Origin of the sequence: Compostibacter hankyongensis (assembly GCF_039541075.1) — a bacterium.
In the GTDB taxonomy this organism is placed as follows: domain Bacteria; phylum Bacteroidota; class Bacteroidia; order Chitinophagales; family Chitinophagaceae; genus Compostibacter; species Compostibacter hankyongensis.
In genome coordinates this window covers 863,042-978,384 of the sequence record NZ_BAABFN010000002.1, presented here as the reverse complement: position 1 = coordinate 978,384, position 115,343 = coordinate 863,042, and the positions used below count along the sequence as shown (strand labels likewise).

79 protein-coding genes and 2 tRNA genes (2 of these 81 running past the window's edge) are annotated in these 115,343 nt (G+C 50.9%); 43 read left to right on the top strand and 38 right to left on the bottom strand.

Annotated features, from left to right (window positions below):
- Positions 1-425, bottom strand: the beginning of a protein-coding gene (locus ABD851_RS08745; RefSeq protein ID WP_344978303.1) for a 4Fe-4S dicluster domain-containing protein. 883 nt of this gene lie to the left of the window's left edge; the window shows 425 of its 1,308 coding nt (coding positions 1-425); the start codon lies at positions 423-425; its stop codon lies beyond the left edge, outside the window.
- Positions 426-540: 115 nt separating this feature from the next.
- Between ABD851_RS08745 and ABD851_RS08740 the strand changes: the two genes are divergently transcribed.
- Positions 541-1,032, top strand: coding sequence for a phosphoribosyltransferase family protein (locus tag ABD851_RS08740; RefSeq protein ID WP_344978301.1), 492 nt, complete (start codon positions 541-543; stop codon positions 1,030-1,032).
- A 40-nt stretch (positions 1,033-1,072) separates the two neighbouring features.
- Here ABD851_RS08740 and ABD851_RS08735 read toward each other — a convergent pair whose 3' ends face one another.
- Together ABD851_RS08735 and ABD851_RS08730 are read right to left on the bottom strand one after the other, a co-directional pair.
- Complete coding sequence (locus tag ABD851_RS08735; RefSeq protein WP_344978299.1) at positions 1,073-2,023, bottom strand: DUF2279 domain-containing protein; 951 nt, start codon at positions 2,021-2,023, stop codon at positions 1,073-1,075.
- A 2-nt stretch (positions 2,024-2,025) separates the two neighbouring features.
- Positions 2,026-3,753, bottom strand: coding sequence for a phospho-sugar mutase (locus ABD851_RS08730; RefSeq protein ID WP_344978296.1), 1,728 nt, complete (start codon positions 3,751-3,753; stop codon positions 2,026-2,028).
- Positions 3,754-3,851: 98 nt separating this feature from the next.
- On the opposite strand from ABD851_RS08730, the gene ABD851_RS08725 reads away from it, so the two are divergent.
- A complete protein-coding gene (locus tag ABD851_RS08725) occupies positions 3,852-4,508 on the top strand; it encodes a protein-L-isoaspartate(D-aspartate) O-methyltransferase (protein ID WP_344978294.1) in 657 nt (218 codons plus the stop codon).
- Here ABD851_RS08725 and ABD851_RS08720 read toward each other — a convergent pair.
- Positions 4,505-6,994: a TonB-dependent receptor gene (locus tag ABD851_RS08720; RefSeq protein WP_344978292.1), complete on the bottom strand. Its 2,490-nt coding sequence runs from the start codon at positions 6,992-6,994 to the stop codon at positions 4,505-4,507. The genes ABD851_RS08725 and ABD851_RS08720 overlap by 4 nt on opposite strands.
- Positions 6,995-7,515: 521 nt before the next feature.
- Here ABD851_RS08720 and ABD851_RS08715 point away from each other — a divergent pair.
- Positions 7,516-7,589 (top strand) — tRNA-His (locus ABD851_RS08715).
- A gap of 19 nt (positions 7,590-7,608) precedes the next feature.
- On the opposite strand, the gene ABD851_RS08710 is transcribed toward ABD851_RS08715, so the two are convergent.
- Genes ABD851_RS08710 through folK form a run of 3 tightly spaced genes read right to left on the bottom strand, consistent with a single transcriptional unit; the run spans position 7,609 to position 11,282 of the window.
- Positions 7,609-10,083, bottom strand: coding sequence for a hypothetical protein (locus ABD851_RS08710; protein ID WP_344978290.1), 2,475 nt, complete (start codon positions 10,081-10,083; stop codon positions 7,609-7,611).
- A gap of 40 nt (positions 10,084-10,123) precedes the next feature.
- A complete protein-coding gene (locus ABD851_RS08705; protein WP_344978288.1) occupies positions 10,124-10,753 on the bottom strand; it encodes a deoxynucleoside kinase in 630 nt (209 codons plus the stop codon).
- Positions 10,754-10,778: 25 nt separating this feature from the next.
- Positions 10,779-11,282, bottom strand: coding sequence for a 2-amino-4-hydroxy-6-hydroxymethyldihydropteridine diphosphokinase (folK, locus tag ABD851_RS08700; RefSeq protein WP_344978286.1), 504 nt, complete (start codon positions 11,280-11,282; stop codon positions 10,779-10,781).
- A 69-nt stretch (positions 11,283-11,351) separates the two neighbouring features.
- On the opposite strand from folK, the gene sppA reads away from it, so the two are divergent.
- The 3 genes from sppA to ABD851_RS08685 all read left to right on the top strand — a co-directional run bounded on the left by sppA (position 11,352) and on the right by ABD851_RS08685 (position 14,989).
- The gene (sppA, locus tag ABD851_RS08695) at positions 11,352-13,130 is read left to right on the top strand and encodes a signal peptide peptidase SppA (RefSeq protein WP_344978284.1); all 1,779 of its coding nucleotides are present in this window, start codon (positions 11,352-11,354) and stop codon (positions 13,128-13,130) included.
- 64 nt (positions 13,131-13,194) lie between these two features.
- Positions 13,195-14,295, top strand: coding sequence for an ABC transporter permease (locus ABD851_RS08690; protein ID WP_344978282.1), 1,101 nt, complete (start codon positions 13,195-13,197; stop codon positions 14,293-14,295).
- 157 nt (positions 14,296-14,452) lie between these two features.
- Complete coding sequence (locus ABD851_RS08685; RefSeq protein ID WP_344978280.1) at positions 14,453-14,989, top strand: SRPBCC family protein; 537 nt, start codon at positions 14,453-14,455, stop codon at positions 14,987-14,989.
- 27 nt (positions 14,990-15,016) lie between these two features.
- Here the strand turns inward: ABD851_RS08685 and bioA are convergent, their stop codons facing one another.
- Entirely contained in the window at positions 15,017-16,291 is a 1,275-nt protein-coding gene (gene bioA, locus ABD851_RS08680) for an adenosylmethionine--8-amino-7-oxononanoate transaminase (protein ID WP_344978278.1), read from the bottom strand.
- Positions 16,292-16,309: 18 nt separating this feature from the next.
- Entirely contained in the window at positions 16,310-18,925 is a 2,616-nt protein-coding gene (locus tag ABD851_RS08675; protein ID WP_344978276.1) for a phosphoenolpyruvate carboxylase, read from the bottom strand.
- A 533-nt stretch (positions 18,926-19,458) separates the two neighbouring features.
- Between ABD851_RS08675 and ABD851_RS08670 the strand changes: the two genes are divergently transcribed.
- On the top strand, positions 19,459-19,686 hold the full coding sequence (locus ABD851_RS08670) for a hypothetical protein (RefSeq protein ID WP_344978274.1): 228 nt from the start codon (positions 19,459-19,461) through the stop codon (positions 19,684-19,686).
- A gap of 82 nt (positions 19,687-19,768) precedes the next feature.
- On the opposite strand, the gene ABD851_RS08665 is transcribed toward ABD851_RS08670, so the two are convergent.
- Positions 19,769-22,438, bottom strand: coding sequence for an SEL1-like repeat protein (locus ABD851_RS08665; RefSeq protein ID WP_344978272.1), 2,670 nt, complete (start codon positions 22,436-22,438; stop codon positions 19,769-19,771).
- A 217-nt stretch (positions 22,439-22,655) separates the two neighbouring features.
- Between ABD851_RS08665 and ABD851_RS08660 the strand changes: the two genes are divergently transcribed.
- The 3 genes from ABD851_RS08660 to ABD851_RS08650 all read left to right on the top strand — a co-directional run bounded on the left by ABD851_RS08660 (position 22,656) and on the right by ABD851_RS08650 (position 28,804).
- Positions 22,656-22,976 carry a DUF6660 family protein gene (locus ABD851_RS08660; RefSeq protein ID WP_344978270.1) on the top strand — a complete coding sequence of 107 codons (321 nt, stop codon included), beginning with the start codon at positions 22,656-22,658 and terminating at the stop codon, positions 22,974-22,976.
- Between the two features lie 243 nt (positions 22,977-23,219).
- Positions 23,220-27,596, top strand: a complete 4,377-nt coding sequence (locus tag ABD851_RS08655; RefSeq protein ID WP_344978268.1) for a CusA/CzcA family heavy metal efflux RND transporter — start codon at positions 23,220-23,222, stop codon at positions 27,594-27,596.
- A gap of 26 nt (positions 27,597-27,622) precedes the next feature.
- Positions 27,623-28,804 (top strand): efflux RND transporter periplasmic adaptor subunit, encoded by a 1,182-nt coding sequence (locus ABD851_RS08650; protein ID WP_344978266.1) that lies wholly within the window; start codon positions 27,623-27,625, stop codon positions 28,802-28,804.
- Positions 28,805-28,884: 80 nt separating this feature from the next.
- On the opposite strand, the gene ABD851_RS08645 is transcribed toward ABD851_RS08650, so the two are convergent.
- On the bottom strand, positions 28,885-29,946 hold the full coding sequence (locus tag ABD851_RS08645; protein WP_344978265.1) for a substrate-binding domain-containing protein: 1,062 nt from the start codon (positions 29,944-29,946) through the stop codon (positions 28,885-28,887).
- Between the two features lie 456 nt (positions 29,947-30,402).
- On the opposite strand from ABD851_RS08645, the gene ABD851_RS08640 reads away from it, so the two are divergent.
- The 8 genes from ABD851_RS08640 to ABD851_RS08605 all read left to right on the top strand — a co-directional run bounded on the left by ABD851_RS08640 (position 30,403) and on the right by ABD851_RS08605 (position 42,686).
- Complete coding sequence (locus ABD851_RS08640; protein ID WP_344978263.1) at positions 30,403-31,272, top strand: sugar phosphate isomerase/epimerase family protein; 870 nt, start codon at positions 30,403-30,405, stop codon at positions 31,270-31,272.
- The gene (locus ABD851_RS08635) at positions 31,269-32,426 is read left to right on the top strand and encodes a Gfo/Idh/MocA family protein (RefSeq protein ID WP_344978261.1); all 1,158 of its coding nucleotides are present in this window, start codon (positions 31,269-31,271) and stop codon (positions 32,424-32,426) included. The genes ABD851_RS08640 and ABD851_RS08635 overlap by 4 nt, the downstream gene beginning before the upstream one ends.
- A 17-nt stretch (positions 32,427-32,443) precedes the next feature.
- Positions 32,444-33,334: a phytanoyl-CoA dioxygenase family protein gene (locus ABD851_RS08630; RefSeq protein WP_344978259.1), complete on the top strand. Its 891-nt coding sequence runs from the start codon at positions 32,444-32,446 to the stop codon at positions 33,332-33,334.
- Between the two features lie 104 nt (positions 33,335-33,438).
- Positions 33,439-36,558 (top strand): SusC/RagA family TonB-linked outer membrane protein, encoded by a 3,120-nt coding sequence (locus tag ABD851_RS08625; RefSeq protein ID WP_344978257.1) that lies wholly within the window; start codon positions 33,439-33,441, stop codon positions 36,556-36,558.
- Between the two features lie 16 nt (positions 36,559-36,574).
- Positions 36,575-38,365 carry a RagB/SusD family nutrient uptake outer membrane protein gene (locus ABD851_RS08620; protein WP_344978255.1) on the top strand — a complete coding sequence of 597 codons (1,791 nt, stop codon included), beginning with the start codon at positions 36,575-36,577 and terminating at the stop codon, positions 38,363-38,365.
- Between the two features lie 27 nt (positions 38,366-38,392).
- Positions 38,393-40,474 (top strand): outer membrane protein assembly factor BamB family protein, encoded by a 2,082-nt coding sequence (locus ABD851_RS08615; protein WP_344978253.1) that lies wholly within the window; start codon positions 38,393-38,395, stop codon positions 40,472-40,474.
- Between the two features lie 78 nt (positions 40,475-40,552).
- Positions 40,553-41,536, top strand: coding sequence for a sugar phosphate isomerase/epimerase family protein (locus ABD851_RS08610; RefSeq protein ID WP_344978251.1), 984 nt, complete (start codon positions 40,553-40,555; stop codon positions 41,534-41,536).
- 202 nt (positions 41,537-41,738) lie between these two features.
- Positions 41,739-42,686 carry a sugar phosphate isomerase/epimerase family protein gene (locus ABD851_RS08605; RefSeq protein WP_344978249.1) on the top strand — a complete coding sequence of 316 codons (948 nt, stop codon included), beginning with the start codon at positions 41,739-41,741 and terminating at the stop codon, positions 42,684-42,686.
- A gap of 79 nt (positions 42,687-42,765) precedes the next feature.
- Here ABD851_RS08605 and ABD851_RS08600 read toward each other — a convergent pair whose 3' ends face one another.
- The 6 genes from ABD851_RS08600 to ABD851_RS08575 all read right to left on the bottom strand — a co-directional run bounded on the left by ABD851_RS08600 (position 42,766) and on the right by ABD851_RS08575 (position 50,754).
- Positions 42,766-43,518, bottom strand: a complete 753-nt coding sequence (locus ABD851_RS08600) for a phosphatase PAP2 family protein (protein ID WP_344978247.1) — start codon at positions 43,516-43,518, stop codon at positions 42,766-42,768.
- 108 nt (positions 43,519-43,626) lie between these two features.
- Positions 43,627-44,886 (bottom strand): sensor histidine kinase, encoded by a 1,260-nt coding sequence (locus ABD851_RS08595; protein ID WP_486303613.1) that lies wholly within the window; start codon positions 44,884-44,886, stop codon positions 43,627-43,629.
- 31 nt (positions 44,887-44,917) lie between these two features.
- A complete protein-coding gene (locus tag ABD851_RS08590; protein ID WP_344978243.1) occupies positions 44,918-45,586 on the bottom strand; it encodes a response regulator transcription factor in 669 nt (222 codons plus the stop codon).
- Complete coding sequence (locus ABD851_RS08585; protein WP_344978241.1) at positions 45,583-48,615, bottom strand: efflux RND transporter permease subunit; 3,033 nt, start codon at positions 48,613-48,615, stop codon at positions 45,583-45,585. The genes ABD851_RS08590 and ABD851_RS08585 overlap by 4 nt, the downstream gene beginning before the upstream one ends.
- A gap of 4 nt (positions 48,616-48,619) precedes the next feature.
- Complete coding sequence (locus ABD851_RS08580) at positions 48,620-49,540, bottom strand: efflux RND transporter periplasmic adaptor subunit (protein ID WP_344978239.1); 921 nt, start codon at positions 49,538-49,540, stop codon at positions 48,620-48,622.
- Complete coding sequence (locus tag ABD851_RS08575) at positions 49,537-50,754, bottom strand: TolC family protein (RefSeq protein ID WP_344978238.1); 1,218 nt, start codon at positions 50,752-50,754, stop codon at positions 49,537-49,539. Before ABD851_RS08575 ends, ABD851_RS08580 begins: the two co-directional genes overlap by 4 nt.
- Before the next feature lie 498 nt (positions 50,755-51,252).
- Between ABD851_RS08575 and ABD851_RS08570 the strand changes: the two genes are divergently transcribed.
- From ABD851_RS08570 to ABD851_RS08545, 6 genes are all read left to right on the top strand, one after another.
- Positions 51,253-51,639, top strand: a complete 387-nt coding sequence (locus ABD851_RS08570) for a DUF6922 domain-containing protein (protein WP_344978236.1) — start codon at positions 51,253-51,255, stop codon at positions 51,637-51,639.
- Positions 51,640-51,992: 353 nt separating this feature from the next.
- Positions 51,993-53,237, top strand: coding sequence for an exonuclease SbcCD subunit D (locus tag ABD851_RS08565; protein WP_344978234.1), 1,245 nt, complete (start codon positions 51,993-51,995; stop codon positions 53,235-53,237).
- Positions 53,234-56,965 (top strand): AAA family ATPase, encoded by a 3,732-nt coding sequence (locus ABD851_RS08560; protein ID WP_344978232.1) that lies wholly within the window; start codon positions 53,234-53,236, stop codon positions 56,963-56,965. The genes ABD851_RS08565 and ABD851_RS08560 overlap by 4 nt, the downstream gene beginning before the upstream one ends.
- Positions 56,966-57,035: 70 nt before the next feature.
- On the top strand, positions 57,036-58,202 hold the full coding sequence (locus ABD851_RS08555) for an SIR2 family protein (protein WP_344978230.1): 1,167 nt from the start codon (positions 57,036-57,038) through the stop codon (positions 58,200-58,202).
- Between the two features lie 2 nt (positions 58,203-58,204).
- Positions 58,205-59,992 carry an ATP-binding protein gene (locus tag ABD851_RS08550; RefSeq protein ID WP_344978228.1) on the top strand — a complete coding sequence of 596 codons (1,788 nt, stop codon included), beginning with the start codon at positions 58,205-58,207 and terminating at the stop codon, positions 59,990-59,992.
- Positions 59,993-60,010: 18 nt separating this feature from the next.
- Positions 60,011-60,226 carry a KTSC domain-containing protein gene (locus ABD851_RS08545; RefSeq protein ID WP_344978226.1) on the top strand — a complete coding sequence of 72 codons (216 nt, stop codon included), beginning with the start codon at positions 60,011-60,013 and terminating at the stop codon, positions 60,224-60,226.
- Positions 60,227-60,503: 277 nt separating this feature from the next.
- On the opposite strand, the gene ABD851_RS18020 is transcribed toward ABD851_RS08545, so the two are convergent.
- Entirely contained in the window at positions 60,504-60,788 is a 285-nt protein-coding gene (locus ABD851_RS18020; protein WP_425549948.1) for a DUF3892 domain-containing protein, read from the bottom strand.
- A gap of 113 nt (positions 60,789-60,901) precedes the next feature.
- Positions 60,902-66,823, bottom strand: coding sequence for an anti-phage protein ProA (locus tag ABD851_RS08540; RefSeq protein WP_344978224.1), 5,922 nt, complete (start codon positions 66,821-66,823; stop codon positions 60,902-60,904).
- 232 nt (positions 66,824-67,055) lie between these two features.
- Between ABD851_RS08540 and ABD851_RS08535 the strand changes: the two genes are divergently transcribed.
- Entirely contained in the window at positions 67,056-68,780 is a 1,725-nt protein-coding gene (locus tag ABD851_RS08535; protein WP_344978222.1) for a recombinase family protein, read from the top strand.
- Positions 68,781-69,057: 277 nt separating this feature from the next.
- Here ABD851_RS08535 and ABD851_RS08530 read toward each other — a convergent pair.
- Positions 69,058-69,131, bottom strand: a tRNA-Pro gene (locus ABD851_RS08530).
- Between the two features lie 222 nt (positions 69,132-69,353).
- The gene (locus tag ABD851_RS08525; protein ID WP_344978220.1) at positions 69,354-69,713 is read right to left on the bottom strand and encodes a SnoaL-like domain-containing protein; all 360 of its coding nucleotides are present in this window, start codon (positions 69,711-69,713) and stop codon (positions 69,354-69,356) included.
- Positions 69,714-69,900: 187 nt separating this feature from the next.
- On the opposite strand from ABD851_RS08525, the gene ABD851_RS08520 reads away from it, so the two are divergent.
- The 3 genes from ABD851_RS08520 to ABD851_RS08510 all read left to right on the top strand — a co-directional run bounded on the left by ABD851_RS08520 (position 69,901) and on the right by ABD851_RS08510 (position 73,307).
- The gene (locus ABD851_RS08520) at positions 69,901-71,139 is read left to right on the top strand and encodes a PQQ-dependent sugar dehydrogenase (RefSeq protein WP_344978218.1); all 1,239 of its coding nucleotides are present in this window, start codon (positions 69,901-69,903) and stop codon (positions 71,137-71,139) included.
- A 92-nt stretch (positions 71,140-71,231) separates the two neighbouring features.
- On the top strand, positions 71,232-72,662 hold the full coding sequence (locus ABD851_RS08515) for a sialate O-acetylesterase (RefSeq protein WP_344978216.1): 1,431 nt from the start codon (positions 71,232-71,234) through the stop codon (positions 72,660-72,662).
- A 69-nt stretch (positions 72,663-72,731) separates the two neighbouring features.
- Positions 72,732-73,307 carry an NADPH-dependent FMN reductase gene (locus tag ABD851_RS08510; protein ID WP_344978214.1) on the top strand — a complete coding sequence of 192 codons (576 nt, stop codon included), beginning with the start codon at positions 72,732-72,734 and terminating at the stop codon, positions 73,305-73,307.
- Between the two features lie 72 nt (positions 73,308-73,379).
- Here the strand turns inward: ABD851_RS08510 and ABD851_RS08505 are convergent, their stop codons facing one another.
- On the bottom strand, positions 73,380-74,141 hold the full coding sequence (locus tag ABD851_RS08505; protein WP_344978212.1) for a DeoR/GlpR family DNA-binding transcription regulator: 762 nt from the start codon (positions 74,139-74,141) through the stop codon (positions 73,380-73,382).
- 621 nt (positions 74,142-74,762) lie between these two features.
- Between ABD851_RS08505 and ABD851_RS08500 the strand changes: the two genes are divergently transcribed.
- The 4 genes from ABD851_RS08500 (at position 74,763) to ABD851_RS08485 (ending at position 85,170) form a co-directional block, all read left to right on the top strand.
- A complete protein-coding gene (locus ABD851_RS08500) occupies positions 74,763-77,969 on the top strand; it encodes a SusC/RagA family TonB-linked outer membrane protein (RefSeq protein ID WP_344978210.1) in 3,207 nt (1,068 codons plus the stop codon).
- A gap of 91 nt (positions 77,970-78,060) precedes the next feature.
- A complete protein-coding gene (locus tag ABD851_RS08495; protein ID WP_344978209.1) occupies positions 78,061-79,983 on the top strand; it encodes a SusD/RagB family nutrient-binding outer membrane lipoprotein in 1,923 nt (640 codons plus the stop codon).
- Between the two features lie 306 nt (positions 79,984-80,289).
- Positions 80,290-83,442, top strand: coding sequence for a SusC/RagA family TonB-linked outer membrane protein (locus ABD851_RS08490; protein ID WP_344978207.1), 3,153 nt, complete (start codon positions 80,290-80,292; stop codon positions 83,440-83,442).
- A 24-nt stretch (positions 83,443-83,466) separates the two neighbouring features.
- Positions 83,467-85,170: a RagB/SusD family nutrient uptake outer membrane protein gene (locus ABD851_RS08485; protein WP_344978205.1), complete on the top strand. Its 1,704-nt coding sequence runs from the start codon at positions 83,467-83,469 to the stop codon at positions 85,168-85,170.
- An 81-nt stretch (positions 85,171-85,251) separates the two neighbouring features.
- Here ABD851_RS08485 and ABD851_RS08480 read toward each other — a convergent pair whose 3' ends face one another.
- The 9 genes from ABD851_RS08480 to ABD851_RS08440 form a co-directional block, all read right to left on the bottom strand.
- A complete protein-coding gene (locus ABD851_RS08480; RefSeq protein WP_344978203.1) occupies positions 85,252-86,109 on the bottom strand; it encodes an alpha/beta hydrolase in 858 nt (285 codons plus the stop codon).
- A 78-nt stretch (positions 86,110-86,187) separates the two neighbouring features.
- Positions 86,188-86,520: a DUF6686 family protein gene (locus ABD851_RS08475; protein ID WP_344978201.1), complete on the bottom strand. Its 333-nt coding sequence runs from the start codon at positions 86,518-86,520 to the stop codon at positions 86,188-86,190.
- Between the two features lie 57 nt (positions 86,521-86,577).
- Complete coding sequence (locus ABD851_RS08470) at positions 86,578-87,615, bottom strand: hemin-degrading factor (RefSeq protein ID WP_344978199.1); 1,038 nt, start codon at positions 87,613-87,615, stop codon at positions 86,578-86,580.
- Positions 87,581-88,447: a heme ABC transporter ATP-binding protein gene (locus tag ABD851_RS08465; protein WP_344978197.1), complete on the bottom strand. Its 867-nt coding sequence runs from the start codon at positions 88,445-88,447 to the stop codon at positions 87,581-87,583. The genes ABD851_RS08470 and ABD851_RS08465 overlap by 35 nt, the downstream gene beginning before the upstream one ends.
- Positions 88,444-89,493: a FecCD family ABC transporter permease gene (locus ABD851_RS08460; RefSeq protein ID WP_344978195.1), complete on the bottom strand. Its 1,050-nt coding sequence runs from the start codon at positions 89,491-89,493 to the stop codon at positions 88,444-88,446. Before ABD851_RS08460 ends, ABD851_RS08465 begins: the two co-directional genes overlap by 4 nt.
- Positions 89,490-90,314, bottom strand: coding sequence for a heme/hemin ABC transporter substrate-binding protein (locus ABD851_RS08455; RefSeq protein WP_344978193.1), 825 nt, complete (start codon positions 90,312-90,314; stop codon positions 89,490-89,492). Before ABD851_RS08455 ends, ABD851_RS08460 begins: the two co-directional genes overlap by 4 nt.
- A 59-nt stretch (positions 90,315-90,373) precedes the next feature.
- Positions 90,374-91,456, bottom strand: a complete 1,083-nt coding sequence (locus ABD851_RS08450) for an HmuY family protein (protein ID WP_344978191.1) — start codon at positions 91,454-91,456, stop codon at positions 90,374-90,376.
- A 24-nt stretch (positions 91,457-91,480) separates the two neighbouring features.
- Positions 91,481-93,532: a TonB-dependent receptor plug domain-containing protein gene (locus ABD851_RS08445; protein ID WP_344978189.1), complete on the bottom strand. Its 2,052-nt coding sequence runs from the start codon at positions 93,530-93,532 to the stop codon at positions 91,481-91,483.
- Between the two features lie 425 nt (positions 93,533-93,957).
- Positions 93,958-97,224 carry a glycosyl hydrolase gene (locus ABD851_RS08440; RefSeq protein ID WP_344978187.1) on the bottom strand — a complete coding sequence of 1,089 codons (3,267 nt, stop codon included), beginning with the start codon at positions 97,222-97,224 and terminating at the stop codon, positions 93,958-93,960.
- A gap of 214 nt (positions 97,225-97,438) precedes the next feature.
- Here ABD851_RS08440 and rhaM point away from each other — a divergent pair, with 214 nt between their 5' ends.
- The 8 genes from rhaM to ABD851_RS08400 all read left to right on the top strand — a co-directional run bounded on the left by rhaM (position 97,439) and on the right by ABD851_RS08400 (position 104,893).
- Entirely contained in the window at positions 97,439-97,753 is a 315-nt protein-coding gene (gene rhaM / locus ABD851_RS08435; RefSeq protein ID WP_344978185.1) for an L-rhamnose mutarotase, read from the top strand.
- A gap of 53 nt (positions 97,754-97,806) precedes the next feature.
- Complete coding sequence (locus tag ABD851_RS08430; RefSeq protein WP_344978183.1) at positions 97,807-99,000, top strand: FG-GAP repeat domain-containing protein; 1,194 nt, start codon at positions 97,807-97,809, stop codon at positions 98,998-99,000.
- Positions 99,001-99,158: 158 nt separating this feature from the next.
- On the top strand, positions 99,159-99,893 hold the full coding sequence (locus ABD851_RS08425) for a (Fe-S)-binding protein (protein ID WP_344978181.1): 735 nt from the start codon (positions 99,159-99,161) through the stop codon (positions 99,891-99,893).
- A gap of 110 nt (positions 99,894-100,003) precedes the next feature.
- Positions 100,004-101,434 carry a lactate utilization protein B gene (locus tag ABD851_RS08420; protein ID WP_344978179.1) on the top strand — a complete coding sequence of 477 codons (1,431 nt, stop codon included), beginning with the start codon at positions 100,004-100,006 and terminating at the stop codon, positions 101,432-101,434.
- Entirely contained in the window at positions 101,431-102,021 is a 591-nt protein-coding gene (locus tag ABD851_RS08415) for a LutC/YkgG family protein (protein WP_344978177.1), read from the top strand. Before ABD851_RS08420 ends, ABD851_RS08415 begins: the two co-directional genes overlap by 4 nt.
- Positions 102,022-102,168: 147 nt before the next feature.
- Complete coding sequence (locus ABD851_RS08410) at positions 102,169-102,663, top strand: RNA polymerase sigma-70 factor (RefSeq protein WP_344978174.1); 495 nt, start codon at positions 102,169-102,171, stop codon at positions 102,661-102,663.
- Between the two features lie 39 nt (positions 102,664-102,702).
- On the top strand, positions 102,703-103,698 hold the full coding sequence (locus ABD851_RS08405; protein ID WP_344978172.1) for a FecR family protein: 996 nt from the start codon (positions 102,703-102,705) through the stop codon (positions 103,696-103,698).
- A complete protein-coding gene (locus ABD851_RS08400) occupies positions 103,688-104,893 on the top strand; it encodes a hypothetical protein (RefSeq protein WP_344978170.1) in 1,206 nt (401 codons plus the stop codon). The genes ABD851_RS08405 and ABD851_RS08400 overlap by 11 nt, the downstream gene beginning before the upstream one ends.
- On the opposite strand, the gene ABD851_RS08395 is transcribed toward ABD851_RS08400, so the two are convergent.
- Complete coding sequence (locus ABD851_RS08395; RefSeq protein WP_344978168.1) at positions 104,784-105,695, bottom strand: FkbM family methyltransferase; 912 nt, start codon at positions 105,693-105,695, stop codon at positions 104,784-104,786. The two genes, ABD851_RS08400 and ABD851_RS08395, sit on opposite strands and share 110 nt — an antisense overlap.
- A gap of 318 nt (positions 105,696-106,013) precedes the next feature.
- The gene (gene queG, locus ABD851_RS08390; protein ID WP_344978167.1) at positions 106,014-106,940 is read right to left on the bottom strand and encodes a tRNA epoxyqueuosine(34) reductase QueG; all 927 of its coding nucleotides are present in this window, start codon (positions 106,938-106,940) and stop codon (positions 106,014-106,016) included.
- 388 nt (positions 106,941-107,328) lie between these two features.
- Here queG and clpB point away from each other — a divergent pair, with 388 nt between their 5' ends.
- A complete protein-coding gene (gene clpB, locus ABD851_RS08385; RefSeq protein ID WP_344978165.1) occupies positions 107,329-109,962 on the top strand; it encodes an ATP-dependent chaperone ClpB in 2,634 nt (877 codons plus the stop codon).
- Between the two features lie 876 nt (positions 109,963-110,838).
- On the top strand, positions 110,839-111,333 hold the full coding sequence (locus ABD851_RS08380) for a nucleoside deaminase (protein ID WP_344978163.1): 495 nt from the start codon (positions 110,839-110,841) through the stop codon (positions 111,331-111,333).
- 16 nt (positions 111,334-111,349) lie between these two features.
- On the opposite strand, the gene ABD851_RS08375 is transcribed toward ABD851_RS08380, so the two are convergent.
- The 4 genes from ABD851_RS08375 to ABD851_RS08360 all read right to left on the bottom strand — a co-directional run bounded on the left by ABD851_RS08375 (position 111,350) and on the right by ABD851_RS08360 (position 114,221).
- The gene (locus tag ABD851_RS08375) at positions 111,350-111,775 is read right to left on the bottom strand and encodes an anti-sigma factor family protein (protein ID WP_344978161.1); all 426 of its coding nucleotides are present in this window, start codon (positions 111,773-111,775) and stop codon (positions 111,350-111,352) included.
- A gap of 16 nt (positions 111,776-111,791) precedes the next feature.
- Positions 111,792-112,370: an RNA polymerase sigma factor gene (locus ABD851_RS08370; protein WP_344978159.1), complete on the bottom strand. Its 579-nt coding sequence runs from the start codon at positions 112,368-112,370 to the stop codon at positions 111,792-111,794.
- 83 nt (positions 112,371-112,453) lie between these two features.
- On the bottom strand, positions 112,454-113,581 hold the full coding sequence (locus ABD851_RS08365) for a hypothetical protein (RefSeq protein WP_344978156.1): 1,128 nt from the start codon (positions 113,579-113,581) through the stop codon (positions 112,454-112,456).
- A 91-nt stretch (positions 113,582-113,672) separates the two neighbouring features.
- Complete coding sequence (locus ABD851_RS08360) at positions 113,673-114,221, bottom strand: hypothetical protein (RefSeq protein WP_344978154.1); 549 nt, start codon at positions 114,219-114,221, stop codon at positions 113,673-113,675.
- 95 nt (positions 114,222-114,316) lie between these two features.
- On the opposite strand from ABD851_RS08360, the gene ABD851_RS08355 reads away from it, so the two are divergent.
- Positions 114,317-115,114: a C40 family peptidase gene (locus ABD851_RS08355; protein WP_344978152.1), complete on the top strand. Its 798-nt coding sequence runs from the start codon at positions 114,317-114,319 to the stop codon at positions 115,112-115,114.
- Here the strand turns inward: ABD851_RS08355 and ABD851_RS08350 are convergent.
- On the bottom strand, positions 115,111-115,343 hold the 3' portion of the coding sequence (locus ABD851_RS08350; RefSeq protein WP_344978150.1) for an inorganic diphosphatase. It continues 325 nt past the right edge of the window; 233 of the gene's 558 nt are visible here — the last part of the coding sequence; its start codon lies beyond the right edge, outside the window — the gene reads right to left on this strand; the stop codon is at positions 115,111-115,113. The two genes, ABD851_RS08355 and ABD851_RS08350, sit on opposite strands and share 4 nt — an antisense overlap.

Below are 115,343 nucleotides of genomic sequence, written 5' to 3'. Positions count from 1 at the left end.
CTGTGAAAGCGACGGATCCGAAGGATGTTCCGCCGGGCCAGGAAGAAGACGCATCCCAGGATGACCAGCACCGCCAGTATTTCAAAAAAACCGATCAGCAGAACATAGCTGCCGCCCATCGGGACCATAAAAAGCCGGTGGGTGCCCAGGATACCGTCGAGCACGATCTCCAGTATCTCGATGTTGATGATGAGGAAGCCGGCATATACCAGCAGGTGCAGCACGGCGGGTATCCATTTCCGGAACATCTTTTTCTGCCCCAGGGCCAGCAGCAGCACATTACGCCAGCGCTGCCGCTCCGATCCGGAGCGCATCGTGCTGCTGCCCAGGAATATATTGCGCCTGATTTCCCGCACTTTCCGGACAAACAGATAAACGGCGACGGTCAGTAGAAGGATAAACGCAACTTGCTGTAGGAGAGGCATGGTCTGTGTTTACCGGGCTAATTTACATGAATTGTCCATTGAGCCCAAAAAACCAGGTACCCGATGCCGGTATATAACGATGGCGTTATACCGGAAAATGTATAATATTGCGGCTATGCAGACAATTATCCTGGACGAGGAAAAAATCCGGTGGAAGGTCCGCCGGATGGCTTATGAAATTTATGAGCGGAACAGCGACAAATCCGAGATCATACTGGCCGGTATTCCGGACCGCGGAACGGTGCTGGCCGGCATGCTGGCCGCCGTGCTGCAGGAGATCGCCGGCTTCCGCATCCGGACCGTTGCCCTGGAGCTGGACAAGGACCGTCCGCTGGATGTAAAGGTGGTGCCGGCGACGGACTTCGACGGCACGGCCGTAGTGGTGGTGGATGACGTAGCCAACTCGGGACGTACCCTGCTGTATGCCATGAAGCCGCTGCTGGAAAAGCTGCCCGAGAAAATACAGACGGCGGTGCTGGTGGACCGCATGCATAAATCATTTCCCGTACTGGTGGATTATATCGGGTATTCGCTTTCCACCACGTTGCAGGAGCATATCTCTGTGGATATCCGGGACGGCTGCATCCGGACGGTTTACCTGGCATGAGCCGGTACCCTGCGGGAGCGGCAGTGCAGTCCGCCCTGCTTCAGAAATAAAGGGGATGGAAGCGCGCCTTTCCTTTGGACGTGATCTCCAACGCCGGCGCCGGTATCTTGATCGTATTGAGCACCTGCAGCAGCACGCGCACGGCTTTGTGGCGGCTGTGTATCTTGGTAAAATCAATATCCGGGGAAACATAGAATTGCCGTAGCCGCGGAAGATGGCTGTAGTCGCGGTGGATGCCCTCATCGTCCGTCCAGATGTTATCCCGTCCGCCAAACATGTTTTTGCCGCCGTAACCGAAGGCCAGGTTCAGCCAGGGCGGCAGGTTGCTTCCGGGCAGGCATGCGCGCAGGTTGACGCTCAGCCAGTAAGTTTGCGTGTTGTAATCCTTCAGGATGTTTTCCATAAAAGGGGCTCCGAACAACGTTTCGGCACGCCGGTGCAATACGGGATCGCGGCGGTAGGATTCGGTATGGGCGGAGAATTTCAGCTGTATGCGCTGCTCTCCCCAGGTCAGCTGCTGCGCCGCCAGCAGGGCGCCGCCGGCCGCATTGGCCAGCATATCTTCTGCGGAGAACCCCCACTGTGCGGAATAGCCATCCAGTATTTCTACGACGGTCTGGTAGCCAAATCCGGTAAGGGTCCCTATCCATGCGCTTTTTCGGGGTGTCATGCCGGTCCACTCCCAAACCGATGTGGCATAACGACTCAGGGTATACGTCGTAAATGCATGTCCGGCTTTATCCATCTGGTACCATTCCGGACCGTCGTTAAAAAAATGAAAATGGCTGCGGGGATAATTTTTGTACCAGTACTGGTTAAGCAGCAGCAGGGAGCCGCCATACAAGGCGATGCCTGCGCCGGCTACCGTCCATACCCTGCCCGGCACCACCGTATCGGGAGGGGAGAGCGGCTGCGCCCTGCCCGCGAAGCCGCAAAGCATGATCCCGGCAATGAGCCGCAGGCGACGGCAGGCCTCCAGGCAGCGGCGCATCGCTATTGCAGTTTCAGGTCGTCTATGATGGCCGCGATCCGGCCGGCCAGCTGCTCATCCAGCTCATCATATCTGCTTTTATCGGGCAGGGCGTCCTGTACGCTGAAATAAAATTTGATCTTGGGCTCTGTGCCCGAGGGCCGGGCGGAGATCTTGCTGCCGTCCGCCAGCAGGAACTGCAGGACATTCGATTTCGGGAGACCGGTAATGGGAGCCGTTGTACCGTCTTTCGGATTTTTTGCCTGCTGTAGCTGGTAATCATAAATAGCGGTAACCGGAGAGCCGTTGACCGCCCGCGGAGGGTTTTCCCGGAACTGCTGCATCATGGCAGCGATCTCCGCCGCACCGTCGCGCCCCTTGCGGGTGATAGACAGCAGCTTTTCGAGGTACATGCCTTCTCTCTGGTAAATGGAGATCAGCTCGTCAAAAAGCGTCTGTCCGCGGTCCCTGGCCACGGCGGCCATCTCGCAGATAAGCGCTACGGCCGATATGGCATCCTTATCCCGGGTTTTGTCGCCGATCATATAGCCGTAGGATTCCTCTCCTCCGCAGACGAAGTTGAGCTCATCTTCATGCTCTCGGATCTTTTCGGCGATCCACTTGAAGCCGGTCAGCACATTGAAGCAGCGGATACCGTGGCTTTTTGCAAAGCGGTCTATCAGGTCGGTGGTCACGATGGTCTTGCAGACATAATCCTTATCGCTGCTGATCCCTTTTTGCTTGCGGGCGCTGATCAGGTAGTTGAACAGCAGTACGGCGGTCTGGTTACCATTCAGCAGTATCCATTTGTTTTTATGATTTTTAACGCCAACGGCTACACGGTCTGCATCGGGGTCGGTTCCCAGCAGGATATCCGCTCCGATCTCCTCGGCTTTTTTCAGCCCCAGGCTCATGGCTTCGGCTTCTTCGGGATTGGGGTAGACCACGGTGGGGAAGTTGCCGTCGGGGGTAGCCTGCTCCTCTACGATGTGCAGGCTGGTAAAGCCGAACCGCTTCAGGATCTCAGGCACGAGGGTAATGCCTGTGCCGTGTATGGGGGTATAAACGATCTTCAGGTCATGCTGCTTTTTGATGATGTCCGGATTTACCGACAGCGCTTTTACCATATCCAGGTAGGCATCGTCGACCTCCTGTCCGATAAGGGTGATGTTATCGGCCTGTCCTTCCCATTTTACCGCTTCGGGGGAAGTGATCCTGTTTACCTCATCTATTACGTTTTTATCGTGGGGCGGCACCAGCTGCCCGCCGTCGCTCCAGTAGGCTTTATAACCGTTGTATTCCTTGGGGTTGTGGGAGGCGGTGCAGACCACGCCGCCGTGGCAGCGCAGGTGCCGTATGGTAAAGGACAGTTCGGGCGTGGGGCGAAGGCTTTCGAAGAGAAAAACGCGGATGCCGTTGGCCGCCATTACCTGGGCGGTGATCTCGGCAAAGCTGCGGCTGTTGTTGCGGCTGTCGTGCGCGATGGCGATGCGGATCTCGCCCTGCACCGATTTTTTCAGGTAGTTGGCAAAGCCCTGGGTGGCCATGCCGATGGTATATTTGTTGATGCGGTTGGTGCCGGCGCCCATGATGCCGCGCAAACCTCCGGTACCAAATTCCAGATTCTTGTAAAAGGCGTCGGCAAGGGCCTCCGGATTTTCTTTTTGCAGTTTTCTGATCTCGCTTTTCGTGGCCTCGTCAAAAGGGCCGTCCAGCCACTGTTGTGCTTTTTCCTGAATATTTGCTTCCATGGGATTATTTAAGATTACAGAGTAAAATAAAGACAAAAAAAGAGAATACCCATACGAATGTCCTAAAATTATACCTGTCCAATTGCTATTTTTGCGCCATGAGGAAGTATGAAGATACCTGGCGGCACAAGGGAATGCGGACAAAGCTGGTGGAAGGTCTGCGTGAGAAAGGAATTGCCGATGAAGCCGTGCTGCAGGCTATCCAGCATATACCCCGTCATTTTTTCCTGGATACGGCCTTCGAGTCCATCGCCTATGAGGACCGGGCTTTCCCGATCGGGGAGGGGCAGACCATTTCCCAGCCTTATACCGTAGCTTACCAGACCCAGCTGCTGGAAGTAAAGCCTTTTGACAAGGTGCTGGAGATCGGTACGGGCAGCGCCTACCAGTCCTGCGTGCTGGCGGAGCTGGGCGCTCATGTATATACCATCGAAAGACAGAAAAAGCTGTACGAACAGCTAAAGCATTTTATTTTCCGTACCCGCTACCCGACTATCAAGTTTTTTTACGGGGACGGTTATGAGGGACTGCCTACCTACGCCCCGTTTGACAGGGTGATTGTTACCGCCGCCGCGCCGGAGATACCCCGTAAGCTGCTGGAGCAGCTGAAGACCGGAGGCATGATGGTAATTCCTGTCGGTGGTGCCGCCGGACAGCGGATGCTCCGGATCACAAAAACCGGAGATGATGATTTTGAGGAGGAAGCTTACGATAATTTTTCCTTTGTACCCATGCTCAGCGGGAAAGGACATTAGTTCATATCTCCGCCGCCCTGATCCATCATCATATTGTTATCCCCGCCACCCTGCTGCGACTTGGTTTTGGCTTTGCGCTTGAACAGACCCACGTCCTGCTTTCCGAAGCGGTAGCTGAAGTTGATCTTGAAAACCCGCGACATCCGCTTACGGGTGGCGTCCTGGATAAAGTATCCTTCCGATACGGTATGGGTAAACCTTTGCTCGGTGTTGAAGATATCCGAGAGGCTGAGTGTCAGCGAGGCGGCCCGGTTTTTCAGGAAATCTTTCCGGAGGGCGATATCCATAGAGCCGTTTCCGCGGATCTTTCCCTGCGGGATCACGCGGGGCGCTTCGTATTCGCCGGTGAGCTGCACGACAAAATTCTTGGGCAGCCGGGTCTCGGAATTGAGCTTGCCGAAGCCGCTGAAGCCGGAGTTCGAAAGGTTGCTTTGTATCTTTGAGGCATCGATATCGGTCTGGAAGACGTTCACGTTGGCCGTTACGTCCCACCAGTTGGTGAGGGCTGTCTTGAGCGTGATCTCCGCACCGTAGGTATTGCTGGTGTTGGCATTGACATAGGTGCTCAGCAGGGTATCTTTGGATATCGGTATTACGTAAGAGGTGATCAGGTTGTTGGTGTTCCTGAAATAAAGGGTAGCCAGCAGGTTGGTGCTTCCGAAAACGTTGTTGTAGGAAAACTCAAAGGAGTTGGTGTATTCCGGCAGCAGCTCGGGGTTGCCCTGGCGCAGGTTCTGCGGATCTTCATAATCGATCCGGGGAGAGAGCTGCCAGAAATCGGGCCGCTCGATCCGGCGGGAATAGTTGAGCTGCAGCTGCTGGTTCTCGTTCTGGCCCAGCTGTTGTGTCAGGAACAGGCTGGGGAAGAAGCCGGGCTTGCTATAGGAAAAGGAGTAATTGCTGTCCAGCATTCTGCCTTCGTTCTCATACTGCTCAAAACGCAGACCCGCCTGATATCCGAACTTGCCGAACTTATCGGCGTAATTTAGGTAAGCGGCATAAGTACGTTGCTGGAACTTATAATCATACGAAGCCAGCGGATCCTTTACATATTCCTTGCCGTTATCGTCATAGTTGTTCATGGTGCTGTAATTCCGGCTGTCGGATATCCGGGCCCGGACTCCGGCTTCCAGCTTGGCTTTTCCGTTCCGCAGGGGATTGGTATAATCCGACTGGAAATCATACAGCGTGGCGCTTCCCCCGCTTTCATACTGCTGCAGGAAAGGATCGCGAAGCTGCTCGCCTTCCTCACCGAAATAGGTGGTCTGGTAGGTGCCGCTACCCGGACCTTTGAATCTGCGTATGCTGGCCTGGGCGGTAAGCTGTTCTTTTTCCTTTACAAAATCATGGGTATAGTTGAGCTCCCCGGAGAGAAAATGAAAGGTGCGGTCTTCCCGGGTGTCGCGTATGCTGGAGGAATCCGGTACCTTGCCGGAGCCGCTGTAGGTGTTGTACTGCATTCCGTCCGAGGTATTGTTACCGCCGCCGATGGCGCCCTGTATGTTAAAGGTATTGCGGTTATCCATAAAGTAATCGAGCCCGATCCGGCCCACCTGGAAAGGTCCCTTTCCGGTCTCATCGGATTTCTGGTCCAGGAAGCTGCCGTCGGAAAGGTTCTGCCGGCTGGTGGTGCCTTTATGGGTACGTTTGCGGTAGTTGGCGAAATAGTTCAGCGAAAGGTTAAACGGCTTTTTATAGATATTCAGGCTTGCCCCCCCGTTGTATTCGGGCTGGTTGCTGAGGCCGCCCATAACCATGCCGTTAATACCGGGCTTGCGGTCTTTTTTCAGAATTACGTTGATGATGCCGCTCATGCCGGAGGCATCGTATTTGGCGGACGGGTTGGTGATGATCTCGATATCCTGTATCTCATCGGAAGGGATCTGATCCAGCGTAAGGGGACTTTCCCGGCCGTCTACGAAGATGGTGGGCGTGCCGTTGCGGAGGGTGACGTTGCCGTCTACATCCACATTCACCGTGGGCACTTGCCGGAGCGCGTCGGTGGCGGTGCCGCCCTTGCTGACGAGGCTTTTCTCTACATTGAAGACCTTTTTATCGATGGCCAGGTTGAAGGCGCTCTTATCCGCCGTTACCACCGTTTCCTCGAGGGTATGTGTACTTTGACTGATCTTCAGGTTGCCCAGGTCCCTGTCGCTGCTTTGCGGGGTAATGGAGAAGCTTTTGTAAAGCGGATCGTAACCGACGAAGTTTATCCGCAGAAGATACTTGCCCGGGGCAAGTTTTTCCACATCGAAGCTGCCGTTCTCCTTGCTGAGCACGCCGGTCACCGTTCCGGAATCGGCTGCACGCAGTATCCCGACGGTGGCAAACCCGACGGGCTTGCCGCTTTTGGCGTCAAACACCTTTCCATAGGCGTGTCCGTTCTGGGCTCCGCCGCCCGGTCCGCCGGGTTGCTGGGCTTTCAGTACAAAGGGACATAACAGCCATAAACCGATTACGACCAGGAATATTTTTCTTTCGCGCATTGCAACTTGTTGTGACGTCAATGACCAGACAATATGTCTTCTTTTCCGCGGCGGCTGACCTGCCGCTTGGGAAAAAGGAGTACAAAAATAGTGCAGAGCGGCGAGGGGTTATAAAATATTGTGATGAAAGGAGCATACCCGACAGGAGGCCCGCAAATGCCGGGTGGAAAGGTCTTAACATTTGTTAACATTCCGGGAGGGGGTGAAAGGTAAAAGGCGAAAGGCGAAAGGCGAAAGGTAAGAGGTAAAAGGTAAAAGGTGAGAGGTAAGAGGCGAAAGGTAAGAGGTAAAAGGTGAGAGGTAAGAGGCGAAAGGTAAGAGGTAAAAGGTGAGAGGTAAGAGGCGAAAGGTAAGAGGTAAAAGGTGAGAGGTGAAAGGCGAAAGGTAAAAGGTGAAGGGTGAAGGGTGAAGGGTGTCTTGTGAGAGGTGAAAGATAAAGAGTAAAGGCCGCTGGCCATTGACGCTGACGAAATAGTTTGGAAAATAAGCGGTAAATGACTTATTTTTGCAGCCCTCAAACGGTGGTTGTAGCTCAGTTGGTTAGAGCGCCAGATTGTGGCTCTGGAGGCCGTGGGTTCAAATCCCATCAATCACCCTATTTTTCTTTTCCCCGTTTATTTTGGAAAAACCGCTTCGTACCGGCCCGGGTGCCCGGCCAGATCTATGCCCTCGATAACGATACGGATACGCCTTGTGATATCGGTATTATAGAAGGAAAAATCCGCCGAATGGTGGAGGCTGTCGGTCACCAGGTCGGGATTCCAGTACAGGGTTGCCCGTTTGTCGGGCAGCTCGTTGATCTCTTTTTTTACCGAATAGTCCGGGTGGTAAAATTCGCGCGTCCAGGAATAGCCGGGCAGGGATACCTTTTCGAATCCCCGGCGAAGCAGCCCGTCGTCGTCCCCGCCGCGGCGGGTATACACGGCGATGGCGCCGCTTCCCCCGCCGAAGCCGCCCATGAACGGCGGACGGAATACCTTTATCAAAGCGACGTCCGGAACAGGAACGGTGGCCAGCGTAGAGGCGTCCACAGGCGCCTCATCGAGATAAAACGCCGGTGTTCCGCCCCGCCACCGTACCGAAGGATTGGAAAAGATATCGCCAGACACCATCAGCCCTGCCACCCTGCCCTGGAGAAACTGGAAAATGCTGGAGTAGCTGGGTATCTCCTTGGTCATATCAAACGTATAGGCATTGTCACTTTTGAACATGCCGCTGGTATAGCGGTCTTCTATCTTCTTCTCGGGCGGGAGGCGGTGCGCCTTTACCTTCACCTCCTTGAGCAGTACCGAACGCTTGCTGATGAGGTTGCTGATATCATTGCGTTGCCGGGAAAGATCGAGATAATTGCTCAGCTCCGGAGCCGGCGGCGGGGTAAACCGTGGATAGATGGCATGCAGCAGCTTTATGTAGGAGAGCTTGCGGGTAAAATGGGGCTGCATGGCTACATCCACGATGCGGTTTTTCTTCAGGGAATCGGCTCCCTTGTAATACAGGAAAGCGGTATCGTGAAAGACAAGCCCGGGAACGGCAAAGCTTCCCTGATCCACCGGGACATTGATAAAGTAGGTAACGGAGTCGGTAGGGGATTTCAGGAACATTTCTATTTTGCCGTGCTCCAGCGGCTTCTTTCTTTCCGTGGCCTTCCCGTTGACCGAAAGCAGGTTTCTCTCCGCCGGATATTGGATGCGGGGGTAGCGGTTGCCCAGCAGCTCCGGCCAGGTAAAGCGCCGCCATCCGTTGGTGAGCATCACCAGGTCCAGCGCCTGGTTGGTGGAGTCGTTATCGTTTTGAAAATACCAGCCCGGGTTTTCGATATAGCCTTTCAGGTCGGCGGTCAGCAGCAGCCCGGACAGGATATTGCCGGCGTATCGCGTATGGCTGACCTGATCGGCATCGGTCACCGATACCGAAAAATGTCCCTGCAGGCTGTCGGTCACTTCCAGCCTGAAGCTGCTTTTCCCGCGAGCGCCCAGGTTGAGCTCCTGCGTGGTCAGCCGCATCGGCAGCTCGTCGTTGTTCCGCACAAAGACCAGCCGCTCCGCGAGGGGCATGCCGTCGGCACGGAACAGGGTGATCTGCAGTATGCCGCTGGGCAGTCCGTCCACGGGGATCATGCCGCCGGAGAGGCCGGCCTGGAAATCGATGGGGGCGCAATACACCAGGTGTCCCTGGAACTGCGCTGCCAGCACAAGCTGCTGCTCGGCTGCCGGCAGACCCGGTGAGGGCGACAGCCGGAAAAACACCCGCCCCGGATTGGCCGGGGTGCGGACTGTATGCAATACCACCCCCGAAGGTTGCGCTGCGGGAAGGGGAAAGGAACGGGATGCGGTGCTTCCGGCGCTGAGGGCGGTGGCAAAATAGCGGTGACCGGCCGCCGGCGTCAGCTCAAAGGTACCCATGCCGTCGTGCAGGCTGGAGAACCCGGTGATCCGGTTGCCCTGCTCATCCGCAATGCTCCCGGACACGGCTATCGCATGCCCGTCCGTTCCGATGGCCTTGAAGGCCACCGTGCTTTGTACGCCGTTTACCAGGTTGCCCCCTTCCGGAAAAAACTGGACGGAGAAGGCGCTGCTGTCGGCCGGCGCTTCCTGTGCAGGCGCGGTGCCGCCCGGTCGTGCCGTTTCCGGTCTCGTTTCGGCGGGATTATAGACATGCAGGTCCTTTTCAAAAAGAAAAGCAGGATCGAAATTCAGCATCCAGGCGGTGTAGGCGCGCACCCGGTAATTGCCCTGGGGCAGGTCCTGCGGCAGCTCAAAATCACCCCAGGCGCCTCCGAGGAGAACCGGGAGGGTATTGCGCTGCAGTATTTTTCCCTTTTTATCGATCAGCTCCACATACAGGTTGGTGCTGTAGTCCGTGGGCGCCTGGTCGCGCGTCACGTAGGCCTTGAACCAGATCACTTCCCCGCTGCTGTAATAATCCTTGTCGAAATGGAGATACACCTTTTCCTGGGGATAGTCGCTCCGCCAGGTATCCAGGGCCTGTTGGAGCCGCTCTTTGAGCGGGGCGGGACCGGGAATTGAAAATGCGATCATGCCCAGCCCCAGCAGGGCGATGAGAAATGCGGGTAGATATTTCGGCCTCATAGGTAAGGATAAAGCGTTTACAATATAGCTATATTATCCATTATAAGACCAGATAATGCTCCCCGGGTTTATAATGCTCTTCGAGGGCGTCCAGGATCCGGCCAAACTGCCGGGGCTGGTGCTCGAAGTCGGCTGCCGTAGTATCGATGATCAGCGCGGGAAGCGAATGCCCGCGCATGTATTGAAAGTACATCTCCTGTATCCGCAGCAGGTAGGCATCGGATATCTGCTGCTCATAGCTCCTGTTTCGCCGGCGGATGTTCCGCTGCAGCTGTTCTACAGGGGCGTGGAGATAGATCAGGAGGTCGGGCTCGGGCAGCTGGGGACGGATGATATCAAAAAGGCGCTGGTAGAGGCGAAGCTCGTCTTCCTGCAGGTTGAGCCGGGCAAAAAGCAGGGATTTCTCGAAAAGATAATCGGAAAATATCTTTTGCGGGAAGAGGTCGCCTTCCTGCATAACCGCTTTCAGCTGCTTGTACCGTTCGGCCAGAAAAAAGAGCTCCAGCGGGAAGGCATAGCGGTCCGGATGCCGGTAAAAACGCGGAAGAAAGGGATTGTCGGCAAATTCTTCGAGGATCAGCCTGCCGCTGAACCGTTCGGCCAGCATGCGGGCCAGGGTGGTTTTTCCTGCCCCGATATTACCTTCTATGGTGATATGCCGGTATTGCATGCCTGTGGTTATCCCGCCGTTGCGGTCATCCCCCCACAGCGGCTCCGTAGGAGAACTTGCGGACCCACAGGGGGTCGGGACAGGCGTCCAGCAGCTCGCGGATGGTTTTTTTCAGCACGGGATGCTGCAGGTCCGGCGCAATCTCTTCCAGCGGCGTCAGCACAAAACGTCTTTCATGCAGGTGCGGATGGGGGATAAAAAGCTTTTCTTCCTGTATCACCTCCTGGTTGTAAAACAGGATGTCCACGTCGATGATGCGCGGCCCCCAGACTACCCGGCGCTCCCTGCCCATATTGGTCTCGATGGAGCGGGCGGCCTTCATCAGCTCCTGAGGGGTCAGGTAGGTGTTGACCTGGATGGCCTGGTTCAGGTAGTCGGCCTGCTCCTGTATGCCCCAGGCGGCCGTTTCATAAACGGCGGAAACGTTCTCTATCTTGCCGATCTGCTGGCTGATGAGCTCTACGGCTTTACCCAGATGCTTATAGCGATCTTCGATATTGCCACCGATAAGTAAAAATACTGTATTCATGGATCTGCTGCAGGGCAAAAGTAGTAATTAACTGTATTTTTGAGAAAAATACCTGGCGAGGATCCGCTTATGAAGAGTTTTATTAAGATGTTTCTGGCTGCTTTGCTGGCCTTTGTTGTGCTCTGTGTGATTGTCTTTTTTATTTTGACGGCCGTAGTGGGCGGCATGGTGAACCCTTCCGAAGAGATAACCCTGCGTCAGAATACGATCCTGACGGTGGACCTCAGTGAACCGCTGATGGAGCAGAAGCGTATTGATCCGCTGAATGCCGTTTTGCAGCAGACCAGCATCACGGCAAACGGACTGCATGATGTCGTTACGCTGATCGGCAAGGCGGCATCCGATGATCATATAAAAGGCATCTATCTGAAGCTGGGGGAAAACCCGAACGGCTGGGGCACCACAGAGGCGCTGCGCAAAGCCCTGCTGGATTTCAAACAATCCGGAAAATTCATTTACGCCTACGGGGATATCATCGATCAGCCGGCCTATTATATCGCCGTGATGGCGGACAAGATATTTCTGAACCCCCAGGGCATGCTCGATTTCCGGGGCTTTTCCATGCAGACGATCTATGTAAAGGGAGCCCTGGACCGGCTGGAGATACAGCCGCAGGTATTCTACAACGGAAAGTTCAAAAGCGCAACGGAGCCGCTGCGTCTTACCCGGATGTCGGATGAAAACCGGCTCCAGGCCTCCGCCTATCTGGGCGATCTGTACGCGCATTTCCTGGAAGGCATAGCCTGGCGCCGCAACGTAGATACGGCAACGTTATTCCGGTATGCCAACGAAGGAATGATCCGCAATGCCGGGGACGCCCTCCGTTACAAGCTGGTGGATGGCCTTAAGTACCACGATGAGGTAATGAGCGCCCTGCGGGAACGGGTCGGTTTCTCCCCCTCGGAGCGTCTGCGTTTTGTATCTCTTACGCGTTATGAGCAGGCCGTGGGCAATACTGCCGCATCGGGAGCGGCAGACCAAAAGGTGGCGGTGCTCTATGCGCAGGGCGATATCATTACCGGCGACGGGAAAGGGGACGGGGAGGATGTCCGCATCGCATCAGAAAAATATATCCACCTTATCCATAAGCTGTGGAGCGACTCTTCAGTAAAGGCTGTGGTGCTGCGGGTGAATTCCCCCGGCGGAAGCGCGTTGGCGGCCGATGAGATATGGCGGGAGCTGCAGCTGGTAAAAAAAGACAAGCCGGTGGTGGTGTCCATGGGCGACTATGCCGCATCCGGCGGCTATTACATCTCTTGTATGGCCGACAGCATTTTTGCCGAACCGAATACCCTTACGGGTTCGATCGGCGTTTTTGGCATCGTTCCCAACCTCCAGACTTTTTTCAACGATAAGCTGGGAGTCACCTTCGATGGTGTGAAGACAGCTCAGTACGCCGATGCGGGTACGATGAGCCGTCCCCTTACAGAAGCCGAAAAACAGTTTATACAGCAGTCGATCGACAGCGTCTACGCTACTTTCAAACATCGAGTGGCCGACGGGCGTCACCTCCCGGAGTCGGTGGTGGACAGCATTGCCCAGGGAAGGGTCTGGAGCGGGCGGGCAGCACAGCGTATCGGCCTGGTGGACCGGCTCGGCGGACTGAATGACGCGATCGCCTGCGCAGCGCGAATGGCGGGTATTTCGGGCTATTCGCTGCACGAGTATCCCGAGACGAATACCTCCCTGCAGCAGCTGCTGCGCCGGGTAAGCGGCAGCCGGAAGACCATCATGCTGAAAGAGGCGCTGGGCAGCGACAACTACCGTATATTCCAGCAGCTGGAGACGGCCACCCGGTCCTCAGGCGGCATCCAGGCCAGGCTTCCTTACACCATCATCATACGGTAAGCGCCGGGATAACGGGTATGTTCTTTCCCCGGATTGGTTATCTTTGCGCAACCAACAATACAAAATGGACAGGGGTTACAGTCAGGTCAGTGCGCTGAAAGCCATTATAAAAGCCAGTTTTATCGCTATCCTGCGCAGTCCTTCTGCGGTTGTCTTCACCCTGGCCTTTCCCCTCATCTTCGTGCTGGTTTTCGGATTTATCGGCGGCAATACGATCAGCCTGCGGATAGGCGTGGGTAAAGACTGCGATACGGCCAATGCTATCTATGCGGCCTTGAGCCGGATAAAGACCATAAAGCTGGTCACTGCGCCGGAAGAAGAAATGCAGGAAGACCTGCAGAAGGGACATCTTACCGCTGTGCTGAATATCATGCCTGCGGGAAAAGAAGACGGGGTTCCCCGTTATACTGTTCATGTCAGGTCGTCTTCGGCCAGCGGCGACAATATCCGCATATTTGAAGTGATCCTCCGCGATATCGTCCATACGGCGGACGCCCGCCTTTTCCGGGACAGGCCTACGGTGGCAACGATCCAAACCACCCGGATCCCGGGCCGGCGGTACCGGCAGATCGATTTTATCCTGCCGGGCATGCTGGGTTTTTCCCTGTTGAGCACCGGGGTATTCGGTACGGCTTTTCTATTTTTCAGTCTCCGGCAGACGCTGGTGCTGAAGCGGTTCTTTGCGACGCCGGTGCGGCGGTTCAACATCCTGCTGGGTGAAGCCGTGGCCCGGCTTATCTTCCAGCTGCTGGGCGCGCTTTTTCTGATCGCAGTAGGATATTTCTTTTTTGAGTACACGCTGGTGCACGGGCTGGAAACCGTGCTGGAGCTGTTACTGCTTTCTGCATTCGGGCTGATCATTTTTATGGGATTTGGCTTTATCGTGAGCGGCATTGCCCGTAATGAAAGCACCATTCCGCCGATTGCCAATATCGTGACCATGCCGCAGTTTTTGCTGGCCGGTACCTTTTTCCCCATAGATGTGTTCCCCGGGTGGCTGCAGCCCCTGTGCCGGATATTACCCCTTACTTATCTCAATGACGCCTTGCGGAAGGTAGCCTTTGAGGGCGTACACCTGTGGAATGTGCCTTGGGATCTGCTGGTGCTGGTGGCCTGGGGTGTCGCGGCCTATCTGGCGGCCTCCCGGGTGTTCCGGTGGGAGTGATGGAAGGTAAAAGGCGAAAGGTAAAAGGTGAAAGGCGAACGGTATCGTCATCCAGGACTCGCTCCGGAATCTCATGAAAAATGAAGATTTGACAATGTGCTGATTATTTCATCACCAAATTATCAAATCCCCCAATCATCAAATTAGAACCTCCGTCATGCCCCGCATCTTAAAGCTATTCTTATTCGGCATAGTCAGCCTGGTGATATTGCTGGCGCTTATCTCCCTGATCCTGCCGCGTACGGTCCGGATAGAACGCGCGGCCTATGTCGAAGCGGAACCCCGCGAAGTATTTGCAGCGCTCAACGAATTAAAGGGTTATCCTGCCTGGAATCCCTGGTGCCGGGATACCGCGGGGGTGCAGCTGCATTTTTCCCCGCTTACACATGGGGTGGGGGCCCGCTATTCGTGGACAGGCCGCGGGCAGTCGGGCGGGGGCAGCTACACCATTACGGGCAGCCGGCCGGACAGCCTGCTGGAGTACCGTATGGAAGTGACCGGCCTGCCTCCGCTGAAAGGACAGTTCAATGTGCGGGCCGTTCCCGGCGGCACGGGGTCGCGTATACGCTGGACGGTTTTTGCGGATGCGGGATGGCGGCCCTGGTGGCGGTTCTGGGTATCCATGGCTGACCGTCTGTTCGGTCCTGCCGTGGAAACGGGACTGAACAAGCTGAAGCAGGTTTGCGAACGCTGAGCAGGCAAGCAGCGCCGGCGGACGGACTCAGGATTGGGCGATCAGTTCCATAATGGCCGAATAGACCGTTTCCAGCTGGGCGTCGGTAATGGTATAAGGGGGCATGATATAAAGGGTGTTGCCCAGCGGACGCAGGATGATCTTCCGGTCCAGGAAGAATTTGTAAAGCCGGTCCCGCATGCTGTTGGTATAGGCGTCTGCCTCGGGGGTAACGATCTCAAAAGCAATGATAGTGCCCTGCTGACGCAGGTTTTTGATCTTGCGGTGGCCTTTCAGCCGTTCGGAAAAACGTTGGTGCGCTTCCGTGATACGCCGGATGTTATCCTGGCAGCCGGATGCGGTAAAGAGGTCCAGGCTGGCCAGCGCAGCCGCACAGGCTACGGGGTTGGCGGTAAACGAATGCCCGTGAAAGAGGGTCTTCAGCTTGTCGTCAGACAGGAAGACATCGTAAATATCCTGGGTGCAGGTAGTGACGCCGAATGCCAGGGTGCCTCCGCTGAGCCCCTTGGAAAGACATATGATATCCGGCTTCCCGGAGCAGTATTCCAGCGCAAAGTTCTTTCCCGTACGGCCAAAGCCGGTCATGACCTCGTCTGCGATGGTAAGAATGTCGTGCTGGCGGCACACCTGCATCAGCATGCCGAGCATTTCCGGCGTATACATCAGCATGCCGCCAGATCCCAGCACCAGCGGCTCGAAGATAAAGGCGCAGGCCTCCGCAGACAGGCCGGCGATCTGTTCGCAGAGCACGGTGATATTTTCCGGTGTGGGAAGGTCCAGGAATACGACATCAAACAGGTAATCGTCGAATACCCGGGTAAATATGCTGCGTCCGCTTACGCTCATGGCGCCGAAAGTATCGCCGTGATAAGCATGCTTGAAGGCGATGAACTTGTTTTTCCGTATGCCCTGGTTGTGCCAGTACTGAATGGACATCTTCAGCGCTACCTCCACGGCCGTTGAGCCGTTGTCCGAATAAAAAATCTTGCGCTGGTTATCCGGCAGCACGCCAAGCAGCCTCTCTGCCAGTATAACGGCAGGAGGATGGGTGAAGCCGGCAAAGATGCAATGCTCCAGGATGCCTGCCTGAGCGGCTATCTTTTCTGCAATATAGGCGTTGCCGTGACCGTGAATGCTCACCCACCAGCTGGAAACCGCATCGATATAGGCCTGTCCCGTATCATCGTAAAGCAGGGCATCCTTTCCGCTCACCATGGCGACGGGCGGAAGGGCCGTCTGCATTTGGGTGTAAGGGTGCCATATAACGGCGAGGTCACGTTCGGTATAAGAAGCGTCATTCATCGTTTTCCCGTCTTTTCATTACGCCGAGTTTCTCCCGGCATTGATAATGCCGAAAGAGCAGCGGATGATCAGTTTTTCGTATGCTTCCTTGTCGCCGTTGCCGGTTTGCAGGGCAGGGGCCTGATTTTCCTGCTGCGTTTCCATCTCCCGGATCTTGGCGAGCGCATATTGCTGGATCGTCACCAGCGGCAGCACGATCCTTTCCCGCATCTGTATAGACAGCTTGTCCACCGGATAGCGCTCCATCAGCTCCGAATTGCCCGAGAGCAGCAGCAGGTATTTCCGGGTCAGCTCAAACTCATCATGGATCATCTTCCAGACCTCGCCGAACTGGGGATGTTCTGCCAGGTAAGCCGTCAGGGGGAAGAAGCTTTTTTTCATGGACATCTCGCAGTTGTCCAGCAGTGTCCTGAAGAAGAGGGAATGCCGGTACAGGTCGCGCAGCTGCTCCCATTTTCCGGCCTTTTCCATGGCTTTCAGCGCGGTCCCCACCCCGTAATATCCCGGCACATTCTGCTTCAGCTGGCTCCATGCGCCGACATAAGGTACGGCCCTCAGGTCGTCCAGGTTCAGCTTTGCGGTGGCATTCCGCTTGGAAGGCCGGCTGCCGATATTGGTAGCGCCGTAATAACGCAGCGGGCTGGCAAAGCTGAGATATTCCAGGAAAGAAGGATCATTTTTGAGCCGGTTGAAAGCCTCATAGCTTTCTCCGGCGAGCTCGTCGAGCAGGCTGGCAGACTCTTCGGTCATCAGCGGCGTATCGCTGGGCTTCAGGAATTCCGTCCGGATGCCTGCATGCAGCAGCTGCTCAATGTTGAACTGAGCCGTATCAATGGTGCCGAAGTTGGAAGTGACCGTCTGGCCCTGCACGGTAAGCTGTATTTCCTTGTTGGAGATATTTCTGCCCATAGAGGCGTAGAACTGGTGCGTCTTGCCGCCGCCGCGTGCGGGAGGGCCGCCGCGGCCGTCGAAAAAGATCACGTCGACGTTGTATTCCCTGGAGAGGGCGGTCAGCTGCTCTTTGGCCTTATAGATACTCCAGTTGGCCATGAGATAGCCGCCGTCCTTGGTACCGTCGGAGAAGCCCAGCATGATGGTCTGGGTATGATTCCTCCGCTCAAGATGCTGCCGGTAGATTTTGTTTTCATACAGTATCCGCATTACGCCGGCGGCATGACGCAGATCGTCTACCGTCTCGAACAGGGGGACAATGTCCACCGTAATATCTTCGGGTTGCCAGCCGCTCATCAGGAACAGGCCGTATACCTCCATAATATCAAGCGCCGTGGTGCTGTGGCTGATGATATACCGGTGACAACCGGCTTCCCCGTTTTGCCGCTGGATGGCCTGCATGGTCTGAATGGATTTCAGGGTATCCTTGTGAATATCGCCGTCCAGCTTTTCGGGATCGAGGGTGGTACGGAGACCGAGCAGTATGTTTATCTTTTCCTCTTCGGAGAGACCGGAGTAATTATCCGGCAGCACATCGGTATGCCTGGCAATGGCTTCCAGCAGGCCTTTATGTGCCGAGCTGTCCTGCCGTATATCGAGCGAGGCAAAGAACAGACCAAACAGCTGTACCCTCCCGATGAGATTTTCCACCAGATGGACAAACAGGCTGTTGTGCTGCTCCACGAGGGTATGCCTTATCTGGTTCAGGCTGTCGAGGATCATCTGCGGGGTGAGGGTGGTTTTGTGCCCCGGGATAAACAGATGCCGGTACAGGTCGTCCTCAAGCGACCCCAGCACATTTTCGACACCTTTGAAGGTAAGTCTGCGTTTCAGGTGCTTTACGTCGGCATAATAGCACCGGAGGACAGCCTTTTGCAGCTCTCCGGCCACCTGTTGGGTGATTTCTGCATTCACAAAAGGATTTCCGTCGCGGTCGCCGCCGGGCCAGAAGCCCATCCGGATCAGGGCATGGTCTTCGTTGAAAGCGTCGGGGAGCTGTTTTCTTACCCGCGCCGCCACCTGTCCGGCAGCCTGGTAAAATACATTTTCCAGATACCAAATGAGGCTTACGGCCTCGTCATAGGGAGTAGGCTTTTTCTTTTTCAGGAAAGGCGTTTTTCCCAGCTGCCGGAGGTAGGTGTTTACCAGGGGGGTATTGCCCTGGATAAGGGCCTGGGAAAGATCGTGGATGATGCCCAGCACCTCGCCCGGGTAAAACTGGGTAGGGTGGGCGGTCAGCACCAGCCTTACGGCAAAATCGTTGAGCTTGGCGGCCAGCTTTTCACGGGCCTGCTCCGTTTCGGAGGCTTCGGACTGCAGGTGGGTGATGGTGCCCGGCCCCTGCATGTCGTGGATCTCCCGGAAGGCGGCGTCTTCAAGAGCGTCGAACAGCACTACCTGCCGCTCCGAGTATTGAATAAAGCGGAAAAGGAGGTCCCGCTGCTCCCGTTCGCCCTGGTAGTCCGTATATTGACTGAGAAAAGAATCGATAATATCAACCGGGCTTTTTTTCTTCTGATAGCCTTCTTCACAATGCAGCAGGAACAGGGATAACAGCACGCCGGTTTTTTCCACGCGGTGAAAGGGGAGGGCGGTAAAGAGGCTGTTGTACAGCTGAAAACGAATGCCGACTAAGTTATTAAACAGCTGTAATACATCATTGGTGGGTGCCTCCATGGTCATGTCCATTTTAATGGTTAAGGGCTGGTCCGTAGTTTGGGTGGAAAATACGGGTGCGAAGTTATAACGTAACGGCTTAAAATCATAGAGGAAAGGGGGCTTTCCTCGGAGAAGCCGTTCCCAAGCCAGCCGGAAGCTGCCGATGGACGCTGTTGTAAGGGTATGTTATTTAGGACCTTTTGACTGCATAAGTTGCTCACATACAATAAAAAGGGGATAAATATGAATGATGAGGCCGGAATGGAGTCCGGGGATGGTGGTTTTTCAGCGAACCTTTTTTAGATGCGGTCCGGGTGGCGATCATAAAGGTATCGGGTTTTTTTTCCACAGGGTGGGGGAAACAAATGCCGGCGTTTGACGCGCCCGGAATATGCTGTCTGCCGAAATAACGGTATCTGTATGCTCATTATGAGGGACTAACGGAAAAATCCGGAACTATAAAGGGGAAGCCCGTCTTCTGGAACATCGTTTGACCATTATTTGTCAGCAGCTATTCCTCAGCAGCGGAATGATTTTAAACCCTAAATAACGCAGTCATGTCAGAGAAACACTCAGAAGGAATGATGGCCAAAGCTATCGAGCAGCAAACCGCCAAACTGCCGTCGGATATCTTCCTGTGGTCCGCAGTGGCGAGCATGGGAATTGCCTTTGCTTTCAAATGTATGCATAAAAGCCATACCGCCCTCTTTGTCGGGCAATGGGCAGCCCCTTTCCTGCTATTCGGCATCTATAACAAGATCGTCAAGACACAAGGGTCGGATTAGCAAGGGCAATGGCCCTGTGCGGCTGAAAATCGGTCTGTCGGGAAACTATCAGGAAATGGGTGTCTCCATCCTCCCGTCAGTATCAGTTGATCAGGAAGCTGTCCCTGCTGCTGAATACAATATAGTGAATGGTACGTTTCTTTGTATTGTATTCATCTACTTTTTGTATTACCTGATCGCTGATGCCGCCATGCCAGTACCCGTAGCTATCATATATAATCAGCCATCCGCCGCCGGGCTGAAAGGTGATATAATCAATACGGGAACTTCGTTCGTTCAGCTTATTCAGCGCATTTGCCATAGCTGACGGAATTCCGTTCCACCAGCATCCGTTTTTTCCGCTCAGCATCACCCATGCCCCGTCTTCCGATAAGGCGATGTGTCTGATTTCCTTTCCGTCGCGATAATATTCTCCCATCTTATTAAGCAGCGTTGCCGGAAGACCTTCCGTATTATAATAGTTTTTTCCATGGAGAACGGCCCATGCTTTACTATCGGGAGAGAGGTAGATTTGTTTTGGATTACCGGCTTCTGATACCGCAGTGGCGAACTTCTCAGGAATACGGTCCGACAAAATTATTCCCCCTGCCTGCGTAATATAGCTTCCTGATGCTGTCAGTTGTATTTCGTCAATTACTTTTTCCGTTGCGCAGGAATCCAAAAGCTTACTAAGTCGTGCGGGAATATTTTGATAGTACAGATGGTTCAAAGCGTGCTTTTCGGCGTAAGCCTGCGGGTCTCTTATTTTTTCTATAGCGTCTGCAGCCAGGTACGCTCCCTTCTCCATGCCCTTGTAATAATAGCCGACGGCAGCGCCGGTATCCCTCTCCACTCCCCACCCGTTCGCATAACAGTTTCCCAGTCCCATATATGCCTGGGAAAGCGCAAATTCATTGTTTTTCGGAGAGACATAATTGGTATCTATAAGTATGCGGTATAGCCGCAGCGCCGCCGCATAATCCTTCTGTTTAACAAAATCGGCAGCCTGTCTGCCCAGGAGGCCGGCATTATTGTTAGCGAGATGCTTCAGGGTTGGATAAAATACGGCCCTGCACCTTTCGAAGTATTTTTCTTTGTCATTGATGCTATCGGCCGTTATCAGCTTATAGCCTGCAAGGAAAAGATTATGATATGTTTTTCTGGAAGGTTCTTTGGCGATACTTTGGGAAAAAAGTTCGAATGCCTGCTGAAGTGCCTGCATATTTCCCGATCTCATGGCCGAATCATAATAGATTTCGCCCATGGCATCCAGGGCGTTACCCGTGTTACCCGGATATTTATCGTTCGCCGCCTTTTGCAGCCAGCTAAGCGCCAGAGGTCCGCTTTTTTTGATTTTGAAATGCTTATCATTAAAAAACAAAGCCGTAATTCCCCGGTAATAATTTTTTTGGTACTCTCCATACTTTCCTTTCAGCGCTCGTGTATGCATCTTCTTATCAAAAAGGTGAAAGTCGCTGCCATTGGGGTCGCTTACAAAGGCAGAGGACAGCTCAGGGTTCAAGGCGTCGAATCTGTTCCAGAGCTTCCGGGGCATTCCCGTTTGGAAATCAACAAGCGTGTCCGTTCCGTACCCTACAGATATCCGGTCATAGATCCCTGCATTATCCACTTCTGCCTTTCTCATGCTTCTGGTATTGATGCTGTTGAATAGCAGAATTTTTTCAGCCGATTGAGCTGCCTTGGCCAACAGCCATATCAGATCGCCTGAAATATAGTTATTGATCTCACCGGTGATTTTCTCTTTTTCTTCGTCAGATCGCTCCTGTGCGGCCGCTCTTGCTTCCCGCATTCTTTGCGCCGCTCTTGCTTCCGCCTCGTAATCATGTTCTTTTACCAGCAGGCTTCCGATACCCGCAGCCAGGCTTTCCACGCCGTAAGCCACAGCGCGCGTACGGCCGGAAGCGGTGCTCATATCCTGACTTTGGGCCAGGCTGCCCATGCTTTGCTGCAGGTTCTGAAGTCCCTGCCGGGTAGAAACATTGCCCGCAAAAGCGCTTTGAACGGCGTCCTGGGCTTTGCTGTACTGTTCACTGGCTATTTGCTGTTCCCGGATCAGGTTATTGCTGTATTGCTGCAGCCAGACTGAGTACTGCTGGGCCTGCGTAAGCGGTACGGGATTATAATAGGAATCTGTGGAGCTGCTTTTTTTAGCCGCATTGGCATTTCCGTTGTAAGTTGTGGTCTTTGTTGTTGCGGAACTGGTCGTGCGGGATGTCTTATTGCCGTTCCCGGTTAAGGAAGCCTTGTCTGCTTCCTGCTTTCGCGTTTTCTCTGCATTGTAGTCGGCGATACTTTTTCCGTTGATCGTGGTTTTATTAATGCCCCGGTCTTTGTCATAAATAATTTCGTACCGGTCCCCATCCTTCTCGTAGCTGACTTCCACCCGCACTACCTCGGTTACCTGTTTGAAGGTATGCCAGTTGCCCTGGTCGACATACCGGGAGTTGGGAGATATTTCATCTCCGGCGGTGTTAAAGCCGGCGGTGTTGGTATTGCCGTCGCAGGTAAGTCCGCGGAGCCGCAGGCTGATCCTTGCATTATAAGGGAAAGTATGCTGCAGCGCTACCTTCGGCCAGCCACAGACGCCTGCGGCGGTACATTTGGAATACTGCACGGCATACATCACTCCCCCCTCATTGTTGTGAATGGCGGACAGCATTTCGCTCCAGCGCATTCCGCAGGGGTTGGTCTCCTGCGCCATGGTACAGGCCGGAAAGCCGGATATCATTAACAGAAAGATGAACTTTTTCATGGGTAACATGGTTGATCAGATTCAATTGCACAAAATTCCTCCTCCCCCCTGAGCGGGGCAATAGCCATTTTTGGCTATTGTTTACAGGCGGTTTTTATTTACAGGGGTATAATCTGATAAGATAACAGAAGGCATATTTATAGCTCGTGGCTTTTTTGTACTGGTTTATAAATTTTTTCCGGCCGGAGTCCGCAGCTTTAGAAAATGCTATATTTGCATGGCGATGAAGCAAATGGTCTCCCTTTTTATGATCATGGTTATCATGGCGCTCCACCTGGTGCCGTGTGCAGACTCATTTGCCTCGGGGAAAAGGGTGGAGACGGTGAGCAGTGCGGCTTCCGACCCTCATCAGGACCGCCCTGACAGCTGCAGCCCGTTTTGCTACTGCGCCTGCTGCGTGGTGCACACTGTTGTAAAAGCTTCATCGAAAGCCCATCTTTCTCCTCCGAATCACCCTTCTGCTTATACCGCATACCTGGAGGGAAATTACATTGACGTCGTTCTTCCGATCTGGCAACCTCCCCAGCTGCTTTCTTAGTTTTTCTTCCCTGCACACGAATGCAGTGTGTATGTCTGTTTTCAACAATTATTTCTTTTTTATCTGATGATATGACCAAGGTCATGTTCATCCGGTAAGCCGCATGGTCAGGGTTATGGCGGCAGGCCTGCCAAAAGTCTTTCTTTGGTCAAGGGTCATTGTGGATTGTCCTTATGGTCTGCATCTATTTGATCCCGGCGGTTACCGGATTGATTATTCATTGGATAGCTTATTTGAACAGCTATGCTAAACAGAATTATCAGGTTTTCCATCGAAAATAAGCTGATCATCGGCTTATTTACCCTGGGGTTGATCATCTGGGGCATTTATTCACTGAGCCGGTTGCCTATAGACGCCGTACCGGATATTACGAACAACCAGGTCCAGGTGATCACTTCCAGCCCTTCCCTCGCTGCCCAGGAAGTAGAGCAGTTTATTACCTATCCGGTAGAGATCAGCATGGCGACTATCCCGGACGTAAAAGAGATCCGTTCCATTTCCCGCTTTGGCTTGTCGGTGGTAACCATCGTTTTTGAGGATGGCAGGAATATTTACTGGGCGCGGCAGCAGGTACAGGAACGGCTGGGCGCGGCAAAAGAGCAGATACCGGAAGGGGCGGGTACGCCTGCGATGGCTCCCGTCACTACCGGTCTGGGTGAGATTTACCAGTACATCGTTCGTCCTGAAAAGGGATACGAGGATAGATATACCCCGATGCAGTTGCGCACGATCGAAGACTGGATCGTACGGCGACAATTGTTAGGTACTCCGGGTGTTGCCGATGTAAGCAGCTTCGGAGGCTTTTTAAAACAATACGAGATCGCGATAGATCCGCAGAGATTAAGGGCGGCCGATATCACCATCGCCGATCTTTTCGCCGCCTTGAAAGAAAATAACCAGAATACGGGGGGCGCTTACATTGAGAAAGGCCCCAATGCCTATTTTATCCGGACGGAAGGACGGATAGACAGCCTGCCGGACATCGGAAAAATTGTACTCAAGGTCAACCCCTCAGGCGTACCGGTATTGATCCGCGATGTAGCCGACGTAAGGCTGGGTCATGCCGTGCGGTACGGCGCCATGACGCGCAACGGAAACGGGGAAGTGGTGGGCGGTATTGTCCTGATGCTTAAAGGCGGGAACTCGAACCGGGTGATCGGCAACGTAAAGGAGAAGGTGGCCCGGATCGAAAAGACGTTGCCGGAAGGGGTAACGATAGAGCCCTTCCTGGATCGCAGCGCCCTGGTGGGGAGGGCCATCCACACGGTCAGTCGGAACCTGACGGAAGGCGCCCTGATCGTGATCTTTGTGCTGGTGCTGTTTTTGGGCAATTTACGAAGCGGATTGCTGGTGGCTTCCGTTATCCCGCTGGCCATGCTCTTTGCATTGGGTATGATGAACATTTTCGGCGTTTCCGGCAACCTGATGAGCCTTGGCGCGCTGGATTTCGGCCTGATTGTAGACGGCGCTGTGATCATCGTCGAGGCAGTCATGCACAGGATATTGCAAAGCAAAGGTCGTCATGCCGGTGTTGCCCGGCTCGACACGGCGCAAATGAACGAGCAGGTCTATGCGTCTGCCGGTAAGATGATGAGCTCGGCGGCTTTCGGCCAGATCATTATCCTTATCGTATATCTGCCTATCCTGGCGTTGACCGGTATAGAAGGAAAGATGTTTCGTCCTATGGCGGAAACGGTGGCTTTTGCTATCCTCGGAGCATTGCTCCTTTCGGTCACCTACGTCCCCATGATGGCGACCATTGTGCTGCCCCGGCGTACGGCTCATAAGCGGAATCTTTCGGACCGGCTTATGGGAAGGTTGCAAAAGACATACGACCCGGTCATCCGGTGGGCATTACGACGAAGATGGTTGGTTCTGGGCATTGCCGCCGGCGCATTCGGCATATCCGCCTTTATCTTTTCACGTATGGGAGGAGAATTCATCCCCCAATTGGATGAAGGGGATTTCGCCGTGGAAATGCGTTTGCTTCCCGGAAGCGCATTGACAGAGACAATAAATGCCAGCGACAAAGCAGCCCGCATTTTACTAACGCAATTTCCGGAAGTAAAGGAAGTGGTAGGCAAGATCGGCTCTTCGGAGATCCCAACCGACCCGATGCCTGTTGAAGCATGCGATCTGATCGTGTTGCTAAAAAGTAGAGATGAATGGGTAACCGCCGGTAGTAGGGAAAAGCTCGCCGATACGATGAGCAGGGCCTTGTCTGTATTACCGGGGGTTAGCTTCAGCTTCCAGCAACCCATTCAGATGCGCTTTAACGAGCTGATGACCGGCGCCAAGCAGGATGTGGTGCTTAAGATCTACGGCGATCAGCTGGACCGCCTGGCTGATCTTGCAGAAGAAGCCGGCGATATCGTGAGGACGGTAGACGGGGCAACGGACGTATATGTGGAGCAGATCACGGGTCTGCCGCAAATTGTGGTGCATTTCGACCGGGCACGGATAGCCCAATACGGTTTGAATATAGCAGACCTGAACAACACCGTGCAAACAGCTTTTGCCGGTCAGTCGGCAGGTCTGGTATTCGAAGGCGAGCGGCGGTTCGACCTCGTAGTGAGGCTGGACAGCGCTTACCGCAAGTCCCCGGCCGATTTTGATAACCTCTTCGCGCTCTTGCCCGGCGGGGGACAGGTGCCGCTGAATCAGGTGGCTGTCATCAGTATCAAAGACGGTCCGAATCAGATCCAGCGGGATGAAACACGGCGGCGGATCACGGTCGGATTCAACGTTCGCAACCGGGATGTGCAAAGCATCGTCAATGAGATCCGCCGCAAAATGGATGCACAGCTTAAATGGCCACCCGGATACACCGTGACTTACGGGGGACAATTTGAAAACCTGGTCAATGCCCAAAAGCGGCTGTCCGTCGCATTGCCGGCCGCTTTGCTGCTTATTTTCATTTTGTTGTTTTTTGCCTTTGGCTCTTTCAAGCAAGGGCTGCTCATTTTTACCGCTGTCCCGCTGGCGGCCATCGGCGGCGTCATATCCTTATGGGTGAGAGGCATGTCCTTTAGTATTTCAGCCGGTGTCGGCTTTATCGCCCTGTTTGGTGTGGCTGTGCTGAACGGCATCGTATTGGTGAGTGAGTTTAATCAGCTGAAAAAAGTGGGGGTAACGGATATTTATGAGCGGGTCTTAAGCGGTACCCGGCTGCGGCTGCGGCCGGTGCTCATGACGGCAACGGTAGCTTCCCTGGGGTTCCTGCCGATGGCCGTTTCCACCACTGCAGGCGCTGAGGTGCAACGCCCGTTGGCGACGGTGGTCATCGGCGGATTGATTACTTCTACACTGCTGACCTTGGTGGTATTGCCGGTCTTGTATATCCTGTTTGAAAAGATGGGTTTTAAAGCGAAGTTTAAAAAAGCCCCGGTCTTATTTATCGGGTTGACGGCAGGTTTTTCGCTGTTCGTTCCCGGGAAGTTATCTGCGCAGTCCGTGATCGGACAGGATACCGTATTGCATCTGACGCTGGAGCAATCCCTGGACCTGGCCCAACGGCAAAACCTGGCTGTAAAAAACGCCGATCTCGATATTCAATACAACGCGGCATTAAAAAAGACGGCCTTTGATCCCGGCAAAACGGAGCTGACGGGAAGCTGGGGAAAGCTGAACGAACCCGTCGTCGATGACAATGAGATCGGCCTGTCCCAAAGATTTGCTTTCCCAACTGTGTACGTTCGCCGTTCCCGGTTGGGAATTGCGCAGCTGACAGGAAGCCGCCTGGGGAGGACGCTCATCCAAAATGAGCTGGCGCGGGATGTAAAAACAGGATGGTACCGGCTTGCCTGGCTGCTGCAGCGCCACCGCCTGTTGTTACGGCAGGATAGCATTTATGCCGATTTTCTGCATGCGGCAGCGTTGCGGTACAAAACCGGCGAAACCAATCGTCTGGAGCAGGCCAATGCAAGCTCGCAGGTAATGCAGCTGCAGATGCTGATCCGGCAGAACGAAGCCGATATCCGCGCCGCCCGGTCCAATCTGCAAAGCTTGCTGAATACAGACCAGCAGGTTTCCATCGTATCGGATACGCTGCTGCCCCGGCCTTTAACCCTCCAACAGACAGACAGCACGGCGCTCAGCCGTAACCCGCAGTTGAAATATCTGCAGCAACAGATAAAGGTGCAGGAGGCGGAAAAGAAAGTACAACAATCCTTGTTGATGCCCGATGTTACCCTGGGCGTCAGCAGTCAGACCTTTAAAGGCATGACCGATCAACGTTATAGCGTGTTCAGCGCCGGGCTGTCTATCCCATTGTGGCCGCGCCCGCAGGCGCAGCGCGTAAAAGCGGCGAAAATTGCCGTAGACCGGGCGCAGACCAGCGGACAGCTTTATCTGAAGCGTCTTGAAGGCACTTTTGCAGGGGCCTTTGAAGCCTACAAAAAATACCGTCAAAGCATTCGGTATTACCGGGAAAATGCCTTGCCACAGGCGCAGCTGATCCTGATCAATGCCCAGGCCGGCTATAAAAGCGGTGAAATCGGTTATGTGGAATACATTCAGAATCTGAAGCAGGCGATGGGCGCCCAGCATGATTATATAGATATTGTTCAACAATATAACCTGGCTGTGATTCAGTTGGAATATCTGGCCGGCATTCAATAAATATCAAACATAAAAAGCATATTGAAATGAGAAATAAAATCTTTTTCGGGATAATGCTGGGTATGGTCCTTTCCGGACTTCTGGCGATGTACGGTTGTAAGCCGTCCGGAGAAAAGCAGGCGCCGGAGGAGCGAAGTGTAGTAACGGCAGCGGAGGACAGCCTGACTATTGTTTCGCTTACACCGGACCAATTCCGCAATGCCGGCATTCAGCTGGGAAATATGGAACAGCGGAAGCTGAATGACGTTTTGCCGGTAAGCGGCATGGTGGATGTGCCGCCGCAAAGCAGGATATCCGTGACGTTCCCGTATGGCGGCTTTATCCGGAAGATCAATGTATTGGAAGGAGATTATGTAAAGAAAGGCAGCTTATTGGCAAGACTGGAGAATCCTGAATATGTGGATCTGCAGGAGAGCTATCTGAAGAATAAAAGCGTGCTGGATTATGCCCGGCAGGAATATAACCGTCAAAAAGAATTGTATCAGGCCGATGTGGCGGCGGGGAAGTCGTACCAGAAGGCGAGGAGCGATTATGAATCGCTGGAGGCATCTGTAAAGGCCCTGGCCCAGAAGCTCAATATGCTGGGCATTCCCGCAGAGACCCTCAAGCCGGATAATATCCGGTCCTCGGTAGATATTGTAGCCCCGGATAACGGTTATGTTACCCGGATTGCGGGCAACCGGGGAAAATATATGGACCCGCAGCAGGAGCTGCTGGAGATCGACAATATCCGGAATGTCCATATTGATCTGACCATCTATGAAAAAGATATAAATTCGGTTCAGCCGGGTCAGCGGGTACGTTTCAGACTTTCCGGAAGCCAGGCGGAGCATAAAGCAAAAATAACGCTTATCGGCAGAGAAATAGGTCCCGACCGTTCGGTCGTCTTACATGCGATGCCGGAAGACCCGAACCTCCGTCTCCTGCCGGGTGCTTACGTCCAGGCTCATATCAACCGGGAAAATGCCCTGTCGGATGTATTGCCGGAAGCGGCCGTCGTGCGTTCCGAAGGGAAACAATACATTTTTGTAAAGGAGAAGGATGCGTCATACCGCTTTCAGATGATCCCCGTGCAGACCGGAACAGAAGATAACGGCTATCTTCAGGTAGAGCTGCCGGGAACCCGGCAAATAGCGGACTCATCGATTGTCGTAAAAGGGGCGTTTGCTTTATTATCGGCGCTGAAAAATACCGGTGACGACGATTAGCCGGTCAAAGCTTTCTTCATGAAATCAAAATCGGGAAAAAAGAAAGCAAAGAAAACGGTGCGTTACGTTAAAGGCAGGTACTAAGGAGAGAAAGTTTGATATTTTAACGTCGACTTCATCACAATAGTGACCGGTAAAAAGTGCTCTTTGTTTACGTTTTGCTTTAGGATAAGATGGTCATAGAAATATTTTATCCCCTGATAAGATTGTAAATGAGGCTGCTGAGAAATGAGAAAGTCGATCGTGCCGTTATTTAAAAGGTCCACATTTTCTTTGATCAAATCGTACCCCAGCAGTCTGTGTTTTGTATTGGAATGCAATTCGTCAAGGGCGGCGGCTACCTTGGCGACCCCGTTGGTTACGAAGATGCCTTCTATGTCTTTGTTTTTGATCAGTATGTTTCTCAGCTCCGCTTGAACATCGACTTCATCCGGTGTATTGTTTTCGTAGCATATCAGCCTTCGCTCATGTTGTTCAAAAAACCTTTTGAATCCTTCCTTTCTTTTTGCAAATTGAACATGGTTGTCATCTTTCTTACTTATCGTTACAGTTAACAGCGCGCCGTTATCCGAAATACACCTGTTCAACAGATCTGCTGCTATGAATCCGCTATCTCTTGCATCCTGACCAATAAAGGAAAGGTTATCCAGACCCGGAAAAGTGCTGTCAAAGAAGATGACCGGAATTTTCTTTTTTTTACATTCCTGTAGGAACTTGATTGTTTTTTCTTCGAATACGGGAACCATAAAGATGCCGTCCAGGTCTTCTTTTAATATTTTGGCTGTTTGTGTATTAAAGGATGATTCGCTGTTTTGACTAAAATAAAATACCTCCAAATTAAATCCGTAAGGATCTAATTCCTCCTGAACTGCTTTAAAGCCTATTTTATGCTGATACCAATAGGGGATTTCTTTAGACGGCTTTGGCATCAGCACAGCGATCGTATAGCTTTTGGTAGACTTTAATCTGCTGGCTAAGATATTGGGCTTATAGTTCAGATCTTTAATCGCCTTAAGGATTTTTTCTTTGGTTTTTTGCGATACCCCTCCGCGGTTATTAAGAATCTTATCAACGGGTCCTACAGATACGCCGGCTTGTTTCGCGATATCCTTTATTCCTACTCTTTTATGATTTTTTTTCATGGCGGCCTTGAGAAAAAATGGAAAAAATTTGTTTGGGATAAAAAAAGAATTACTTTTGAGAGCAAAGATAGTTAACGTTTACTATTTTGATTGTTTTTATTTAAATGATACTGTCCCGGTTGAACGCAGGTTTGCCAACGGGGGGTGAGGATGTTTTTTTGCTGAAAAATAGTTAACGATGACTATTCCTTAATAACGGCTGTTGTCGCCATGATTCCGCTTACGCTGCTTTATGGAGTACTGTTGATCGGACAGGAGTTTCCGAGGTCCGAACGTATTGCTCTGGGGGGTTCCAATAAAGAAATGATCAGGGCTTGCCTGGCGCCATTGTTCTTATTTATGGTTTTTTTGTATGCTGCTGACATCCTCTGTAGAACTGGGGACCAATCAATGGATCGTTGAAAAAGTCGTTTTTGTTTGCTCTTAATAGTCAACGTTAACTATAAAACTTTTATAATGAAGATCGGAATCGACAGTTATTGCTATCACCGGCTTTTCGGGGAAGTGTATCCGGAACAAAAATCCCCCGACACGCTGTTGACCTTTGAATCTTTTTTAGCGGGTCTGGAAGAATTGAATATTGAGGGCGTCTCTCTGGAGTCTTGTTTTATCCCTGATTTCGGGACGGGTTATCTGGGGGCGGTAAAACGAAAGCTGGATCAGTTGAATCTGGACAGGGTATACGCCTGGGGGCATCCTGACGGGTTGGAAGGGGGGAGAAGCGAAAAGGCTTTTGACGAAATGATCGCTCATATTGAACATGCTTCGCTTATCGGAGCGCCTGTCATGAGGGTAACGGGCAGCAGCCTGCTTTTCCGTTTTGAGCCGCATGGCCCTCAGTTGGAGAAGCTTTCGGAGATGTTTAAAAAGGCGGTCAAGGTAGCGGAGGCCTATAATATCAAATTGGCTATTGAAAACCATATTGATTATAATGCCGACGAGATCCTGCAGCTTTTAAAGGATGTAGATTCTCCCTATCTGGGCGTCAACTTCGATTCCGGAAATTTTCTCCGGGTCATGGACGACCCGGTCCTGGCCATGGAAAAACTGGCGCCCTATGTACTGGCTACCCATATTAAAGATCTGCGGCCCGTGGAGGGATTCCCGGCAGACAAGTGGTGTTATTTTGCCTGCGTTCCTACCGGCCGGGGCCTTATTGAAAATGAAAAGCTTCATGATATTTTGCAGAAACACGATTACCAGGGGTTTTTAGCGGTGGAAATAGATATGCTGCATCCGGACTATGAAGGCAGGGAGTTAGCAGTGATACGGGAGAGCCTTGAAGAATTAAGAAGAATAACGCATGCCAAATCCTCAGTAAAATGAAAGAATTAAGCATAGGCATAGTAGGCTATAAATTCATGGGCAGGGCTCATTCAAACGGATGGAAGAAGGCCCCGCTTTTCTTTGATCTGCCCTTTAAGCCGGTTTTAAAAGCGGTTTGCGGAAGAAATGAAGCGGCATTGAACGAGTTCGCCAGAAAATGGGGATGGCAGGAAACAGAGACCAGTTGGAGAAAAATGGTTGAGCGGCCGGATATTGACGTGATTGACATCGCCGCTCCCCAGCACTTACATTATGATATTGCCATTGCCGCAGCCAAGAACGGGAAACATGTATTTTGCGAAAAGCCTCTGGCCATGAGCTCGGCACAGGCGGAAGAAATGCTGGAGGCCTGTGAACAGAACCGGGTTCATCATTTTTTAAATCATAATTACCGCAGGGTCCCGGCTATCAGCCTGGCCAAAAAGCTCATAGACACAAAAAAAATAGGACAGATCTATCACTGGAGGTGTTGCTATCAGCAAGATTGGGTTATGGATCCGAATTTTCCGCTTACCTGGCAATTGCAGCAGGAATTTGCACAGTCCGGTCCCCAATGGGACCTTAACTCCCATTGTGTGGATATGGCTTTATATCTGATCGGTAAAATAACTGCTGTTTCTGCACTAACCGGACATTTTATCACTGAGCGACCGCTTGCGGAAGAAGCTACTTCCCATAATCTGAAAGTTCGGGCAAAGAGTATTGAAAGCGGAAAAGTCACCGTAGAAGATGCAGCCCTCATGATGGTGCGATTTGAAAACGGGGCTATGGGCTCCTTTGAGGCGACGCGCTTTGCGATGGGCAGGAAAAACAGGCTCAGCTTTGAAATATACGGCAGCAGCGGGGCAATCACTTTTGACCTGGAACGAATGAACGAACTCCGGTATTACTCCGCTGAGGACGATCAGGATACAAAAGGCTTTAAGACGATTCTCGCTACTGCAGAATCCCATAAATATATGGATCATTGGTGGCCTGAAGGCCATATTATAGGCTATGAACACACTTTTGTGCACGCCATGGCCGACTTTCTTACTTCTTTAAAAGAAGACGAAATGATCTCGCCCAATTTCACCGACGGAATTCAGGGCCTTAAAGTACTCGAAGCCGGGATCAGGTCGGCGCAAACCGGAAATGTAATTTCTATTATTTAAAATAAAAGTCAAATGCTATGAGCCATACCCACAAAGAAAGATTTGAGAAAGACGGCTATATTATTATTGACGTTTTACGAGATGCCGAAATACAGCATTTCAGAGCGCTTATGGATGAATTGATCAGTCCCGATGTCCGGGCTGATGATGCCGGCACCCATAGCTCTTCCTTCCAGCATCTGGGAGACGAGATCAAGGATTTCGGCAAGGAAGCCAAACAGTACTACTTTCATTTGCTGACCAAACCCGGAACCGAATCCCTCCACCGGGCATTTTATCATCCGGTAATCTTAAAAACGGTAGAGGCGCTGATAGGTCCCGATCTGATCGTCAACAATGCCTCCATTTTTGCGGCGAATGTCGGAACCGAATATTCTTTGGGTTGGCACAGGGATGTTATTCAAATCCCGGAGGATGAAATCGAAGACTGGCTTTTCTCTCCTAAACGTTTCCATAACAGCGTACAGATCAATCTGCCCCTGGTAGAGGAAAATTCGTTGTGGATCGTGCCAGGCAGTCATAACAGACCCAATACCCCGGCGGAAAATGCGGCTTTTCATGGGTCCAGGCATTATGCCCCTGCAGGCGTGGAAATGCCGGGAGGAATTCCGGTATCCCTAAAGGCCGGGCAGGCGGTTCTTTACAATAACAATCTGATCCACCGCGGATATACTGAAAAAATGAAGGTGCCCAGAAGGACATTGCACATGGGATATCACAGTTCCCAATATCCGCCGACATGGCATTTCTATTTATTAAACCGGTCTCTTTTGACCCCGGAGTACCTGAAAACATTGGATCCCGTCATGAGAAGGATGATGGAGGACTACATTGCCTGTGGAAAGCAGTATCCGAACATGGAAGATACGTGGAAAAAAGAATACAATTTTCCAAAGGGCATGAATTAAATCGGAGACGGATTGGAAGCCTGTGGCTTTTAACCATTATGACTTACTATTTTATTCCTATTACTTATAAACCAAGGGTAATGAAAAACTTTTAAAACAATTTTATGAAAAAAAACCGTTCATCAACCGGTTCTGGACGCCGTACCGTCAGAATGTATTTCATGGGAATGGGGACGCAGGTTTTAACTTCATCTATATTGCTGATATTCACCCTGGCGGTTCTGCCGGCACGAGCCCAGCACATTCTCCACGGAACCATCGAAGGTAAAGATGATGAGCCGCTTCCGGGTGCAACCGTATCCATTAAGGGAACCAGCAAGGGGGCTGCGGCTAATGTGGACGGAACGTTCTTATTGGAGATCGGAAATGCTGCAGATACATTGCAGATAAGATTTATGGGCTATAAAACCTTTGAGGCCCCCGCAGGTAATCAAAGAAACCGCGTATTCCATTTGGTCTTTGACGAAGAGCAGGCCAAGCTGGATGAGGTAACAATTGTGGGTTTCGGTACCCAGAAGAAAGTCTCTGTTACCGGATCAATAGCGTCCATCCCGGTCAAGGAACTTGAACGGTCTGCCTCTCCTTCGTTATCAAATGCGTTAGGGGGTAAGTTGCCGGGTATCGTTACCCGCCAGCCCAGTGCTGAACCGGGGGCGGATGCTGCCCAGGTCTATATCCGGGGTTTTGGTACATGGAGCGACCGTGCGCCGTTGGTGCTGGTAGATGGCGTCGAACGCGACATGAATTTAATAAATGCCCAGGCCATTGAGAGCGTTACCATTTTAAAGGACGCTTCGGCAACGGCTGTATATGGCGTCAAAGGAGCGAACGGGGTTATACTCATCAAGACCAAAAGAGGAAAGGAAGGCCGGCCGAATGTTGTCTTTCGTACTGAAACAGCAGTTTTAACGCCAACCCGGTTGCCCAAGTATATTAATTCTTTTGAGTATGCTTCTCTTATGAATGAAGCGCTTAAGCTGGGCAATCTTCCTCCCCGCTGGAGTGAAGAAGAACTTCAGAAATTCAACGACGGATCCGACCCCTACCTTTACCCGGATGTCGACTGGACGGATGCTATTATGCGGAAACATACCTATCAGAGTATAAATAATCTGAGCGTTACAGGAGGTAACCAGGTTGCAAGGTACTATACCAATGTCGGGTTTACAGACCAATCCGGAATCTGGAAAAACGATCCCGATAATAATTACAGTACCAATGAACGGATGAGAAGATATAATTTTCGCTCAAACATTGATATTAATGTAACCAGAGAACTGGTTTTAAGTTTAGGCCTGGGAGGTATCATCAGAAAGGCCAATTACGGCGCCACAGGGGCAGACGCGCTCTTGAATGCCCTGCGGGTAACTCCTCCGCTTTCCAACCCGATTTTAAACCCGGATGGATCGCCCGGAGCGTCCTCTACCCAGATCGGAAACAATCCCTGGGGACTTGCCACCCAGGCGGGTTATTCTACGCACGACCTCAGCAGCATCCAGGGAACCTTTTCTGCAAATTGGGATCTTTCCAATACCGTTACCAAAGGCCTCTCTTTGAATGGAAAATTTGCCTATGATTACAATTCAACGAGCGATGTAGACAGGATCAAGCAATTTGAGGTGAAGCGCTTTGTCGGAAAAGATGAGGAGACGGGCGAGGACCAGTATATTGTATACAGAGAAGAGCAGCCATTGGGCTACAGGATCCATGGCTGGTCGAACAGGGCCATCTATAGTGAGCTACAGGCTAACTATAACCGTACTTTTGGCGTGCACGGAATAACAGGAATGGTGCTTTTTAACCAGAGAGACTATGTTGATCTTGAAGCGGGAAGCTCCATCGCTAATCTGCCATACAGAAGACTCGGCGTTGCTGCCAGGGCTACATACAGCTATAATGATAAATATCTGGTTGAACTCGATATGGGTTATAACGGATCCGAAAACTTTCCCCCGGGACAGCGCTTTGGCTTTTTCCCATCGATCTCTGCCGGTTGGGTTTTGTCCAATGAAAACTTTTGGAAAGAGGGTAGTCTGGTCAACGAGCTAAAGCTCAGAGGCTCCTACGGGAAAGTCGGTAACGATCAGATAGGAGGGGAGCGGTTTTTATACCTGACGACGGTCAATGCCCGTACAGCGCAAACCTATGCTTTTGGCTCGGCGCAGACAAACGTGAAACCGGGAATTGACGAAATGAAAATAGGTACTCCGAATATCACCTGGGAAACGGCTACTAAGGCCAATGTGGGAGTAGACATGGAAATGCTGAATGGAAAGATATCGCTTCAGGCAGATGCATTCCATGAGCTTAGAACCGGTATCCTTTTACAAAGAAGAACTATTCCCTACGAAGCCGGATTTAACCCCTCATCTATTCCGTACGGCAATCTGGGAAGGGTAAAAAATATAGGATTAGATGGAAATCTTGAGGTTAAGAATTCCACTTCCGGCGGCTTTTATTATTCCTTCAGGGCAGATTTTACCTATGCTCATAATACGGTCCTTGAAAATGACGAGCCCCAGCCCAAATACCCCTATCTTTCGGAAATAGGACATCCTATCGATCAGCCATGGGGGTTGATCAGCCAGGGATTCTTTTCTGATCAGCAGGAGATTGATAAAAGCCCGGAGCAGACTTTTCAATCTGGTGTAATTCCCGGTGACATAAAATACAAGGATATCAATGGCGACAATATCATAAATGGTTATGATATACAGCCCATAGGTTATCCCCGAACTCCCGAAATCATGTACGGCTTCGGCGGCACCATTTCCTATAAGGGTTTTGATCTCAGCCTGTTCTTTAACGGAGCAGCCAATACCAGCCTGTATCTGACAGGCCCCTCCATATGGCCTTTCTTGAAAGGGCAGGGTTCTTATAATATTTTAAGGGAATACTATGATAACCGGTGGACGGAAGACAATAAGGAAAATGCAAGATACCCTGTCACTGCAGGAGATATTAATACCAACAATTTTAGGGAAAGCACGGTTTATTTAAAGGATGCCGGCTATATCAGGTTAAAAAATGTAGAAATAGGCTACACTTTACCCGGTACCGTATCTGACCATATCGGTATGAAAACACTTCGCGTTTTTATAAACAGCCAAAATTTATATACCTGGGATAAGCTTCATTTTATCAATCCGGAATCCAACGACGGCATAGGAGGATATCCCTTGATGCGGACTTTTAACTTCGGTCTGCAAGTTGATTTTAAATAACTAAAAATAATCCAGCATGAAAAAATACTTATACCTGTCCGGTATTCTTGTTCTTGGTCTGACAATGTTTTCATCCTGCAAGAAATATCTTGATATGGCTCCTGATGAAAATATGACGATCAAGGAGGTCTTTTCCAATCCGGAATATGCAGAACGCTTTTTAAAGGGAACCTATAACTACCTGCCTAATGAAGCTAACTTCGCTGAGCTTGACGGAAGAGATCCATTTGTAGGAGCTTCCGATAACATGCAGTTAAGTTGGAAAAATCGGTTTGCCGATCATATCAATTATGGCTCATGGGGTCCAAATGATGTGCCCAATAGCCATTGGGATGTGGGTTATCAGGCTATCCGAAGGTTGAACTTGTTTACCGAAAATATCGGAACGACGCCCATGGATGAAAAATCCAAATCCATCATGATCGGCGAAGCCAATTTTCTAAAAGCATTCTTCTATTTTTGGATGATCCGGCTTTACGGTCCCGTTCCGCTGCTGACAAACTCCTTTCAACCTGATAATGATTTTTCTTTAATTAAACGGGCTACGTTAGAAGATTGCATTGATTATGTGGTTAAAAGATGCGATACTGCGGCGCTGTTGCTCCCTATGAACGTAAACGAGGATAATCTGGGAAAAGGTACCCGGGCTGCAGCGCTTGCGCTTAAGTCGAGAGCATTGCTATATATGGCCAGTCCCTTGTGGAACGGCAACCCGGATTACGCCGGCTTTGCAGATAATGACGGCGTAAAGCTTTTTCCGGATTATGACGCGGAAAGGTGGCAGGCGGCGGCCGATGCCGCCAAAGCATGCATCACGCAATGTGAAAGCGCAGGCTATAAACTTTATCATGCTCCCGGAAACGATCCGGTAAAAAATTATCAGGATATTTTCATTAACAATTATAATCCGGAGGTCCTTTTCGCCCGTAATATCGGCGTATTCTCCCATCAGGAGATGTGCGCAGCGCCGAATAGCGAAGGCGGCTGGAGCGGTTACTGCCCACTGCAGAATCTCGTTGATGCGTATCAGATGGCTGATGGCGCTACCCCGATAACAGGCTATCATCCGGATGGTACGCCGATCATTGATCCCAAATCCGGATATGAGGAATCGGGATATGCCGGCGCTGATGATCCTCAAGGACATTATCTTAAAGGAACAAGGAACATGTATGTGAACAGGGAACCCCGGTTTTATGCTACCGTTAATTTCTGTGGGGCCATGTGGAGAGGTAAAAGGCTGGAATTTTGGTTTAGCGGAAAAGATGGAAAGTCCAATGGGGGCGCCGAATTATATACCATTAACGGTTACCTGTTAAAAAAATTCATGAACGAAAATAACGTCAGCATCGTCGATGGAAAGTTTGTTTTAAAAACCTGGATATATTTTCGATTGGCTGAACAGTATTTAAATTATGCCGAAGCCCTCAACGAAGCCCAGGGTCCTGTGGCAGATGTATATAAGTATATCAATGCTATAAGGGAACGGTCCGGCTTGCCCCCGCTTCCTGCCTCGTTAAGCAAAGCGGAAATGAGAGAGAGAATTCATCATGAAAGACGTATTGAGCTTGCTTTTGAAACCCATCGCTATTTTGATACGAAGCGTTGGAAAATCGCCGATTCCACGGATAACCTAACCATGTACGGGTTGAACATTAATAAAGGGAAATCGCTTAATGACGATGAGTTCTATGAAAGAACCTATATTAATAAGCGTGTGTTTCAGGAAAAATACTATCTGTGGCCCATTGCCCAGGCAGTTATCGATAAAAATCCCAATATTGTGCAAAATCCCGGATGGAAGTAAAGCACTAAAGAGCATAAATAAACTGATATGAGAAAGACAGCAGCCCGCTCGCCTTTGATTTTTGTCCTGACTATGTTATATTTTGGCTGTAATGCTCCTTCGTCGGATCCGCAGGCGAAGGAAGACTGGGCTTACCCCGGAGGAAATGCCGGTCAGCAGAAGTATTCTGCTTTGGATCAGATCAATAAGAAAAATGTCAAAAACCTGAAAGTGGCATGGATTTATCATTCCGGCAACATGGCCGGAGGGGTCGAAAGCACGCCGCTGATTGTTGACGGGAACATGTATGTCACTACCCCTTCTCAGGAACTTATTGCTTTGAATGCGGCTGATGGAAAGGAGATTTGGCGCTTTAACCCGTCAGTAGGAGAGGAAAAGTTTACCGGCGTGAACAGGGGAATAGCCTATGATAAAGCGGGAGAAAAAGTATTTTATACCTCGGGAAATTATCTCAATGCGGTTGATGTCCATACAGGCAAGACTGATACGGCCTTTGGCGAAAGCGGCAGGGTGAAGCTTGACGGGTCCTTAAACGGACAGGTGAATACTTCCCCTGCTGCTCCTGTATTGTTCCGGGATTTGGTCATTGTCGGGGTAATCAGCGGAACCGGACATGTAAATGCCTATGACGTTCATTCAGGTAATTTGAAATGGACATTTAATACCATACCTCACCCGGGTGAGGCGGGCTATGATACATGGGGAGATACGGCTTATTGGAGAACCGGATCCGGCGTTGCCGTCTGGGGAGGGCTTTGTGTTGACAATAAAAACGGTATCGTATATTTCTCGACAGGTCAGCCCCGTGATAATTTTTACCGGCCCGACAATGCGGGTAAGCAGTTATTTGGAAACTCCATTATTGCTTTAAATGCCGGCAATGGTAAAAGGATCTGGCATTATCAGGCCATCCATCACGACATATGGGACCTCGACCTGGCCTGCCCACCGATATTGTCGGATTTAAAAATAGAGGGCGAGACCGTTCCGGGCGTCATGCAGCTTTCGAAAACAGGGAATATTTTTTTATTTAACCGGATTAACGGTAAGCTGTTATCTAAAGTTGAGGAAAGGCCGGCGCCATCATCGACCCTGCCGGGGGAGATAGCCTATCCGACACAGCCTTTTGTGACATGGCCTTCCCCCTTCTCACGGCAGATACTGACGGAAGATGATTTGACAAACCGTACGCCGGAAGCCCACGACTACGCCAAAAAGATATTTGATCAGGCTGAGACGGGCTGGTTTGTCCCGCCCTCAGAGAAAGGGATTCTTTTTTATGGCATCCATGGCGGTGCGGAATGGTGCGGGGGCGCCTACGATCAGCAGACGAATACCTTGTATGTCACGGCTAATGAGCTGGCATGGCATATTGTAATGAGAGATATCAACGCTGATAGCAAAACGGCTGTAAAAGAGCCTCCGGGCAGAAAGGTTTATCTTAAAGCGGGCTGTGTAAACTGTCACGGCGAGCATCGGCAAGGTCAGACCGGAATTCCGAATTTGAATTCTCTTGATAAAACCTATGCACGACCCGATATCGAAAATATCATTCACAAGGGCAGGAAGACCATGCCAGCGTTCCCGCAAATAGCGGGAGGCGAATTAGATCAGCTGGTGAATTACCTGCTGAATGTAAAAGACGAAAAGACAAAGTCGGATAAAAGCGCCAGACCCGTTTACCGTTCTCTGGGATATATTAAATTCCTGGACAAAGAAGGATATCCGGCTACCAAGCCTCCCTGGGGTACGTTGAATGCGGTGGACCTGACGACCGGAAAGATAAAATGGAAGGTACCCCTGGGTGAATATGAGGAGCTGAAGGAAAAAGGCATTTCCCGTACCGGAACGGAGAACTTTGGCGGCTGTATTGCCACGAAAGGCGGGCTGGTCTTTGTAGGAGCTACCCGCGATCTGAAGTTCCGGGCATTTGATGCGGATACCGGAGAGGAACTTTGGGAAGCGCAGCTTCCCTTCGGGGGATTTGCCACTCCCAGTACCTATGCGGTAAATGGAAAGCAATATGTGGTTATTGCCGCTACGGGTGGGGGAAAACTGGGTCCTCCGCTGGGAGATGCTTATGTGGCCTTTGCGTTACCCGATAAGTGACCTGAGGGCGTTTACACGAATTTAATGTTGGGTATGCTGTTTACCTGACCGTATTATTTTCATTTAAAATTAACGAACGTGAAAAGAAAATATTCAGACGGATTCTTTCCGGTACCTGGCCTGAAATCTAAAGATATTTTTAACTCGCTGGCAAAAAAGATATTTTACCGGGGAGGCGGTATCATGGGTATCTGTTTTTGGTTAATGGCTCATCCTGTAAAAGCGCAAAGCCCTCAAAAAGCTCCGGATATTTACGCCAAAGACAACCTGGTGGCATGGTGTATTGTTCCCTTTGATGTTAAGGAAAGAAACGCCGAAGAGCGGGCTCAGATGTTAAATGAGCTGGGTATTACCAAGCTTGCTTATGACTGGAGAGAAAAACATATTCCAAGCTTTGACGCTGAACTGGATGCTTTAAAAAAGCACCGGATTAAGCTGCAAGCGTTTTGGTTGGTGACGGGTCCGGATCCTGCTCACGATGCAAATATTAATTTGATATTCGATCTTTTAAAAAGGCATTCTGAAAAAACCGAGCTTTGGGTTATGGTGGGCGGAATCCCCGGATTGGATGACATGACGCAGGAGGAAAAGGTAGTTGCCGTTTCCAAACCGGTTGCTTATCTGGCCCAAAGGGCGGCGGAAATCGGTTGCAAAATCGGCATTTATAATCACGGGGGATGGTTTGGCGAACCTGAAAACCAGCTGGCCATAATTGATTACCTAAAGAAGCCGAATATCGGCATGGTGTATAACTTCAGCCATTCGGAAACCCAGATTCAACGATTTGATCAATTCTTCCCTAAGATCATGCCCCATTTGCTGTGTATTAACCTGACGGGACTTATAGATAGCTATCCGGCAACCGTGGTTCCGGTAGGAACCGGGAATATGGAGGCCAGGCTTATGGAAAAAATATACAAAAGTGGTTATCGCGGCCCTATTGGCATCATCAACGAGAATTTTGCAAAAGATGCCAAGATCGGATTAGAAATGAACATGAACGGGCTGGTGCACATTTTGAAAGAAATGCGAGATAAAAAAGCATTGAAAACATATCAATAGAAAGCAAAAAATTTACTGGCAGCGGACGAAAGTCCTTGCTTCCGGTTACAGGAAGTGAAGGGTATTGGCCGGGATAACTGGTTGCGCGATCAAGGGGGAGGTAATAATTGGACAAAGGGATACTAAAATTAGTTAAAAACTTTTGTAGTTTTATAGGCAATTGAATTAGATCATGTCCCTTTATTCATTAAAAAAAACCATTATGCCTCAAAAAAATAGCGGAGGAACCGATCTTCCGCGTCGCGAATTCCTGAAAAAAAGTGCCCTGGCTTCATTGGCTTTGATGGCGGCAGGGTCATCTGCCCGTGCCGGTGCTTTATTGCTGCCCGGTCGTCCTGATTCCAGATTTTCAGGCGTGCAAATAGGTGTCATCACATATTCCTACCGAAGCATGCCCGGCGATATTAATCAAATACTAAAATATATTGTAGACAGCGGGGTTAGTGCTACGGAACTGATGGGCGACGCCGTGGAAGACTATGCCGGCAAGCCTTCTGACCCCCAAAAGGTAGCTGCCTGGCGGGCTTCTGTAAGTATGAAGAAATTTGAAGAAGTACGAAAAATGTTTCATAAGGCCGGTGTAAGGATTTATGCCTTTAAACCGAATGCCCTGGGCGTTAAGAATACAGACGCGGAAATAGATTATGCTATGCGTGCTGCCAAAGCGCTGGGAGCAGATGCGATAACGGTAGAGCTTCCCAAGGATCCTGCACAATCCGAGCGACTGGGCAAGTTTGGGGAAAAGCATAAATTATATGTAGGTTATCACGCACACTTGCAGGCTACGGATACCGTATGGGATACTGCATTGAGCCAGTCTTCCTATAATACAATGAATCTGGATTGCGGCCATTATATTGCTTCCGGGGGAAGCAACACAACTGAAAGCTTGCTGGCATTGATCCAAAACAAACACGACCGCATTACCTCGCTTCACATAAAAGACCGCAAGACCAAAGCAAACGGCGGACAAAATATGCCCTGGGGGGAAGGGGACACGCCTATTAAGCAAATTCTCAATCTGCTGAAAGACAACAAGTATAAATTCCCCGCCACTATCGAGCTGGAATATGATATTCCTCAGGGTTCTGATGCTGTTCAGGAAGTTAAGAAATGTCTGGCTTATGCTAAAAATGCATTGACCGCATGACTTGAAGGAAGAGTCGCCGATAAGCTTGGGCCGTGGCCAACTTATAAGGTTGGTCACCGAAGCCCGCAGCAAATTCGGATTACCGGGCCATATCGTAGGTTAGGTTTGAAAATGACGTGTCGTTTGTAAGATGGTATATCTTCGAAGGCATTCTTTTCTTTCCCCACTTGTATTTATGTGTCCAGTAAGCGATTTTCATCGATAAAATACCGATTCCTGCGCCGACCAGCACATCACAGAGATAATGCTTGTTATTGGCCAGTCGCAAGGCGCCCACACCTGAAGCCAGGCCATAAGCTGCATAGGGCATCCACTTGAATCTGTCCTTATATTCCTCGCTTAAAAAGGTCGCCGCTGCAAAAGCCTGTGCCGTATGTCCCGAAGGAAATGAGGTGCGGTTGGTGCCGTCCGGCCTCAACTCATGCGTGGTATTTTTGAGCAGGGTGACGACGCCATACATCAAAGCTTCTCCCTTTAACAAAATGACGGTGCGATTGGCCATATCTGTTTTTGACTTTATACCGATAGCGTCCAAGCCGTAGGCGACAGCAATGGGCGAAAATTGCATATAGTTATCCAGATGTGTCCTGAAGGAAGAAAAATGCTCGTTCCGCTCCTCGGCTATTTCGTTTTTTAGCGATTCCCTGCCGTTGTCTGTAGTGGCAATGCCGGAAACCAAAAGACCTGCGGGTATAAAGGTCTGGCGAAACGTAAATCGCAAAGGCTTTTGCGATATCAGAATACTGTCTTTTCCGAAAGCCAGGGAGTCCATGGATTGACTCCGTGTGGTATATCCGGCCAGCAGGATGCACAACAAAACAAGATATTTCATATCCGGAAATTTTGTGCATAGATAATTGGTGAATTTGAACAAATTCTGAAGGTTCGACAGGGCCGCTTATATCATTGACGACAGAAGGAGGGCAGCAGAAATACGGAATCAGCCGGATATATGGAATTCATGCCGGCCTTCCCTATAGGCATAGTCCAGCCGGAGATGATGGAGCGTTGCAATTTTTTGAGCTATGGCCAGCCCGAGACCGTTCCCTCTTTGATTTTCCCCTTTTGTAAACCGGTTGAAAATGCTTTCCTTGTTGATATTCAATGGTTCGCCGGGATTGGCGATCGTCGTGTGGGTTTCTGTGATTTGAATGCTGATTATCGACCCCTTCGCCGAATGCTGAATCGCATTTCTGAGCAAATTTGTTATCAATACCTTAAAGAGGCTTTTGTTGCCTGATTTAGATACGTTCGTGTCATGGTGCATAGTTAGCTTCTGTGACTTTGCATCCATCATAAAGGATAATTCATCCGCCACCTCGGCGGCGACCTGTCCTATATCAAATCGTTCATTAAAAGCAAATTGGCTATTTTCCATTTTGCTTAAGAAAAGCAGATTATTATTTAGGATTTCCAGTTGATCTATCACTTTATACATATCGTCAATCAACATACTCTGGCTTTGGGATAAACTCTTTTCCTGCAGCAATAATTCCAGCTTGGATCTTAAGACGGCGAGCGGTGTCTGTAGCTCATGCGAAGCATTTTCGGCAAATTCCTTTTGTGATAAATAAGCATTGCGGACGCCAACAGCCAGTTGATGGACAGAATGGTTTAGCTGGAGAAACTCCTGTATCGGAGTGTTTTCAGGCATTCCTATGGCGGTTTTTTCCAGGTCGAAATTTTTCAGGAAGAACAGGGTATTGTAAAAAGGGCTCCATACTTTTTTATTGATAAAATAATTTATTCCTACCGCGCCGATCAACATCAGGAAAAACAAGCTTAGCTGGATGAGCAGGATCGTCTGCACCAGATCCTCCTTTTCTATCAGGGAAGATTTTATCTGTACCACATATGCCTTACCCAGCATATGTATCTTTTTCTGCAGGATACGAAAGTCCTGCTTTCCCTCCTTTCCCGGAACGGTCCTTTGCTCGGTGAAAGGTCCGGCAAGGAATTTTACGCTGTCTGCGGGGATGATTTCCAGATCGTTGTCCAATGTCTTCCAGAGCGCCAGATCGCTTTCTGACCGGATATGATTCTGATGCAGCGGGATTTCGCCTGCCTGCTGGTAGAGGTCACGGTCTATTGCATGGATAAAGATCCGGTTTAATACCACATAAAAAACCGGGATGCTGATCAAAAATATTAATGCGGTAAACAACAGGTACCGGACTGATGTATAGTTTAACAGCTTCATCTCATTCCCGTTCTTTATGAATTCAGCCATTTCAATCTGACAGCTTATAGCCAGAGCCATAAATTGTCTTGATATGACTCCCCATTGATAACAGCTTTCTTTTCAGGTTTTTTATATGCGTATAAATAATATCGTAATTATCGAAGTAAAGAGCCGACTGTCCGGAAAGGTGCTCGGCAATGGCATTTTTGGAAATAACCCGGCCTTTATTTGTCACCAAAAAAAGCAACAGGTCGAATTCCGTTTTGGTGAGGTTTATCTCTTTGCCTTCGACAATTACGGTCTTTGCGGGCACATCAATGGTCAGGTTATGAAAGAAAATTTCATTACTGCCCTGCAAATGTCTGCGCCGGATCACCGATTGTACTCTTGCGCTCAGCTCAGCCAGATGGAAGGGTTTGGCCAGGTAATCGTCTGCTCCTGACTTTAAAGAGAATATCCTGTCTTCCAGGGAGTTTTTTGCAGAGATAATGATGACGCCGTCCATTTTCTTGTCTTTTTTCAGCTCTTCCAGCAAATCCAATCCGCTACCGCCGGGCAGCATAATATCAAGCAGGATACAGTCGTAATCGAAACATTCTATTTTTTCCCGTCCTTCCTGGACAGTGAAAGCTATTTCACACCGGTAGTCCTCCTTTTGCAGGTATTCCCGGATACTTTGCGCCAGTTCCTGTTCATCTTCAATGATCAATAGTTTCATTTGTCGGCTGACTTTGGCTTTATCAAATTTAGTAAAGTCGGCAATACCACCAATAATAAGGGTAGGGCTGCTAAAAACCCGCCGATAACGGCAATGGCCAGCGGCTGATGCAGCTGCGCACCGGTGCCGATGCCCAGCGCCAGCGGCATCAGGGCAATAATTGCGCCCAAGGCAGTCATCAGCTTTGGCCTTAGCCGCGTACTGATGGCGTAGATCAGGGATTGTTCCCTGCTTTTACCGCCTAACGATTTATAAAACTGCCAATAGGTAAAGATGGCATTTTCACCGATAATCCCGACTATCATGATCAGCCCGGTGTAACTGCCTACATTTAAAGCCGTATGTGTCAGGTAAAGCAACAGGCAGCTTCCGGAAGTCCCCAATACGGACACCAGCAGGATGATGAGCGCCACGCGTACATCGCGGAACAAAAACAAGATAACGGAAAAAACCAGCAGACTGGATAAAGTTAAGATCAGGAGCAGCTCCTTAAAAGACTGTTGCTGCTCCGCATAAGCACCGCCATAACTAATCGTATATCCTTTCGGGAGCATAACTTTAGCGGCAATTTCTTTTTGTATTTCCCGCATGGTGCTGCCCAGATCGCGGTTTTCCAGCCGCGCACTGACAATACCCATATTTTGCAGGTCTTCTCTTTCCAGCTCGGCAGCTCCGGGTATCAGGCGCACCTTAGCAAATTCGCTGATAGGCTTCCGTTGTCCTCCGGGGAGTTGAACCGTACTGTTTTGGATATCGCTGACCGACAGGTGTTCGTTATTGCGGTATAGCAGGCGTACAGGCGTCATTTGTAAAGGATCAAAAAGATAGCCGGCAACATTCCCTTCCAGCGCGGTCTGCATCTGGTATTGAAAATCAGCCGGATTGAGATTATATGCTGCCAGCTTTGCAAAATCAGGCCGGATGCTGACAGAGGGGCCGGCAATGGTAATACCGTCAAAGACATCCGCAGCTCCGTCAATCTTGCCCACGATGGCAGCAATTTTCCGGGCGTATTGCCGGATAACGGTTTCGTCCCGTCCGAATATTTTTATTTCAACAGGCTGCACCGAGCTCATCAGATCGCCCAGCATATCACCGATCACCTGTCCGAAATCGATTACCAGCGCGGGCTGGGAGGCCGATATCTTCTGCCTTAATTCATTTATTACCGCTTCGGTAGTTTCCTTCCTGTTTTTCTTTAACTGGATAAGATAGTCTCCCCGGTTGGGCTCTGTGATGAAAAAACCCATCTGCGTTCCCGTGCGACGGCTATAAGTTGCTACGTTGGAGTCGGCTACAATGATCCTTTCCACTTCGCGCAGCATCCGGTCAGTTTCTTCCAGCGTGGTACCGGGAGGGGACGAATAATCCAGCACGATGCTGCCTTCGTCCATCTCCGGCAGAAAGCCTGTATCCAGGCGGGGAATGATCAAAGCAGACAGCAATACCAAGAGCGCTATAAACAGGTAGCTAAAAAGCGGACGCCGGATAAAATAACCGACCCATTTTCGTTCTTTTACTTCATGTACAGCCGGGGGTGGCCTGTTGTCTTCTTTTCTTTTTGAAAAAGAGAGATAAATGACCGGAAGCAGGATCCAGGTAGCAAAGAACGAGCATGCCAGCGTAAGGATCATGGCGTCTGTCATCACCCTAAAATAGGCGCCCGCCACCCCGGTCATTAAAATAAAAGGGATAAAAATCACAATGGTGCTGAGTGAGGAACCCACCATAGCCTTTAACAGGTAATGCAGCGCTTTTCGCACCAGCTCTCCGGGTTGCTCCAGAGGATGCTCCTCATGGGTCCGGTGTATTTGCTCCACTACCACGATGGCATCATCGATAATCAACCCTATGGCCGCTGCAATGGCACCCAGTGTCATAATATTAAAGGTCTGGCCGGTAAGATATAAGGCCAGCAGGGTCAGACTCAGCGTGACCGGTATGATCATTAAAATAGTAGCGCTGGCTTTCCAGGATCGCAAAAACAGCACGGCCACGGCTACCGCCAGCAGTAAGCCGATCCATAAACAGTCCGTAACGCTTTTCACCGAGGCATTCACAAAATCGGCCTGTACATAATAAGGCTTTATAATAACATCACCGGGCAGCATTTTCTTCAACGCTTTCAGCTTTTGATCCATCCTGGCAGACAGGTCTATTAAGTTGGCATCAGGCTGTTTGACCACACCAATCAAAATGCTTTCCTTTCCGTTGGCATTCACCCTTACATATTGTTTGGCCGGGTGAATAGAGACATCCGCTATGTCTTTTAAGGTAATCGTTCTCTGCCCGTCGTTCCGGATAACGGTATTGTTTAACTGATCCAGGTTATGCAGCTGCGCATCGGTGATCGTCAAATACATCATCCGATAATCCGATAAGTAGCCGTTGGCGCGTATAAAGTTGGTATTATTCAGCGATTGGGCGACCCTTTCGGGAGTGAGCCCGAGCCGGCTCATCTTTTCCTGATCCAGCACGGCCCAATATTCCTTATCCGCCCCTCCGATGACCTGTATATCGCTGGTTCCCGCAACCTGGGACAGGAATGGCTTGATCGTGTAAAGTGCCAGCTGCTTCAGCTCAATAGCGCTTCTTTTGCTGCTGTTCAGCGCATATCCGATCACCGGCAGAATGGAAGGATTCATCTTTTCCACCGTGATTTGGATATCCGCCGGTAACTGGTTTCGGACCTCATTGATCCGGGATTCTATCTGCTGCTTGCTCAGGTCGATATCTGCATGCCAATCCATGAAGGCCGAAATCTCACAGCTGCCCCGGCTGGTCGTGCTTCTCAGCTTGACCAGGCCCGGAACCCGCTTAATGGCATTCTCCAACGGCCGGGTTACCATAATGGCCATCTGATCCACGGGTTGCTGCCCGGCATCTGCGATAATTTTGATTTTCGGAAATGTGATTTCAGGGAATAATGAGGTTTGCAACCGCGTATAGGCCAATACACCGCCCAAAAGGATGATACCCGTCAGCACCAGCATCGGGCTTTTATAATGGTAGAAAAATGACCTTTTCATAACACTAATGTTGAATAGCGACCTGCGCGGTGTCCGGCAATCCGTATGCGCCCTGCAGGACAAAGCGGTCTGTGGCCTGAACAGCAGGAGCTACAATTTCTACACGCCCGCCGCTTTCGACCCCTTTTTGAATGGGTATTTTGACGGCCATGGAATCACTGAGCAGCTTCATCACCCAGAAATGCTGCTGGCTTTCGTCGGATAACACAGCCGCTGTGGGTAATGAGGGATGGCTGCTTGCATTGCCGGCAAGTATAGCCTGGGCTATTAACCCGGCAGGTATGGTATTATGGGAACGGGTTTTTATAAAGACCTGTTGTGTCTGAATGAGGCTGTCCATTTGCGGCATCCATTGTAAGACAGTGCCCTGAAGCAGCGTACTGTCCGGCAACAGGATCACCACATTTTTATTATGCAGCAGCAGCTGCCGGTCTTCATAAGGCAGGCTCAGCATGAAGCCAAAGCTTGGCTCGTTGGCTACAGTTGCCAGGACTTCACCATCCTGCACATAGTCTCCCGGCTGATGATTCAGCATAATGACGTACCCGGATGAGGGACTTTTTACGGTGTTGTTTCCTGAAAATTTAAAAGTGGAGTCCAATTGGTTGATGGTGTTGCCAATGCTGCGGGCTTCCCTGGTTTCCAGTACAAACAAAGTCTGACCCTGATGCACCTTTTCCCCGTTATGAATCGCAGAACGGGTAATGTAGCCGTTGACATTTGCTTTGACATCTGTATTTAAAAGAAAGGTAGAGACGGCATTAAGCGTTATGGTCTCTTTTAAGACGGCGGTGTCTGCCTGGGTAATGGTTACAGGTGTCACGGCGCTTTCTTCATTATCCGCATTGTTATCCGGTTCTGTCTGGTGACAGCCTGAATCTGCGACGGAAAGCAGGATAAGCCCGAGTAGGATACAATATTTCATTTCAGGATCAGGTAATTTAGCGCATTGAGAATGGAAAGCTTTGCTGCTTCATACTGGATCAGTGAAAACCGGAGATCCAGGTAATTATGTACTGCCAAAAGGTAATCTGTCATGCGTATATCTCCGGTACCCAATTGCTTTTTGTCGGCCTCCACGAGTGTCCGGGTATAATTCAACTGTCTCTCTGCGGAAGCCGTCAGGTTTTGATAGTCGGTCAGCTGCTGCATCAGCTGCATTTTTTGCTGCTCAAACTGTTTTCTTAAAAACTCCTTTGATTGTTTCCGGGTATCTTCGGCAAGATCGTTCTGCAGCAGCGACATTTTGCGTTGGCGCCCGTCATATACCGGCAGGGTAATATTTACTCCCGCGCTTATGCCCCAATTTTTATAGGCCTCCCGCGGAAGTGCGGACTGATATCCCCCGTCGGCAAAAACGCTTACTTTAGGCTTGTAATTCAGATTGATGAGCTCCGCATTATTGGCATTTTTCAGGCTGTCGATCCGGAAGTTTGCCGCATACCTGCTTTGATCAAAGGAAGTCGTAACCGTTGGTTTCAGCTTGGGAGCAGTCAGCAAAATGAATGTCGTATCCGTGATGCCGCACATATAATTCAGGGCGGCCAGATCATTGTGCAGTTGGATGTTTGTTTGTTCTCTTGCCAGGCTTTGTTGCTGCAGCGCAACTTTAAAAGTAAGATAATCGGTTTGTTTTAATACCGAAGACCGGGTCAGCTTCCTGAGCACATCATCCTCCTTTTGTAAAAAGGAAAGGATCTCTTCTGTCAATATCAGCTGCTGCTGATCGCTGTAACAAATAATATATTGGCCGGTGATTTGCTGAAACAGGGCCTGTTCAGATAACTGAGATTGCCCTTCAATCGCTTTTTGCTGAAGCATCAGGCTGTTTAATCTTGTTTGCAGGTTATTTTTCCCGATGACCTCCTTGCTTACCACCATTAAGGCGCTGACATTCTGCCCGTTGGTGATGGCGGGATCATAGCCCCATCCATGGATCACCGGGGCATACATGAAATCGCTGTTGGCGGCGACCTGCACCCCGTATCCGGCCCTGAGCTTGGCGCTGTCCCAACCCAGACTTTTCACCTGGTTGGCATAATCGTGCAGCAGGGGGCTATTGGCCCTGCCCTGCATCAGGAAGTCTTCCAGCTGCTTTTCTTGCGCCTGTATCAGCCGCGGCAGGCACAAGAGTAGCATAAATACAAGGGAAAACAGCTTCATGGAACAAAAATCCACGCCAATTCTGAGAAAAAACTGAACATTTCCCCAGTTATAGAATGATGAGACTGGATTGCCTGCGGCGATCCGAAAAGGAGGCGGTTCCAATGGTTAGTCGGACCCTTGGTCGGGATGACTGGATTAACTGCGGTGATCCTTTTTGGGTGAAACTAAACACAGGAAGCCCCGCTGTGCTTCGCACCACCCGGTTTTTGTTTTTCCGCAGCTACACGAGCGAGCTCGGCATCTGCTCCAAAACAAAAACCCCGGCTTACGCCAGGGCTTCCTGTGTTTGTCGTCCTGGCTGGACGATTTACGAACCATTTTCTCGATGATTTGCAGCGGCTGGCGGATTTAAGGGATTAAAAATCAAATAGAAGGGTTAATATTGCTCAATATCGGTATTTTTATTATCTTACCCGATATGTATTGGTTCACTGGAAGAATCCTTCTGGCAGGGTCGAGATGTTTTCTAATTTGAAGGTTTTCTGTCAAAGCTACCCGCAGTTCAATTATCATACCCTGGATAATCACTTATCAAAGGGAAGCTATGAAAACGATGCCGCGCGGATTGAGCGGAAACAGGTCTTCGCCCGGCCGAGACCGGATCTGCCGAAACGGTTTTTCTGGGAGGCGGATTATGACCGGATAGACTGGCAGGCGAGCTACCGGACGATTATCCAGCGTATTCTTGAACGCGGCAGTGGAAAAGAATGGGAGGAGTTGATCCGCTTTTATGGCAGGGATAAAATAATAACGACGCTGAAAGAAGAGATCAACTTCCTGCCTGGCGGCATTCTGGAAGAGGTAGCACATTATTTTGGTCTTAAAAAGGAGGAGATGCGATGTTGCATCCGGAAATAGTCTCGCCCGCAACTTAAGAAAAGCGTCTAGCTGCAGCCGGTCTTTTTCCGAACCTTTAATCTCCCGGAATTCCCACTATCGAAAGAGCAGCCAAGCAGTAAGGATCAGCTTCTCTTTCCAGTATATCTCAATAAAATCCAGCTTTTTTTCCTGAAAAGTGAATTTTCTTCTCGAAGTATTTAAATTTTTATATAAATTAGGCTAATTTTATATCCTTATAAGCAACGTTTTATAACCTATAATTAACCATGAAAAGAAAAGCGTTAACCCGCTATCGCTCGCCATAGCGTTCCGCTATTTGTCTTCCCGATTAATCAATCAACTGCCCATGAAAACATATCAACTCCCTTTTAATGAACATCCTCCATACCGCCGACTGGCACATAGGCCAGCTGTTTCATGAATATGACCGTACCTACGAACATCAACGGTTTTTAGATTGGCTGTTGGCAACCCTGACTACAGAACAGATAGATGTTTTGCTGGTCAGCGGGGATGTATTTGACCTCTCCAATCCTTCGGCGGCATCGATAAAGATGTTCTATTCCTTTCTGAACCAGACAGTGAAGCAAAATCCCGATTTACAGATCATCGTCACCGCCGGAAACCATGATTCCGCCTCGCGCCTTGAATCTCCGAAGCCTCTCTTGGAATCGTCCAACATCCACATTGTAGGTCTTATCGAAAAGGACTGGAACGGAAATATTGACTATAGCAAAATCACGCTGCCGCTAAAAGATAAAGCGGGTAATACGAAAGCATGGTGCATCGCCGCTCCGTTTTTACGAATGGGAGATTATCCTTCCCTACCCGATTGCGCCAATCCTTATGCCGAGGGCATTACCGCTTTTTATAAAGCCGCATACGAATATGCGGCATCACAGAAAGAACCCGAGCAAGCCATTATTGCTATGGGGCATCTGCATGCGCAGCAGGCTGAAGTGGGTGATATCGATAAAACGGAAAGACCGATCATGGGCGGCGTAGAATGCATTTCCGCAGCGGCTTTTGACCATAATATCCGGTATGTGGCCTTAGGCCATATTCATAAAGCCCAGCGCGTTGGTGGAAAGGAACATATCCGCTACTGCGGCAGTCCCTTACCCATGTCTTTTTCAGAAACCCATTATAAGCACCAGGTTATTGTATTCAATATAGGAGCAGGCCATATAGAAGAATTGAAAGCCATCGAAATCCCGGTCTCCGTTCCGCTTCTGCGGGTACCCGCCGTACATAGTGCCCTGCCGGAAGTTCTTGATTCCCTGCAGCAATTAGCCGCTTTTGAAGGGGACAGCCAGACTGCACCGTACCTGGAAGTCCGCGTGCTGCTGGAAGGCCCGGAGCCCGGTCTGCGGCATAAGGTAGAAACCGCGCTCGCCGGTAAAAAATTCCGGCTGGCGAAAATAGATGTGTGCTATAATACGCCGGAAAAGCAACCCGGCGAAAGCCCAGCGGTTAGTGCTGAGGCGCTTAAAGAGCTGCAACCGTTGGAAGTAGTCCAGAAAGTATATCAAAGTAAATATAACAATCCCCTACCCGAAGACCTGCAGCAGCTTTTTCAGCAGGTGGCACAGGAAGTAAACGAACCGGAAGCATGAAGATACAAGCCATACGCATTCAAAACCTGGCCTCGCTGGACGGTAATACCGAAATCGATTTTACCCAGGAACCGCTTTGTTCTGCGGGGATTTTCGCCATAACGGGGCCAACGGGCGCCGGAAAATCAACCATACTGGATGCTTTATGTCTCGCACTCTATGCCCGGACGCCCCGGTACCGGCTGGCTGAAAATGGTATCGATATTACAGATATCACAGGCAGCACCATTAAGCAGGACGATGTGCGGGGCATATTAAGAGACGGCACTTCCGGTGGTTATGCCGAAGTAGATTTTGAAGGCGTTGACGGGCAGTATTACCGGGCCACCTGGAGCGTCAGGAGAGCGCGTCATAAGGCGGACGGTAATCTGCAGCCCTATGAAATGTCGCTGAAGAACATCACGACCCACCAGGACATTCCCGGCAAAAAAACGGAATTATTACCGGAGATCGAGCGCCTGGTTGGACTGAATTTTGAACAATTCACCCGCTCTGTGTTATTGGCCCAGGGAGATTTTACCGCATTTCTGAAAGCCGGGAAAGATGAAAAGTCCTCGTTGCTCGAAAAGCTGACCGGCACTTCTGTTTATTCAGAAATTTCTATAAAGGTTTTTGAGCATCAGCGGGAAGAACAACAAAAACTAAGAGAGCTGCATGTGCAACGGGAAGGCATAGCCACCCTTACTACTGAAGAATTAAGCGCATTACAAAAGCAACGGCAAGCGTTGAAGATAGCCATAGCAACCGATGAAAAGCAGATAGCTGAGCTGAATAAAGAAGTGAGCTGGCATGAACAGTTATTAAAATTACAGGACGGGGTGCAGGCTGCCACTATACAGCATGATCAGGCCACTTCCGCCAAAACGGAAGCACAATCCCGGGAGCAGCAATTTCAGCAAGTGATGCGTATTCAGCCGGCAAGGCCTGTTGTCAGTTCACTGCAAAGTGCCGGGGAACAAATTACGGCCCGGTCAAATGAGGTGGAAGAGCTTGCTGCGAACCTGAATGCCTTGAAGGAACAGCAAAAATTATCCAATGCGGCATTGGAGCAGGCTACTACCGCTTTAAAAACCAAGGAACAGGAAGAAGACCAGGCGAAGCCCTTGCTGAATACAGGAAAGGCCCTGGATGTACAGCTTGCTGAAAAAGCGGAGCAGCTCAAACAGGCTACAAATGACGTGGCCGTTGTTCGTAAAAAAGAAACGGCACAAAAGGAAGAAGCGGCCCGGGTAGAAAAAGCGCTGGACGCCGTAGAAAAAGAAATAGAAAGACTGCGTCAATGGAAAGCTGAAAACGAATCCCGCCGGCCGATTGCTGAACAGGAAAGCCTGATTTTATCTAAACTGGAGGATGCGGCAGACATCCTGGAAAAACTGCGAAATTGTACCGACCGTATCCACGCCGCCGATGAAGACTCTAAAAAGCTCCAGCAGGAGCAACAAATCTTAGAGGGGCAGCGAACAGCTATCCAGTCTTCCCGGCAACAAAAGCAAAGTGACTGTCAATCTTTACAGACAGCTTTATCGGGGATATCCCTACAGGATATGGAGAAAGAAAAGTCTTCTTTAGACCATTCCATAGAAGACCTGGTTGCGGCAGCGGCACATTGGCAATTATTAGCACACGCCATAGCAGAAAAAGGTACACTATTGCAATCGCTGAAGCAAACCAAAGAAGAGCTGGCGCAAAACACGGCGCAATTAGCCGCAACGGAAAAGCTGCTGGAGGCAACAAAATCAGCAAGAAGCGCTTCCTTGAAAATGTTAGAGAAAGCCAGAATGGCGGCCACGGAAAGTGTAACGCGGCTTCGCCACCAATTAGAGCCGGAAGCGCCCTGCCCGGTTTGTGGCAGCACTGATCACCCCTACGCGACCCGTCATCCGGAACTTGATCATGTCCTTTCCGAACTGGAAAGCGCGCATGCGCAAAATGAAGCCGCTTATACACAGCAACTGACGGCCCATACCCGCCTGAACCAAAGCTGTACCACATCTGGAAAGATCATTGGGGAACTGGAAGATAAAATTGCCCATAACGAGGCATCGGTAAAAGGACTTGAATCTAATTGGTCGGACTTCCGGGTAGCTGAAAAATGCAATGCGCAACCTTTGGAGGAAAGGACGGCCTGGTTGCAGACACAATTGCAGCAGCAAAAAGCGCAACAGCAGCGATTACAGGGACAGATACAGGCTTATCAAAAGCAAAAAGAACAGCTGGAGGATCATCAAACGCAACTTGCCGCACTGGAAAAACAGCTAAACGAGGCGGAAAACCAGCTAAAGGATACGGAAAGAGCGCTCAAAACCCTCCGGGAACAACAAAAGAAAGACACGGCAGAACAGGAGCAAATTCGTAAAAATTTAGATGATATCACCCAAAACCTGGCGGTCTATTTCGCATCGGAAAAGTGGCTGGAAAACTGGCAGTCCGCCCCGGAGCCGTTTGTAACCCATATCCGGGAATTTGCCCGTGACTGGAAAGCCAATACCACCCGGCTTGATGAACATATGCATCAACAAAGCATACTGGCGGAAAAGAGAAAAGGTATTCAGGAGCAGATCAAAAGCACCCGGGAAGCCGTACAAGTCAGTGAACAGAAACTTTTGAAGCTGCAGGATTTGCATAAAGCGTTGTCTGACCAAAGAAGAACGCTGTTCAATGGCGATCCCGTAACAGCAGTAGAGGCACGGTTGCGGGAATCCGTCCATGTAGCGAAACAGGCATTAGAGGAACAACGAAAAACAGCAGACAAAATCCAAGGCGATATCACCCGAAGCCAGGCGCAACAGGAACAACTGGAAAAAGATATACGCGCTTTATCTCAGCAAGAATCCGCGCTAAAGGAGCAGTTCTCCGTCTGGCTCACCGGACACAATCGACAACACGGAACAGCGCTTACCCAGGAAGACCTTTTATCTCTTTTAGCCTTTACCCAGGACTGGATAGAAAAAGAAAGAGCCGCCTTACGGGCGATAGACGATGCGGTGATGCAGGCGACATCCATTTTGGAAGAACGAACAAAAGCATGGACTGCACATGCCGAACAGCGGCCTTCCGAAAGAACGCCGGAAGCGCTGAACGCCTTAAGAACCGAAGCGCAGGATCTATTAAAGCAACATATGCAACAAACCCATGAAATTGACTTTAAGCTAAGAGAAGACGCGTTGCATAAGCAGCGCATCGGTACCTTGTTGCAGGACATAGAAAAGCAGGCTGCTATATTTGAAAACTGGGCGAAGCTCAATGAGCTGATCGGCTCTGCCGATGGCAAGAAATTCCGGCAGATTGCCCAGGAATATACCCTGGATGTGCTGTTAAGCTATGCCAATGTTCATTTGGAAGTGCTCAGTAAACGGTATGTCCTGCAGCGAATTCCTGATTCCTTAGGGTTGCAGGTCATAGATCTGGACATGGGCGATGAAGTGCGCACGGTATATTCCCTATCCGGTGGCGAATCTTTTCTCGTCTCCCTGGCGCTGGCTTTAGGCCTGGCCTCCTTGTCCTCCAGCCGAATGAAAGTAGAGTCCTTATTCATTGATGAGGGTTTCGGTTCGCTTGATCCTGCAACATTAAATATCGCTATGGATGCCTTGGAACGGTTGCATAACCAGGGACGAAAAGTAGGGGTGATTTCTCACGTGCAAGAGATGACGGAGCGGATACCGGTGCAGATCAAGGTGAGTAAGCAGCAGGGTGGAAGGAGTAAGGTGGAGGTGGTGGAAATTTAGAAAAAGAATAGACAATGGAACATAAGGGCAAATAAGAAACAACTTATGTTAATTCTACAACCCAACGAATATGAATAATTACAAACATAATCCATTAAGGGAACTATTAGAAATAAGAAATCAACTATCCTATACAAAACGACTGGGATTTCTGTTTGGAGCCGGCACATCAAAAGCAATGGGAATATCTGATATTGCTAGTCTCACAAAGAAGGTCGAAGATTCTCTGCAAAAAGATTGTAAAAAAGATTTCGATTCAATTAAGAAATCCCTTGACAATGAAAGCCAGCATATCGAAGCGATTCTTAATCAAATTCGACTTATTAGGCAACTAACAAATGAGAAAGCTACGAAATCATTTGATGGAATTAACGGCGAACGAGCCACTAACCTAGACAAAGCAATCTGTAATAAAATTTATGAAATAATCTCGGGGGAAGAGCAAACGGCAAACCTGAAGATAGCAAAAAGTTTTATTAGCTGGTTAAACTGGGTGTCAAGGGATTTCACCAAGGAAATTTTTACTACAAACTACGACTTGATTCTTGAGAAATCGTTTGAGGATTTATTAATCCCTTTTTATGATGGTTTTATAGGAGCTTATGAACCATTCTTTTGTCATGAAACATTAGATGGAAAATCAAAATATGATCGGCCACCCATCTCATGGATAAGACTTTGGAAATTGCACGGTTCCTTAGGTTGGTTTTGGAAAAAGAAAGAAGATAATACCTATAGAGTGATACGGTTAAGCTCTGGGGCAAAAGAAAAATTGCCAGATTCGGAGTTAGTAATATATCCGTCCAGAGATAAATATGAATCATCCCGTAAACAACCTTTCACAAGTTATTTTGACAGGTTAAAAGAATGCTTGATTAGTGGCGAGGGAATATTTATCATAAGTGGATATTCATTTTCTGATGATCATATTAATGAAGTAATTTTTAATGCTCTCAATCAAAATAATAGACTTCAGGTTATCGGCTTCTTTTATGATGATAACCCTCTGGAGAAAATTATAAGTGAGGGAAAAAATTTCCCAAACTTAACATTGATTGGTCCTTCTAAAGCATCAATTTCCGGAATCGCTGGCGAATGGAAGCATACTAAAAAAGGGGATTTACTTGACCCTTTTTGGGATAAGGATAAGTTGAAACTTGGAGACTTTAAAGAACTGGTTAATTTTCTCATACTATGTTCTGGCATAAAAGACAAAATAGAAAACCAAATTAAATAACCATGCAGTCAGAAATTACATATTTAGGAAAGGTTATAAATGTAAATAGCGGAAGCGTGGAGGTGGAGGTGTCAAAAGATATTCCTTCCGCCGCACCAATCATTAACGGCAGATTATATAAAATTGGACAGATAGGTACATTTGTAAAATTCCCAGTTGGCAGTCTAACGCTTTACGGCCTTGTATCCTCCGTTAGCAATACTCCTGCAGCGATTGATAATGCCAGTTATGAACCTAATTATGGTTTAAGATTTCTTCAAGTTCAATTGATAGGTGAAAAACTGGGAGGTGAATGTTTTCAAAAAGGTGTCGGGACGTTCCCCACGATTAACGATGAAGTACACATTGTTACAGAGGAAGATTTAAGACTTATTTATGGAGATAAGTCGGAAGGATTTGTAGAAATTGGCAAACATTCATCTTCGGAAAATCTTTCGGTATATATTGATATCCATAACCTGATTCTCAGACACTCTGCCATTTTAGGATCCACTGGCAGTGGGAAATCTAATACTACTGCTCACCTGGTAAAAAGCATTCTAAATGATTATTCAGGATCAAGAATTGTGTTAGTTGACACACACGGAGAATATTCATCAGCCTTTAAGGAAAATGCTCAGATATTTAAGATAAATGACAAAACTAATCCTTTGTGTGTTCCTTTTTGGGCAATGACATTTGATGAGCTTTCATTTTTTTTAGTTGGTCGCTCCGAAGGGCAAGAAAAACCGGAAGATAAAGAACTGCGAGAGAAAATAATAGCATTGAAAAAGGCAAACGCCGGTAAATTAAAAGCCGGAATAGTAAATCCAGATTATATAACTGCTGATTCTCCTATTCCTTTTGATATTAAACAAATGTGGTACGATTTTGACAGAGAAGTCAATGCCACATATAACCATACAAGTAATCATATTCCTGCTAACGAGTGTATAGAAGAAGAAGGAGATCCAAAAACATTAAAACCAGCGCGGTTTACACCTTATTCACCCGGCGGAGGGGTGCCGTTCAAATCAAAAAGACAGACAATGTACTCTTATTCTGGGAAAATATATTCCAGAATAAAGGATAGCAGATACAGCTTTATGTTTAGTCCTAGTGATTATAGTGATGCTGAAGATCCCAATAATGATATTGACCACCTTTTTAGATCTTGGATAGAACATGATAATAGGTTAACGATACTTGACCTTAGTGGAATTCCTTTTGAATTGATTGATATATCGGTTGGATTAATTAGCAGATTCTTATACGACTCCATGTATTGGGGAAGATTTGAAGGGTACACAGGTCGTAATAGGCCATTACTTATGGTTTATGAGGAAGCCCATTCATATTTGCCAAGGTCTGAAAAAAGTTCCCACATATATGGATATGCTAGAAAAGCTGTCGAGAAAATATTCAAAGAGGGAAGAAAGTTTGGCATTGGGGCAATGGTTGTTACTCAAAGACCATCTGAAATATCAGAAACTATTTTAGCACAAGTAGGTACGTTCATTGCGCTAAGGCTGACAAACAGTGGAGATAAAGGAACGGTTCAATCTTCTGCACCCAATAATATGAATAGCCTTATAGAATTGCTTCCATCGCTTAGGATTGGAGAAGCAATTGTCGTAGGCGAGGCAATCAATATACCATCAAGAGTTCGTATTGAAATAGTTGAACCTCGTCCTTCAAGCAATGACCCAAACCTTGTAGATTCCTGGAAAAAGACTTTCGTGCCGAATAAAGACAATTACAAAACAGTTGTAACTGCAATAAGAGAGCAAAAATCAATCATTAAAAAATAACCTTAAAATTAAGAATTCATGGAAATGGTACCAGTAAATTCTTCAAACATTGAAGCAATCGGATATGATTCAGACAGTGCAACATTAACGATTCAATTTAAAAAAGGAGGTTCGATATATGAATATTACGATGTGCCTCAGTATGAGTATGACAGCCTGATGGCTGCCGATTCAAAAGGGAGCTATGCGAATACAAATATTTATAAAAACTATAGACAACAAAAAATTTCCTGATAGGCTAGCGACCGAAAACGATCCGCCCATTTTCCCGCTTCACCTTCCCTGCTGAACAGCTTCCCGTATTCCGCGGCGCATAGCACAGTTTCTACATTACCGCTCACGTGGCCATGCTGGAAAATGTGGCGGTTTTTCACAGCAGGCCATTCTTCCGATATGCAGATATAGGTAGTGAGAATTCCCCGCGCAGCATTGACCATATCCAGAGGTGGGCAGGTCTTTGCATTGCTGCGCTCTACCAATATCTAAAACAGACTTATAGCAAAGTTTTACATTAAGGGCACTCAGGTAGGCTTAAGAGATTATTGGGGCTATATCCGTCGGTCTCTGTTTTGAGATATTTCCGTCCGTTATGGATGGCTACAATAACATCAACGGACCTGCCATTAACTCTTACATAAAATTCATATTTTCCATCTTCAATGGATTGTATTGCTTCGTTTTCACTCAATTTCCAACGGCTGCTGTCAGAATTAATACCACCGATATGGGAGATTCTTTCATGAGGATCGTAATGATTTCCCCGTTTGTTGATGCAAGTTACTTGATGTCTAGACATGTAATAAAATTTAGAAGGATTAAAAATAATTAACGAGATTCAGTATGATAGACAATTGTATAGAAGTTGTTACACCCAATTGACAAAGTATTTTAAAAACGTCGCGTTTTCTGCTAACCCATAAACACAACCCTCCCATTCTCCAGCTTCACCTTTCCCCGTTGAATAGCTTCCCTTATTCCGCGGCGCATAGCGGTTTCTACATTACCGCCCACACGGCCGTATTGGAATAACTTGGCGGTCTCCCGCACCAAGTCATCTTCCGGCATGCTGATCTGAGTAGTAAGGATTTCCTGCACGGCATTGGCTACCTCCGGGGCAGGTAGGTCTTCCGCGTTGCGGCGTTCCGCTTCGCTGCCCGGCACCCGGAAATCAGTATATGCTCCGGGTATTTGTCCGTCCTTCCAGAAACAGGTATTGCCGTCCTGGTCTTGGGTGGTGTTTAATTGCATGGCGCTGAAAACCTGCTCGAAACGTGACTGGATGCGTGCGCCCAGCCGGCTGACGCCCCAGGCGGCCAATACACGGCGGCATAAGAGCGTTTGCATAACAGGTGCTTCTATATCAATCACCTGACGGATCTGCTGCATTAAGGTCTGGGTGCTGCCATACGCCAGCAGGTCTTCGTAAGTAACCTGCGTCATGACCGGCAGCTCAGCGGGTTTATACACCGAATACGCGGAACTTTGATTTGTCGGTACGGCTACCGGCTCAGGAACAGGTTGTTCATTGGCTGTTGCTACTTTATTATAAGCAATCGCCTCTTCCTTTTCCAAGTTGGCAGTTTGGTATTCAGGAGCCACCGTTTCTGCAATAGGAGCAGGCGCTATAGGTATTTCACGATTGGGTGCATCCGGTATGATTAATGTCTTTTGCTGATCCAGGTAATCCAGCAAAGCCTGCATGACCTGTTCCTTGCTTTCCCACCAATCCAGGGCCCAGATACGGAAGATCTTCCAGCCCAATAGCTTTAAAACGGAAGACTGAACGACGTTCCGGTCCCGCGCGCTTTGCCCGGCGAGATAATTATATCCGTCGAACAACACGCCTGCCAGGTATTCCTTGGGTTTATCCGGGTGTATTACAGCCATATCAATACGATAGCCGGAACAACCGATATGGGTATCCACCTGGTATCCCTGTTCTCTTAAGAAAGTGGCTACGGATGTTTCAAGCGATGCCAATGTGTGCTTTTCCGCTACAGCAGTCTGCGGTATGGGCAAAGCCACTTTTCCTTTTTCGGCAAAAGCCAGAAATGCCTTCAATCCCGCAACGCCTTCCGAGCGGGTGCGGCTCAGATCAATCTGGTCGGCACGCAAAGTAGCATATATTTTCATCAGGTACCGCGCTCTTGACACGGCTACATTGAGCCTGCGCCAACCGCCGTCCCGGTTCAGCGGTCCGAAATTAAGGGACACCTGTCCCGACTCATCCGGGCCATAGCAAACGGAAAAAAGGATGATATCCCGTTCATCTCCCTGTACGTTCTCCAGATTTTTTATAAACAGCGGCTCGGACGCGTTATTGTTAGCCTCTTCAAGCGTGGGATTGCGCACAAACTCTTCATTCAGCAGGTCTTCTATAAGCGTCTGCTGTACGGAACTGAAGGTTACCACGCCGATGCTTTTCCGTTCCTGTTCAGGCAGGGAGAGCAGCCTGACCATTTCCCGTACGATTGCTTCGGCCTCTGCCCGGTTTTGCCTGGTTTTACCCCTATCATAGATCCCTTCAATCGGGACATAATGCACCCGGGTGGCAAGGTCATCGGGAGAAGGAAAGGTAAACAAACTGTTGTCATAGTATTTGGCATTGCTGAAGGCGATCAGGCTTTCATGCTGGCTGCGGTAATGCCATTGTAACTGCCGCGAGGGCACGGAAAGCGCCTGGCAGTCGTCCAGTATGCTTTCGAGGTCTTCGTTGCTGTCCTCTTCATCAAAATGGACGGAAGAAAAGAAGCTGGTGGGCGGCATCTGCTTAGGATCGCCCACCACGATGAGGCTCTTGCCCCGGGCAATGGTGCCGACCGCTTTGCTCGTGGGCATCTGCGAAGCCTCATCAAACAGGATCAAATCAAATGGCTCGCTGTTGATGTCCAGGTATTGCGCCACCGAAATAGGGCTCATCAGCATACAGGGCATCATCCTGGGCAATAAATTGGGAATGTTATTGAAGAGCTGCCGGATAGACATGCCCCTGCCATTGCTCTTGATCGCCTTTTGCAGAATGCCGCTCTCGGAAGTGGCCACCGCTCCCTGTGAAAATACCGGTACCCGGGATGCCAGTTCCGCGTATAGCAGCTCCTGGGTAAGTCGGGTAAAGGTATTTGTAAGCTCCCGGAACCTCGTAATCTGCGCAGCAAAATATTGACCGTTGAAAGCGGATAATGGCTGGCTGGAGGCTATGATCTGCGTAGCAAGACTACGAACCAGGCTCTTTTTAAAGCTGTCCAGCATCTGATCCGTTTTAAATGCTCCTGCCTCGTAGGCGGCTATAAAACTTTCCAGGTGCAGCGCGAGCGCTTTTTTACGTACCTGTGTCCAGTTAAACCAGTTTTTAAGCTCGTCCAGGTGCGCATGCCATAAGGAAGCCTTTTCCAACCCTTCGTCTTTGGCATTGCTCCGCTCAAATGGCAGGTGGCAACCCAACACTTTTTCCAGGTCATACCGCTTAGCCTGTTCATCCCGGATCACCTGGTCTAAAGATTGCAGCAAACCGGCTTCATTGTCCATAAAAGAGGCCCTTCCCTTCTGAAACAAATGTCCAATTTCCTGACGACGGGTAAAAACAGTAACCTGATCAGCGTTCCATTGCAAAAGGTGGTTGTTTAATGCCTTTATACCGGCTAACGCTTGCCTCACCTGTTCCCATACAGGATGGCCATTCTTCCAGAAACGACCCAGCTTTTCGTCTAAATAATCTTTATGTTGGTTTAAAACGGCGTTATTTTCCTGGTACGCGAGCGTGTCGAGTAAGATTTGTGGCACCTCCCGGCTGGTAATTAGCCCGGTTTTTAAAAAAGCGTATAAATTCTTCTTTACTTTTTTCTGTCCAAAATACCGGGGCAGAAACCATTTTGCAGAGGCGAGGTTCCATGCGGTGAGCAGTTCACCTGCAGGCGCGTCTAACAATGTTGCCTGGAATTTTTGGCTCAACGCACTACTGATTTTATCCCGCTGTTCTCCTGCGGTGATCAATGGTGTTAACGCTTCCTCGAAATCCGATAGATGCTCGGTTTGAAAGAAGCTTTCCGGTATCTCCGGTAATTGCAAGATGCCGTTGATCATCTCCCTGAATTGTTGAAGTTGCCCGTCTGTCCAGCTATCATCAGGCCAATGCAGGATTTGGGTGACTTGTTGTAATACCTGGTTCAGTTTTTCACGGGCCTTGATGAACAATCCAAGTTCCTGGCGAATTTTTTCTTTTTGCTGGCTGCTATATTCACCAGGCTCCAGACCATACAGTGGATTCCTTTCGGAAGCGTCGCCACATAAGCCGGCGGCTATTTGCAATTCTTCTGCTATATCTATCCACTGATGCCACTTTTCCCTGTCCAGGGTGCTTAACTCCCCGGCAGAGAACGGGATGTCATCTTTTGCTTCCGGGTATTGAACATATTCATTGAACAGGTCGTAAAGGGAATAGCCATAAACTTGTTTTTTATGCAGCACTTCTACATGCTCATTCAATACCTTGCGCAACTGGTTGAGACGCTCCGCCTCCGATTTGAAACTATCCGGCGCATGCTTCCGAACGATTTCCATGGTCTTTTGCAATTGGGCGAGCACTTCGGATTTCCGGGCTTTATTGGAATGTAATTCCAGGCAGAACGGCGCTAATCCAATCGCCGCCAAACGGCTCTGTACCACAGACAAAGCGGCCATTTTCTCTGCCACGAACAGCACACGCTTTCCATGGTATAGCGCGTTGGCTATAATATTGGTAATGGTCTGGGACTTACCGGTACCCGGAGGTCCGTGTAATACGAAGCTGTTTCCGGCTGTAGCGGCACTAATAGCCCGTAGTTGCGTAGCGTCCGCGTTTATGGGAAGCAGCAGGTCTTCATAGCCGTATTTATGATCAAGATTTTCTTCCTGAATATAGTCAAGTGGATCTTTCAAAGATCCGTTGGTCAAACCGGCAACAATGGGATGGTCTTTCAGTTTATCGGCATTCGAATGTATATCGTTCCACATGATAAACTTACTGAAAGAGAACGTACCCAGGAATATCTGCTCTTCGACGTCCCACCTGGGCATGGACATGATTGTTTGCCGGATGATATTGAAGATCAGCTTTACATCCACGCCACTTTCATCTCTTGGCAAGGGATCTAAACCGGATAATGCAAGGCCAAAGTCTTGTCTCAGTTTTTCCAGTAAGGTGATATTCAGTACTGTATCTTCCTCCCGGCTTCGGATAATGAAGCCTTTTTTGACCGATTTTCGAATGATCTCCACGGGCATCAGCAGGATGGGGGCAAATCTTGGTCGTTCACTGGAAGGCGTTTCGTGCCAGCGCAATAATCCGATTGCCAGGTACAAAGTATTGGCTCCGTTTTCCTCCATAGCTTGCCGGGCATTCCGGTACAACCCGGTTAATCCGGCATAGAGATCTTCTTCTGATACGTAAACACGCAGCCGCTTCTGTTTTAACTCTTGTCGGACCAATTGAAGCATAGGGTCCCGGCTATTCAGAGATTGATAGACACCGGAACTACGGAGTGGGTTATCCCAATCCCTGGGCCTGGCCAATATCTGAAACTCATCACCACCTGCCATGGCATCCTCTAACTCATTAAGAGGCACAGGGATGAACTGGAGGGATGTCTTTGAAATACGGAGGTTAAGCAGGTTATTCCGAAGACTGAGGTCCAAAAGCTTCCGTTCCCATAGCTGTTGCTTCCCGAAATGAATTTCTTGGACGTGGTTTAGCTTAACGCTTTGTGCTAAAGCAGTAGGGTTGCTTATCTCCGGTTTCTGGTCAACACTATTTTCGTGGTCGATTATTTGCCATTCTTCACCAACCTTTTTTCTTAATGGCATAGGCCTGATGCCGCTGAAACGGCTCCGGTGCACATCAATAAAATAATCAAAAGCCGAGAGATCAGCGAAGTGATTAACCGCCAGTTGTATGGCATCATCAAAGGTGGGCGACTGCCCTTCATTCATGGCAGTTGCTTCAATAAGCAGCATTTCGTTGATGCCACTCGCTATTCTTTTGGTGAGCAAGGAAGGATCGTCACTTACCGTATCGGGAAAAGTATCGTCCACCAGCCAGGCGCCTACAAAGGCATGTCCCTTGATGAGCACCAGTATCGGGTGCAATCCCATTGCTTCCAGGCAGGAAGCATATAGCAAAGACATTTCAAGGCAATTGCCCATACCGGTGGCCAGTACAGTATCAACAAGTCTAACCCGCTGCCCTGCGCCACCAAAACTGGCAGGCACGCTGCAATAGGTGATTTTTTTCTCTTTTATAGCGGCGTAAAGCGCTGCCATTTGTTTTTTTACCCGATCTGGGTTCTGACTTTGATAATCATTCAAAGCGGAATTATCTGTCCATTTTCCGAGTATCCCGGCCGTGGATTTTAGGATCGGCACCAATTCCGGTAAATTGGGCATCACAAAGGCGGAGAGCATTTCCGGGAGGATACCTTTTCCCAGCCATTGATCGTATGCCAATAGGTCAATATCATATTCTTTGGTGTAAACTTCTTCTTCATCTGCCCGGATGGACAGTTTTAAAGAAGCGGTCATCATCTCTGTAAGACTGCAAATGAAAACGGGTTTAAGCTTCAGCTGGATTATTTCAGGCTGGAATGTGCTGCCTGGAAATAACTGCCCGGTATGAAGCTCCAGCGGTTCCGCAAAATCATCCGAGGGTTCAATTTTTATAATGAGGTTGGTCCATTCTTTATCCGTGGCATTTCGGATAGATAAGGTTCTGATGACAGGGACATGATTCTGGTAGAGCGCATAGCTAACGGCGGGAAGGTAGTCGAAAACGACTATCTCCTGAGAGGGATCTTCGGTCATAATCATAGGTTAAAGAAATATAAGCTCTTCAAATATAATAAAAAATGTAAATTAGAATATAAAATTCTCAGAAACAGGCACCCCCGGATGAATAGATCGATCTGATCTTGAATGGAGATGGATAGCTTTCCGCTCAGACAATCTGTTTTACCAAAATGTTGTTGAATTTAAACAATATATGATCTGTTGTTTTTAAACATAATATAATTAAATAATCTTTAAATCATTGACAATGAAACAGCAACTTTTATCTGTCAGACAATCTGATAAGAATCCGGACAATCCGATAACTGCCGTAATATACATCCGTGTCAGTACGGATGAGCAAGCGCAGAAAGGCTATTCGCAACGTAGCCAGGAGGAACGATTGCGCAGGTTTTGCCAGGCCAATAATATAAAGATCCTCCAAACTGTTTTTGAAGACCATTCTGCAAAGACTTTTCGAAGACCGGCCTGGACTAAGCTCATGTGGGAATTCAAGCAAAGTAAATACAACAGACCCCAGTTAGTTTTATTCACCCGCTGGGATCGGTTCAGCAGAAATGCTGCCAATGCCTATTACATGATTAATATGCTCCAAAAATTAGGCATTGAACCCCAGGCATCTGATCAACCATTAGATCTCTCTATACCTGAAGATAAAGTGCTGCTGGCAATATATATCATTATAGCAGAGGTGGAAAATGAAAGGCGGTCTCTAAATATACGTCAAGGACTCCGCAGGGCACAGCGGGAAGGCTATTGGATCGGAAATGCGCCCATAGGCTATGTGAAAACATATACTCCGGCCGGGCAGAAAATCATTGTGCCACATGAACCTGAAGCTTCCCTGGTCAGGGAAATATTTACCGGTATAGACGAGCAAGTGTCTGTCAGGTCCTTATACAGGAAAAGTGTTGAGAAAGGACTTCGATGCAGTTTGAGCACATTCTGGAATCTGTTGCGCAATCCCGTTTATTGCGGACAGATAAGAATTCCGCCCGCAAATGGCACAATCCATAACACAGTAAAAGGTAATCATGAGGGACTGATTCATCAAGCGTTATTTGATAATGTACAGACTCGGCTTAATGGCAAGAGAACGCGCTATAAGCATCAATCCCAAAATGAGCTACTCCATTTGCATGGCTTCCTTTATTGTCCTAAATGCGCCAAAAGGCTATTGGCCAGCGGCTCCAAAGGAAGAAATAAACGATATTATTATTACCATTGTACCTCAGCTTGTGGTTACCGGGTCCGGGCAGAGGAGATAAATGAGTATTTTTTTCAGGGTATTGAACGTCTTTCTACAAACGAAGAATATATCGAACTATATAAAGAGATAATTAAAGCGACTTTCCAGGAGCTTTTTCACCAAAAAAAGATTGATCAGGCGTATATTACGAAATCCATAGACAAACTAATAGAACGTTCCGCAAAAGGCAAAGAACTGCTGACGAAGGGAGACATAGATATAGATGATTACCTAGCCATAAAAGATGATTGTGAAACCAAAATCAATACTCTGGGAGAAGAATTACATAAAGCATATATACTCGGAGTAAAAAAGGACCAGGACTTAGATCAGATTGCCATGCAGCTTACCGATCTGAAGTCTTTTTATACGAGTAAGGAGATCGACCTTACTGCCAAACGACAGTTATCTGCTTTATTGCTTAAAGAAAAATTGATTTTTGATACAGCCGGTTTCAGCAATAATCTTAACGAGGTGGCACAAATAATATATGGTCTTTCTGTCGAGAAATATGCAATTCAGATAAAAGCAAAAGCCGGAGAAGGCAGTCCTGATCTTAGAGAAAATAAATCTCCTTATAAAGCGATCGTGAGTAGGATTGAAAAAAGAAGCGGACAGGTTATTTCTTCAGCATTGTTCACCCGCCTTCATCACTTTCTGACAGAATTTGCCCGACTTTGTATTAGTATAAAAACGGGATATCAACCACATTTTTCCTCATGATTTAAAACAAGATATACCGGTTCGAAGTCAGTCAACTTCCTGGGAAAAAGCAAAAAGGTAATTTTGCCGGAATGTGGTAGTGATTGCGCATGCAGAATGTAAGATATTTATAATCAATAGATTATTTGCGACTTAAAAATCAATGTTATTTAACTGAAATTCCAATAAATACAAACGGTTTTTTTACTTCGAACCCAAAACAAAGTGCTATAAATCAATGAATTAAAATTAAAAAATGCATAAAAAAAGAGGCATTTGCCTCTTTTAACACTTTAAGTCGGGATGACTGGATTCGAACCAGCGACCCCTTCGTCCCGAACGAAGTGCGCTACCGGGCTGCGCTACATCCCGAATTCCGGAAACTGCCCCGGAACAGGAGCGCAAAAATAAACCGCTTTTGTTAAATAATGAAATTTATTCCCCATCCTGGAGATTTTCTCTTCCATCCGGCGAAAAGCCGTTTGAAAAAGGGGGCGAGAGGACCCTGGCCGGGAGGAAGTGGCCGCTTTTTGTTCAGTCCTGGATAGAGCGGGGGTAGCTGGGGTCCTGACCGGGATAAAGGGGCGCTTTCCATCACATGAAAAACTGTTCGGCAACGATCTTCCCGTCTCTGACCTGATAAACGCACAGCTCGCCCATGGTGTCGCGTTCTCTTCCTTTCATTTTTATGTCCATCTCCAGGGTAAAGGCAAAAGTATTGCCGCTGATCAGCGGTTCCGATACAACATAGCTGTAGACTTTTTCCACCATGCTGTTGAATTGATGTCCTTTTTCAAGGATAGCATCCTTTCCCCGGGTCTCCTTGTCGAAGCCGGGGGAGGCTTCGGGCTCTATGCTGATCGCATCATCGGCATACAGTTCTTTTTGGGCTGTTTCTAATTCACCCTCGCGGCAGAGTGCTGCCAGCCGTTGAGCAATTTGTTGGGTAGTCATAATGCTGGATTTTGTTTGCAACTAAGTTAGGTCTTTTTAGGGGATTGCTTTTTTTCCGGACAGCTATATGATCAAATATATTTATGGCTGGTCTCCGGAAAGCCATAAATGACCTATCTTAGAGGGGACAACCCCGGCGGTCACCGGCCTGATTTTTTTGTTTACTTTTTAGGTTTAAAAAAATGTTATGTTATCCCGGAAAATAATGACGACGGCGATATGCTTTATCGCGGTCAACACTGTTCTGAGCTGCAGGAACCATACTGCAGCTTCTGCTCAGCACAACGCTGCCGATTCTCTGCCTCCTGTAGAGACCCAAAAGCCCAATATCGGCTATAAATCTGCTTTTGCAGGGCAGACGAGGGTAGGGGCGATAAAGACAAAGACGCCGCTATCCGTTACGGTTATAGACAATTCGCTGGATCATCCCTGGGGCATCTGCAACCTGCCCGACGGCCGTTTTCTGATCTCACAGAAAAAAGGCACTATGCGCATCGAGTCGCCGGACGGGAAATCCCACAAGGAAGTTACCGGTTTTCCGCCCGTGGTTCCCGATGGCCAGGGCGGTCTGCTGGATGTGAATATCGATCCGCAGTTTTCATCCAACAGGATGATCTACTGGGACTATTCGGAGAAGACCTCCGGGGGGACCTTGCTGGCCGTTGCCAAAGGGAAGCTTTCGGCCGACGAAACCAAGGTGGAGAATCCCACGGTGATCTACCGGGCTACTCCTGCGTTTAAGGGCGCGCTGCAGTTTGGTTCGCGCATTTTATTCGATAAGCAAGGCAACCTGTTTGTCAGTACAGGCGAACGTTCCGCAAAAGAGATCCGCGTACAGGCGCAGGAGTTGAACTCCTCGCTGGGAAAGGTCATTCATATTACCAAGGACGGCAAGCCGGTTCCGGGTGGTCCTTTTGCCCATAAAGCCGGCGCCCGGCCGGAAATTTACGCCTATGGGTTCCGCAATCCCGAGGGTATGACCTGGAATCCGCAAACGGGAGAGATATGGGAAGCCGAGTTTGGTCCCAGGGGCGGCGACGAGGTAAATATCATCCGGGCGGGAAAAAATTACGGATGGCCCGTAATCACCTATGGAATAGAATACAGCGGCGATAAGGTGGGCGACGGTATCCAGCAAAAGGCCGGTATGGAACAGCCGGTTTATTACTGGGATCCGAGCGTTTCCCCTTCGGGCATTACCTTCTATACGGGGAATGCTATCCCGGAATGGAAAGGCAACCTGTTTATCGGCTGTCTCAGCGGTTCGCATATTACGCGGCTGGCGATAAAAAACAACAAGGTGGTAGGCGAGGAGTGGTTGCTCGGCGATCTTGGCGAGCGCTTCCGGGCGCTGATCACCGGTAAGGACGGTGCGTTGTACGCCGTAACCGACAACGGGAAGCTGTACCGCATAGCCAGAAAATAGTTCTCCGGCGGAGGGACAGGCGGGATTTGTAATTCAGGGGATAAGCATTATCTTTAGCGGTTATAGTCCTTAAAAGATAAACTTCATCCGATATGAAATCGAGCATGCGATGCGGCATCCTGCTGCTTTTTTTAAGTTACATCACGCTGAATGCCGGCGCAGCCATCCGTCTTCCGGCCATCATTACCGACAGCATGGTTTTACAGCAACGCTCCGAAGCGCCCGTCTGGGGATGGGCTTCACCCGGCGAAGCGGTATCTGTTGAAGGAAGCTGGGCAAAGGGAAGCCCCGTTAGTACAAAGGCCGACGAACAGGGGAAATGGATGGTGAAACTGAAAACGCCTGCCGCCGGTGGCCCCTATACGCTGACGATCCGCGGTGAGCAGACCCTTGTTTTGCATGACATCATGATCGGAGAGGTCTGGGTATGTTCGGGACAGTCCAATATGGAAATGCCCGTATCCGGATGGAAGGGCGCTCCTCTGCTCAACTCCGAACAGGAGATCGCAGCCGCGAACTATCCCAACATCCGGTTATTTACCGTAAAGAAAGCCATTGCCACCGACCCCCAGGAGGATTGCAGCGGTTCCTGGTCCGCCTGCAGTCCCCAAACGGTAGCCGGATTCAGCGCCGCCGCTTATTTCTTCGGGCGGCAGCTATACCAGAAGCTGCATGTGCCCATCGGCCTTATCCATACCAGCTGGGGCGGTACGGTAGCCGAAGCCTGGACCAGCAGCGATGCGCTGAGAACGCTGGGTGATTTTAACGCGGCGCTGGACCAGCAGGATTCGCTCAGAAAAATGTCTGCCGCCGCTCCCAAAGACCCCAACCATCCTTCCTTACTGTATAATGGTATGATTGCTCCTATCGTTCCTTTTGGGATAAAGGGGGCGATCTGGTACCAGGGTGAGTCGAACGTGGGACGGGCGGCCCAGTATGAAAAGCTTTTTCCAACGATGATCACCGATTGGAGAAACCGGTGGAAGGAAGGTAATTTTCCTTTCTACTTTGTACAGATCGCTCCTTATAAGTATGGTGGGGACGGTATCAAATCCGCCGCGCTCCGCGATGCCCAGCGCAAGTCACTGGGAGTGCCCAATACCGGCATGGTCGTGACCCTCGATATCGCCACGCCGGACAATATACATCCGGCCAACAAGGAAGAGGTGGGGAGGCGGCTAGCCCTCTGGGCGCTGGCGCGCACCTATGGACAAAAGGGAATCGTATATTCCGGCCCGTTATACAAAAAGCTGCAGGTAAAAGGCAACAGGGCCATTCTTTCCTTTGATTATGCCAAGGACGGCCTGAATACGAAAGGCGGACCGCTCTCCGGTTTTGAGCTGGCTGGCGCCGATGGCAACTTTGTGCCGGCCGAAGCAGCCGTAAAGGGAAATAAGGTAGTGGTCCGGGCTGCTACAGTGTCTCATCCCACGGCGGTGCGTTACGACTGGACCGATACATCCACCGCCCATCTTTTTAACAAAGCGGGTCTGCCGGCATCTTCGTTTACCGCCGCTCTCTGACCGGCAATGGCATGGGCCCCCGACGGCCCTGCGGTAAAACCTTGCGCAAAACTTTTGTAGGTTTGCGGGATGAATGTCTTGATTTTTAACGGGTCGCTGGACACGCGGCAGGATTCCACTGCCGGAAGAATTGCAGATTATTATGCTGAAAAATTCTGGGAGGCGGGATATACTCCTGTCGTGTTTGACCTCGCGGAGGCCGGCATACCTTTTTTTGATCATACCCTGGCACAGATACCGGCGGCAGCCGAGCAGATGTGCGCCTTATTCCGGGAGGCCGATATCCACGTCTGGCTCAGCCCGCTCTACCACGGGAGCATGACCGGTGTGATGAAAAACTGCCTGGACTGGCTGGAAATAAGCGCCGGCGAGCCTGCGCCCTACCTTACAGGCAAGGTTACCGGCCTTGTTTGCTGGGCCGCGGGCGTACAGGCGATGCAGGGCATCAACGCCATGGACGCCGTGGCCAAGGCGCTCCGCTCCTGGGTGCTTCCCTATGCTGTGCCCATATGCCGGAAAGACCTTTATGACGAAGGCATGAAGTCCTTTTCGGCGGAGTATCTGGCCCGCTTTAACCGGATGATAGCGCTGCTGGCCGAAGCGCGCCCCGTAAAAAAGAATACTTCTCTTTTCCCCGGCCGCTGACCCATGAGCGGGAGCCTGGCTGACCGTCTTCCGCAATCCGTACTCCGCCTGTCGGCAATTTGTTTGGGGATATCAGAGCAGGACTAGGTCCAGGTGCCGGTAGTTATTCAGAAAATGGCTGTTCGGCGGTAATTCGGTAACCAGGTAATGGATCAGGTTCAGATCGCAGACCTTCATCCGCTGCACCGAGTTGAGCTTTTCTGCAATGCTGAGCACGCATAGCTTCTGTGCGGAGCGTATCATCGCTCTTTTCACCTGTACCACTTCCCAGTCGGAATCCGTCATTCCTTCCTGCACCGAGAGCCCGTTGGCACCCAGCAGGCACAGGTCCACACGTATATCCGAAAGGGCGTTGATCACGCTGGCGCCGATATGAACGCTGGCGCTTTTGCTCAGCTGACCGCCGATGCTGAAAACGGTAAGATTGGGGTGGTCGCTCAGCTTCAGGGCTACCAGGGGGCTGATGGTAAAAAAAGTGGCCCGCAGGGTATCCGGTATCTGCTGGGCCAACTCGATCATGGTGGTGCCCCCGCCGGTCAGGATGACCATGTCATTTTTCAGCAGGGTGATGACCTTTGCCGCGATCTGCTGCTTGGCTTCCTGTGCATAGACCTCGCTGTTGCCGTTAAAGGGGTAGTGAAACGAGCGGCCTATCGCTCCCCCGTGCACCTTCAGTACTTTTCCCGCATCCGCCAGCTCTTTCAGGTCCCGCCGGATGGTATCTTCCGATACCTGCAGCTGATGGCTCAGGTCTGTGGACAGCACTTTGTTGTGCACATTGATCTGACGCATAATAAAAGAGTGGCGTTCTTCTTTCAGTAATACCTGGTTCATGGGATAAAAGTAAAAGTTAGGAGGATGAAATTTTTGTTAAAAATATTTTTTCTTTTCCGGATTATGCGGTATTTTCACTAAAAATCTGCATAAAAACGCATTTTCCGGATAGTGTGTTTGGGGTGATGAAATCCTTCTTTCTTTGCTTTTAGTCGCTCATTGTCAATAGTATTACTCAGTATTTCAGCTATTCTTCAGATCTTAAATTTGTTCTGAATGAGAAAACAGCTACTTCTGATTTTCTTGCCTTTATGGGTTTATGCAGGTTCATGGATGCAGCATCAGACGGGTTTCTGCTGTACTCCGGGATCCTGTAAGGCTGACCCCGAGCCTGGTCAATATCCATATCATCATCCGGAAATACATTGCTTTCTCCTGGTGCTCCCGTCCGGGGCAGCGTCGCTTCAGATGTCTTATGTGGGCGATGAGTCGCAGAGCGTGCGGACAGATGCCGCATTCAGCCAAATCATATTGCTAAGGACAAGCGAGAATTCTCTGAAGCGGCTGGTGGTTGTGAATTATAGTACACAAGGAAAGGCTGATCTGACGGGCGCGGTTTCTACGGTACAGATACAAAAACGCTGACAGCATCCCTTTGATTTTGCGCTTAAATTTTAAACCATGATAAAATGTTTCACCTTTATTATTACAATTCTCGCATTGCAAATCCCGCAATCGGTATTTGCCCAGGTGCACACCATAACCGGCACTGTACTTACTGCTGAAAATACCCCGATCGCAGGAGCTACCGTGGTCGTTAAGGACAAAACTATCGGTACCCATACCGGTCAGGATGGGAAGTTCACGATTAGTGCGGCTCCCGGAGATATACTGATCGTCAGCACCGTGGGATTTAGTACCCGTGAGATCACGGTAGGGGATGCCGCAACGCTTTCCGTTACGCTTCAGCGAGGAAACGAAGGGTTGCAGGAAGTAGTTGTAACGGCGATGGGTATTAAAAAAGAGCGAAGGGGGTTGGGTTACTCGGTCTCTGACCTGAGCGCGGACGAGCTGATGAAAAATAAGAATACCAATGTCGTCAATTCTCTGTCAGGTAAGGTTCCCGGTGTAAACATTACGCAATTCAGCGGTGCGGCCGGCGCGGGCGCCTCGATCACCATCCGGGGGGGTAACTCCACATCTGACAGCAGGCAAAACCAGCCTTTATTTGTTATTGACGGTATTATATACGACAATTCAACGAGCGTTACCGGCAGCACGGCTACCGACGGCCTTTCCCGCAGCAATACCACGTATTCAAACCGCATCATGGACATCAACCCTGAAGATATCGCGAGCCTGTCGGTTCTGAAAGGCGCCGCCGCATCTGCATTATACGGTTCGCGGGCGGCTGACGGCGTTATTATCATTACCACTAAGAAGGGACAGGAAGGCAGGGTAACGGTGAATGTCAATAGCAGGATAAGCAGCTCCTGGGCAAATAAGCTGCCTGAAGCGCAAGCCGAATTCGGGCCGGGCTCTTATACCAACAACGGCGTTCTTAACAGTAATTCGTATAACGTGTTTGGAACGTATAACTCATGGGGGCCAAAAATCCCGGGCGACAGTACAATATATGATAATATAAATCATTTTTTTCGCAACGGTGTGGTGTATGACAATAACGTAAACGTATCCGGCGGTTCAAAAAACGGGTCTTTTTACTTATCGGCATCTAACTATAAACAGAATGGTATCATTCCGGGTACGGATTATGATAAAAAGACCTTTCGTTTTAACGGCGGACAAAAATACGGACGCTTGACACTGGATGTCAATGCGGCTTATTCTATTGCCAATACAGACAGAACTTTAACTACGTCCGGCTTATGGTCCGGCCTTTCTATTGACGGAGTGGGAAGTATGGGTGCGCTGTACAGCTGGCCGCAAACGTTCAATATGAAACGCTACATCAATCCCGACGGGACACAGTATCGTCCCTATGCCGGGAGTGTAGCATTGGAAGACGACGAGGACAATCCTTACTGGATCATCAACAAGAATAATCTGACCTCAAAAACGAGGCGTTTCACCGGTGGCGTCAACGCCAATTATAAGATTACAGACTGGTGGGATGTTTCGGCACGCCTGGGTTATGACCAGTACGCCACGAATGATTATACTTATATCGCCCCGGGCTCTGCCGTAGATATCATGTATCAGAACGGGCGTTTGAGCAAGGACCTGTATGACTATTCCTACATCACCACTACCCTGATGAGTAATTTTCATAAGACCTTCGGAGATTTTGATACGCACCTGATGCTGGGAACAACTTCGGAAGATACTAAAGCATTGGGTCAAAATCTTTGGGGGTTCAATTTTACTGATCTTTCAACCCCCAGTTTTGAAACGATAGCACCGGAAAACAAACAGTTTACGGATCATACAACAAGAAAGCGCCTGGTGGGAGCTTACGGGGAATTTGGGGTATCTTATAAAGAGATTGCCTACCTCACGCTGACGGGACGCAACGACTGGACGTCCACCTTACCCATCGAGAACCGATCTTATTTTTATCCTTCGGTCAGCGGCTCTTTTGTTTTCACAGAATTGTTGCCCAAAAGCACTATTCTTTCGTTCGGTAAAATCCGCGGAAGCTGGGCGCAGGTGGGTAAAGATGCCAATGCATATGCTACCCTTACCTATGTGAACAGTCCCATCACCATCGGATCGTTTACAGGAATCGGCAATCAATACACAAGCGGGAATCCTTTTTTAAAACCTGAAATTCAAAATTCCTGGGAAGTAGGGGGAGAATTCAGATTTCTGAATGATCGCATTGATTTGGATTATACCTACTATCACAGTCAGACCAGGAACCAGATCGCCTCGCCGCGTTTATCCAATGCCGGCGGATATATTCTTGTCTCCATTAACTCAGGCTCGGTAATTAACAAGGGTATGGAAATAGCCCTTACCGGAAAGCCTATCGTACAAAAGGATTTCGGATGGACTGCCACGCTGAATTTTTCCTATAACAGGGGCCGGTTGGGTGCGTTTCTTCCGGGGGTAGCCTATTTTTACCCGACGGATGCGCAATTCGGAACCGTAAAAGCGGCCTCTATTCCTAATGGCGGGTATTTCCTCGGACTGACCGGCACGCGTTATTTGCGGGAAACGGATGCCAAAGGAAATGAGATTCCCAACGGGCGCTACCAGGTAGATTCCAACACGGGATTATATAAAGTATTCACCGGTACCAATGCTGCGATTGTAGGCAACCGCGAACCGGATTTCATCGGAGGATTCAACAATACTTTCCGGTATAAAAATTTTTCTTTGTCCTTTCTTCTTGATATTCGCATGGGGGGAGATGTGTATAACGGTACAGCGTATGCGATGGTTGTCAACGGCCTGAGTAAGAAAACGCTACAGAACGATCGCCAGTCGGTAACCGTAACCGGCGTCAACAGCGAGACCGGGGAAGATTTTAACCAGACCTATAAGGCCGGCGAGTCTTACGATATTGGCGGTACAACCTATTCCGGTACCTACATGATCCAGCAGTACTGGTCAAGCACGGAAACCGGCGTAGGCAGCTATGCAGCCAATTCTTTGAATTTCATCACTTCGGTCAATTGGCTAAAGCTGCGTTCTCTGTCCTTGACCTATGATTTTGCCGGTTTGCTGACCAAAAAGAATGCCATCAAAGGGCTTTCTGTAACGGCTACAGGCACCAATTTATTTACATGGACCAATTACAAAGGAATGGATCCGGAAGTAAGCGCGGCAGGAGGGACAGGAGGCTCGGGCTCTACCGGTATTGATTACCTGGGCGTGCCCGCTGTAGAAACGATCTCATTTGGCGTAAACCTTACGTTTTAACCAAAAAAAACTCGTCATGAAAAATTTTCGATATACTATACTGGGTTGTATCATCTTACTGGGGGCTGTTTCCTGTAAAAAATGGCTGGATGTGAATACAGATCCTGATAATCCGAGCAGCGCCAACGTATTGCTCCAAAACAGGTTGCCCTGGATTGAACACTTTTATACCTACACGGCAGGGGTGTCCAATTTCCGTACGGCGTGCCAGGCCGGTGTCTTATATAGCACAACCGGCTCTGCTAATGCGTTTAGTACCACATGGACGGCATCCACGGGCAATATAACCCCTTATCAGACCTATTTTGTAGAAGTAGCTTCCAACCTGAATGATCTGTACAAATCTGCCGAACAAAAAAACGCCTATTATTATATGGCCGCCGCAGATGTATTCTCCGCATTGGGCTTTATGGAGATGTTGGATCTGTATGGGGAAATGCCTTATACGGAGTCGCAGGCCATATCCGGAATAGCGACCCCGAGCCCTGCCTATGACGACGGTAAAACCATTTACAAGGGTTGTATGGCGAAATTGGATGAAGCGATCAGTTTGTTCGGTAAAACACAGGAGGCCGGAGTTCCTTCATTTGCTCAGGGAGATATGTGGAACAACGGCGATGTAAGCAAATGGATTAAATTTTGCTATGGGTTGAAAGCGCGCTACATGCTTAAGCTGTCCAAAAAAGCAGATCTGTTTAACCCGGATTCTATTTTATATTGTTTGTCGAAGGGCCCGCAGTCCAATGCCGACAATGTGGTGCAGCCCTGCTTCAACAACAGTACGGTAACCGATTATCTGATAGGCGACCCTGTTGTTACCAACGGGAACTGGGATTATGTGGGCTATGGCAGCGGTCAGCGCATATCCCAATACTACTATAACTTACTGACAAATATGCGCGGTTCAGGGGTTGCCGATCCCCGCATGACCAAGATCGTACCGGCATCCATGTCCAACATTAAACTTAACGGCAGCGGCAAAGTGACCTCTTATACCTGGAGCCGGTCCGTGGGCGTGGATTCTTACGGTCCGTCAACCCGGCTGGTAAAAGGAGGCGCTGCTTCTATCATAACGCCAAGTTACGCCGTTTCAGATGTGGATATAACGTATGCTATTGCCGACGCAGCCGACCGTACAAAATTCATTGCAGCCCAGGTGCTGGCGGGACGGCCTCACACCGTTAATGGGAATAACGTAAAAGTGACCTACAAGGCAGGTTCCATATATATAAACAATACCAATTACCTGTATGCCGGAGACACTGTCTACGTAAATATGCGCAGCAATTCCATGGCGACAGGCATAACCGGTATAAATAGTGAAACGGATCTTAACTGGTATATTACGAAAGAAGCCGCGGCGGCGGGTGTGATTGCTTCTACCGGTTCCTTCCAGGTTCGCCCGATCTCGGATCAGGAGATCCTGACATACCATGAAATGTGCTTTATCAAAGCTGAGGTATATATGAGGAAAGGGGATAAGGCAAATGCTTATACAGCCTATAAGGCCGGTATTCAGGCGCACCTGGATATGATGCAGGCCAAGCTGACGGAATGGAAAGGGGGAGGCTATAATAATCCCGATATGGCGCCTATGGATCAAGCAGCCGTCAATAGCTACCTTCAGAGCAATGCGGTTTGCCAGAATGCAGGTGCATTGACCATGTCAGACATCATGTTGCAAAAATATGTGGCCATGGGTGTCAGCATCGAAAACTGGAACGATATGCGCCGGTTTAATTTTAGCGCGGGTAATATAGGTGGTTACGGGGTAGTTTATCCCGGATATGACCGGGGGCCGTTATTTGCAGGTACAGAACTATATACCGGCAGTTCCAAAACAGATCCCCGGTACTGGCAGCGCCGGTGGCAGTTGCCTGCAACCCTTGAACTAAATTACAACTCAGCCAATGCTTTGGCCATTAATCCGCATGCTGCTGATCCAAACGTTTGGAGCATGCCGGTTTGGTGGGATTGTGCGACTGATGATGAATATTATGGATACCTCAAGTAATAGTGATATTTATCCAGATTTCGTATTTAAGTCAAGTTAAAAGCGCTTCGGTCTTGTTGGGAAGGGGAGGAAATTGCTGTTCCCTCCCGGGTTATTGAACAGGGTTTCCTGTGATGAATAGATGAAGTTCCTGTATGGTGCGACAAGCCCTGAAATAAGTAATTGTTATTTCTGTTTTCTGCCTGAAATTAAAATATAAAACCGCATAAATTCGTAACATGTTCTTCGTCTTGTAATTTTTTCCTTATGAACAAAGCTTTATTCACTTCAGTCTTTATGGTAGTTTTTCTCTGTACTGGCTCCTTAATGGCCCAGCAGAGGAGCATTAAGGGAAAGGTGCTGGAATACGCCACACAGCAGCCGGTCATCGGAGCTACCGTAATGGCGAGCGGTACCCGATCCGGTACCACTACCGATATGCAGGGCGCATTTTCCCTGGTACTCCCGCCCGGGACAGCGTCACTTCAGGTGTCTTATGTAGGCTATGAATCGCAGACCGTGCCGATAGACACCGTGTCCAGCTATACCATATTACTAAGGACAAGCGAGAATTCTTTGAAGCAGCTGGTGGTCGTGGGTTATGGTACGCAAAGAAAGGCCGATCTGACCGGGGCCGTCTCCACCGTGGACATGAAGAAAACATTTGACAGCAAGCCGCTGACTGACGTCACCAAGGCGCTGCAGGGGATCGTGCCCGGTCTGGCTATCACCTATAGCAATGGTGCATTGACCGCAGCTCCGGATATCAGGCTGAGGGGTGTGGGCTCGGTAAATGGCAGCAGCGCCCCGCTGATCCTTGTGGACAATGTGCCTACTCCCGATCTTTCCGTGATCGATGCGAACGACATCGCCAGCATTTCTGTGCTCAAAGATGCTGCTTCCGCGGCCATCTACGGGGCAAGAGCCGCCTTCGGGGTCGTACTGATCAAGACCAAGTATGGCCACCACAATCAACCTACACGGGTGACCTACTCCAACAATTTTTCCTGGAACACCCCCACTGTTCTGCCTGATTTCTCTGATCCTGTGAAGGAATTGCCGGGATTGATATCCGGAGCGGCCAGAGCAGGGAACAATTCTCCTGAATTGTTCGGGATGCAGTTCTCCAAGGAGCTGGAAGGGATAAAGAACTGGGAGCAGAATTATGCACATAACCGCAAAGGGATTGACATGGTAGACGGAGAGGACTTTGATCTCCCCAACGGGTCTGATCCATCCTATTTTTACCGTGTCTGGGATATAAAAGGCATGATGCTGAAAAAATACACGCCCCAGCAAACCCAGAACCTGTCTGTCGTCGGGGGAACGGAAAAGACCAGCTATTATATGTCTTTTAATTACAATCATCAGGGCGGCATCATGAAGCCGCATCCTGACGATCTGAAAAAATATAATGTCACCGCCGGGGTAGATGTGGCTCCCACAGACTGGCTTGACCTGAGCGCCAAGATCCTCTACCGGAACTTCAGATACACGCAGCCTTACCAGTATCAGCAGTACTTTTATTATATGTGGCGCTGGCCGGCCTATTTCCCCTACGGCACCTATCAGGGCAGTTATTTCAGAGGGCCGATAGGCTATCTCAACCTTGCGCATGACAATACGGTCACGGATAACTATTCCCGCGTAGATCTTGGTGCCGTGCTCCGGCCTCTGCCTCACCTGAGCATAGAGGCCCACTATACCATCAACCGGGATAACGTGCTCAGTCATATAGCCGGCGGTCCCGCCGTGCTCTGGAACTTCTGGAGCGCCAGCATGCCCCTCGAAAATGTTGCATCGGCCAGCAACGATCAGGCGGTATATTCCAGCGGTCGGGATATTGTAAATACGTTCAATGGTTTTGTTACCTATGATAATACTTTTGCCGACGTACATCACCTTACGGTAATGGGAGGCGTCAACGCGGAAGATGACGAAAACATCTCTTTCAGCGCGGAAAAAAGAAACCTGCTGGATCCCAACAAACCGGAACTCAGCCTGGCTACAGGAGATCAGCTGGTCAACAATAGTCATGTCAATGCCGCCTATGCCGGTTTCTTTGGCCGGGTGAATTATGCCTACAAAGATAAGTACCTGCTTGAGCTGAACGGGCGGTACGACGGATCATCCGCTTATTCGCCCACGGACCGGTGGGCGTTTTTCAGCTCCGGATCCCTGGGCTATCGTATCAGCGCGGAACCTTTCATGGATTTTATCCAACCGCTTTTCAGCGATCTGAAGATCAGAGCATCATTAGGCGCTATCGGTAATCTGGATGTGGGAGGACAGTATTTTATTCCCGGGATGAGCAGCTATAATGCCAACTGGATTGTAGACGGGGTGACCGTGCCTACCTTTAATAACCCTCTTGCCATAGCCAACAGTCTCAAATGGGAAAAGGTACGGACATTGGATTTTGGACTCGACTTCGGAATTCTGAAGAATTATATCAGCGGCAGCTTTGACTGGTACCAGCGTACTACTACCGGTATGATCAGCACCAATTCCGTACCGGCTACCTTCGGCGCCGCTGCGCCCCACACCAATCAGGGGAATATGCGTGACCGGGGTTTTGAGGTGGATATAAACCTCAATTATCCGATCAATGATCACTTTAGCCTCTTTGCCAGGCTCAGCCTGGCAAACAACAAGGCCGTGATCACCAAGTGGAATAATCCAGCCAAGGTGATCAACCAGAATTATGACGGCGCGGTTTACGGTGATATCTGGGGCTTTGCAACAGACCGGTATTTTACCAATGACGATTTTGATAAGCATGCTGACGGTTCTCTTACGCTTAAATCAGGCATCCCCAGCCAGAGTGGGCTGGAAAACGGCGACTTCACCTACGGACCCGGAGACATAAAATTCAAGGACCTGAATGGAGATGGCAAAATCGACGGGGGGAATTCCACTGCTGCTGATCACGGCGACCTGACCGTGATCGGCAATACCCAGCCGCAATACCTGTACGGTGCACAGCTCGGCGGACAATGCAAGGGCTTTGACCTGTATCTCTTCCTGCAGGGTGTCGGCAAGCGGGATATGTGGGGTGTTGGCGATATGGTGATCCCGATGTACAGCAATTCACAGATCCTGTACAAACATCAGCTGGATTACTGGACCCCTGATAACCCCAACGCAAAATATCCCAATCCTTATGCCGGTAACTCAGGAGGAACGGTAGGCGGGCTGCTGGCGGGCGGTCATGATTTTTATCCTCAGACGAAATACCTGCTCAACCTGGCCTACTGCAGATTGAAAAACCTTACGATCGGGTACTCCCTCCCCGAAGCTCTCGTGCACAGGATTCACCTTCAAAAAGTGCGGTTCTATGTAAGCGGCGAGAACCTGGCCGAAATATCTCATGTAGGCGTGCCGCTGGACCCGGAGATTACGGACGGAGAACTGGGATATACGGGAAGAACTTTCCCCTTCCAGCGAAATTATTCCTTTGGTCTGCAACTTACTTTTTGATTTTATGTTATAAAGCATTCAGGTATGAAACGATCACTAAAAAATATAAAAGTCTTTTCCTTCATTGCCGCTGCGCTTTTCCTGGCTTCCGCTTGCAGCAAATATGTGGATAAGAATCCGCCGGACCAGTTTTCCGACCTGGATTTCTGGAACAGTGAGAACAATGTAAAATCCTTTAGCTGGGGGTTTTACCACGATATGATCACCGGATACGGAAACGGGCTGGGGTTAGGCGACTTTTATTTCAGCAGCTTCAACGATGACCAGGACAATCCTACCTTTGAGGATTTTCCGAAAAACGCTCCGGCCAGCGACGGCACCTGGGATTTTGGAGATATCCGCAAGGCCAACCTGATGATCGCCCGCGTGCCTATCGTACCCATGGATGAGGCAGCAAAAAACCACTGGGAGGGAGTCGCCCGTTTTTTCAGGGCCTGGCGTTATTTCAGGCTGGTCCGGAGATTTGGTGACGTGCCCTGGTACAGCCAGGTGCTGGAGATCTCGGAGGATTCCGCCATATACAAGCCCCGTGATCCGAGAAATAAGGTCATGGATAGCGTGCTGGCCGACCTGGATTTCGCCGTGGCCAACCTGCGATCCAGGGCAGATGCCGATCCCAATACCGTCAACCGGGATGTGGCGTTGGCGCTGAAGTCGCGTGTCTGCCTGTTCGAGGGTACCTACAGCGAGTATAACGAAAACGACGATGCGCGGGCAGCCAAGTATCTTCAGGAATGCAAGGATGCTTCGGCCGAATTGATGAAAGCAGGCTATGGTCTGAGCGGTCATTACAAGGATGTATACAGTTCCAACAGCCTGGAAGGTAATCCTGAGGTTATCCTTTATAAGAATTATGAAGACGGCGTACTGATGCATAGTACGGTAGGATATACCAACGGTACCACGCCCATGCGGGGGCTTACGAAATCTGCCGTGGAATCTTACGTGTGTTCGGACGGTCTTCCCATCAGCCTCTCCCCCCGCTATAAGGGTGATGACAACATCGAAAATCTTCGTGCCAACAGGGACGGACGTCTCCTTGAAACGATCGATTTCTTTTACTGCTATCTGGGAAAGCTGGTAGGAGGAATGAGATCGAGTACCGGTTACCGCCCTGCCAAATTCCTTCCGGGGTTGCCCCAGTCCGGCGATACCATAAAGCCCGGGGATACCGAGACGATACCTTACAATATCAGCGATGCTCCTATCTTCTGGCTACCGGAAATATTGGAAGATTATGCAGAAGCGAGTGCTGAACTGGATAAACTGGGGAAATATACCATGACCAACCAGGATCTGGATATTTCTGTTAATCTTTTGCGTGACCGGGATGATGTGGCTCCTCTGCAGCTGAGCGGGCATCAGGGCACTGCAGTTAACGGCGTTCCTTTTACAGACCCTGCGAAAGACGAAGATGTCACTTCCCTGATCTGGGAGATCCGCCGGGATCGCAGGGTTGAACTGATGATGGACGGGTTCCGGCTGGCTGATCTCATCCGCTGGCACAAGCTGGATTATATGGACAGCCAGAAAAATCCCGACGCTTTCCTGGGGGCCAAGGTGCCGGACAACGCTGAAGTGACGATCAATGATGAAGGATATATTGTAGTTTATCCGAGCAGCAGCAAAAGAACGGTACAACCCAGAAATTATCTGTGGCCCATCCCTACAGGAGAGATTTCGCTTTATCCCAACGGAGCACTGAAACAAAACCCCGGCTGGGAATAATAAGTTCGGAATACAATGACCCTGTTTTTCCCCGCCCGCCGTATCCTGTCATCCGGGATATGGCGGGCTTTTTAACGAAGATCATTTGCCGGCAGCTACTGTCTTTTCCAGCCAGTCGCCCGCCAGCGTGGGCCAGGTCATTGCTGCCGGATTACCGGGCCGGAGTCCGTACCCGTGACCGCCTTTCGGATACAGGTGCTGCTCTACCGGTACCTTTGCCTGCTTTAAGGCGGAGGCCATGGCCAGGGCGCTGAGGCCGTGCGGATCGTCGGCCGTGGAGAACAGGAACATCGGCGGTGTATGTTCGTTCACTTTTACCCCGGGGGTAATACTGTGTTCCGGTCCCTTGTCCAGGTATGCAGGATAGATCAGCACGGCAAAATCCGGGCGGCAGGAAACGGCGTCGGCATCATCCACGGCAGGATAGGTTTTTTGATCGTACAGCGTGGAGGCCCGGGCGGAGAGGTCGCCTCCCGCAGAAAAGCCGAGCACACCTACCTTATCCGGGTTGAGGCTCCATTTTGCAGCATTTTTGCGTACGATCCGGATGGCCCGCTGCACATCCTGCAGCGCGCCTTCCTGTTTCTGCGGCACGCGGTATTGCAAGACAAAGGCGGTAAAGCCCAGGGTATTGAGCCACTTGGCCACCTCGTCTCCTTCCAGATCGATGGCCAGTATGCTGTATCCCCCGCCGGGGCATACGATAATGCCTGCCCCGTTGCGGTGACCGGCATCCGGCTCGTAAACGGTAAGGGTAGGATTGGTGACATTGGTCAGCCGGGTCACGCCCCGGCTGCTGTCCGGCGCGATCTCCGCGGGATGTTTGGCGTCTTTCTCGCCGGGTACCTTTCCCGGCCACAGATGGATAACGGATGCATTCTGGGCAAAAGCTGGCATAGCGCAAAAGAGAATAAGGGCAAAAAGAAAAATACGTTGCATAACGTCTATTTTGATCCCTAAAGCTACGCGCTGAAGTCCAGATTCGCAAGCGCTTCCTGTTCACGGCGGTTCAGCCCATCAGTTTCCCCGCAGCAGGGACATGATGTGCTGCGACTGCCATTCGGTATCCGCCATGTCGAGCATGCAAACAAATGCCCCGAGCTCATGCGGGCTCAGGAGCATGCTGATCCTTTCTCCCGTCGCAGGCAGGATGACGGATCTTTCATCCGGTTCCTCCGCCCCGGCATGGCGGGCATGGCATTTCTTTATCCAGTTGCGGAACGGAGCAAACTCTTCTTCCGGAAAGGTCAGCAGCAGGTTCCCGAAAGCAATAACCATGTTACCGCAATGGACGCAGCGGATAACGTATCCGGTATCCCGGCAAAGGTAAAGGGTCTGATAGCAACACATGGGCTGACAGTTCAGGTATAAGCGTTATTTATTTTCGAAAACCGGTGAAGGGCGGTCTCAGCGCAGGCTGTTCACATAAGCGGCCCATTCCGGCAGCTCGGGGATGCCGGGCTTGCGTTTGCCGAAAAATTGCACGATCAGGCTGCCTGCCGCGTCAAATACCTCAACCGAATGTACGGCGCTGTCTGCCGTGGGCTTACGTACCGACCAGCACTCGGCAATATCGCCGGTACGCAGGTGCAGGTTGAACTCCGGGTCCATGACGTTGATCCAGCCCGGAATCTCCACGATATTTTTTACCGGTCCCGTATGGATCTGGATATTCCCCGGATTGCCGACAAAAACCATGATCTCCATGCCGGAAGCCGATGCGTCGTACAGCAGCTTTTTCACGCTTCCCGCATCTATCTTCCGGGTAAACTCCCCGGCGATACGCAGCGCATGCAGGCGGGATATGTTGTGCTTCTTCAGCATAGGAAAAAAGTCGTGGGTATCCTTTAGCCTGCTCCAGTCTTCCCGGAAGGCGGCCTCGTTGACCAGCTCGTCGGCATACGCTTGCGACGGGGCAGGAGGGGCGGTTTCCAGCAGGGGAGATTGATCCGCAGCGGTGAAGTCGTGCGTCAGCTTTTCGAAAGCATCCCGGTCGCTTTCCTCCTGGAGGAAGATCTTGATGACGGCGGTACCCTGCTGATCGAAGAACTGCAGCGAGTTTTTGAAGCCCGCCGCCGTGTTGTCCCGGAGCGCGAACCCGAAGGCCCAGTGCCGGAAGAACATCCGCAGGTCGATGTCCTTCCCCGCTACGAAACCTACATGACCGCTGCCGGCATGCACGTTTTCAAATATCCCTTTCCGTTCGTGCACACAGCTTTCGTTTCGGGTGAGGGACATGATGTATCCCAGCCCGGGCATTCTTTTCCATAATTCCCGGAAATCTCCGGCCAGCCGGATTACATCATTTCCGCCGGAGAAGGAGGCCAGTATAGCGGCTTCCGAAACGCCCAGCTGCCGGGCGGCATCGCGGATGCGGATACGCGGGTTTTCTTTTCTGACAGCCAGCCAGCTATCTTTCAGCGAGGGGTTGGTGAGGGTATGCATAATGGTTTGTTTTGACAGGTTGAGTTATAGATGAATGGTCGTGTAAGGCGGGGAGGAGCAGGGGAAACGGATAGGCATCCGGATGCAGCACATCTATATCCATCCCGTAAGCCAGGCTTACGAGGTGAGGCTGCAGCACTTCTGCGGGCGCCGCATCATGCAGCAGATGGCCGTCGCGGAGCAGCAGGATCATATCGGCATATTGTGCGGCCAGGTTCAGATCGTGCAGCACCGCTACCACGGTGCATCCCTTCCGGGCGAGCTGCCTGAGCAGCTGCATACAGCGGTGCTGATACGGGTAGTCCATGCTGGAGGTAGGCTCGTCCAGCAGCAGCATCTTCTGCCGCCAGCTGCTTTTTCGGGTGCCGGGGTAGAGCTGGGTCAGCACGCGCGTCAGCTGTACCCGCTGTTGCTCCCCTCCGGAAAGGGTATTGAACAGCCGTTTTGCAAAAGCGCTCACCCCGGTTTCCTCCATGCATTCCCTGACGATGGCCATGTCCGGTGCGGCCGGAGCATGCCGGAAATGCGGATAACGTCCCATCATGATGATCTCTTCGCAGCTAAAAGGCAGGTTTACCGAATAGTGCTGGGTAAGCACGGCGCGCTGCAGGGCGGCTTCCTGCGGGGAAAAATGTTCCAGCAGCCGTCCGTTTATACGGATACGGTTATACGTTTCCCGTAATTCTCCTGCGAGGATACGCAGCAGGGTGGACTTACCGGCTCCGTTGGGTCCGAGCACTACCGTAAGCATTCCTCCTGGGAGGGAGAAGGTCATAGGATGCAGGATATCTTTTCCCCTGATCCGGTATTGTATATGTTCCGCTTGTATCATGCCAGTCCGAAGAGGTATTTCTTTTGTTTCATCAGCAGGACAATAAAAAGAGGGCTCCCCAATAGGGCCGTTACGATGCCGATCGGCAGCTCTGCAGGAGCGATAACGGTACGGCACAGCATATCGGCCAGGGTGAGCAGGGCGGCGCCCAGACAGGCGCATGCCGGAAGCAGCCGCCGGTGGTCGCTGCCGATGACGCTCCGCAGCATGTGGGGCACAACGAGGCCCACAAAGCCGATGACGCCGGATACAGCCACACAGGCGCCCACGGCCAGGGTAGACAGGAGGATGATCTGTCCCTTCAGCTTTTTCACGTTGACGCCTATATGTGCCGCTTCCGGTTCTCCCAGCGAGAAGGCGTTCAGCGCCTTGCCTTGCCAGGACAACAGGATCAGCGGCAGCAGTACAAAGGGGAGCAGCGCCAGTACGGTGTCCCAGGAGGCTCCGCCCAGGCTGCCCAGGGTCCAGAAGGTAATGCTCCGCAGCTGTTCGTTATCGGCGGTAGAGATGACCAGACCGGTGAAGGCGCTGCAGAGGGCATTCAGGGCCAGCCCGGCCAGCAGCAGGGTGGTAATGAGCGTTCTGCCGCCCCAGCGGGAGATGCGGAATACCAGCAGGGATGTCATACAGGCGCCGGCGAAGGTGACGAGGTTCAGCAGATAATGGGGTAGCAGGGCGCTGTTCGTTACGGCCGGCAGCGTGGCGAGGACGACGATAAAAAGCACGGCCGCCAGGGATGCGCCGGCGGAGATGCCGACCAGGCCGGGATCGGCCAGCGGATTCCGGAAGAGGCCCTGTATGGCGGCTCCCGAGACGGCCAGTCCGGCGCCTACCAGCATGCCCATCAGCACGCGGGGCAGTCGGATCTGCAGCAGCACGGCGGCCATGCCTTCATCATAGTAAACCGGAAGGTGCCACCCTGCCCTGTCGAGCAATATGGCCATGATCCGGACGGGAGAGATCGCCATCGCTCCTGTACCGGCAGACAGCAGGGCGGCAACGATCATCAGCACGACCAATATCCATTGCAGTTTCCGGTAGCTCATCGGGCATTGATTTTATCATGCAGCTCCCGTATGGCCTGCGGAAGCCTGAGTCCGAAGCCGCTCAACAGCTCCCCGTCCATCGTGATGATCTTTCTGTTTTTTCCGGCGCGGGTCTGGGCGATGCCGGGGACTTTCAGCAGGCCGTCGATTCCCCCCATACTTTGCAGGCCGCTGCTGAACAGCAGGATGATATCCGGGTTGGCGGCGACCAGCGATTCGGCAGACAGGGGCTTAAAGTCACTGAAATCCTGCATGGCATTCTGCGCACCCGCCAGCCGGATGGCTTCATCCGCCGAGGTGCCCCTGCCCCCGGCCAGCAAGGTGCCGGCGCCACGGGCATAGATGAACAGCACCTTTTTTCCGGTGGGAGTAAACGGCAGTCCGGCGGCCTGCCGTTGGAATTGCTGTTGCAGCGGCTTCGCTTCCGGTCTCCGCCCTGTGGCCTCCGCCACTTCCTGCAACAGTTTTTGCGTGCCCGCTATGCTGTATTGTTGTCTGAAAACGACTATCCTGGCCCCTGTAACGCCAAGCTGCTCCTTTAACGCGGAGCTGAACTGATCTTCCATACCCAATACCAGGGTAGGCCGGAGGGCCAGCACGTTCTCTGCTGCGATGTTGCGGTTGTGTCCCAGCTTGGGCTTCTGCTTCAGCGAAGCCGGATAGTTACTGGTGATGTCCACTCCTACGATCTGCCCTTCCAGGCCCAGGGCGCAGAGGATCTCGCTCAGGGTGCCGTTGAGCGATACGATACGCGGCTTGGTCTGAGCCTGAACCAGCATGCCGGTATACAGCAGGATAATGCAGCAAATGACTTTTTTCATCATCTCCGGTTTCTATATGATTTAATATTTAAAGTTGATCACCTTTAACCCTTCGCCTTTCAGCCTTCACCTTTCAGCACCAGCTGGTATGCTATATCCGGATAACCTCTTCTGCCGCCGTCTTCCTCTGTGAAATCGATGAACCGGAGCTTGTAGATATTTCCCTGCGGGTCTTTTATGACGTAAAATCTGTCGGTGAATACCCCCGGCTCCTGGCCATTGCCGCCCGACGTGGCCCGCCAGCTGTCGCCGATGGCATCTCTGGCATTGCTGAAGGTAATGCCGGCTATATCCGCTTCGGCGAAATCTTCGTAGCTCACCGTGCTGCTCATTACTTCGGCGGCCTCTACGCCGTCCCGGTTGTTGATAAGCACCAGGTCAGAGAAGGGATAGTAGATATCGGTACCCTGGTAGCTGGTCTTATATGCCGCCAGCGTCCATACAAAATCCCATTGTGCTTTGGGCGGCTCCACGGTTACGGGACCGGCGCCGTTCAGGTCCTTGTCGCCCAGCGAGACGAAGCTGAACTGATGGTCTTCTTCCTTGCTGATCTCGATCGTTTTGAAGTCGGTATCGGCGATCCCCGCATATTGCAGCAGGTACCCGTTTCCTTTACGCACAATGCGGAGCTTTATCCAGCCCCTGCTGTTTTCCGTATGGGCAGCCAGCGCCCCCCGGTTGAGGATATAGACCTTGTTGTCTGTTTCGGTGCCGGAGATGGCCGCGATGGCGGTCCCCGTCAGGTCGCCGTCAATGGCATCCACCTTCTTCAGGTCGGTGGGACTGAATGTGCTCTCCAGCACCATGCCGGCCGTATCGGCGGCGCTAACGGCGCTGAGGTCGGTTTTATTTACAGCGGCAATCATGGCATTGGGAAGCGTATAGTTAAGGATCACCCGGAAATCGCTGCCGTTGTAAAAGCCAAGATCCCAGCTGTCCCGCTTTACTGAATCCTGCGTACCGGTGCTGAGGTCCACAAAGACGGAATTTTGTGCCGCAGAACCGCCGAGCCCGCCGTTCAGCTTTATTTCGGCCCCTCCGGATGGAGGGGGCGGTGTAGCGATATCGTCATTGTCTTTGGTGCAGGCACTGAGGATGACCATCGTGGCCATAAGAAAAAAGAAACAGTATTTACGTTGCATATCGGTTGTTTTAAACGGGTTTGATTAATGTTTGGACCAGCTGAAGCTTGCCCCGATAAACCAGGACCGCCCATAGCTCATGGGTTGCAGGCTGCCGGTGCTGTGCGCTCCTTCGGTATTGAGGGTAGTGTTCGGGAGCCGCGTTACATTGAACAGGTTCTTTACGCCCGCCTGCAGCGTAAAGTGTTTTGCCAGGGTCTTGGTTGCGGTCAGATCCGCCCAATGAAAAGCGGCTGTCCTGGCCAGATGTACTTTGCCCGCATGATCGGGATCGGCTTCGTAGGCGGGCAGCGAGCCGGTGTATTTATAATACAGCGCCAGGGAAGCTCCCGCTTTGGGAAGATGCCAGGTCAGCCCGCTGCTGAGTTCGGGCGACCAGACAAACGCCGGCAACGACTGCTGCTTGTCTTCGGAAAGTTCATTATACCGGCCGATACAGGAGAAGGCAAGCGTGGCCTGCAGGTGCTTCCACAGCAAGCTGCCCTCCAGCACACCGCCGGTGGTCCTGTACCGGAAAATATTCATATAGGTGTATATGTTATCTGCGCCGAGGGCGAGATCGATATGGTTGTCTATGCCGTTGTAAAAGGCTGTCAGTTCCGTGCCGAAGCGGAGGTCGTCCCGGTTGATCACCTGCCAGGAGAGGGCGCCGTTAAAGCTATTGGACTGTTCGGCCTTAAGCCCGGGATTTCCCTGTATGGAATGGTTGGCGTCGAAGAACGTAAAATAGAGTTCCCGCAGCGAAGGGGCACGGAAGCCCCGGGCATAGGACAGCCGCAGGTCGAGATCCCGGGCCAGGGCAAACTTGGCGCTCAGCGACGGGATCAGCGGCGGCGCCTTGTATACGGAGTTTTTTGTAAGCCGTATGCCGGGCCGTATCCGTATGCCGGCCGGGATGCTGATCTCGGAAGAGACGAACAGCGCATAGTCGTTAAGGGTAGGAGCGCCTGTAATGCGGTCGTCGTCTGCATGGTCAGATTTTATTTCCATCCCGGGCTGCAGGGATATGGCTGACGATATCCTGTACTGAACGGTGCTGCGGAAAAATAAGGTATGAAAGACAGACCGGTCCTGCTCGCCCGCGCCGGTGGTGAGGGAGTCCTTTCCGCTGCGGAAATCCCGGCCTATGCTCCGGGTGCGGCGGTTGTCCACCTGGTAAGAGGCTGCCCCGCTGTAGCTGATCCGTGGACTGATCCGCCATTCGGCCTGCAGGAGCTGGGTAACGCGTGTGGTGAGGTAATGCTGATCCAGCGCTTTATAATTATTGGGATTCAGCCGTCCAGGAGAAAAGATACCCTCGTCCAGGTAATCCAGCCGGTAGCGGATGTCCATGTTGTTGTGACTATAGCCGGCCGTAACGCCGGCCATACCCTGGTCCTTGGGTTTCCATTCTTTTTCTCTTCCTGCGGCGTGGCCTTTCCATCCGCCAAAATCATTGCGCGTGCCATAGCCCGAAAGGCTCCAGCCTTTATGCTGCCAGCCGATCCGGAGATGCTCATTATGCAATCCTTCCTTTGCAAAGGGATGGTACTCGCTGCCCGCAGATTCTTCCTGAATCCCGGCAGACACAAAGAGATTATCGCCGGGCGCATCCTTCCGCGTGATGATGTTGATCACCCCGGCAAGGGCATCCGTTCCGTACGTTACGGACAGGGGACCTTCCACGATCTCGATATGATCGATGGTGTGTATGTCTACCTGATTGAGGCTTTCCCGGGTGTCGCCCCGGTCGGTCAGCGGCACGCCATCCAGCAGTATCTTTACATTTTGCCCGCTCATTCCCATCAGCTCGATATCCGAAGTGCCCAGTGTATTGTCGCTGGAGAAGCGGATGCCCGGCTGGCTCATCAGCACCTGCTGTAGGTTAACGGCTCCGCTGAGGCGTATCCTTTCGGCGCTGATGCTGCGTACCCGGAATACGGATTGCTTCATTGAACGGGGACTGTACTGGCCGGTTATGACCACATCGCCAAGCCGGAAGATGCTGCTGTCCATACGCTTACCGTCCTGCGCCGCAGCGCTGCCGGCGAGGGCGATCATGCATCCGGTGATGAGATAACCGATTTTTCCATTCATTTCCTGGCCATTGAAACAGTTGGTGATGGCCAAATCCGCCGGCGCTCAGGATGCCGTTCAACCCACTTGCTCCCGAAGATTGAATTTTATCCATCGCTGCCGTGCGGATGTTGGCACATCAGCTATAGGGTTTTCATAGCATAACCCGGTATGAACAACCCGCGCAGCACCTGGGTGCATTGCGCTGTCGCCATGTTTTTTTTATCAAAAAAGATGAATTCCGGTACGGTTACCGGTCATGCAGCCGGGACATTTGCCGGCGGCATGTTGTGGGAGCAAGCATCGTTGAATTGATGATGCAAAGAAAAGAAGAAAGCGGACGCTGTGTTTCCCCAATCAGGAAATCGATTGATCAAAACGGGAAAATATAACGGAGCGGTATACCGCTCCGTTATGGCCTATTGTGAAAGTGATCTGTTTTATGCTTACTCGCTATATTTCACCGAATGGATGCTCACCGGGCCGAGCAGGCCGGAAGACTGCAACGGGGCGTCGGGTTTGTATAACTGCAGCGAGGACCAGGTCTTTCGTTGCTTTTCCGGGAGACGGCTGTCGCCGATCAGACGGTTTACCCAGGTGTTCACCACGGCGATGCGCAACGTGTTTTCGCCGGCTTTTGCCGCACCGGTGATATCCAGCTGCCAGGGAGCCGTCCATACATTACCGACAGCCTTTCCGTTCACATATACTTCGGCCATCACCCTTACAGGGCCAAGGTTCAGCAGCAGGCGCTGCCCGGCGGGGAGGCTGTCCAGCCGGAAGGTTTTAGTATATACGGCAGTTCCCGAATAGTAGCGGATGCTGTCCTCGGGTCGTTGGCTCCAGTCGCCCAGCTGATCAAAAGCCACCGGCGCTGCGGGTCCGCGCATCGCTTTGTCGAACTGTACGGTCCAGGGGCCGTCCAGCGTTTTTAGCGGCTTAGTTTCCGGGAAATTGTCGCCCGTGCCGGTGGAGGAGCCTGCTTTGCCCCGGAAAACCACGAACCAGCTCTGCGCGGGGGCCAGCTTCAGCGGTACGGCGGTACCCTGCTCCATCTGCCGGAATCCGGGCAGCTTGCGCAGGTTGCCGCTGACGGCATCCCACAGCTCGGGCTGCCGGTCGCTGACACGGAACACGGGTGTAATATCCAGCGACTGATCGCTCTGGTTGGTGATAAAATAGATGTCGGCGTCGGCCATACGGCGATGGATATATTTTACCGGTTGCTTTTCCGGCACGCCGAAATCGGGCGTTACGCCGAGCTGCTGAAAGGCCTCCTCCATGCTCATACCCCGGAAGATGTTTCCCTTTTTATATTTTACCGCCTTTACCGTTTCTCCATCGCAGTGCTGCCAGAGCGTTGCCGCCATCCGGCTTACCGTGGTATCGCAGCCTGGGTAGTTCTGAAGACTGGGGGAGCGGGAGGGAGGCGCGCCCAGCACGGTGGCGCCGTCCGCCACCAGGTCGCGGATCTTTTCCAACACTTCCGGACGCATGGTCTCCTGGGGCGGGAGCACCATCAGCCGGTACGAGGTGCCGTCCGGCAATACCAGCCTGCCGTCTTTTACGCTGAGACGATGTTCGATCACATCGGCATTGATATAGTCGAAGGAATAGCCGTCCGGCAGCGGAGGATCGCAGATGCCGGTCATCTTGGGCGCGTCTTCTCCGATAAAGTAGCAGACATCCGCAACCGGCGCGCCCCGCTGCAGCATGAAGTTGCAGCGCCGGATATAATCCATCCAGGCCTTGCCCTGATCGAACCAGGTGTTCATCCGGTTGATCTCGGTGCCGAACCAGGCATTCACGCCCGGCATGCTGTCGTAAGCCTGCTGTATGTATACATGGAAAAGCGTGTGGTTTACCCCTTCGGTAAAGCTCCAGTCGCCGCGCTTTTTCAGCTCGCCGGGATAACGCTGCCAGGGCCGCCCTGCGGCGGTAAAAGATTCGGCCCATACTTCCCTTTTGCCATAGGTATGCGCGGCCGAAGAGGCATCTTTCAGCTCGATGCGGCCCAGGTCGCCCTCCGCCCAGAACTCGCCGGCAATCACGTCGGACTGCCCGCCATATTGCAGGAACTCGCCGGGATACCCCCAGTGACCGTAATTTTCCAGCCAGCTTTTCAATCCCTTCTGTCCGCTCAGTCCGCGGAGGCCACCGACATATTCGGAGGATATGCGGTCGGCTACGAGACGGCGCAGGTCCCAGAGAAAACGGTCGGACTGATCGGCGCTACCCACGATATGGCCGCTCAGCACCGGCAGCCAGGGCAGGGGATCATAGCCATATCTTTTTTTGAAATCGGCGGCCAGGCCGTCGGTCCAGTTTTGCGAGCCCATCTCATAGCTGTCTTCCACCACGTACTTCCATGCTTTGCGGTCCGCTTCCGGCAGGGAATCCCAGAGCCGCCCCACAAAAGCGTTGAAATGGGAGGCCAGCGCTTCTTTGTTCATCTTATCCACTTCAAGACCGGTAGCTTCGGGAGCGGCGGGACTGTTTTTTATGCCCGTCGGCACCATGCCGGTGCGCAGGATAACCCAGCTTCCTTCCGGCACCTCCCAGTTGAGGGTACCGTCGGCGGCCAGCTTCCCCGAAAGATCGATCACCTTCTTGGGGTCGGTGACCAGGGCCTTGTCGTCCACCGCCGGCTGTGCCGGCCACATATAGGTATCCCACATCGGCTGTGGAGACTGGAACATCTTGGACAGCTGTTTTTCCGGATAATGATCCAGCGGCGGCGCTTCGCTCAGCACTACTTCCGAGAGGCCGGCACGGGAATGGATATTCGAAAGCACCAGCCTGAATTTTCCGGACTGCACTTTGGGAAAGGCTACGGCCACCGGCGCAAAAGGAACGGGACCTACGTTGATATTGGGATTACTGCGGTCCAGCACAAATTTGCAAACGGTACTGAAGCTGTTGCCCTCATATGCCTGCAGGACTGCATCCGCCCTGAAAGGTACGGCGGCGGGATAGAGGGTAAGACCGCGGGCCGTGAACAGGGTGTCCACGGTAAAGTCTATACGCACCATGGTATCTCCTTTCGGAAAAAGTACGGCAGTAGCGGTGTCGTCGTCGGCCAACGCTGCCAGCCCGGAGATACCGGGTTCTGCTTGTATCTGCGGGTGAAATGCCGAGATAACACGGGTAGCCGCTTCTGTCAGGGGAAAGGCCTGCAGGGATACGGGCTGAAAGTTTTCCGGAACGGACGGCAGCTTTTGGGAAATGGCGTGCGGGCCTTTTACGATTATCTCGGATTGTACCAGGTGGCGCATGGATTGCGAAGGCTTTACCCAGGGCCCGCCGGACTGGCTCCAGCCGGGACTGTTGAAGAACCCGAGATGGATCCCCAGCCGCGCCGCTTCATGAAAAGCGTGTCGGGTCAGCTTCCACCAGGCGGGGCTCAGCACCCGCACCTTGCCATAGGGCACATCATCCAGACCGATATTGCCGATGAAGGCAGTGCCGATGCCCATCTTTGCCATCGCTTCGAGGTCTTTCGTAATTCCTTTTTCCGATATATTATCGCTCAGCCAGTACCAATAGACGCCGGGCTTGAGCGAATCGGGCGGGTTCTTAAAGCTTTCTTCCAGTTTTGTGCCGGCTACCGATTCGAGCGCGGTAGCATTATCCTGTCTGCTGTCAGGCTTACAACCCGGGAAAAAGGCGACTGCGCAGCAGGCAAAAAAAGAAAGGCGGAAAAGGTATTTCATAGCATATATATTGATCCCAATGATACGGCATTCCGGCTGCGGAGCCATCCTGTGCTTTCCTGCCAGGGAGGAGAGGGGCATGACAGTACAGGATGGCTTGCCGTGATTTTACCTTATCTTGTGAGCCTTCCGGCGCAGCACGGCAGACCGGTTTCCGGCATGCTGCGGCGCCCTGTGCAGATGAAGACGGCTTCGCAAAAAATCTTTAGGTTATATGACGCGGATTGCATTTACTATGAAACTGAACCCCGGCTGCCGTGATGAGTATATCCGGCGGCACGATGCATTATGGCCCGAGCTGAAGGCCTTGCTGAAGCGAAAAGGCATCGGCAACTACAGCATCTTCCTCGACGAGGAACGCAATATCCTGTTTGGTATACAGGAACTGCAGGAAGGCGCTGAGACCGGGAACATCGGCGACGAACCGGTAATGAAAAAATGGTGGGCCCATATGGCTGATATCATGGAGACAAATCCGGATAACTCTCCCGCATCCGTGTCGCTGACCGAGGTGTTTCATATGGATTAGCAGCATGCCGCCGCCGGAAATCCGGTCGGTTTATTTTATAAAAATAAAAAACGATGAGCCAGAACAAAGGAATAAAGCAGGTCGTTCTATCGACGCTTTGTATTTCCATCATGGGCTGCGCGGCCACGGCCCAAACCGCCGGCACAGCGATGCCGCCGCTGCGTTTCACCAAGCGGGTGATTGCCTCGGAAAGCTTTGAATCCGTTGCCGTCTTTGATGTTAACGGCGATGGTAAGCCGGATATCGTATCGGGCGCTTTCTGGTATGAAGGCCCCGATTTTATCGAAAGGCACGTAATCGGTACGGTAAAACGTTACGGGGAATATTCCGATGATTTCTCCACTATACCGCTGGATGTAAACGGCGACGGCCGCATGGATTTTATCACCGGAAGCTGGTTCAGCAATAACCTCAGCTGGCGTGAGAACCCGGGGAAGGATGAAGAGTGGAAGCAGCATGTGATCGATACCACGGGCAATGTAGAATGCACACAGGGCTGGGATGTGGATAACGACGGTACCCTCGAGATCGTGCCCAACAACCCGGGCTTCCCCCTAAAATTCTTCAAGCTGGTAAAGGATGCCTCCGGCAAGGGGACGGGACGTTTTATCCGGGTACAGGTGGCGCCCATACAGGGACACGGACTGGGCTTCGGGGATATAAACGGGGATGGCCGCGGCGATTTCGTGGTCAGCGACGGATGGCTGGAAGCTCCGCCGGATCCTGTAAAGGGGAAATGGGTGCCTCATCATGAGTTCCAGCTGGGCACCACCAGCGTTCCGGTCATCGTAGCCGATGTGAACGGCGACGGCAAAAATGACCTGATCGCCGGGCAGGGGCACAGCTACGGGCTGGACTGGTATGAACAAAAAACAGACAAGAGCGGGAAGCGCAGCTGGGTAAAGCATGCCATCGATCCGTTTAACTCCCAGTTCCATGCCCTGCAGTGGGTGGATATCGACGGCGACGGTAAAAAAGAGCTGATCACCGGAAAGCGCTTCCGGGCCCATGCGCACGACCCCGGCGTGAACGATCCCGTGGGAACTTATTATTATAAATGGAACGGGGAATCCTTTACCAAAGAGATCGTCTCCTACGGCATGCCGGGAACGGGCAAGGGCACCGGACTTTATTTTGCCGTGGCCGACCTCCGGGGAACGGGCCGGAAAGATATTGTCGTAGCCGGTATGGACGGGCTTTGTGTATTCTTTAACGAAGGCATAGCCCGGGATCCCGGAGCGAAATAACAGCTGTCCTTTCGCCCGTACAGGTGACTACAGGATAGTTGGCCCGGAAAGAAGGGCTACCTTAGCCGGAAAACGGTTCAGATAGTATAAGTTTCGGGTAATAAACCGGTTTTGTGTAATTACCGTTGCTTTTTATTTTGTGCTTAAACGAACAGGTGATGACAGCAGGATTATTTATACCTTGTTATATTGACCAGTTTTATCCGCAGGTAGGGATAGCCACCCTGGAGCTGCTGGAAAAGCTGGGGGTCACGGTGGCCTTCCCGGAAAACCAGACCTGTTGCGGCCAGCCCATGGCCAATTCGGGCTTCGAGCAGCTGACGGATAAAACCAGCGCCCTGTTTGTAAAGAACTTTGCCGCCTACGACTATATTGTCTGTCCTTCGGGCAGCTGTACGTTGCATATCAAGGAACACCTGCACGATCCGGGTCATGAAGCGGCCGCCGGCGGTATCCGGGGAAAGGTGTATGAGCTGGTGGAATTTCTGACCGATGTGCTGAAGGTGGATGCCTTACAGGCGCGTTTCCCCCATAAAGTATGCCTGCACCAGAGCTGCCACGGGCAGCGGGGACTGCATCTTTCGCAGATGAGCGAGCTGGCGGCTGCGCCCTTTTCCAAACCCGAGCGGTTGCTGGACATGGTGGAGGGCGTCACCCTGGTAAAGCCGGACCGCGCAGATGAGTGCTGCGGTTTTGGGGGAACATTCTGTGTATCCGAGGAGGCGGTTTCCGTAAAGATGGGGAAAGACCGCATCCGGGATTATGCGCAGCATGGAACAGAATATATTACCGCCAGCGATATGTCGTGCCTGATGCACCTGGAAGGTATTCTGCGCCGGGAGCACAGCCCTGTCAAGGTTATTCATATTGCAGAGATATTGAACGGAGTTTAAGGAGGTTTCCAGTTTGAGGTTTAAAGTTGGAGGTCCTGGTTTGAGGTTTCATTTCAGGCCGGTCAACGTCAAATCTCAAACCTCAAATCAGAAACAGGAAACTATTGACTATGGAAAAAGATCACGCCGCGTTGGCGGAACAGTTTAATGCGAATGAGCCGCGGGTGAACTGGCACGACGAGACCCTCTGGTGGGTGCGTCAGAAACGGGACCGGATGATGCGGCAGGTGCCCGATTGGGAGCTGCTGCGGGAAACAGCCTCGCAGATCAAGCAAAATGTACTGGACCACCTCGGCGATTATCTGGAACAGTTTGAAAAAAAGGCGCTGGAGCACGGTGTTATCGTACACTGGGCCACAGATGCGCATGAGCATAATGTCATCGTTCACGATATCCTGAAAAAGCACGGCGTGGACCGCATCGTGAAAAGCAAGTCCATGCTTACCGAGGAGTGCCACCTGAACGAATACCTGGGCAAACAAGGCGTGGAGGTAGTAGATACCGACCTGGGCGAAAGGGTGGTACAGCTGGCCGGCGAGCCGCCGAGCCATATCGTCCTGCCCTGTATCCATAAGAAAAAAGAAGAGATCGGCGATCTGTTTCACGAGCATCTGGGCACTCCGGAAGGTATGGCAGACCCGCAATACCTTACCCGTGCCGCCCGGGAACATCTGCGGGAGAAATTCCTGACGCGCCGTATAGCCATGACCGGTGTAAACTTTGCCGTAGCGGAAACCGGGGAGTTTGTGGTCTGCACCAATGAAGGCAATGCCGATATGGGCGCCCATCTTTCAGATGTGCATATCGCCTGTATGGGCATGGAGAAGATCATCCCGGAGCGGAAACACCTGGGTGTGTTTCTCCGGCTGCTGGCGCGCAGCGCCACCGGGCAGCCCGTCACCACCTACTCCAGCCACTTCTGCAAGCCCCGGCCGGGCCAGGAAATGCATATCGTGATCGTGGACAACGGTCGCAGCGTACAGCTGGGCCGGGAAGATTTCCGGAATTCGCTGAAATGTATCCGCTGCGGCGCCTGTATGAATACCTGTCCCGTATACCGCAGAAGCGGGGGGCATAGCTATCATAGCGCTATTGCCGGGCCCATCGGGTCCATCCTGGCGCCCAACCTGGATATGAAAAAATATGCGGATCTGCCTTTTGCTTCCACGCTTTGCGGTTCCTGCTCCAACGTCTGTCCCGTGAAGATCGATATCCATGTACAGTTGTATAAATGGCGACAGGTGCTGGCGGAAGCGGGCTATGTGCCGGCCACCAAGAAAAGCGGGATGAAAATTATGGCGGGCACGCTGTCTTCCCCCGCGCTGTACCGCATGGCCGGAAAGGCGGCGAGATGGGCGCTGAAGCATACCCCTTTCGTGATCGACAACCGGCTCAATCCCTGGTATAAGCAGCGTGAGATGCCGGCAGCTCCGGAGCAGTCTTTCCGTGAATGGTACCGGCAGCGCGCCGGAAAAGGAAAGCCGCAGGCTTCCTCCGGCAAGCCCGATACCACCGGAAACCCACAACAAGATCCAGCATGAACAGCCGTGAGAAAATACTGGCTGCCGTAAAGCAGCACAACAGCGGAACAGCCTCCCTGCCGGAGCTGGCTCCCCTTTATTACCGGGAAGAAGACCCCCTGACCGCGTTTAGAACAGTACTTGAATTTATCGGCGGCCACCTTGTCGAGGTAAGCTCTCCGGCGGCCCTCCCGGAAGCCCTGCAAAAGACCTACCCCGGTGCCGGCAGGATCGTTTCCGTATTGCCCGCTCTCCGTGATGTTGCAGCGCCTGTGGCGGCGGAGGCGGATCCCCACAGCTTTGAGAATGTGGATGTGGCGGTGCTGGCCGGCCGCTTTGGCGTGGCGGAGAACGGAGCGGTATGGATTACCGAAGAAGAGATGATCCATCGCGCGCTGCCTTTTATCTGTACACAGCTTGCGCTGGTGCTGCCTGCCGGCGCTATCGTATCCACGATGCACGATGCCTATGAAAAAATAGGGGCTGCAGAACAGGGTTTCGGTGTTTTTATCGCGGGCCCTTCAAAAACCTCCGACATCGAACAATCCCTGGTGCTGGGCGCTCACGGCCCGAAAGGGATGACGGTATTTTTGGTGAAGGAAGGTTAAGGACCGCTTCGCTTATTAAAAAGTTGCCGAAGTAAAAAAAATCCCCATCCCTATAAGGGTAAATAGCCATTGGTGTGTTACATTAACATAGGTTTGATGTAGGCTCAAAGAAGCGGGCTATTGCAAGATAAGTATTACAAGAATCAAATGGCGGAATACTGCCGCCTTTTTCATGCATATTATGCTAAATTGCATCGTTATGCCTTTACCATGCTGAAGGAAAACAGTGCCGCGGAGGATATTGTACAAACTGTTTTTCTTAAACTATGGGAAAAGAAGGGTCAGCTGCTGGGAGAAGAAAAAGTCGGAAGCTATCTTTATAAGTCAACTTACAACCTCAGCCTCAACTATATACGTGATAGTAAAACCAGAGGCAAACACAAGCAGGACGCCGCCCAAGCCATTGACCCTTTGGTTGACAATACCCATGATAAAATATTAGCGACCGATCTTTCTCTGCGTATTCGGGGGGTGATGGAAGAGCTTCCTCCCCAATGCCGGCTTATTTTTCTCAAAAGCAGGGTTGAAGGGAAAAAATATGCCGAGATCGCGTCGGAATTGAATATCTCCGTTAAAACCATAGAAGTCCAGATCGGCAAAGCGCTCAAGGTGTTCCGGGAAAAATTGAAGGATTATCTGTGACCGTTTTGGCTTTTTATAAAAAATGATATATTGAAATAAGTGCGTCACGATTCCGATATACAAATTGACCTGCAACTGATAGGTAAATATCTCGCCGGTGAAGCTTCCCCGGAGGAAGCTTTTTCCATAGATGTCTGGAGAGGAAAGGCGCCGGAGAATAACGAATTGTTTGAAGTTGCGGCGCGTCTTTGGGATGAGGCTCCGGGAGGAGAGATTTATCGCCGGCCACATCAAATAGATGAATGGCTGAAGCTGAAAGAAATTATTGAAAAAGAACGAAAGCCTTTTATCGGCCGAAGGCTGTATACTGGCTGGAAGGTGGCGGCAGCCCTGATTGTCCTTATGGGCTTTGCGATCTTTTTTTATTTGATGCAACCTCATACAGCTTCTGTAATGTACAGTGAACGGATTGATGCCAAGACAATGGCGGTTAAAGATACCCTTCGGGATTCTTCTGTCGTCGTATTGTTTCCTCAAAGCCGTTTGCGCATCCAAGATCGGTTTGCTCAAACCGGCAGGAAGGTCAGGCTGGAGGGTCAGGGTTATTTTTCCGTAAAGCGGATGAGCGATAGTCCTTTTACTATTTATGCTGACAGCATAGAAATAATTGTGCTGGGTACGGTATTTAATGTAAAAAATGATGTTAAAAAAGTAACGGTGAGTGTGGAGAGCGGAATCGTAAAGATGAAAAAAAATGCGAAAAGCATCGTTGTCACAGCAGGTTCTTCCGGCGTTTTTTACAAGAGCAATGACAGGTTTGTCCTTTACCGGGATTCTTTAGACCGCAACAGTTATGGTTATGCTACCCGGTCGCTTTATTTTTATAGTACTTCGCTTGCGCATGTAAAGGAGGCGCTGGAAAATACTTATGGGGTAAGGGTAATACTGGAAAATAAGGCGTTGGATAGTTTGCGGATCAATACACAGTTTAATGACAGGTCGTTAGATTATGTATTGAAAGTAATAAGCGCTTCTCTGGATATTCAATACCGGAGAAAAGACGATACAATATACTTTTTTAAAAATGGACTTTGATAAGCCAAGGCGCTTTTTTGTCATTCTTCTTACCTTATTTCTTGCCATCCCGTGCCTTGCCCTGTCCCAAAAAAAGACGGAGCGGGCCCAGGTTCTTTTTTTGCCTGCCCGGACCATCCGACTTGATTCGCTTGGTGATTATATAGCAAGGACATCCGGATTTTTTCTTTCGTTCAGCACAGATAAGATAAACCCCGGTAAAAAAATAGCTTTTAACGGGGCTTCGATGAAGCTGGACGATCTGCTTACTTATCTGGATGATCAGTATCAGATTACCAGTGAAATTATGGGAAACCATATCATCCTTTTTCGGGATAATTCCTCCCGCAGAGCAGTGCAAAGTGAAAAAGCGAAGAGCGAACTGCGCGCTTCGACACGGAAATCGGGCGCCCCGGGCGACGTTCCTGCTGCCGGACCGGAAAATGTTCCTGAGCCATCTGTTACGGCTGTCCGGCCGGTGGTTAGATATGAAATACAGGCCATTGCTATGTCTGTCCGGTCGGGAAGGGAAGGAGAGAAGCTGGTGAGACAAGCTGATACTTTGCCGGCCGGAGCTTCCCGGCTGCCCTCGTTCTCCAGGGAAATTCCTGCATCTGTTTTTAAAGGCGAAAAGAAAAAAAGCCGGTCAGATAACGGTTTTTATCTGTCAGCCGGGCTTACCGCCAATGAGGTGTTTTATGCAAATCCTGGTATCCGTGCAGGATTACCCTGGTTATTTGCCACGGCCGCATGGAAGACGAATTTTAAGGCTTCCGGTTTCTTTTACGGCATGGGGTCTGCTGTTCCGTTGTCAAAAAACTGGGATATCTCGTTTTCCTTATCCACGGGTACGCTGTCCAAAGATTTCAGCTGGCCTTTTTCTAATCCTGATTCCACTCATCTTTCTGATTCTACCCTTCATCTGAAGTCGAGGCCGATCTCGTTGGGGCTTTTTGCTGCGAGGCAGATCAACGACCGATGGTCTTTTGAATTTGGCCCTGTTATCAATTTTATGAGGAGCAGTTATGCTTTAAGCGGCATTGACCCGGTAGGTTCTTCTTTGCCTTCGGGCCCGCCGGGCACCGACCCGTACAAGGAGTATTATCTTATCCGTCCGCCTTATTCGCTTGGGGCAAGTTATGATGAGAAGAGGGGTTCCGGTAAAAAAATATGGATTGGTTTTCAGCTGGGCGTATTTTACAGGTTGAGGTATTGATGGGTTTGGGATCAATATGACCGGTAAAAGGCTTTATTCTTGTAAAATGACGGGGGGGTACAAAAAGCGTGTCGAAATGCCTTTGTTGAGCAGAAGACAGGCCTTCTAATGTAACCAGTTTTTTTGCATCCAGCTTAAAAGCCCGGTAGCCGATCTTCTTAAAGAAGCTGATCAGTTCTGTAAAATGATCATTTCTGATCTCTACCTGCACCATGGGCTGATGCCTGACCAGGAGCGGCTCCATGTCCTTAAGTATTACCTTTTCATATCCTTCCACATCACATTTAATATAGTCAATGCGCGTTAATCCGCTGAATACTTCGCTTCCCTTTCGCTGAGCGGCGCCAAAGACAAATTTATTTTCTTTCAGGCCCTGCGGGTCCTGTATAGAAAAAAGTCCATGTTGGATATAGCCTGTTTTGCGGATCCCCTCTGGCAGGCCTAAGCATACTTCATCTTTGTTCTCATTGCCCAAAGCCAGGGGCAGGACGGTAATATTCTTTTTTCTTTTTATCTGCTTTTTCAACTGTTTTACAAGCGGAGCTACCGGTTCTATGCTATAGACTTTACCCCGGTTTCCGGTAAGTTTTGAGAAAAGACAGGAATAATATCCCATATTGGCTCCTATATCCAGGATCACATCACCTCTTTTTATTAAATTTTGAACAAAGTAATGCCAGTCGTAAACCGGATTTGTTTTTAACAAGCCGGCATTGAATATAGCGAAGTAAGATTTCCGGATAAGCTTTAAATAGCCATTCAATCCCAGGACAACAAATAAAAGGCGACGAATATACGGCATGAAGGGATTTTGTAAGGTGATTTATATTAAAACACATCACCGTAACAATACCCTTATTGTAAAGGAAAAATGTCGCTGCGGTTATGCCGCGGCATTCCGTAAACGGTTTGGATTTTGCGCTCACGGACCGGAGCAATATTGGCAGCTGAGCTGAATTATTTTAAGCGAAATTACCGGTCTGCATTTTGCCGGGACCCCGGACCGGTACAGAAAAGCCCGTCTCGAACGGTATAAGAATTGCCGGTCTTCGTTTCGCCGGGATCTCTAAAAGGCGTCGTGCGCAAGATAAATTTCAAACCGAAAAACCAGAAACGTCTTTCAGATCTGCCTGAGCCGGAGGTTGCGGCGGATGCCGGCATATCCGGCACGTTTCAGCGGCGAGTGACGGAATATCTCGCTGAACTTTTCTTCGGTCAGCGCTTCCCAGTCGCGGGTGGAAAAATTCAGGATCTCCGGCAGCGGTTCCAGGGCGGCTTCTCCCGTAGCTTTTGAAAAGCGGTTCCAGGGACATACGTCCTGGCAGATGTCGCAACCGAACATCCAGTCCCCGAATTTTTCCTGCATTTGCTCCGGGATCAGCTGCTCTTTCAGCTCGATGGTATAGTAGGAAATGCAGCGGCTGCCGTCCACCACGCGGGGCGCGGGAAGCGCTCCCGTGGGGCAGGCATCCAGACAGCGGGTGCAGGAGCCGCAGAAATCGGCAGCTACCGGATCGTCATACAGTAGGGGCAGGTCCACGATAAGGGTGGCGATAAAGAAGAATGAGCCGGCGCCTTTGTGAATGAGGTTACCGTTTTTCCCGATCCATCCCAGCCCGCTGCGCTGCGCCCAGCTTCTCTCGAGCACCGGGGCGGAATCCACGAATCCGCGTCCCTGTACTTCCCCGATCTCGTCGTGTATCCGTGATAGTAATTCTTTCAGCTTGTTTTTGATGATCTTGTGGTAATCCTTTCCGTAAGCATATTTGGACACCATCGGAGCGCCGGGCTGCTGTTCGGTTGCGGGATAATAGTTCAGCAGCAGCGTAATGACGGACCGGGCTCCCGGGACCAGCTTTCCGGGGTCTATGCGCAGGTCGAAATGGTTTTCCATATATCGCATGGAGCCATGCATGCCTTTGTTCAGCCATTGCTCCAGGCGGCGGGCATCCTCATCCAGCTGCACGGCCCGGGCAATACCGCAATAGTCGAATCCCAGCCTGGCGGTTTCGGCTTTGATAAAACGGGTATATTGCTCGGGGGACACGGCTTGCCTGCTTTTGGATACGAAGCTACATAAAGGTGGTGAAAGATGAAGGGTAAGAGGCAAAAGGTAAAGGGTGAAAGGCGAAAGGCACGATAAGGAAACGTCCTCCCGGACTTGATCCGGGATCTCATGAAGTGACTGAATTAATGAGATCCCGGGTCAAGCTCAGGATGACGTGGCTCGGGATGACGTTGAACATCAAACCAGAAACGAGAAACCAGACCACCCAAACTCGTGCCCTCGCTGAAATTTTAACAGTAATTTCATCCGCCATCTGAAATTCAGGCAGTATTTTTTTGCTGAAAATGACACAATTGCATAAAATTTGAGGTGGATTGTTATTTGCAGCAAAGCCGTAAATTGCTAAAAAAGGAGATCAATCAGAATTATGAACCCAAATAACCTTACCATTAAATCGCAGGAAACGCTGCAGCATGCGCAGCAGCTGGCTTTTGATGCGCAGAACCAAAGCATCGAAACCGGTCATATCCTGAAAGCCCTGTTGGAGGAGAATGAGGGGGTTGTGGATTTTTTGCTGAAGAAAAATGATGTGAACATCGCCTTTCTCTCTTCCAAGCTGGAGGAACAGCTGAAAAGCTATCCCAAAGTCAGCGGGGAGGGCGGACAGATGCTCGGGCGGGACGCCAATAACGCCCTGCTGCGGGCCGGCGGCTTTATCAAGGAGTTCAGGGACGAATTTATCAGCGTGGAGCACCTGTTGCTGGGCATCCTGGCCGGCAATGACGATACCGCCAAGCTGCTCAAGGATACCGGGCTGACGGAAGCCGGTCTGAAATCGGCCATCAAGGAGCTGCGCAAGGGAGCTACTGTGTCCTCACAGAGCTCGGATGCGCAGTACAATGCCCTGCAGAAATATGCCAAGAACCTGAATGAGCTGGCGGCGGCGGGAAAGCTGGACCCGGTGATCGGGCGCGATGAAGAGATCCGCCGCACGCTGCATATCCTGTCGCGCCGTACCAAGAACAACCCTATCCTCGTCGGGGAGCCCGGCGTGGGTAAGACGGCCATTGCGGAGGGGCTGGCGCACCGTATTGTAGACGGGGACGTGCCGGAAAACCTGAAGACCAGGATCATTTATGCCCTGGATATGGGCGCGATGATGGCCGGCGCCAAATACCGCGGCGAGTTTGAAGAGCGGCTCAAAGGGGTGATCAAGGACGTGGCGGAAAGCGACGGCGGCATCATCCTGTTTATAGACGAGATACATACCCTGGTGGGTGCCGGGGCCATGGAGGGCGCCATGGACGCTGCCAATATCCTGAAGCCTGCGCTGGCGCGGGGCGAGCTCCGTGCCGTGGGCGCCACTACGCTGAATGAGTACCAGAAGTATTTTGAGAAGGACAAGGCGCTGGAACGGCGGTTTCAGAAGGTAGTGGTGGACGAGCCTTCTGTGGAAGACGCCATATCCATCTTGCGGGGATTGAAAGAACGTTACGAAAATCACCATCATGTCCGGATCAAGGACGAGGCCATCATTGCGGCGGTGGAACTTTCGCACCGCTATATTACCGACCGGTTTTTACCGGACAAGGCCATTGACCTGATCGACGAAAGCGCGGCCAAGCTGCGGCTGGAAATGAATTCCATGCCTGAAGAGCTGGATGAGCTGGAACGCCGTATCCGCCAGCTCGAGATCGAAAGGGAAGCGATCAAACGTGAAGACGACGAGCAAAAGCTTTCCGAGCTGGGCCGGGAAATTGCCCAGCTGAACGAAGAGCGGGATGCCTTCCGCGCCAAATGGCAGCAGGAAAAAGAGATGGTGGATAAGATACAGGGCGCCAAGTCGGCCATCGAGCAGCTGAAGCACGAAGCCGAGCAGGCCGAACGCAACGGCGACTTCGGAAGGGTGGCCGAGATCCGCTATGGCAAGATAAAAGAGCAGCAGGATATTGCCGATCAGTATACCAAAGAGCTGCATGCATTATCAGACAGCAGCAAGCGGCTCCTTAAGGAAGAAGTGGATGCTGAAGATATTGCTGAAAACGTGGCCAAGGCTACCGGTATACCGGTGAGCCGTATGCTGCAGAGCGAAAAAGACAAGCTGCTGAACCTGGAGGAAGAGCTGCACAAGCGGATCGTAGGGCAGGATGAAGCGATCTCGGCCGTGGCCGATGCGATCCGGCGCAGCCGTTCGGGACTGCAGGACCCGAGGAAGCCCATCGGTTCCTTTATCTTCCTGGGTACGACCGGTGTGGGTAAAACGGAGCTGGCCAAAGCGCTGGCCGAATTTCTCTTCGATGATGAAAGCATGATGACCCGCATCGACATGAGCGAGTACCAGGAAAAGCATGCCGTAAGCCGCCTCGTGGGCGCTCCCCCCGGCTATGTGGGATATGACGAAGGCGGTCAGCTGACCGAGGCGGTGAGACGCAAACCCTACTCTGTAGTGCTGCTGGATGAGATCGAGAAAGCGCATCCCGATGTGTGGAACATACTGCTGCAGGTGCTGGACGACGGACGGCTGACGGACAACAAAGGCCGGATCGTGAATTTTAAGAACACCATCATTATCATGACCAGTAACCTGGGCAGCCAGATCATCCAGGATAACTTTGAAAACGTCAACGAGAAAAATCGGGAACAGGTGGTGGAAAGTACCCGGGAGCAGGTCATGGGCCTGCTGCGGCAGACGGTACGCCCCGAGTTCCTGAACCGTGTGGATGAGATCATCATGTTCCAGCCGCTGCTGAAAGCGGATATCCGGAAGATCATCCATATCCAGCTGGCGCACCTGAAAGCGCTGATGGCGCAAAACGGTATGCAGCTCGAGTTCTCCGATTATGCGCTGGATTACCTTGCCGAGCAGGGATTTGATCCCCAGTTCGGGGCCCGTCCGCTGAAGCGGCTGATCCAGAAAGAGATCATCAACCTGCTGAGCAAGCGCATCCTCGCCGGTGATATCGATAAGACCCGTCCCGTACTGATCGACGTATTTGACGGGGTAGTAGTGGTCCGCAATGAGGTATCCAAGCCTGTGGGCGAACAGGCTAATATTGAATAAAATGAACACTGAGCGGCGTCAGAATAAGGCTACCTTGGTTCTGTTTATTGCGGGTCATATGGAACCCGTTGGGATTGCCGAACCCCACAAACAGTAGGCATCACTAATGAAACCACAGCCTTATGATCAGTGATCTCGTACAAAATCTCCTGGGGGCGCTGAGCCACCTGCTCGGTAATTTGCTTTCCGTTCTGGCCGGCAGCTAAGGACGGCTTCCGTCCGGCAAATGCAGCCTTCAAAAAGTTATAAAGGCCCGGTGATCCGGGCCTTTTTGTTTCCTGTGGCTTCCTGCGGGCGGTTTCCCATGTTAGTGAATAAAATGAATGGATACAAGCGGACATATTTTTTAGCTTCGCTCAGGTTCCGTCAACAAGAGATAATTGGGGATGCCGAAAACCAATAAAAAGAGTAGGCGTAATGGTTATTAAATAAGATACTATGGACGTAGTACAGACTTTATTACAGCTCCTGGGGCACCTCCTCGGATCCGTGCTTGATCTGTTAGGACTGTAAATGACCTACGAAATTTCCCGGCGCCGGTTTTAATGCCGGCATGCCGGTCATTGGGATTGCCGAAAACCAACAAAAAAGAGTAGGCGTAATCATGAAAATCCAATACAATGGACTTAGGTAAACTTTTAAGCGATCTGCTGGCTACCGTCCTCGGATTGCTGGGAAGCCTGCTGGGCGGTCTCTAATCCGCTGTATGGCAGCAAGGAAGGACAAGCAAAACAGACTTCCTTTAAGAAGCCCCGTTCCGCCCCAGGCGGAACGGGTTTTTTATGGGCATATGCCGGCTGGCTGTAAACGCGGATTTCCCCGATGCCACTTGTCCGACGATGGCCGGATAAGGAGTATAATCTGATCTCCGTACTTTTGAAGAAAAGAAACATCATGGGAAAGCGGGAAGCACATTTTATGCAGCTGGCGATAGATCTCGCGCTGGAGGGCATGCAGCAGGGAAAAGGCGGCCCCTTTGGCGCCATAGTGGTAAAAGGAGATGAAATAATCGGGAGGGGAGCCAACCAGGTGCCGGCAACGTCGGACCCCACAGCACATGCGGAGGTGGTGGCTATCCGTGAAGCCTGCCGGAAGCTGGGCACTTTTGAGCTGAGCGGCTGCGAGATATACACCTCCTGCGAGCCCTGTCCGATGTGCCTGGGCGCCATCTACTGGGCCAGGCCCGACCGGGTTTACTATGCCGGTACGCGTGCGGATGCTGCCGGGGCCGGCTTTGACGACGCCTTCATCTATAAGGAGATCTCCCTGCCCCTGGCGGAACGCAGCATTCCCATGATCCCGATGATGAAGGAAGAGGCCCTGAGCGTATTTGCGGCATGGCGTCAGAAAGCGGATAAGCAGCGTTATTGAAGACAACAGTCAATGGTCAGCGCTGCGGATTTTCCAGCGGAGCTTCGGTGCGCGTGCTGTCCTGCCCGGGCAGGGTATGTTCCGGGGAGTGGCGGATGGCGTAGTGTATGGCGAAAAAGGCAATGATGAGTATCAGCAGCAGGATAAAGATGACCGCCGAAAGCCATACATAATACTTTTGCCGTTTGTTTTTGCGCTGATGCGATCGTAGCTCCCGCTGCAGCTGGGCATGGATCTGCCGGACGATGGCGGGCAGCTGCTCACGGTGCCGCATATCCGACAGACCTTCCAGCGCATCGCTGCACAGGGCGCAGTCCGCCACGTGCAGCTCCACCTCGTGTTGCTGGTCGGGGGGAAGACGGCCGTTCAGGTAATCCAGCAGCTGTTGCTGCGAAGGACATCCGTCTTTTACCTTTAGTATGTTGAGCAGTTCATCGTGCATGACATCTGTATAATATTTAACCGGCAGCCGGCGCATCATCCGGCCTGTCCCGCATCTGTTCGATCATTTTCTTCAGGTTACGTTTTCCGTTCTGAATAAAGCTTTTTACCTGCATCAGGGAATAACCCGTATGGGCTGAGATCTCCTGATAAGATCTTTTTTGCAGGTAGAAAAGCCGGATACAATTTTGCTGTTCCGGGGCAAGCCGGGTAACCGCCGCCTGCAGGAGCGTCAGCAAATGTTCCTTTTCCATCAGCCGCTGACGGCTTTGCTGCTCGTCTTCCATCTCCATCTGCTCCGGCAGGGGCTGGGACCGGTTCTGCACCGAAGGACGCAGCTGCATCAGGCAATGGTTCCTGGCTACGCGGTACAGCCATGCCTTGAAATAGGTGATCCTGTACCGGGGCAGCTCATGCAGCACTTTCAGATAGATCTGCTGTACGGCATCCCTGGCCCTCTCTTCCTGTTTCAGGTATTTCATGCACACGCCGAAAAGCAGGTGTGTGTATCTTCCCAGCAGCACGCCCAGCCATTCGTTATTGCCTTCCTGTTCGTAACGATGGAGCAATTCCTGGTCTGAAAGCTGTGATGTCATAGGCGCACTCACGGAGAATACCTGGGTTTATATAAAGATAGGATGCAGGAGAACAGATTTTTCACATAACGGGGAAGGATATTTTACAGCGCGGAGAGCAGCTGGCTGGCCTGTTCTTTCATGTTGCCGTTCTCCTTCACGATGTTTTTGAGGATGCGGCGCGCTTTGCCTTTACGGCCCATGGCCTTATAGCAAACCGCCATCTGATAATTTGCCGTTTCGTGGAACCGGCCGGAATTCCGGCTCAGGGGTTCCAGCTGGTCGACAGCCGCTTTCCAGTCGCCCTGTCCCATCAGCTTTTTGGCGCGGGTATAGGCCATTTCGTCCAGCGAAGGCGAGGGGGCGATGCTCTTTTCCGAGCTGCCCGCAATCTCCGGCTGGTTGACCAGGGAAGGCTTTGGATTGCTGGCAGGCTTTTCCCGGGGATGCTGTGGCGTGGTTGCAGGAGGGCGTTGCAGGGAATCGTCCTGCTTACCGGGAGGCGCTGTCTGCCGTTGCTCTTCCTCCCGTTTGACCGCGGGGGCCACCGCCTTCTGACGGGATGAGTCGGGTGCAGGTTTTTTTACAGGAGCAGCCGGAAGGGCGGCAGGGGGGGTACGGACGACATGGGAGGTGTCGCCCGCCGGAGCCTTGGTCGGTTTGTTCCCGGCGCTTTCCGTGTTGCGACGGGCAGCCGTGGCAACAAGGTTGGTCTTGGGAGCGGGATCAGGCTGCTCGGGCAGCGTAGTGGCTGCTTCGGTAGCCGGGTCCGCCGTCCCGCCGGCGGGTAATGCTTCGCTTACGGCCGGCCGTGTGGCAACGGCGGGCCGGGAGGCGATCCAGAAGGCAAAACCGGTGCCGATGAGGGCAAAGACGATGATCCATCCGTATTTCAGGAACACTTCGGTTTTCTGTTCCTTTTTTATCAGGCGGGCTTTCTGCTGGATAGCCTGGTGACGCTTCTTTTGCTCCGGCGCCGTCTGGTACCGGAAGCGGATTTTGGCATGCACTTCCTGCAGGAGGGGCGACAGCGCCGCCTGCTTTTCGGGCTGCAGCATCACTTCCAGCGCCGTGCTGCAAAGCGGACAGTCCACCAGGTGCTGCTCTACCATATGCTGTTCCACGGCCGGCATTTTCTGCCCTACGTACTGCAGCAGCTGCTGCTGGCTCAGGCAATGCACAGGGGTAAAAGCATTCAGCAATTGTTCTGCTATCGTCGAGGCGGTTTGCATACGTTATAGGGTAAAAATCGGGCTGTTTTCCGGTTTGTGTTTCTGATATTTCGTTTTCCGGGCGTCAGCATCTGCATCCGGGCCATGCCTTTCAGGATGCGGAATCGGCCTGCTCGAACAGCTGCTGCCGGATACGGCGTATTTTGATGAGCACCTGCCGGGCGGTGGTCCCGTTTTTCCGGGCAAGCGCCGCCAGCGGCTGCCGGTTCAGGTAGAAATCCTGCAGATACTCCTGGTCTTCGGGAGCCAGCCTGCGGAAGGCCGCCGTAAGTTGCGCAGCGGGAGGAGCGGCGTCCGTACGTCCGCCGATAAACAGGTTCTTGCCCGTCGCCGGCTGTGGCGTCTTCCCCTCTAAGTTACGACTTTCCTGTAAGATCTGCATACATTGCCGCGTAGCGATATGGTATACCCGCCTATTGAGCTGTGTTATCTTCCTGTTCTGGAGGTCTATGTTAAGCTGGTGCAGCGTTTTCTCGATGGCTTTATTGACATTATCCCGGTCTTTCAGGTAAAAAAGGCTGACTGCGGCGATCAGGTGACTGTACCGTTCCAGCAGTATGCCTATGGCTTCATGATCCGGCGCTCTTTCGATGCGAAGCAGCAATTCCTTATCCGACAAATTTCTTAACGATTGTGCCATGCGCAAACGGTGATGATAAGATAGTTTTCAGCAATTTAATATATTTACGGATAACGGCCTTCTGCCGGTTTTTATCATTCTGTTTAACAATTAACATGCCATTTGCCGTTTGTACAGTGCCGGTTATGCCCCTTCGCGGCGGTCCCGCGCATAAACAGGAGCAGGTTTCGCAGCTGTTGTTCGGGGAAACGGCGGCGTTGCTGGAAGATAGCGGCGGCTGGCTGCGGGTACGGAACGGGTATGACGGTTACGAAGGCTGGTGCAGTGCCGGACAGGTACAGGTGCTGGAACATGCGCCGGTATCATCAGGGCCGACATCGTATACCGGGGACTTCATTAATATGATGAAAATCAATGATATTCCCATGTGGTTGCCCCTGGGCTGCCCCCTCACGGGCTTTCAGGCCGGGATGGCGCGCTGGGGCGATCTTTTGCTGGAATACCAAGGCAGCTCCATTGCTCCGGCGGTCGGGGCGGCCACAGCCGGACTGCTGCGGCAATATGCCTTCTGCTTCCTGAATACGGCTTACCTCTGGGGCGGAAAGTCTGTTTTCGGCGTAGATTGCTCGGGATTTACCCAAACGGTGTTCAGGCTGCTCGGGCATTATCTTCCCAGGGATGCCTGGCAGCAAGCGGAAACCGGCGTGGTAGTGGGTTCTCCGGAGGAAGCCCGTTGCGGTGACCTGGCGTTTTTTGATGATCCCGGAGGGCGGGTCACGCATGTGGGTATCCTGCTGGAGCAGGGGGAAATCATCCATGCTTCGGAAAAAGTAAGGGTCGATGTCTTTGATGCATCGGGCATATGCAACCGGGAAACCGGGCGGCGCAGTCACCGTCTCTGCAGCATCCGGCGTACGGGGATATTTTCCGTGTCTCCCCGGCTCGGGGATTAGGCGAAGGGAGTGCCTTCCGTAAGGGGAAGGATATATTTTTTATAATCTTCGAGGCTGTCGAGAACGATCTTTTCTGCAGTATCCCGCTGTTGAAATTCCTCTACAATCACTTTTTTATTTTCCAGCGTCTTGTATTCCTCAAAGAAATGCCGCAGCTCGTGGACAAAATGCGGCGGGAGCTCGGAGATATCGTTCACGTGGTTAATGCTTACGTCATTGGCCGCTACGG

Bases quoted from the DNA above. Each gene is read 5' to 3' on its own strand.
- ABD851_RS08740 (WP_344978301.1), top strand. From the start codon at position 541: ATGCAGACAATTATCCTGGACGAGGAAAAAATCCGGTGGAAGGTCCGC.
- ABD851_RS08735 (WP_344978299.1), bottom strand. From the start codon at position 2,023: ATGCGCCGCTGCCTGGAGGCCTGCCGTCGCCTGCGGCTCATTGCCGGG.
- ABD851_RS08730 (WP_344978296.1), bottom strand. From the start codon at position 3,753: ATGGAAGCAAATATTCAGGAAAAAGCACAACAGTGGCTGGACGGCCCT.
- ABD851_RS08725 (WP_344978294.1), top strand. From the start codon at position 3,852: ATGAGGAAGTATGAAGATACCTGGCGGCACAAGGGAATGCGGACAAAG.
- ABD851_RS08720 (WP_344978292.1), bottom strand. From the start codon at position 6,994: ATGCGCGAAAGAAAAATATTCCTGGTCGTAATCGGTTTATGGCTGTTA.
- ABD851_RS08710 (WP_344978290.1), bottom strand. From the start codon at position 10,083: ATGAGGCCGAAATATCTACCCGCATTTCTCATCGCCCTGCTGGGGCTG.
- ABD851_RS08705 (WP_344978288.1), bottom strand. From the start codon at position 10,753: ATGCAATACCGGCATATCACCATAGAAGGTAATATCGGGGCAGGAAAA.
- folK (WP_344978286.1), bottom strand. From the start codon at position 11,282: ATGAATACAGTATTTTTACTTATCGGTGGCAATATCGAAGATCGCTAT.
- sppA (WP_344978284.1), top strand. From the start codon at position 11,352: ATGAAGAGTTTTATTAAGATGTTTCTGGCTGCTTTGCTGGCCTTTGTT.
- ABD851_RS08690 (WP_344978282.1), top strand. From the start codon at position 13,195: ATGGACAGGGGTTACAGTCAGGTCAGTGCGCTGAAAGCCATTATAAAA.
- ABD851_RS08685 (WP_344978280.1), top strand. From the start codon at position 14,453: ATGCCCCGCATCTTAAAGCTATTCTTATTCGGCATAGTCAGCCTGGTG.
- bioA (WP_344978278.1), bottom strand. From the start codon at position 16,291: ATGAATGACGCTTCTTATACCGAACGTGACCTCGCCGTTATATGGCAC.
- ABD851_RS08675 (WP_344978276.1), bottom strand. From the start codon at position 18,925: ATGACCATGGAGGCACCCACCAATGATGTATTACAGCTGTTTAATAAC.
- ABD851_RS08670 (WP_344978274.1), top strand. From the start codon at position 19,459: ATGTCAGAGAAACACTCAGAAGGAATGATGGCCAAAGCTATCGAGCAG.
- ABD851_RS08665 (WP_344978272.1), bottom strand. From the start codon at position 22,438: ATGAAAAAGTTCATCTTTCTGTTAATGATATCCGGCTTTCCGGCCTGT.
- ABD851_RS08660 (WP_344978270.1), top strand. From the start codon at position 22,656: ATGGCGATGAAGCAAATGGTCTCCCTTTTTATGATCATGGTTATCATG.
- ABD851_RS08655 (WP_344978268.1), top strand. From the start codon at position 23,220: ATGCTAAACAGAATTATCAGGTTTTCCATCGAAAATAAGCTGATCATC.
- ABD851_RS08650 (WP_344978266.1), top strand. From the start codon at position 27,623: ATGAGAAATAAAATCTTTTTCGGGATAATGCTGGGTATGGTCCTTTCC.
- ABD851_RS08645 (WP_344978265.1), bottom strand. From the start codon at position 29,946: ATGAAAAAAAATCATAAAAGAGTAGGAATAAAGGATATCGCGAAACAA.
- ABD851_RS08640 (WP_344978263.1), top strand. From the start codon at position 30,403: ATGAAGATCGGAATCGACAGTTATTGCTATCACCGGCTTTTCGGGGAA.
- ABD851_RS08635 (WP_344978261.1), top strand. From the start codon at position 31,269: ATGAAAGAATTAAGCATAGGCATAGTAGGCTATAAATTCATGGGCAGG.
- ABD851_RS08630 (WP_344978259.1), top strand. From the start codon at position 32,444: ATGAGCCATACCCACAAAGAAAGATTTGAGAAAGACGGCTATATTATT.
- ABD851_RS08625 (WP_344978257.1), top strand. From the start codon at position 33,439: ATGAAAAAAAACCGTTCATCAACCGGTTCTGGACGCCGTACCGTCAGA.
- ABD851_RS08620 (WP_344978255.1), top strand. From the start codon at position 36,575: ATGAAAAAATACTTATACCTGTCCGGTATTCTTGTTCTTGGTCTGACA.
- ABD851_RS08615 (WP_344978253.1), top strand. From the start codon at position 38,393: ATGAGAAAGACAGCAGCCCGCTCGCCTTTGATTTTTGTCCTGACTATG.
- ABD851_RS08605 (WP_344978249.1), top strand. From the start codon at position 41,739: ATGCCTCAAAAAAATAGCGGAGGAACCGATCTTCCGCGTCGCGAATTC.
- ABD851_RS08600 (WP_344978247.1), bottom strand. From the start codon at position 43,518: ATGAAATATCTTGTTTTGTTGTGCATCCTGCTGGCCGGATATACCACA.
- ABD851_RS08595 (WP_486303613.1), bottom strand. From the start codon at position 44,886: ATGAAGCTGTTAAACTATACATCAGTCCGGTACCTGTTGTTTACCGCA.
- ABD851_RS08590 (WP_344978243.1), bottom strand. From the start codon at position 45,586: ATGAAACTATTGATCATTGAAGATGAACAGGAACTGGCGCAAAGTATC.
- ABD851_RS08585 (WP_344978241.1), bottom strand. From the start codon at position 48,615: ATGAAAAGGTCATTTTTCTACCATTATAAAAGCCCGATGCTGGTGCTG.
- ABD851_RS08580 (WP_344978239.1), bottom strand. From the start codon at position 49,540: ATGAAATATTGTATCCTACTCGGGCTTATCCTGCTTTCCGTCGCAGAT.
- ABD851_RS08575 (WP_344978238.1), bottom strand. From the start codon at position 50,754: ATGCTACTCTTGTGCCTGCCGCGGCTGATACAGGCGCAAGAAAAGCAG.
- ABD851_RS08565 (WP_344978234.1), top strand. From the start codon at position 51,993: ATGAACATCCTCCATACCGCCGACTGGCACATAGGCCAGCTGTTTCAT.
- ABD851_RS08560 (WP_344978232.1), top strand. From the start codon at position 53,234: ATGAAGATACAAGCCATACGCATTCAAAACCTGGCCTCGCTGGACGGT.
- ABD851_RS08555 (WP_344978230.1), top strand. From the start codon at position 57,036: ATGAATAATTACAAACATAATCCATTAAGGGAACTATTAGAAATAAGA.
- ABD851_RS08550 (WP_344978228.1), top strand. From the start codon at position 58,205: ATGCAGTCAGAAATTACATATTTAGGAAAGGTTATAAATGTAAATAGC.
- ABD851_RS08545 (WP_344978226.1), top strand. From the start codon at position 60,011: ATGGAAATGGTACCAGTAAATTCTTCAAACATTGAAGCAATCGGATAT.
- ABD851_RS18020 (WP_425549948.1), bottom strand. From the start codon at position 60,788: ATGTCTAGACATCAAGTAACTTGCATCAACAAACGGGGAAATCATTAC.
- ABD851_RS08540 (WP_344978224.1), bottom strand. From the start codon at position 66,823: ATGACCGAAGATCCCTCTCAGGAGATAGTCGTTTTCGACTACCTTCCC.
- ABD851_RS08535 (WP_344978222.1), top strand. From the start codon at position 67,056: ATGAAACAGCAACTTTTATCTGTCAGACAATCTGATAAGAATCCGGAC.
- ABD851_RS08525 (WP_344978220.1), bottom strand. From the start codon at position 69,713: ATGACTACCCAACAAATTGCTCAACGGCTGGCAGCACTCTGCCGCGAG.
- ABD851_RS08520 (WP_344978218.1), top strand. From the start codon at position 69,901: ATGTTATCCCGGAAAATAATGACGACGGCGATATGCTTTATCGCGGTC.
- ABD851_RS08515 (WP_344978216.1), top strand. From the start codon at position 71,232: ATGAAATCGAGCATGCGATGCGGCATCCTGCTGCTTTTTTTAAGTTAC.
- ABD851_RS08510 (WP_344978214.1), top strand. From the start codon at position 72,732: ATGAATGTCTTGATTTTTAACGGGTCGCTGGACACGCGGCAGGATTCC.
- ABD851_RS08505 (WP_344978212.1), bottom strand. From the start codon at position 74,141: ATGAACCAGGTATTACTGAAAGAAGAACGCCACTCTTTTATTATGCGT.
- ABD851_RS08500 (WP_344978210.1), top strand. From the start codon at position 74,763: ATGATAAAATGTTTCACCTTTATTATTACAATTCTCGCATTGCAAATC.
- ABD851_RS08490 (WP_344978207.1), top strand. From the start codon at position 80,290: ATGGCCCAGCAGAGGAGCATTAAGGGAAAGGTGCTGGAATACGCCACA.
- ABD851_RS08485 (WP_344978205.1), top strand. From the start codon at position 83,467: ATGAAACGATCACTAAAAAATATAAAAGTCTTTTCCTTCATTGCCGCT.
- ABD851_RS08480 (WP_344978203.1), bottom strand. From the start codon at position 86,109: ATGCAACGTATTTTTCTTTTTGCCCTTATTCTCTTTTGCGCTATGCCA.
- ABD851_RS08475 (WP_344978201.1), bottom strand. From the start codon at position 86,520: ATGTGTTGCTATCAGACCCTTTACCTTTGCCGGGATACCGGATACGTT.
- ABD851_RS08470 (WP_344978199.1), bottom strand. From the start codon at position 87,615: ATGCATACCCTCACCAACCCCTCGCTGAAAGATAGCTGGCTGGCTGTC.
- ABD851_RS08465 (WP_344978197.1), bottom strand. From the start codon at position 88,447: ATGATACAAGCGGAACATATACAATACCGGATCAGGGGAAAAGATATC.
- ABD851_RS08460 (WP_344978195.1), bottom strand. From the start codon at position 89,493: ATGAGCTACCGGAAACTGCAATGGATATTGGTCGTGCTGATGATCGTT.
- ABD851_RS08455 (WP_344978193.1), bottom strand. From the start codon at position 90,314: ATGAAAAAAGTCATTTGCTGCATTATCCTGCTGTATACCGGCATGCTG.
- ABD851_RS08450 (WP_344978191.1), bottom strand. From the start codon at position 91,456: ATGCAACGTAAATACTGTTTCTTTTTTCTTATGGCCACGATGGTCATC.
- ABD851_RS08445 (WP_344978189.1), bottom strand. From the start codon at position 93,532: ATGAATGGAAAAATCGGTTATCTCATCACCGGATGCATGATCGCCCTC.
- ABD851_RS08440 (WP_344978187.1), bottom strand. From the start codon at position 97,224: ATGAAATACCTTTTCCGCCTTTCTTTTTTTGCCTGCTGCGCAGTCGCC.
- rhaM (WP_344978185.1), top strand. From the start codon at position 97,439: ATGACGCGGATTGCATTTACTATGAAACTGAACCCCGGCTGCCGTGAT.
- ABD851_RS08430 (WP_344978183.1), top strand. From the start codon at position 97,807: ATGAGCCAGAACAAAGGAATAAAGCAGGTCGTTCTATCGACGCTTTGT.
- ABD851_RS08425 (WP_344978181.1), top strand. From the start codon at position 99,159: ATGACAGCAGGATTATTTATACCTTGTTATATTGACCAGTTTTATCCG.
- ABD851_RS08420 (WP_344978179.1), top strand. From the start codon at position 100,004: ATGGAAAAAGATCACGCCGCGTTGGCGGAACAGTTTAATGCGAATGAG.
- ABD851_RS08415 (WP_344978177.1), top strand. From the start codon at position 101,431: ATGAACAGCCGTGAGAAAATACTGGCTGCCGTAAAGCAGCACAACAGC.
- ABD851_RS08410 (WP_344978174.1), top strand. From the start codon at position 102,169: ATGGCGGAATACTGCCGCCTTTTTCATGCATATTATGCTAAATTGCAT.
- ABD851_RS08400 (WP_344978170.1), top strand. From the start codon at position 103,688: ATGGACTTTGATAAGCCAAGGCGCTTTTTTGTCATTCTTCTTACCTTA.
- ABD851_RS08395 (WP_344978168.1), bottom strand. From the start codon at position 105,695: ATGCCGTATATTCGTCGCCTTTTATTTGTTGTCCTGGGATTGAATGGC.
- clpB (WP_344978165.1), top strand. From the start codon at position 107,329: ATGAACCCAAATAACCTTACCATTAAATCGCAGGAAACGCTGCAGCAT.
- ABD851_RS08375 (WP_344978161.1), bottom strand. From the start codon at position 111,775: ATGCACGATGAACTGCTCAACATACTAAAGGTAAAAGACGGATGTCCT.
- ABD851_RS08370 (WP_344978159.1), bottom strand. From the start codon at position 112,370: ATGACATCACAGCTTTCAGACCAGGAATTGCTCCATCGTTACGAACAG.
- ABD851_RS08365 (WP_344978156.1), bottom strand. From the start codon at position 113,581: ATGCAAACCGCCTCGACGATAGCAGAACAATTGCTGAATGCTTTTACC.
- ABD851_RS08360 (WP_344978154.1), bottom strand. From the start codon at position 114,221: ATGGCACAATCGTTAAGAAATTTGTCGGATAAGGAATTGCTGCTTCGC.
- ABD851_RS08355 (WP_344978152.1), top strand. From the start codon at position 114,317: ATGCCATTTGCCGTTTGTACAGTGCCGGTTATGCCCCTTCGCGGCGGT.